Annotated in this window: 108 protein-coding genes and 7 tRNA genes (1 of these 115 running past the window's edge); 59 read left to right on the top strand and 56 right to left on the bottom strand. The window is 51.5% G+C overall.

Translation table 11 applies throughout. The features are described 5' to 3' along the window. From hypD to hypA, 4 genes are all read right to left on the bottom strand, one after another. On the bottom strand, nucleotides 1-919 hold the 5' portion of the coding sequence (hypD, locus tag FDX11_RS07505) for a hydrogenase formation protein HypD (RefSeq protein WP_137397699.1). It extends 203 nt beyond the left edge of the window; 919 of the gene's 1122 nt are visible here — the first part of the coding sequence; its start codon is at nucleotides 917-919; its stop codon lies beyond the left edge, outside the window. Next, the gene (gene hypC / locus FDX11_RS07500) at nucleotides 920-1192 is read right to left on the bottom strand and encodes a hydrogenase 3 maturation protein HypC (RefSeq protein ID WP_137397767.1); all 273 of its coding nucleotides are present in this window, start codon (nucleotides 1190-1192) and stop codon (nucleotides 920-922) included. It lies immediately after the preceding gene. Further along, nucleotides 1183-2055 carry a hydrogenase nickel incorporation protein HypB gene (hypB, locus tag FDX11_RS07495; RefSeq protein WP_038633101.1) on the bottom strand — a complete coding sequence of 291 codons (873 nt, stop codon included), beginning with the start codon at nucleotides 2053-2055 and terminating at the stop codon, nucleotides 1183-1185. The genes hypC and hypB overlap by 10 nt, the downstream gene beginning before the upstream one ends. A gap of 87 nt (nucleotides 2056-2142) precedes the next feature. Next, nucleotides 2143-2499 carry a hydrogenase maturation nickel metallochaperone HypA gene (hypA, locus tag FDX11_RS07490; protein ID WP_101741655.1) on the bottom strand — a complete coding sequence of 119 codons (357 nt, stop codon included), beginning with the start codon at nucleotides 2497-2499 and terminating at the stop codon, nucleotides 2143-2145. A gap of 198 nt (nucleotides 2500-2697) precedes the next feature. Between hypA and hycA the strand changes: the two genes are divergently transcribed. The 9 genes from hycA (at nucleotide 2698) to hycI (ending at nucleotide 10577) form a co-directional block, all read left to right on the top strand. Further along, nucleotides 2698-3156, top strand: coding sequence for a formate hydrogenlyase regulator HycA (gene hycA / locus FDX11_RS07485; RefSeq protein WP_042310585.1), 459 nt, complete (start codon nucleotides 2698-2700; stop codon nucleotides 3154-3156). Nucleotides 3157-3300: 144 nt separating this feature from the next. Then, on the top strand, nucleotides 3301-3912 hold the full coding sequence (hycB, locus tag FDX11_RS07480) for a formate hydrogenlyase subunit HycB (protein ID WP_032940517.1): 612 nt from the start codon (nucleotides 3301-3303) through the stop codon (nucleotides 3910-3912). Further along, nucleotides 3909-5735 (top strand): formate hydrogenlyase subunit 3, encoded by a 1827-nt coding sequence (hycC, locus tag FDX11_RS07475; RefSeq protein ID WP_079226085.1) that lies wholly within the window; start codon nucleotides 3909-3911, stop codon nucleotides 5733-5735. The genes hycB and hycC overlap by 4 nt, the downstream gene beginning before the upstream one ends. 2 nt (nucleotides 5736-5737) lie before the next feature. Continuing rightward, entirely contained in the window at nucleotides 5738-6661 is a 924-nt protein-coding gene (locus FDX11_RS07470; RefSeq protein WP_137397698.1) for a respiratory chain complex I subunit 1 family protein, read from the top strand. Nucleotides 6662-6678: 17 nt separating this feature from the next. Next, a complete protein-coding gene (gene hycE / locus FDX11_RS07465; RefSeq protein WP_006687169.1) occupies nucleotides 6679-8388 on the top strand; it encodes a formate hydrogenlyase subunit HycE in 1710 nt (569 codons plus the stop codon). 9 nt (nucleotides 8389-8397) lie between these two features. Next, nucleotides 8398-8940, top strand: a complete 543-nt coding sequence (gene hycF / locus FDX11_RS07460; protein ID WP_061382331.1) for a formate hydrogenlyase subunit HycF — start codon at nucleotides 8398-8400, stop codon at nucleotides 8938-8940. Beyond that, nucleotides 8940-9707 (top strand): formate hydrogenlyase subunit HycG, encoded by a 768-nt coding sequence (gene hycG, locus FDX11_RS07455; RefSeq protein ID WP_079226087.1) that lies wholly within the window; start codon nucleotides 8940-8942, stop codon nucleotides 9705-9707. The genes hycF and hycG overlap by 1 nt, the downstream gene beginning before the upstream one ends. Then, the gene (locus FDX11_RS07450; RefSeq protein WP_003037385.1) at nucleotides 9704-10114 is read left to right on the top strand and encodes a formate hydrogenlyase maturation HycH family protein; all 411 of its coding nucleotides are present in this window, start codon (nucleotides 9704-9706) and stop codon (nucleotides 10112-10114) included. The genes hycG and FDX11_RS07450 overlap by 4 nt, the downstream gene beginning before the upstream one ends. Next, nucleotides 10107-10577 (top strand): hydrogenase maturation peptidase HycI, encoded by a 471-nt coding sequence (hycI, locus tag FDX11_RS07445; RefSeq protein WP_079226088.1) that lies wholly within the window; start codon nucleotides 10107-10109, stop codon nucleotides 10575-10577. The genes FDX11_RS07450 and hycI overlap by 8 nt, the downstream gene beginning before the upstream one ends. A gap of 45 nt (nucleotides 10578-10622) precedes the next feature. Here the strand turns inward: hycI and FDX11_RS07440 are convergent, their stop codons facing one another. From FDX11_RS07440 to ascF, 3 genes are all read right to left on the bottom strand, one after another. Further along, nucleotides 10623-10874 (bottom strand): SymE family type I addiction module toxin, encoded by a 252-nt coding sequence (locus tag FDX11_RS07440; RefSeq protein WP_137397697.1) that lies wholly within the window; start codon nucleotides 10872-10874, stop codon nucleotides 10623-10625. A 172-nt stretch (nucleotides 10875-11046) separates the two neighbouring features. Continuing rightward, nucleotides 11047-12471, bottom strand: a complete 1425-nt coding sequence (locus FDX11_RS07435) for a 6-phospho-beta-glucosidase (protein ID WP_137397696.1) — start codon at nucleotides 12469-12471, stop codon at nucleotides 11047-11049. Between the two features lie 22 nt (nucleotides 12472-12493). Next, nucleotides 12494-13942: a PTS cellobiose/arbutin/salicin transporter subunit IIBC gene (gene ascF / locus FDX11_RS07430; RefSeq protein WP_137397695.1), complete on the bottom strand. Its 1449-nt coding sequence runs from the start codon at nucleotides 13940-13942 to the stop codon at nucleotides 12494-12496. Between the two features lie 264 nt (nucleotides 13943-14206). Here ascF and FDX11_RS07425 point away from each other — a divergent pair, with 264 nt between their 5' ends. From FDX11_RS07425 to hypF, 3 genes are all read left to right on the top strand, one after another. After that, entirely contained in the window at nucleotides 14207-15220 is a 1014-nt protein-coding gene (locus tag FDX11_RS07425; RefSeq protein WP_079226091.1) for a LacI family DNA-binding transcriptional regulator, read from the top strand. 145 nt (nucleotides 15221-15365) lie between these two features. Further along, entirely contained in the window at nucleotides 15366-15911 is a 546-nt protein-coding gene (gene hydN, locus FDX11_RS07420) for an electron transport protein HydN (RefSeq protein ID WP_003037366.1), read from the top strand. 130 nt (nucleotides 15912-16041) lie between these two features. Continuing rightward, entirely contained in the window at nucleotides 16042-18282 is a 2241-nt protein-coding gene (gene hypF / locus FDX11_RS07415; protein ID WP_137397694.1) for a carbamoyltransferase HypF, read from the top strand. 140 nt (nucleotides 18283-18422) lie between these two features. Here the strand turns inward: hypF and norW are convergent, their stop codons facing one another. Together norW and norV are read right to left on the bottom strand one after the other, a co-directional pair. Continuing rightward, the gene (gene norW / locus FDX11_RS07410; RefSeq protein ID WP_137397693.1) at nucleotides 18423-19556 is read right to left on the bottom strand and encodes an NADH:flavorubredoxin reductase NorW; all 1134 of its coding nucleotides are present in this window, start codon (nucleotides 19554-19556) and stop codon (nucleotides 18423-18425) included. Next, nucleotides 19553-21007 (bottom strand): anaerobic nitric oxide reductase flavorubredoxin, encoded by a 1455-nt coding sequence (norV, locus tag FDX11_RS07405; RefSeq protein WP_061382324.1) that lies wholly within the window; start codon nucleotides 21005-21007, stop codon nucleotides 19553-19555. The genes norW and norV overlap by 4 nt, the downstream gene beginning before the upstream one ends. Nucleotides 21008-21194: 187 nt before the next feature. Between norV and norR the strand changes: the two genes are divergently transcribed. Continuing rightward, nucleotides 21195-22712 (top strand): nitric oxide reductase transcriptional regulator NorR, encoded by a 1518-nt coding sequence (gene norR / locus FDX11_RS07400; RefSeq protein ID WP_085048872.1) that lies wholly within the window; start codon nucleotides 21195-21197, stop codon nucleotides 22710-22712. Here norR and gutQ read toward each other — a convergent pair. The 7 genes from gutQ to srlA all read right to left on the bottom strand — a co-directional run bounded on the left by gutQ (nucleotide 22709) and on the right by srlA (nucleotide 27801). Further along, nucleotides 22709-23674: an arabinose-5-phosphate isomerase GutQ gene (gene gutQ, locus FDX11_RS07395; RefSeq protein WP_038633059.1), complete on the bottom strand. Its 966-nt coding sequence runs from the start codon at nucleotides 23672-23674 to the stop codon at nucleotides 22709-22711. The genes norR and gutQ overlap by 4 nt on opposite strands. Further along, nucleotides 23667-24440, bottom strand: coding sequence for a DNA-binding transcriptional repressor (locus tag FDX11_RS07390; RefSeq protein ID WP_137361200.1), 774 nt, complete (start codon nucleotides 24438-24440; stop codon nucleotides 23667-23669). The genes gutQ and FDX11_RS07390 overlap by 8 nt, the downstream gene beginning before the upstream one ends. 196 nt (nucleotides 24441-24636) lie before the next feature. Beyond that, complete coding sequence (gutM, locus tag FDX11_RS07385) at nucleotides 24637-24996, bottom strand: transcriptional regulator GutM (RefSeq protein WP_137397692.1); 360 nt, start codon at nucleotides 24994-24996, stop codon at nucleotides 24637-24639. A 100-nt stretch (nucleotides 24997-25096) separates the two neighbouring features. Next, entirely contained in the window at nucleotides 25097-25876 is a 780-nt protein-coding gene (gene srlD / locus FDX11_RS07380; protein WP_006687183.1) for a sorbitol-6-phosphate dehydrogenase, read from the bottom strand. Nucleotides 25877-25893: 17 nt separating this feature from the next. Next, on the bottom strand, nucleotides 25894-26256 hold the full coding sequence (gene srlB / locus FDX11_RS07375; RefSeq protein WP_042310558.1) for a PTS glucitol/sorbitol transporter subunit IIA: 363 nt from the start codon (nucleotides 26254-26256) through the stop codon (nucleotides 25894-25896). A gap of 13 nt (nucleotides 26257-26269) precedes the next feature. After that, complete coding sequence (locus FDX11_RS07370; protein ID WP_042310556.1) at nucleotides 26270-27241, bottom strand: PTS glucitol/sorbitol transporter subunit IIB; 972 nt, start codon at nucleotides 27239-27241, stop codon at nucleotides 26270-26272. Further along, nucleotides 27238-27801 carry a PTS glucitol/sorbitol transporter subunit IIC gene (gene srlA / locus FDX11_RS07365; protein ID WP_003825953.1) on the bottom strand — a complete coding sequence of 188 codons (564 nt, stop codon included), beginning with the start codon at nucleotides 27799-27801 and terminating at the stop codon, nucleotides 27238-27240. The genes FDX11_RS07370 and srlA overlap by 4 nt, the downstream gene beginning before the upstream one ends. A 265-nt stretch (nucleotides 27802-28066) precedes the next feature. Here srlA and mltB point away from each other — a divergent pair, with 265 nt between their 5' ends. The 17 genes from mltB (at nucleotide 28067) to luxS (ending at nucleotide 39425) form a co-directional block, all read left to right on the top strand. After that, nucleotides 28067-29146 carry a lytic murein transglycosylase B gene (gene mltB / locus FDX11_RS07360; RefSeq protein WP_038633043.1) on the top strand — a complete coding sequence of 360 codons (1080 nt, stop codon included), beginning with the start codon at nucleotides 28067-28069 and terminating at the stop codon, nucleotides 29144-29146. Between the two features lie 190 nt (nucleotides 29147-29336). Further along, on the top strand, nucleotides 29337-29834 hold the full coding sequence (gene pncC, locus FDX11_RS07355; protein WP_061382322.1) for a nicotinamide-nucleotide amidase: 498 nt from the start codon (nucleotides 29337-29339) through the stop codon (nucleotides 29832-29834). A 92-nt stretch (nucleotides 29835-29926) separates the two neighbouring features. After that, complete coding sequence (gene recA, locus FDX11_RS07350) at nucleotides 29927-30991, top strand: recombinase RecA (RefSeq protein ID WP_042310549.1); 1065 nt, start codon at nucleotides 29927-29929, stop codon at nucleotides 30989-30991. Nucleotides 30992-31064: 73 nt separating this feature from the next. Then, nucleotides 31065-31565, top strand: a complete 501-nt coding sequence (gene recX / locus FDX11_RS07345; RefSeq protein ID WP_061382321.1) for a recombination regulator RecX — start codon at nucleotides 31065-31067, stop codon at nucleotides 31563-31565. A gap of 127 nt (nucleotides 31566-31692) precedes the next feature. After that, nucleotides 31693-34320 carry an alanine--tRNA ligase gene (alaS, locus tag FDX11_RS07340; protein WP_042310544.1) on the top strand — a complete coding sequence of 876 codons (2628 nt, stop codon included), beginning with the start codon at nucleotides 31693-31695 and terminating at the stop codon, nucleotides 34318-34320. 238 nt (nucleotides 34321-34558) lie between these two features. Then, nucleotides 34559-34744, top strand: coding sequence for a carbon storage regulator CsrA (gene csrA / locus FDX11_RS07335; protein ID WP_000906486.1), 186 nt, complete (start codon nucleotides 34559-34561; stop codon nucleotides 34742-34744). 336 nt (nucleotides 34745-35080) lie between these two features. Continuing rightward, nucleotides 35081-35173 (top strand) — tRNA-Ser (locus FDX11_RS07330). A gap of 3 nt (nucleotides 35174-35176) precedes the next feature. Continuing rightward, nucleotides 35177-35253, top strand: a tRNA-Arg gene (locus FDX11_RS07325). A 61-nt stretch (nucleotides 35254-35314) separates the two neighbouring features. Next, nucleotides 35315-35391: transfer RNA gene (locus FDX11_RS07320), tRNA-Arg, on the top strand. 32 nt (nucleotides 35392-35423) lie between these two features. After that, nucleotides 35424-35500, top strand: a tRNA-Arg gene (locus FDX11_RS07315). Between the two features lie 32 nt (nucleotides 35501-35532). Beyond that, nucleotides 35533-35609 (top strand) — tRNA-Arg (locus FDX11_RS07310). 32 nt (nucleotides 35610-35641) lie between these two features. Continuing rightward, nucleotides 35642-35718, top strand: a tRNA-Arg gene (locus FDX11_RS07305). Nucleotides 35719-35750: 32 nt separating this feature from the next. Further along, nucleotides 35751-35827, top strand: a tRNA-Arg gene (locus tag FDX11_RS07300). Between the two features lie 307 nt (nucleotides 35828-36134). Further along, nucleotides 36135-36701 (top strand): fructose-1-phosphate/6-phosphogluconate phosphatase, encoded by a 567-nt coding sequence (gene yqaB, locus FDX11_RS07295; protein WP_042313099.1) that lies wholly within the window; start codon nucleotides 36135-36137, stop codon nucleotides 36699-36701. Next, nucleotides 36698-37126: a YqaA family protein gene (locus tag FDX11_RS07290; RefSeq protein WP_042313100.1), complete on the top strand. Its 429-nt coding sequence runs from the start codon at nucleotides 36698-36700 to the stop codon at nucleotides 37124-37126. The genes yqaB and FDX11_RS07290 overlap by 4 nt, the downstream gene beginning before the upstream one ends. 77 nt (nucleotides 37127-37203) lie before the next feature. Continuing rightward, nucleotides 37204-38760, top strand: a complete 1557-nt coding sequence (gene gshA, locus FDX11_RS07285; protein WP_042313103.1) for a glutamate--cysteine ligase — start codon at nucleotides 37204-37206, stop codon at nucleotides 38758-38760. A 149-nt stretch (nucleotides 38761-38909) separates the two neighbouring features. Next, nucleotides 38910-39425 carry an S-ribosylhomocysteine lyase gene (luxS, locus tag FDX11_RS07280; protein ID WP_006687194.1) on the top strand — a complete coding sequence of 172 codons (516 nt, stop codon included), beginning with the start codon at nucleotides 38910-38912 and terminating at the stop codon, nucleotides 39423-39425. Nucleotides 39426-39515: 90 nt separating this feature from the next. On the opposite strand, the gene emrB is transcribed toward luxS, so the two are convergent. The 14 genes from emrB to FDX11_RS07210 all read right to left on the bottom strand — a co-directional run bounded on the left by emrB (nucleotide 39516) and on the right by FDX11_RS07210 (nucleotide 53664). Next, on the bottom strand, nucleotides 39516-41054 hold the full coding sequence (gene emrB, locus FDX11_RS07275; RefSeq protein ID WP_042313106.1) for a multidrug efflux MFS transporter permease subunit EmrB: 1539 nt from the start codon (nucleotides 41052-41054) through the stop codon (nucleotides 39516-39518). A gap of 16 nt (nucleotides 41055-41070) precedes the next feature. Next, on the bottom strand, nucleotides 41071-42243 hold the full coding sequence (emrA, locus tag FDX11_RS07270) for a multidrug efflux MFS transporter periplasmic adaptor subunit EmrA (RefSeq protein ID WP_042313108.1): 1173 nt from the start codon (nucleotides 42241-42243) through the stop codon (nucleotides 41071-41073). Between the two features lie 127 nt (nucleotides 42244-42370). Beyond that, nucleotides 42371-42901, bottom strand: a complete 531-nt coding sequence (emrR, locus tag FDX11_RS07265; RefSeq protein ID WP_042313109.1) for a multidrug efflux transporter EmrAB transcriptional repressor EmrR — start codon at nucleotides 42899-42901, stop codon at nucleotides 42371-42373. A 90-nt stretch (nucleotides 42902-42991) separates the two neighbouring features. Continuing rightward, on the bottom strand, nucleotides 42992-43327 hold the full coding sequence (gene ygaH, locus FDX11_RS07260) for an L-valine transporter subunit YgaH (protein ID WP_042313111.1): 336 nt from the start codon (nucleotides 43325-43327) through the stop codon (nucleotides 42992-42994). After that, a complete protein-coding gene (locus tag FDX11_RS07255) occupies nucleotides 43317-44054 on the bottom strand; it encodes an AzlC family ABC transporter permease (protein WP_079226097.1) in 738 nt (245 codons plus the stop codon). Before FDX11_RS07255 ends, ygaH begins: the two co-directional genes overlap by 11 nt. Nucleotides 44055-44176: 122 nt before the next feature. Beyond that, on the bottom strand, nucleotides 44177-45361 hold the full coding sequence (locus FDX11_RS07250) for an MFS transporter (RefSeq protein ID WP_061382318.1): 1185 nt from the start codon (nucleotides 45359-45361) through the stop codon (nucleotides 44177-44179). Nucleotides 45362-45509: 148 nt separating this feature from the next. Further along, entirely contained in the window at nucleotides 45510-46505 is a 996-nt protein-coding gene (proX, locus tag FDX11_RS07245; RefSeq protein ID WP_038632997.1) for a glycine betaine/L-proline ABC transporter substrate-binding protein ProX, read from the bottom strand. 93 nt (nucleotides 46506-46598) lie between these two features. Beyond that, nucleotides 46599-47663 carry a glycine betaine/L-proline ABC transporter permease ProW gene (gene proW, locus FDX11_RS07240; protein ID WP_079226099.1) on the bottom strand — a complete coding sequence of 355 codons (1065 nt, stop codon included), beginning with the start codon at nucleotides 47661-47663 and terminating at the stop codon, nucleotides 46599-46601. Further along, on the bottom strand, nucleotides 47656-48858 hold the full coding sequence (proV, locus tag FDX11_RS07235) for a glycine betaine/L-proline ABC transporter ATP-binding protein ProV (RefSeq protein ID WP_042313120.1): 1203 nt from the start codon (nucleotides 48856-48858) through the stop codon (nucleotides 47656-47658). The genes proW and proV overlap by 8 nt, the downstream gene beginning before the upstream one ends. 354 nt (nucleotides 48859-49212) lie before the next feature. Continuing rightward, nucleotides 49213-50172, bottom strand: a complete 960-nt coding sequence (gene nrdF, locus FDX11_RS07230) for a class 1b ribonucleoside-diphosphate reductase subunit beta (RefSeq protein WP_042313123.1) — start codon at nucleotides 50170-50172, stop codon at nucleotides 49213-49215. A 10-nt stretch (nucleotides 50173-50182) separates the two neighbouring features. Then, nucleotides 50183-52327 carry a class 1b ribonucleoside-diphosphate reductase subunit alpha gene (gene nrdE, locus FDX11_RS07225; protein ID WP_137397691.1) on the bottom strand — a complete coding sequence of 715 codons (2145 nt, stop codon included), beginning with the start codon at nucleotides 52325-52327 and terminating at the stop codon, nucleotides 50183-50185. After that, on the bottom strand, nucleotides 52300-52710 hold the full coding sequence (gene nrdI / locus FDX11_RS07220; protein WP_137397690.1) for a class Ib ribonucleoside-diphosphate reductase assembly flavoprotein NrdI: 411 nt from the start codon (nucleotides 52708-52710) through the stop codon (nucleotides 52300-52302). The genes nrdE and nrdI overlap by 28 nt, the downstream gene beginning before the upstream one ends. Next, the gene (gene nrdH / locus FDX11_RS07215) at nucleotides 52707-52952 is read right to left on the bottom strand and encodes a glutaredoxin-like protein NrdH (protein ID WP_042313131.1); all 246 of its coding nucleotides are present in this window, start codon (nucleotides 52950-52952) and stop codon (nucleotides 52707-52709) included. The genes nrdI and nrdH overlap by 4 nt, the downstream gene beginning before the upstream one ends. A 280-nt stretch (nucleotides 52953-53232) precedes the next feature. Beyond that, a complete protein-coding gene (locus FDX11_RS07210; RefSeq protein ID WP_038632976.1) occupies nucleotides 53233-53664 on the bottom strand; it encodes a carboxymuconolactone decarboxylase family protein in 432 nt (143 codons plus the stop codon). 90 nt (nucleotides 53665-53754) lie between these two features. On the opposite strand from FDX11_RS07210, the gene FDX11_RS07205 reads away from it, so the two are divergent. Further along, on the top strand, nucleotides 53755-55089 hold the full coding sequence (locus FDX11_RS07205) for a PLP-dependent aminotransferase family protein (protein WP_137397689.1): 1335 nt from the start codon (nucleotides 53755-53757) through the stop codon (nucleotides 55087-55089). A gap of 123 nt (nucleotides 55090-55212) precedes the next feature. Then, the gene (locus FDX11_RS07200; RefSeq protein ID WP_137397688.1) at nucleotides 55213-55587 is read left to right on the top strand and encodes a DUF2002 family protein; all 375 of its coding nucleotides are present in this window, start codon (nucleotides 55213-55215) and stop codon (nucleotides 55585-55587) included. Here FDX11_RS07200 and alaE read toward each other — a convergent pair. Further along, nucleotides 55569-56018 (bottom strand): L-alanine exporter AlaE, encoded by a 450-nt coding sequence (gene alaE / locus FDX11_RS07195; RefSeq protein ID WP_003037259.1) that lies wholly within the window; start codon nucleotides 56016-56018, stop codon nucleotides 55569-55571. The genes FDX11_RS07200 and alaE overlap by 19 nt on opposite strands. 549 nt (nucleotides 56019-56567) lie before the next feature. On the opposite strand from alaE, the gene stpA reads away from it, so the two are divergent. Beyond that, complete coding sequence (stpA, locus tag FDX11_RS07190) at nucleotides 56568-56969, top strand: DNA-binding protein StpA (protein WP_079226104.1); 402 nt, start codon at nucleotides 56568-56570, stop codon at nucleotides 56967-56969. Nucleotides 56970-57005: 36 nt separating this feature from the next. Here the strand turns inward: stpA and FDX11_RS07185 are convergent, their stop codons facing one another. The 3 genes from FDX11_RS07185 to FDX11_RS07175 all read right to left on the bottom strand — a co-directional run bounded on the left by FDX11_RS07185 (nucleotide 57006) and on the right by FDX11_RS07175 (nucleotide 58102). After that, complete coding sequence (locus FDX11_RS07185) at nucleotides 57006-57185, bottom strand: hypothetical protein (protein ID WP_038632960.1); 180 nt, start codon at nucleotides 57183-57185, stop codon at nucleotides 57006-57008. Nucleotides 57186-57265: 80 nt separating this feature from the next. Continuing rightward, a complete protein-coding gene (locus FDX11_RS07180) occupies nucleotides 57266-57793 on the bottom strand; it encodes a rhodanese family protein (RefSeq protein WP_061382315.1) in 528 nt (175 codons plus the stop codon). 9 nt (nucleotides 57794-57802) lie between these two features. Next, nucleotides 57803-58102 (bottom strand): helix-turn-helix transcriptional regulator, encoded by a 300-nt coding sequence (locus FDX11_RS07175; protein ID WP_006687216.1) that lies wholly within the window; start codon nucleotides 58100-58102, stop codon nucleotides 57803-57805. 185 nt (nucleotides 58103-58287) lie between these two features. On the opposite strand from FDX11_RS07175, the gene FDX11_RS07170 reads away from it, so the two are divergent. Further along, nucleotides 58288-58446, top strand: coding sequence for a YqaE/Pmp3 family membrane protein (locus tag FDX11_RS07170; protein WP_038632951.1), 159 nt, complete (start codon nucleotides 58288-58290; stop codon nucleotides 58444-58446). A gap of 98 nt (nucleotides 58447-58544) precedes the next feature. Next, the gene (gene lysM / locus FDX11_RS07165) at nucleotides 58545-58994 is read left to right on the top strand and encodes a peptidoglycan-binding protein LysM (protein WP_038632949.1); all 450 of its coding nucleotides are present in this window, start codon (nucleotides 58545-58547) and stop codon (nucleotides 58992-58994) included. A gap of 12 nt (nucleotides 58995-59006) precedes the next feature. On the opposite strand, the gene csiR is transcribed toward lysM, so the two are convergent. From csiR to FDX11_RS07130, 7 genes are all read right to left on the bottom strand, one after another. After that, nucleotides 59007-59693: a DNA-binding transcriptional regulator CsiR gene (gene csiR / locus FDX11_RS07160; RefSeq protein WP_061382314.1), complete on the bottom strand. Its 687-nt coding sequence runs from the start codon at nucleotides 59691-59693 to the stop codon at nucleotides 59007-59009. Nucleotides 59694-59738: 45 nt separating this feature from the next. Then, the gene (gene gabP / locus FDX11_RS07155) at nucleotides 59739-61139 is read right to left on the bottom strand and encodes a GABA permease (RefSeq protein ID WP_061382313.1); all 1401 of its coding nucleotides are present in this window, start codon (nucleotides 61137-61139) and stop codon (nucleotides 59739-59741) included. A 140-nt stretch (nucleotides 61140-61279) separates the two neighbouring features. Next, the gene (gene gabT / locus FDX11_RS07150) at nucleotides 61280-62563 is read right to left on the bottom strand and encodes a 4-aminobutyrate--2-oxoglutarate transaminase (RefSeq protein ID WP_137397687.1); all 1284 of its coding nucleotides are present in this window, start codon (nucleotides 62561-62563) and stop codon (nucleotides 61280-61282) included. Between the two features lie 25 nt (nucleotides 62564-62588). Next, nucleotides 62589-64037: an NADP-dependent succinate-semialdehyde dehydrogenase gene (gene gabD, locus FDX11_RS07145; protein ID WP_079226107.1), complete on the bottom strand. Its 1449-nt coding sequence runs from the start codon at nucleotides 64035-64037 to the stop codon at nucleotides 62589-62591. A gap of 23 nt (nucleotides 64038-64060) precedes the next feature. After that, nucleotides 64061-65329: an L-2-hydroxyglutarate oxidase gene (gene lhgO / locus FDX11_RS07140; protein ID WP_137349510.1), complete on the bottom strand. Its 1269-nt coding sequence runs from the start codon at nucleotides 65327-65329 to the stop codon at nucleotides 64061-64063. A 19-nt stretch (nucleotides 65330-65348) separates the two neighbouring features. Then, nucleotides 65349-66326 (bottom strand): glutarate dioxygenase GlaH, encoded by a 978-nt coding sequence (gene glaH / locus FDX11_RS07135; RefSeq protein ID WP_137397686.1) that lies wholly within the window; start codon nucleotides 66324-66326, stop codon nucleotides 65349-65351. Between the two features lie 259 nt (nucleotides 66327-66585). Further along, nucleotides 66586-67188 (bottom strand): short chain dehydrogenase, encoded by a 603-nt coding sequence (locus FDX11_RS07130; RefSeq protein WP_137397685.1) that lies wholly within the window; start codon nucleotides 67186-67188, stop codon nucleotides 66586-66588. Between the two features lie 98 nt (nucleotides 67189-67286). Between FDX11_RS07130 and FDX11_RS07125 the strand changes: the two genes are divergently transcribed. Then, nucleotides 67287-68177, top strand: coding sequence for a LysR family transcriptional regulator (locus tag FDX11_RS07125; RefSeq protein ID WP_079226110.1), 891 nt, complete (start codon nucleotides 67287-67289; stop codon nucleotides 68175-68177). A gap of 34 nt (nucleotides 68178-68211) precedes the next feature. Here FDX11_RS07125 and FDX11_RS07120 read toward each other — a convergent pair whose 3' ends face one another. From FDX11_RS07120 to FDX11_RS07110, 3 genes are read right to left on the bottom strand one after another with little or no spacing between them, the layout of a single operon-like run. Further along, a complete protein-coding gene (locus tag FDX11_RS07120) occupies nucleotides 68212-69726 on the bottom strand; it encodes a tripartite tricarboxylate transporter permease (RefSeq protein ID WP_042313169.1) in 1515 nt (504 codons plus the stop codon). A 10-nt stretch (nucleotides 69727-69736) separates the two neighbouring features. Further along, complete coding sequence (locus FDX11_RS07115; protein WP_094301039.1) at nucleotides 69737-70171, bottom strand: tripartite tricarboxylate transporter TctB family protein; 435 nt, start codon at nucleotides 70169-70171, stop codon at nucleotides 69737-69739. 14 nt (nucleotides 70172-70185) lie between these two features. Further along, on the bottom strand, nucleotides 70186-71163 hold the full coding sequence (locus FDX11_RS07110) for a tripartite tricarboxylate transporter substrate binding protein (RefSeq protein ID WP_137397684.1): 978 nt from the start codon (nucleotides 71161-71163) through the stop codon (nucleotides 70186-70188). Nucleotides 71164-71316: 153 nt separating this feature from the next. On the opposite strand from FDX11_RS07110, the gene tctD reads away from it, so the two are divergent. The 13 genes from tctD to FDX11_RS07045 all read left to right on the top strand — a co-directional run bounded on the left by tctD (nucleotide 71317) and on the right by FDX11_RS07045 (nucleotide 86869). Next, nucleotides 71317-71991 carry a transcriptional regulator TctD gene (gene tctD, locus FDX11_RS07105; protein WP_061382312.1) on the top strand — a complete coding sequence of 225 codons (675 nt, stop codon included), beginning with the start codon at nucleotides 71317-71319 and terminating at the stop codon, nucleotides 71989-71991. Continuing rightward, nucleotides 71978-73390 (top strand): sensor histidine kinase, encoded by a 1413-nt coding sequence (locus FDX11_RS07100; protein WP_042313175.1) that lies wholly within the window; start codon nucleotides 71978-71980, stop codon nucleotides 73388-73390. The genes tctD and FDX11_RS07100 overlap by 14 nt, the downstream gene beginning before the upstream one ends. A gap of 358 nt (nucleotides 73391-73748) precedes the next feature. Further along, on the top strand, nucleotides 73749-75164 hold the full coding sequence (locus FDX11_RS07095) for an undecaprenyl-phosphate glucose phosphotransferase (protein ID WP_137397683.1): 1416 nt from the start codon (nucleotides 73749-73751) through the stop codon (nucleotides 75162-75164). Next, nucleotides 75154-76440 (top strand): outer membrane beta-barrel protein, encoded by a 1287-nt coding sequence (locus FDX11_RS07090; RefSeq protein WP_079226112.1) that lies wholly within the window; start codon nucleotides 75154-75156, stop codon nucleotides 76438-76440. The genes FDX11_RS07095 and FDX11_RS07090 overlap by 11 nt, the downstream gene beginning before the upstream one ends. 1 nt (nucleotide 76441) lies before the next feature. Next, entirely contained in the window at nucleotides 76442-76999 is a 558-nt protein-coding gene (locus FDX11_RS07085; RefSeq protein ID WP_137365366.1) for a polysaccharide biosynthesis/export family protein, read from the top strand. 2 nt (nucleotides 77000-77001) lie between these two features. Beyond that, nucleotides 77002-79131, top strand: coding sequence for a tyrosine-protein kinase domain-containing protein (locus FDX11_RS07080; RefSeq protein WP_137397682.1), 2130 nt, complete (start codon nucleotides 77002-77004; stop codon nucleotides 79129-79131). After that, nucleotides 79128-80339: a lipopolysaccharide biosynthesis protein gene (locus tag FDX11_RS07075; RefSeq protein ID WP_042313188.1), complete on the top strand. Its 1212-nt coding sequence runs from the start codon at nucleotides 79128-79130 to the stop codon at nucleotides 80337-80339. Before FDX11_RS07080 ends, FDX11_RS07075 begins: the two co-directional genes overlap by 4 nt. Beyond that, complete coding sequence (locus FDX11_RS07070; protein WP_061382307.1) at nucleotides 80336-81706, top strand: hypothetical protein; 1371 nt, start codon at nucleotides 80336-80338, stop codon at nucleotides 81704-81706. Before FDX11_RS07075 ends, FDX11_RS07070 begins: the two co-directional genes overlap by 4 nt. A gap of 4 nt (nucleotides 81707-81710) precedes the next feature. Further along, complete coding sequence (locus tag FDX11_RS07065) at nucleotides 81711-82700, top strand: glycosyltransferase family 2 protein (protein WP_042313193.1); 990 nt, start codon at nucleotides 81711-81713, stop codon at nucleotides 82698-82700. A gap of 14 nt (nucleotides 82701-82714) precedes the next feature. Beyond that, nucleotides 82715-83926: a glycosyltransferase family 4 protein gene (locus FDX11_RS07060; protein ID WP_042313195.1), complete on the top strand. Its 1212-nt coding sequence runs from the start codon at nucleotides 82715-82717 to the stop codon at nucleotides 83924-83926. A gap of 1 nt (nucleotide 83927) precedes the next feature. Continuing rightward, nucleotides 83928-85037, top strand: coding sequence for a glycosyltransferase family 4 protein (locus FDX11_RS07055; RefSeq protein WP_079226115.1), 1110 nt, complete (start codon nucleotides 83928-83930; stop codon nucleotides 85035-85037). Between the two features lie 2 nt (nucleotides 85038-85039). Beyond that, complete coding sequence (locus FDX11_RS07050; protein WP_042313200.1) at nucleotides 85040-85447, top strand: membrane protein; 408 nt, start codon at nucleotides 85040-85042, stop codon at nucleotides 85445-85447. 30 nt (nucleotides 85448-85477) lie between these two features. Further along, nucleotides 85478-86869, top strand: coding sequence for a DUF4832 domain-containing protein (locus tag FDX11_RS07045; RefSeq protein ID WP_137397681.1), 1392 nt, complete (start codon nucleotides 85478-85480; stop codon nucleotides 86867-86869). Nucleotides 86870-86915: 46 nt separating this feature from the next. Here FDX11_RS07045 and galE read toward each other — a convergent pair whose 3' ends face one another. The 6 genes from galE to melR form a co-directional block, all read right to left on the bottom strand. Continuing rightward, nucleotides 86916-87932 (bottom strand): UDP-glucose 4-epimerase GalE, encoded by a 1017-nt coding sequence (galE, locus tag FDX11_RS07040; RefSeq protein ID WP_137397680.1) that lies wholly within the window; start codon nucleotides 87930-87932, stop codon nucleotides 86916-86918. A 67-nt stretch (nucleotides 87933-87999) separates the two neighbouring features. After that, nucleotides 88000-88938: a hypothetical protein gene (locus FDX11_RS07035; RefSeq protein ID WP_137397679.1), complete on the bottom strand. Its 939-nt coding sequence runs from the start codon at nucleotides 88936-88938 to the stop codon at nucleotides 88000-88002. A 219-nt stretch (nucleotides 88939-89157) separates the two neighbouring features. Next, nucleotides 89158-89793, bottom strand: coding sequence for a carbonic anhydrase (locus FDX11_RS07030; RefSeq protein ID WP_038632863.1), 636 nt, complete (start codon nucleotides 89791-89793; stop codon nucleotides 89158-89160). 154 nt (nucleotides 89794-89947) lie between these two features. Beyond that, on the bottom strand, nucleotides 89948-91120 hold the full coding sequence (locus FDX11_RS07025; RefSeq protein ID WP_061382302.1) for a MalY/PatB family protein: 1173 nt from the start codon (nucleotides 91118-91120) through the stop codon (nucleotides 89948-89950). Nucleotides 91121-91227: 107 nt separating this feature from the next. Next, the gene (nhaC, locus tag FDX11_RS07020) at nucleotides 91228-92688 is read right to left on the bottom strand and encodes a Na+/H+ antiporter NhaC (protein WP_137397678.1); all 1461 of its coding nucleotides are present in this window, start codon (nucleotides 92686-92688) and stop codon (nucleotides 91228-91230) included. Between the two features lie 190 nt (nucleotides 92689-92878). Next, entirely contained in the window at nucleotides 92879-93817 is a 939-nt protein-coding gene (gene melR / locus FDX11_RS07015) for a transcriptional regulator MelR (RefSeq protein WP_042313217.1), read from the bottom strand. A 311-nt stretch (nucleotides 93818-94128) separates the two neighbouring features. On the opposite strand from melR, the gene FDX11_RS07010 reads away from it, so the two are divergent. Further along, on the top strand, nucleotides 94129-94647 hold the full coding sequence (locus FDX11_RS07010; RefSeq protein WP_137397677.1) for an anti-virulence regulator CigR family protein: 519 nt from the start codon (nucleotides 94129-94131) through the stop codon (nucleotides 94645-94647). Nucleotides 94648-94727: 80 nt separating this feature from the next. Here the strand turns inward: FDX11_RS07010 and FDX11_RS07005 are convergent, their stop codons facing one another. Further along, the gene (locus tag FDX11_RS07005; protein WP_137397676.1) at nucleotides 94728-96476 is read right to left on the bottom strand and encodes a sigma-54-dependent Fis family transcriptional regulator; all 1749 of its coding nucleotides are present in this window, start codon (nucleotides 96474-96476) and stop codon (nucleotides 94728-94730) included. 380 nt (nucleotides 96477-96856) lie between these two features. Here FDX11_RS07005 and dpaL point away from each other — a divergent pair, with 380 nt between their 5' ends. From dpaL to FDX11_RS06975, 6 genes are all read left to right on the top strand, one after another. Continuing rightward, nucleotides 96857-98071, top strand: a complete 1215-nt coding sequence (gene dpaL / locus FDX11_RS07000; RefSeq protein WP_137361310.1) for a diaminopropionate ammonia-lyase — start codon at nucleotides 96857-96859, stop codon at nucleotides 98069-98071. Between the two features lie 32 nt (nucleotides 98072-98103). After that, nucleotides 98104-99288, top strand: a complete 1185-nt coding sequence (locus FDX11_RS06995) for a YgeY family selenium metabolism-linked hydrolase (protein WP_137397675.1) — start codon at nucleotides 98104-98106, stop codon at nucleotides 99286-99288. 68 nt (nucleotides 99289-99356) lie between these two features. Further along, nucleotides 99357-100949, top strand: a complete 1593-nt coding sequence (locus FDX11_RS06990; protein ID WP_079226121.1) for an amidohydrolase family protein — start codon at nucleotides 99357-99359, stop codon at nucleotides 100947-100949. Between the two features lie 78 nt (nucleotides 100950-101027). Then, nucleotides 101028-102314, top strand: coding sequence for an MFS transporter (locus FDX11_RS06985; RefSeq protein ID WP_042313230.1), 1287 nt, complete (start codon nucleotides 101028-101030; stop codon nucleotides 102312-102314). A 420-nt stretch (nucleotides 102315-102734) separates the two neighbouring features. Beyond that, nucleotides 102735-103349: an acid-sensing system DNA-binding response regulator EvgA gene (gene evgA / locus FDX11_RS06980; protein ID WP_042313232.1), complete on the top strand. Its 615-nt coding sequence runs from the start codon at nucleotides 102735-102737 to the stop codon at nucleotides 103347-103349. Between the two features lie 4 nt (nucleotides 103350-103353). Further along, nucleotides 103354-106596, top strand: a complete 3243-nt coding sequence (locus FDX11_RS06975) for a response regulator (protein WP_137397674.1) — start codon at nucleotides 103354-103356, stop codon at nucleotides 106594-106596. A gap of 76 nt (nucleotides 106597-106672) precedes the next feature. Here FDX11_RS06975 and FDX11_RS06970 read toward each other — a convergent pair whose 3' ends face one another. After that, on the bottom strand, nucleotides 106673-107302 hold the full coding sequence (locus FDX11_RS06970) for a YfdX family protein (protein WP_042313237.1): 630 nt from the start codon (nucleotides 107300-107302) through the stop codon (nucleotides 106673-106675). Nucleotides 107303-107583: 281 nt separating this feature from the next. Between FDX11_RS06970 and FDX11_RS06965 the strand changes: the two genes are divergently transcribed. Together FDX11_RS06965 and FDX11_RS06960 are read left to right on the top strand one after the other, a co-directional pair. Further along, nucleotides 107584-108180, top strand: a complete 597-nt coding sequence (locus FDX11_RS06965) for a DUF308 domain-containing protein (protein WP_042313240.1) — start codon at nucleotides 107584-107586, stop codon at nucleotides 108178-108180. Beyond that, nucleotides 108180-108518, top strand: coding sequence for an HdeA/HdeB family chaperone (locus FDX11_RS06960; RefSeq protein WP_079226122.1), 339 nt, complete (start codon nucleotides 108180-108182; stop codon nucleotides 108516-108518). Before FDX11_RS06965 ends, FDX11_RS06960 begins: the two co-directional genes overlap by 1 nt. A 209-nt stretch (nucleotides 108519-108727) precedes the next feature. On the opposite strand, the gene FDX11_RS06955 is transcribed toward FDX11_RS06960, so the two are convergent. The 4 genes from FDX11_RS06955 to FDX11_RS06940 form a co-directional block, all read right to left on the bottom strand. Further along, on the bottom strand, nucleotides 108728-111844 hold the full coding sequence (locus FDX11_RS06955) for an efflux RND transporter permease subunit (protein WP_137365375.1): 3117 nt from the start codon (nucleotides 111842-111844) through the stop codon (nucleotides 108728-108730). A gap of 28 nt (nucleotides 111845-111872) precedes the next feature. Continuing rightward, the gene (locus FDX11_RS06950; protein ID WP_079226124.1) at nucleotides 111873-113027 is read right to left on the bottom strand and encodes an efflux RND transporter periplasmic adaptor subunit; all 1155 of its coding nucleotides are present in this window, start codon (nucleotides 113025-113027) and stop codon (nucleotides 111873-111875) included. Nucleotides 113028-113303: 276 nt separating this feature from the next. Beyond that, complete coding sequence (locus FDX11_RS06945; RefSeq protein ID WP_137397673.1) at nucleotides 113304-113870, bottom strand: Slp family lipoprotein; 567 nt, start codon at nucleotides 113868-113870, stop codon at nucleotides 113304-113306. 355 nt (nucleotides 113871-114225) lie between these two features. Beyond that, entirely contained in the window at nucleotides 114226-114582 is a 357-nt protein-coding gene (locus tag FDX11_RS06940; protein WP_137397672.1) for a hypothetical protein, read from the bottom strand. 440 nt (nucleotides 114583-115022) lie between these two features. Between FDX11_RS06940 and FDX11_RS06935 the strand changes: the two genes are divergently transcribed. Then, nucleotides 115023-115250, top strand: a complete 228-nt coding sequence (locus tag FDX11_RS06935) for a DUF1272 domain-containing protein (protein ID WP_072014810.1) — start codon at nucleotides 115023-115025, stop codon at nucleotides 115248-115250. Nucleotides 115251-115343 lie beyond the last annotated feature (93 nt).

The following is a 115343-nucleotide window of genomic DNA, read 5'->3' as shown; positions in this document are numbered from 1 at the left end:
GCGCTTCGGCATCAAAACGTTGATAGTCCGGCGTCAGGTGAACGCCAGACGATTCGATCACGCCCAGACCGCGCCATTCGCTGTCGCCGTTGACGCAAAATACCTCAGCGATGGCCTGTTGCGCTAAGGCGTTACCGGCATCTGGTACTACGCGGCGGTACTGGTTTTCGACCTGGCTTTGGGCCGCGATTTTCTGTTCAATCAGCATCACCACGCCTTGCAGCAGGTCGAGCGGCTCAAAGCCGGCGACCACTAACGGACGATGGAAATCTGAGGCAATGAAATTATAGGCGTCGGTGCCAATCACCATGCTGACATGCCCCGGTGCTAAAAAGGCATCGATGCCGTTGTCCGGCTGTTCCAGCAGGCTGCGCAGCGTGGGGATAAGCGTAATGTGCTGACAGAAAAAGTAAAAGTTCTGCACATCGCGTTGTTTGGCCTGCTGCAGGGTAATGGCGGTGGTCGGCATGGTGGTTTCAAAACCCAGACCAAAGAACACAACCTTACGCGTCGGGTTTTCCTGCGCCAGCTTCAGCGCATCCATCGGCGAATAGACGATGCGGATATCCGCGCCGCGCGCTTTGGCCTGTAGTAGTGAGCCTTGTTTTCCCGGCACGCGCATGGCGTCGCCAAAGGTGCAGAAAATCACTTCCGGATGGCTGGCGATTTCAACACAGCTGTCGATCCTGCCCATCGGCAGAACGCAAACCGGGCAGCCAGGGCCGTGAATGAACTCCACGTTTTCGGGCAGCAACTGGTCGAGCCCGAATTTGAAAATAGCGTGGGTATGACCACCACAAACTTCCATGATGCGCAGCGGTCGTTCGGCGGTGTAGGGGAGGAGAGCGGCACGTTCACGCAGGTGCTCTATCAACTGCATCACCTGTTCTGGTGCGCGGTATTCGTCAACAAAACGCATTTATTTTTCCTCGCCGTACAGCAACGCGCCGACATCCGGCTCAACGTCAAACATGTTTTGCAGTGCGTCGAGCGTGTCGCGCGCTTCTGCTTCATTAATGATGCTCATCGCAAAGCCGACGTGGACCAGTACCCACTGACCCAGACGCGGCTGACCATTTTCATCACAGCTACCGACCAGCGTCAGGTCGACGTCGCGCTGAATACCGCAAATGTCGACTTTGGCCTGGTTGCCATCAATGGTGCGGATTTGACCCGGAACACCTATGCACATCGCTGTGTCTCCAGCCAGGAGAGCCATTGGTCCATCCCTTCGCCGCTGGTGGCGGAAATCAGGATGATCTCAATGTCCGGGTTCACTTCCCGGGCGCTGGCGATGCACTTTTCAACATCAAAATTGAGGTACGGCAGCAGATCCACTTTATTGAGCAGCATCAGCGATGCGGCGGCAAACATATGCGGATATTTTAGCGGCTTATCTTCGCCTTCGGTGACGGACAGCACCGCCACTTTATGACGTTCGCCGAGGTCGAAGCTGGCTGGGCAGACCAGGTTACCGACGTTTTCAATAAACAGAATGCCGTTGTCATCAAGCGGCAAACGCGGCGCGGCGTCAGCAATCATTTGCGCGTCAAGGTGGCAACCTTTACCAGTGTTGACCTGGATGGCTGGGGTGCCGGTGGCGCGAATACGGGCGGCATCGTTGACCGTCTGTTGGTCGCCTTCAATCACGGCGCACGGTACGCTGTCTTTCAGCTTGATCAGCGTTTCGGTCAGCAGCGTCGTTTTACCAGAGCCCGGGCTTGATACGAGGTTTAATACCAGATGCTGACGAGCGGCAAAACGGGCGCGGTTACGTTCGGCCAGACGGTTATTTTTGTCCAGCACGTCAATTTCGACTTCCAGCATACGGCGCTGGCTCATGCCTGGCGCATGGGTACCCGCCTCGCCATGACCGTAGTGAAGGTCGCCTTCTGCGGTCTGGCTCGGTGCGAAATTAGAGGTTTTCACACCGGTAATATTCAGCGCCGGGCGAGCCGCCGGGGCAAATGGCGCGCTGCGAAACGCCGAGTGGGGATTATGCTCATCACCCTCTATATAAAGGTTGCCTTCAGCGCAACCACATGTCGTACACATCGCTCACTCCTGATCTCTTTCTTGTTACAGGCTTTTTGCCGGATGGCGACGCAAGCGTCTTCTCCGGCCTGGCAGGTGCCACCGGAATTAGTCTTCGGCGTCGCCTATTTCAATTCGTCGAATCTGTAAGCCGTCATCGGCCACAATTCTCAGCATATCGCTGTTGCATTGCGGACATCTGCGCACGCGTTGCGTCAGTAACGTGACATATTGCTGACAAGATTCGCACCAACATTCTGCTTCTTGTTCTTCGAGGTGGAGTTTACAACCTTCTGCAAGGGTCCCACGGCATACCAGATCAAAACAAAAGGCGAGAGCGCTGGTTTCTACGCAGGAAAATGCGCCAATTTTGAGCCAGACCCCAGTTACTCGCTTTGCTCCGTGTTGCGTGGCCTGTTGTTCAATCAATTCCAGTGCCCGTTGGCAGAGGGTTATTTCGTGCATACCGCCTCCTATGAAGTTGTCGTATTAAAAGCAATAAACATGCCAGGTTGAATTTTTTCATTCGTGACAATGACGACGATGACGAAATGACACATCGTCACCCGCCTTTTATTTTTTATGTTTATGAAACTAAATGAAATTAATTTTGGCATGAAATGTGCTTAAGGCTGTTCATCTCTGCTAAACGGGTAACCTGACATGACTATTTGGGAAATAAGCGAAAAAGCCGATTACATCGCTGAACGGCATCGTCGCCTACAGGACCAGTGGCGTATTTACTGCAACTCGCTGGTTCAGGGGATCACCCTGTCGAAAGCGCGTTTGCATCATGCGATGAGCTGCGCGCCGGACAAAGATCTGTGCTTTGTCCTTTTTGAACACTTCGTTATCTACGTCACGCTGGCGGATGGCTTTAACAGTCACACCATCGAGTATTACGTCGAAACGAAAGAGGGTGATGATAAACAACTGATTGCACAGGCACAGTTGACCATCGACGGTAAAGTTGATGAGCGTATCAGCAACCGCGATCGCGATCAGGTGCTGGAGCACTATCTCGAAAAAATCGCCAGCGTCTATGACAGCCTGTATACGGCGGTTGAAAACAATATGCCGGTGAATTTAAGCCAGCTGGTTGAGGGACATAGCCCGGCTTAAGCCTCGGGTGCTGCCCACGTTTGTCATGATGCGGCTTTAATACTGCGTCACGACAGTTTAGGGAATGGGCATGTCGAAAAATGTCGAAATGACATTTGTCTGACATGTTTTCGTCAAAAATGACTATCACCTGAGGAATGCCTGGTGAATCGTTTTGTAATTGCTGACTCCACTCTTTGTATCGGCTGCCACACCTGTGAAGCCGCCTGCTCAGAGACACATCGCCAGCATGGCCTGCAGTCAATGCCGCGCCTGAAAGTGATGTTAAATGAAAAAGAATCCGCGCCGCAGCTTTGCCACCAGTGTGAAGATGCGCCATGCGCTACCGTTTGTCCGGTTAATGCGATTAATCGCGTTGATGGCGCCGTACAGCTGAATGAAAGCCTGTGCGTAAGCTGCAAACTGTGCGGGATCGCCTGTCCGTTCGGTGCTATTGAGTTTTCCGGTAGCCGTCCGCTGCATATCCCGGCAAACGCCAATACATCAAAAGCGCCTCCGGCTCCGCCAGCTCCAGCTCGCGTAAGCACGCTGCTGGACTGGGTTCCGGGCGTTCGTGCCATCGCGGTGAAATGCGATCTGTGTAGTTTTGACGAGCAAGGTCCGGCCTGCGTACGCATGTGTCCGACCAAAGCCCTGCATCTGGTGAGCAACATGGATATCGCCCGCGCCAGCAAACGTAAACGTGAGCTGACTTTCAATACCGACTTCGGCGATCTCACCTTGTTTCAGCAGGCTCAAAGTGGAGATGCAAAATGAGCGCAATTTCACTGATTAACAGCGGCGTGGCCTGGTTTACAGCGGCTGCGGTTCTGGCATTTCTGTTTTCATTTCATAAACCGCTGAGCGGCTGGATTGCAGGGGTTGGCGGCGCGGTTGGCAGTTTGTGTACGGCGGCTGCGGGGTTTCTTGTACTGACCCGCGCCGTTGCGATTAGCGGCGTGATGCCGTTTATCGGCCATAGTCTGCAAGTCACGCCGCTGAACGCTATCTGGCTGATTACCCTGGGCCTGTGTGGTCTGTTTGTCAGCCTGTACAACATTGACTGGCATCGCCATCCACAGGTGAAAGCCAACGGCCTGCTGGTGAATCTGCTGATGGCCGCAGCTGTATGTGCGGTGGTTGCCAGCAACCTCGGTACGCTGGTGGTGATGGCGGAAATCATGGCGCTGTGCGCGGTGTTCCTGACCGGTTGCAGTAAAGAGGGCAAACTGTGGTTTGCGCTGGGGCGTATCGGCACGTTGCTGCTGGCGATTGCTTGCTACCTGGTGTGGCAACGTTACGGCACGCTGGAGCTGCGCCTGCTTGACCTGCGCACCCAGGAGCTGCCGCTTGGGTCTGACATCTGGCTGCTGGGCGTGGCGGGTTTTGGCCTGCTGGCCGGGATTATCCCCCTGCACGGTTGGGTGCCGCAGGCACACGCCAACGCCAGCGCGCCGGCTGCGGCACTGTTTTCTACCGTGGTCATGAAGGTCGGTCTGCTGGGTATTCTTTCCTTGTCTCTGCTGGGCGGTAACGCGCCGCTGTGGTGGGGCATTACGCTGTTGGTGCTGGGCATGATCACCGCATTTGTCGGCGGTCTGTATGCGTTAATGGAACATAACATCCAGCGTCTGCTGGCGTACCACACGCTGGAAAATATCGGCATTATTCTGCTGGGTCTGGGCGCAGGCGTAACCGGGATTGCGCTGAATCAACCGGCGCTGATTGCGTTGGGTTTGACCGGTGGTCTGTATCACCTGGTCAACCACAGCCTGTTCAAAAGCGTTCTGTTCCTCGGTGCTGGCAGCATCTGGTTCCGTACCGGTCATCGTGATATCGAGAAGTTGGGTGGTATCGGTAAACGTATGCCGGTTATCTCTCTGGCGATGCTGGTTGGCCTGATGGCGATGGCCGCACTGCCGCCGCTGAACGGTTTTGCCGGTGAGTGGGTCATCTATCAGTCCTTCTTTAAACTGGGTAACAGCGGCGCGTTTGTCGGTCGTCTGTTAGGGCCGTTGCTGGCGGTAGGACTGGCGATTACTGGCGCGCTGGCGGTGATGTGTATGGCGAAAGTGTATGGCGTTACGTTCCTTGGCGCGCCGCGCACGAAGGAAGCTGAAAATGCCTGCTGCGCGCCAATCCTGATGGGCGTGAGCGTGGTTGCGCTGGCTATCTGCTGCGTGATTGGCGGCGTTGCTGCGCCGTGGCTGCTGCCGATGATTTCCTCTGCTGTTCCACTGCCGCTGGAAACGGCGAACACCACCGTTTCTCAGCCAATGATCACGCTGCTGCTGATCGCGTGTCCGCTGCTGCCGTTCATCATCATGGCAATTTTCAAAGGCAACCGTCTGCCGTCGCGTTCACGCGGTGCGGCATGGGTGTGTGGTTACGATCACGAGCAGTCAATGGTTGTTACCGCACACGGTTTTGCCATGCCGGTGAAAGAAGCCTTTGCCCCGGTACTCAAACTGCGTAAATGGCTAAACCCGGTATCACTGGTTCCGGGCTGGCAGAATGCCGCTGCCCCGGTGCTGTTTCGTCGCCTGGCGTTGATTGAGCTGGCGGTGCTGGTGGTGATTGTGGTTTCACGAGGAGCCTGAAAATGAGTGTTTTATATCCGTTAATTCAGGCGCTGGTGCTGTTTGCCGTTGCGCCGCTGCTGTCCGGTGTGACCCGCGTGGCGCGTGCGCGTTTGCACAATCGCCGCGGTCCGGGCGTTTTGCAGGAATACCGCGACATTATCAAACTGCTGGGCCGTCAGAGCATTGCGCCTGCGGATTCCAGCTGGGTTTTCCGCCTGACGCCGTTTGTGATGGTGGGCGTGATGCTGACTATTGCCACCGCGTTACCGGTCGTGAGTGTTGGTTCACCGCTGCCGCAATTGGGCGATCTGATCACCTTAATTTACCTGTTCGCCATCGCCCGTTTCTTTTTCTCTATCGCGGGTCTGGATACCGGTAGTCCGTTTACCGCTATTGGCGCCAGCCGTGAAGCGATGCTCGGCGTGCTGGTTGAACCTATCCTGCTGCTGGGGCTGTGGGTAGCGGCGCAGGTTGCGGGTTCAACGCATATCAGCAATATCGCCGATACCGTTTATCACTGGCCTGCTGCGCGCAGCATCCCGCTGATTCTGGCGCTGTGCGCCTGTGCTTTCGCCACCTTTATCGAAATGGGCAAACTGCCGTTCGATCTGGCGGAAGCAGAGCAGGAGTTGCAGGAAGGTCCATTGACCGAATACAGCGGCAGCGGTTTTGCGGTGCTGAAGTGGGGCATTAGCCTCAAGCAATTGGTCGTTCTGCAAATGTTCGTCGGCGTGTTCCTGCCGTGGGGACAGATGGAAACCTTCACCGCGGGTGGGTTGCTGCTGGCGCTGGTGATTGCCGTCGTCAAGCTGGTTCTCGGCGTGCTGGTCATCGCCTTGTTCGAAAACAGCATGGCGCGTCTGCGTTTTTGCGCCACTTCACGCGTGACCTGGGCCGGTTTTGGGTTTGCGTTTTTAGCGTTCGTCTCCTTGCTGGTGGCGTGATTTAAGAGAGTTTGAGCATGTCTGAAGAAAAATTAGGTCAACACTATCTCGCCGCTCTGCACCAGGCCTTTCCGGGCGTGGTGCTGGATGAAGCCTGGCAGACTAAAGATCAGCTGACTATCACCGTCAAGGTGAACTACCTGCCGGAAGTGGTTGAGTTCCTGTACTACAAACAGGGCGGCTGGTTGTCCGTGCTGTTTGGTAACGACGAACGTCAGCTGTGCGGCCATTACGCCGTTTATTACGTGATGTCGATGGAGCAGGGCACCAAGTGCTGGATCACCGTCCGCGTTGAAGTGGATGCCAATAAGCTGGAATTCCCATCCGTCACGCCACGCGTTCCGGCTGCCGTCTGGGGCGAGCGTGAAGTGCGCGACATGTACGGTTTGATCCCGGTCGGTTTGCCGGATGAACGTCGTCTGGTGCTGCCGGATGATTGGCCGGACGAGCTGTATCCGCTGCGTAAAGACAGTATGGATTATCGTCAGCGCCCGGCGCCGACTACCGATGCTGAAACCTACGAGTTCATCAACGAACTGGGCGACAAGAAAAATAACGTGGTGCCGATTGGCCCGCTGCACGTGACCTCCGATGAGCCCGGTCACTTCCGTCTGTTTGTTGACGGCGAGAACATCATCGACGCCGACTACCGTCTGTTCTATGTCCACCGCGGCATGGAGAAACTGGCGGAAACCCGTATGGGTTACAACGAAGTGACGTTCCTGTCGGACCGCGTGTGCGGCATCTGCGGTTTTGCCCACAGCACCGCCTATACCACCTCCGTAGAGAATGCGATGGGTATTGTAGTGCCGGAACGCGCACAGATGATCCGCGCCATTCTGCTGGAAGTGGAACGCTTGCACTCGCATCTGCTGAATCTCGGCCTGGCCTGTCACTTCACCGGTTTTGACTCCGGCTTTATGCAGTTCTTCCGCGTGCGTGAAACGTCGATGAAGATGGCGGAGATCCTCACCGGGGCGCGTAAAACTTACGGTATGAACCTGATCGGCGGTATCCGTCGTGACCTGCTGAAAGACGATATGATCCAGACCCGTCAACTGGCGCAGCAGATGCGTCGTGAGGTGCAGGAACTGGTCGATATGCTGCTCAGCACGCCGAACATGGAACAGCGTACCGTGGGTATTGGTCGTTTGGATCCAGAAATCGCTCGCGACTTTAGTAACGTCGGTCCGATGGTTCGCGCCAGCGGTCACGCGCGTGATACCCGTGCCGATCACCCGTTTGTGGGCTATGGCCTGCTGCCGATGGAAGTGCACAGTGAGCAGGGTTGCGATGTTATTTCTCGTCTTAAAGTCCGTATCAATGAAGTCTATACCGCACTGAACATGATCGACTTTGGTCTGGACAACCTGCCGGGCGGCCCGCTGGCGGTGGAAGGCTTTACCTATATTCCTCACCGCTTCGCGCTGGGCTTTGCCGAAGCGCCGCGCGGGGATGACATCCACTGGAGCATGACCGGCGATAACCAGAAACTGTATCGCTGGCGCTGCCGTGCGGCAACCTACGCCAACTGGCCAACGCTACGTTACATGCTGCGTGGCAACACTGTTTCCGATGCTCCGCTGATTATCGGTAGCCTCGATCCTTGCTACTCCTGTACCGACCGTATGACCGTGGTCGATGTGCGTAAGAAGAAGAGCAAAGTCGTGCCGTACAAAGAACTTGAGCGCTACAGCATCGAGCGTAAAAACTCGCCGCTGAAATAAGGAATCGCCATGTTTACCTTTATCAAAAAAGTCATCAAAACCGGGGCGCCGACGTCGTCGTATCCGCTGGAGCCGATTGCGGTCGATAAAAACTTCCGCGGCAAACCAGAGCACAATCCGCAGCAGTGCATTGGCTGCGCGGCCTGCGTTAATGCGTGTCCGTCTAACGCGCTAACGGTCGAAACCGATCTGGCTACCAATGAGCTGGCGTGGCAGTTCAACCTCGGTCGCTGCATCTTCTGCGCCCGCTGCGAAGAAGTTTGCCCGACGGCGGCGATCAAGCTGTCGCAGGAATATGAGCTGGCGGTATGGAAGAAAGAAGATTTCCTGCAGCAGTCTCGCTTTTCGCTGTGTAACTGCCGCGTCTGTAACCGCCCGTTCGCGGTACAAAAAGAGATTGATTACGCCATTGCGCTGCTCAAGCACAACGGTGACAGCCGCGCGGAAAACCACCGTGAAAGCTTTGAGACCTGCCCGGATTGTAAGCGCCAGAAATGTCTGGTGCCGTCTGACCGTATTGAACTGACTCGCCATATGAAAGAGGCCAGCTGATGAGCAATTTATTAGGCCCACGTGACGCCAACGGTATTCCGGTACCGATGACGGTGGATGAATCCATTGCCAGCATGAAAGCATCGCTGCTGAAAAGCATCAAGCGTTCAGCATATGTTTATCGTGTGGACTGCGGCGGCTGCAACGGCTGCGAAATCGAAATTTTCGCCACGCTCTCTCCGCTGTTTGATGCCGAACGCTTTGGTATCAAAGTGGTACCGTCGCCGCGCCATGCGGATATCCTGCTGTTTACCGGCGCGGTAACTCGCGCGATGCGTTCTCCGGCGCTGCGCGCCTGGCAGTCTGCGCCGGATCCGAAAATTTGTATCTCTTACGGCGCCTGTGGCAACAGCGGCGGTATCTTCCACGACTTATACTGCGTATGGGGCGGCACGGATAAAATCGTACCGGTGGACGTGTATATTCCTGGCTGTCCGCCGACGCCTGCGGCAACGCTGTACGGTTTTGCGATGGCGCTGGGTCTGCTGGAACAGAAAATTCATGCGCGTGCGCCAGGTGAACTGGACGAACAGCCCGCTGAAATTCTGCATCCGGACATGGTTCAACCACTGCGTGTGAAGGTGGACCGCGAAGCTCGCCGTCTGGCGGGATACCGCTACGGCCGTCAGATTGCTGATGACTATATGACGCAGTTAGGGCAGGGTGAACATCAGGTGGCGCGCTGGCTGGAAGCGGAAAACGATCCGCGTCTGACCGAAATCGTCACGTATCTTAACCATGTAGTCGAAGAGGCGCGTATCCGATGAGTGAAACGGTGGTGTTCAGTCAACTGAGCCGTAAGTTTATTGATGAGAACGATGCGACGCCCGCAGAGGCGCAGCAGGTTGTCTATTACAGCCTGGCGATTGGTCACCACCTTGGGATCATCGATTGCCTGGAAGCGGCGTTAACCTGTCCGTGGGATGAATATCTGGCATGGATTGCCACGCTTGCCGAAGGAAGCGAAGCCCGCCGGAAAATGGAAGGCGTGCCGAAGTATGGCGAGATCGTCATCGATTTCAACCATGTGCAAATGCTGGCTCGCGCGTTTGATGATGCGCGCGCCGTGCAGACTCCTCAGCAGCAGGAGTGGAGCAAGCTGATGCTCAGCATGCTGCATGATATTCACCAGGAAAGCGCCATCTATCTGATGGTGAGGAGACACCGTGACTGACGTTTTACTTTGTGTCGGCAACAGCATGATGGGCGATGACGGCGCGGGTCCGCTACTGGCGGAAATGTGCGCTGCCAGTCCTCAGGGCAACTGGGTTGTCATCGACGGCGGCAGCGCGCCGGAAAACGATATCGTCGCTATCCGTGAACTGCGCCCGCAGCGTCTGTTGATTGTGGATGCCACCGACATGGGGTTAAACCCTGGTGAAATCCGCATTATCGACCCTGATGATATTGCCGAAATGTTCATGATGACCACCCACAACATGCCGCTGAACTATCTGGTCGATCAGCTAAAAGAGGATGTTGGCGAGGTGATCTTCCTCGGCATTCAGCCGGATATTGTCGGTTTTTATTACCCGATGACGCAGCCAATCAAAGATGCGGTCGAGACAGTCTATCAACGATTAGCCGGGTGGGAAGGCCACGGTGGATTTTCCGGGTTAGAAGCGCCAGAAGACTAACCTTACCAGCGCCGGATGCCCGTGGCATCCGGCCTGTTTTGAGCCTCACACTCTCTGTTCTTCCGTTGCCTGCTCAATAATTAATTTCCCCTGTATCACCGATACATTCACTGCCGTCCCGGTAGGAAATCCCGCTTGTTCCAGCCAGTCGCCGTTCAGCGTTAGCGAGGCATGCCGACTGATACGGAGCGTGAAACCCGTGTTACGATCTTCATGGCGTTTTCTGACATAACCCACTTTCAAACGACGTACGGGTTTGGTGATAGCCACTGCTGTTGTGCCATTTTCATCAGACATGAACGCTTCCTTGTGGTGAACGGATAAGAGCAAAAACTACTGAATAAAATGCCAGTAAAAATGCGCAAGGGCAAACCGGAAACTGGAAGGAAGATTCCACATTTGGAATGCAATTCATGAAATGAAAATAAGCGATTCAGCCGGAGGATTACAGACTCCTCCGGCTGAGCGGTTACGCCAGATCGGCCCCGTTACTGGCTATCACTTTTTTGTACCACCAGAATGATTTTTTGCGGGTGCGAGTCAGCGTGCCGTTACCCGCGTCATCGCGGTCCACATACACAAAACCGTAGCGTTTGCTCATCTCGCCGGTAGAGGCGGAAACCAGATCAATACAGCCCCAGGTGGTGTAACCCATTAGCGGCACACCATCCTCAATGGCATCAGCCATGGCGCGGATGTGTTCGCGTAGATAGCGAATGCGATAGTCGTCATTGATCTCGCCGTTGGCATCGATTTCATCTTTCGCCCCCAGTCCGTTTTCCACCAGAAACAGCGGCTTCTGATAACGGTCATACATCATATTCATGGTGATGCGCAGGCCAAGCGGATCGATACCCCAGCCCCATTCGCTGGCGGCAATGTACGGATTACGCAGTGATTTCACTACGTTGGCAGCGCTGGTATTGCCAGTATTCATGTCAGCGGAGGCGCAGCGTGATGCGTAATAGCTAAACGAGACAAAATCGACGGTGTTCTTCAGGATGTCGTCATCTTCCGCGGCTTTTTCTATCGCCACGCCTTTTTCGCGAAATACCCGGGCGGAGTAGGCGGGATAAGCCCCACGCGCCTGCACATCAATAAAGAACAGGTTTTCGCGGTCTTTTTCCAGCGCGGTCCACACATCTTCTGGTTTACAGGAATAAGGATAAAAATTACCCCCCGCCAGCATGCAGCCGACCCGATTTTGCGGATTTACTTCATGGGCGATTTTCGTCGCCAGGGCACTGGCAACCAGTTCGTGGTGGGCGGACTGATATTTCACCTGATCCTGATTTTCACCTTCTTCAAACACCAGCCCGGCGCCTGAAAAGGGGCTGTGCAGCATGATGTTGATTTCGTTGAAGGTCAGCCAGTACTTCACCAGGCCGTCAAAGGCCTCGAAGCAGGTGCGGGCGTAACGGGTAAAGAACTCCACCATTTTGCGATTCCGCCAGGAGCCGTACTCGGTAACCAGGTGCATGGGCACATCGAAGTGACATAGCGTGACTAACGGCTCAATACCGTATTTTTTACACTCGGCAAAAACGGCCCGGTAAAAGGCGATACCTTCTTCATTCGGCGCCAGTTCGTCGCCGTTAGGGTAGAGACGACTCCAGGCTATTGAGGTGCGAAAAACCGTAAACCCCATTTCCGCCATCAGCGCAATATCTTCTTTATAGCGATGATAAAAGTCGATCGCCTGATGGCTGGGATAAAATTCGTCATCCTGAAGCGTAAAGCGCTTCTCCTGACCCAGCTTAACGGGCATCCGATGTTCGCCGTGGGGGATCATATCGACGGTGGTCAGCCCTTTGCCGCCTTCCCGGTATGCCCCTTCAGACTGGTTGGCGGCCAGCGCGCCGCCCCATAAAAATCCTTGCGGAAAAACAGACATAGTTAACCTCAGTTCATGCCAGTCAAATGCTGGCGATATTGCCCGGTTGTGCGGCCTGATTTTTTCTGGCCTGCGCGGCAGCATCTTCGACAGGAATATCTTCAAAGCCGAGAATCAGTGTTAATACAAAGGAAAGCACGACCGCCAGCGCCATCACGCCAAACACCCAGACAATGGTCATCGGATTAGCCGGATCGAAAAACTGGACGCTGGTGAACAGGCCGGGGGCCGCCATGGAATGACTCGCCAGTCCAGCCATGCCGGCAACGGCGCCGCAGATAAACCCGCTGATTAGGCTCGCAATCAGTGGGCGTTTCAGACGGATCGCCACGCCGTACAGCGCGGGTTCGGAAATGCCAGCCATGATGGCTGACGCGGCGGCCGCTAACGCCGTCTGACGCAGTTCCGGGTTTTTGGTTTTCCATGCCACCGCCAGCGATGAACCACCCAGCGACAGATTGGCGCCGATTTCAGACGGCATCACCATGCCTTCTTTACCGGTTTCGGCAATGGTCTGGATAATGGTGGGCGTAAACACGCGGTGCATACCCGTCATCACCAGCAGCGGCCACAATGCGCCCATAATGGCGACCGACAGCCAGCCGAGATAGCCGTGAATGGTATAGACCAGCGCTGAAATTGCGCTACCGATCCAGATACCAATCGGACCGATTAAAACGATCGCGAGCGGGGCGGCGATCAGCACGATCAGCATCGGTTTGAGGAAGTTTTTGGTCACTGTCGGAGTGATACGATCCACCCAACGTTCGATGTATGACAGACACCAGGTCATGACCAGTGCCGGGATCACTGTGTAGCTATATTTCACCGCCGTCACCGGGATCAGCGCGAACTCAACGTGCTCACCCTGCGCGGCTTTTGCCATCAGATCGATAAAGCTGGGATGGACCAGCACACCCGCAATGGCGATGGCCAGTGACATGTTGGTTTTGAATTTAATGGCTGCCGAAGCGGCGACCATCAGCGGCAGGAAGAAGAATGCGCCGTCGCCGATGACGGTCAAAATGGTGAGGGTGGATGATCCTTTCACCAGTACGCCGGTCATTTCCAGAACCATTGCCAGCAGCTTGAGCATTGATCCACCGATAATTGCCGGGATCAGCGGTGACATCGTGCCGATCAGCGCATCGAGGATCCCCGCGCCAATCCGTTTCAGCGTCAGCCGGGGTTTGGTTTGCGGCTCAGCAGGCTGCATGTTGGCAGGTAGCAGGCTGACAACTTCGCGATACGCCTGCGAAACGGTGTTGCCGATGATCACCTGACACTGATTATCGTTACGTACTACGCCCAGCACGCCAGAAAGTGTTTTCAGTGTCGCGCTATCGACCTGCGCATCATCTTTGATAACGAAACGCAAACGGGTCATACAGTGAGTCACTGCTGTGATGTTGTCGACGCCTCCCAGAGCCGTCACAACGGAGCGCGCCAGCGCTGCATAATTCTTGGACATCGGATTTAATCCTGTTTTATCAGTAGGGTACGTTGTGTTTTTATCCGTTTGCGCAGGTCGCGTTTCTGAGTTGATGAAACTCAAATAGGAAACCGGTTCCACAAAAGAATGTTTAATTTATAATTTTTAAACAAGATTTAATTTTTATTATTTTTATAATTGTGATGATGATCACCAGATGTCAGGCGCCGCGTTTTAGCAGCAAGGACAGCAGCGAAACGGTGCAGTACACTGCGTCACATTAAGAGAAAAGGGATGACTACTATGACTACGATGCTGGAGGTGGCAAAGCGGGCCGGGGTGTCGAAAGCGACGGTTTCCCGGGTGCTTTCCGGGAACGGTTACGTCAGCCAGGAAACCAAAGACCGTGTGTTTCAGGCCATTGAAGAGAGTGGTTACCGCCCTAATTTACTGGCGCGCAGCCTGGCAGCGAAGACCTCGCAAACGCTGGGTCTGGTGGTGACCAACACTCTTTATCATGGCGTCTATTTCAGCGAGCTGCTGTTTCACACCGCGCGGATGGCGGAGGATAAGGGGCGCCAGTTGTTGCTGGCTGATGGTAAGCATAGCGCAGAGGAAGAGCGTCAGGCGATCCAGTACTTACTCGACCTGCGCTGTGACGCGATTATGATTTATCCGCGTTTTCTCAGCGTGGATGAAATAGACGAGATCATTGACGCGCACACCCAGCCGATTATGGTGCTTAACCGACAGCTGCGTAAAAACAGTAGCCACAGCGTCTGGTGCGATCAAAAACAAACCAGCTTTAACGCCGTTGCGCAGTTGATTGCCGCCGGGCACCAGGAGATTGGTTTTATTACCGGCTCGATGGATTCACCTACCGGCGTGGAACGACTCTCAGGCTATAAAGACGCGCTGGCTGCGCATGGCATTCCGCTAAATAATGATTTGATTGTCAAAGGAAAATGGACGCCAGCCTGCGGTGCGGCGGGCGTTGATACCTTGCTTGCACGCAAGGTCAATTTTACCGCGCTGGTGGCCAGTAATGATGATATGGCGATAGGCGCGATGAAGCAGCTGCATGAGCAGGGTATCCGCGTGCCTGCCCAGGTGTCGGTGATTGGTTTCGATGATATCGCCATCGCGCCATACACTATTCCGGCGCTTTCCAGCGTCAAAATTCCGGTGACGGAAATGATCCAGGAAACGATCGGCCGCCTGATATTTATGCTGGGCGATGGAGTATTTACACCGCCAAAAATCTTCATCGGGGAACTCATTCAGCGCGACTCTGTTGCGCCGTATGTTTCGCGCTGACGGCTGTCATTTGTCATCGTCACTAGTGACGATGACACACCATTCTCACATCCATCAAAATAAAAATCCTTTAATAACAGTATATTAAAATTTGGCACGATTCGTGAATGCTTCGGCAGATAATCTGTCATTGCTGGAGAAATTGATGAACCGTTTCATCATTGCAGACGCCAATAAATGCATTGGTTGCCGTACCTGTGAAGTGGCCTGCGTGGTATCCCATCAGGATAACCAGGACTGCGCATCGCTGACCCCTGAAACCTTTTTACCCCGCATTCACGTCATCAAAGGCGTTAACGTCTCCACGGCAACGCTGTGTCGCCAGTGTGAAGACGCGCCGTGCGCTAACGTCTGTCCGAACGGAGCAATCAGCCGTGATAAAGGCTTTGTCCACGTGATGCAGGAACGCTGCATTGGCTGTAAAACCTGCGTGGTGGCGTGTCCTTATGGGGCAATGGAAGTTGTCGTGCGTCCGGTTGTGCGTAACAGCGGCGCGGGCCTGAACGTTCGTGCAGAAAAAGCCGAAGCCAACAAGTGCGACCTGTGCCACCACCGTGAAGCGGGTCCTGCCTGTATGGAAGTCTGCCCGACTCACGCGCTGATTTATGTGGATCGCAATAAGCTTGAGCAACTGAGCGCTGAAAAACGCCGTCGCGCGGCGCTGGATTCCACCGCATCTTTGCTGTTCTGATCGCTAAAAATCCGCGTAAAATACGTGCCTGATGGCGCGCAGCTTTAAGGCCTACACGGGAGTCATGTAGGCCGGATAAGGCGCAGCCGCCATCCGGCAAACCGGGATAGATGACTGCGGGAAGGACATAATGACAATCAACAACCACTCCGGCGTACAGTTGCGTATTCGCGGCAAGGTACAGGGTGTCGGCTTTCGCCCCTTCGTCTGGCAACTGGCGCAGCGCCTGCAACTGCATGGCGACGTGTGCAACGACGGTGACGGTGTGGTGGTGCGCTTACAGGAAGATCCGGCGGAGTTTATTGCGCAATTGCATCAACATTGTCCGCCGCTGGCGCGCATTGATAGCATTGAGAGCGAACCATTCGCCTGGACGCAGCAGCCTGCCGATTTCTCGATTCGCCAAAGTGCAGGCGGTACGATGAATACGCAAATTGTCCCGGACGCCGCGACTTGTCCCGAATGCCTTGTTGAAATGAACACCCCCGGCGAACGTCGTTATCGCTACCCCTTCATCAACTGTACTCATTGTGGTCCACGTTTTACGATTATCCGCGCCATGCCGTACGACCGTCCGTTTACCGTGATGGCGTCCTTCCCTCTCTGTGCGCAATGCGATACAGAGTATCGCGATCCCTACGACCGTCGCTTTCACGCCCAACCTGTTGCCTGCCCGCAATGTGGCCCACATCTTGAGTGGTTAAGCGCGGGTGAGCGAGCGGAAAAAGAAGACGCGCTGCAGGCGGCGGTGGCGTTGCTAAAAGCGGGCGGCATTGTCGCGGTGAAAGGTATTGGCGGTTTTCATCTGGTCTGCGATGCGCGAAATGATGGCGCCGTGGCGCTGCTTCGCTTGCGTAAGCATCGCCCGGCTAAACCGTTGGCGGTGATGTTGCCTGCTGACGACGGATTGCCTGAAGCCGCACGTCGTCTGTTAACCACTCCTGCCGCGCCGATCGTGCTGGTGCAGAAACGCTGTGTAGCGGCACTGAGCGAGGGAATTGCGCCAGGGTTAACGGAAGTTGGCGTCATGTTGCCAGCGAATCCGTTGCAGCATCTCCTGTTACAAGAGATGAATTGCCCGCTGGTAATGACCTCCGGCAACCTCAGCGGCAGGCCGCCAGCCATTACCAACGCGCAGGCGCTGGCAGATTTACGCGAGATTGCCGACGGTTTCCTGCTGCATAACCGCGAAATTGTGCAGCGTATGGATGACTCCGTGGTGCGTGAAAGCGGGGAAATGCTGCGCCGTTCGCGGGGTTACGTGCCGGATGCGATAGCACTGCCGCCGGGATTTCGCGACGTGCCGCCGATGCTGTGTTTAGGCGCGGATCTAAAAAATACCTTCTGTCTGGTGCGCGGCGAACAGGCGGTTATCAGTCAGCATTTGGGCGATCTCAGTGATGACGGCATCCAGCAGCAGTGGCGTGATGCGCTGCACCTGATCCAGAACATTTATGACTTTACGCCACAGCGTATTGTTCATGATGCTCACCCCGGCTATGTTTCCAGCCAGTGGGCCAGTGAGATGAATCTGCCGACCGAAACGGTGCTGCATCACCATGCGCATGCCGCTGCGAGCCTTGCCGAGCACGGTTGGCCGCTGGACGGTGGCGACGTTATCGCTCTGACGGTAGACGGTATCGGCATGGGGGCAAACGGCGCGCTGTGGGGCGGAGAGTGTTTGCGGGTCAACTATCGTGAATGCGAACACCTGGGTGGCTTACCCGCGGTCGCGCTGGCGGGCGGCGATCTGGCGGCAAAGCAGCCGTGGCGTAACCTGCTCGCGCAGTGTCTGCGTTTTGTCCCTGACTGGCAGCGTTACCCGGAAACATCGGCGCTGCAACAGCAAAACTGGAACGTGCTGGCACGCGCCATTGAGCGGGGGATCAATGCCCCGCTGGCGTCATCGTGCGGACGGCTGTTTGATGCCGTTGCCGCCGCGCTCCAGTGCGCTCCGACTTCATTGAGTTATGAAGGCGAGGCCGCCTGCGCGCTGGAGGCGTTGGCCTCGCAATGTGATGGTGTTGAGCATCCGGTAACCATCCCGTTGCAAGGTAATGAACTTGACCTGGCTGTGTTTTGGCAGCAATGGCTGAACTGGCAAGGGGCGCCTGCAGCAAGGTCGTGGGCGTTTCATGATGCGCTGGCGTGTGGGTTTGCCACGCTGATGCGTGAGCAGGCCGAAGCGCGTGGCGTGAAGACGTTAGTATTCAGCGGTGGCGTGATGCATAACCGTTTGTTGTCATCGCGGCTGGCATTTTATCTGGCTGATTTCACCTTACTGTTTCCGCAGCGTTTACCGGCGGGGGATGGGGGATTATCGCTGGGGCAGGGCGTGATTACCGCGGCGCGCTGGTTGGCGCAAAAATAAAAAAAGCCCCGGGACTGGCGGGGCAAGAAAAACATGTCGGGGCATACCGACAAGTGGCAACGCACGTCCATGTGCGTGAGGTTAATAAATCAGTAGCGGCATTGCCGGATAAGGCGCGGCAGCCATCCGGCATCACAAACTTACACGGGCAACGTTTTCAGCAGCGTAAAGGCCTCTTTCATTCGGTCTTCACTGACCACAAACGCACATAGCTGGCCTTCTTCGTTCATTCCTCTGGCCACCATACCTTGCGCTTCAGCGGCAATATGCCAGTTCAGATCACGACGCTGGGTTTCCCCTGCCAGATGTAATGGCAGTTCCGGCGTTTTAACTTTTACCAGCATGGCAGGCAGCTTCAATGGCGCATTGCCGCCGAGCAGGTTTTTCGCCAGATACATGGCGCTCAGTTGAATCGGCTGCAGGAACGGCAGCACCTGACCGTTAATTTCCGCACAGTCGCCGAGCGCATAAATATCCGGGTGGCTGGTTTGCAGATAGCTGTCGACGCAGACGCCACGATTGATGTTCAATCCGGCGCGACGGGCCAGCGCCGTTTCCGGGCGCAGACCGGTGGCGGCGATCACTGCATCGACTTCTACGCTGCGGCTACGATCGAGCGTGGCGCGAATACCCGATTCATTTTTTTCCAGACCCTGAAGCTGGGATTTCAGCAGCAGATGCACACCCATATCGGTCAGACAATGCTGTAAGCGACTGCTGACTTCCGGTGGCATCAGCGAGGCGAGAATGCTGGCGGCGTTGTCGATAAGCGTTACCGCTTTACCGGCACGACAAAAATCCATTGCCAGTTCACTGCCAATTAAGCCACCGCCGACAATGAGTACCCGCTGGGCATCACGCAGTTGCGTTTCACAGGCGCGGTATTCTTGCTGGCTGTTCAGTGTGAGCATTAACTCACGTCCGGTAACTGGAGGCACAAAGGCTGAAGCCCCCGTAGCCAGAACCAGCTTGTCATACTGCCACTGTTGGTCCTGACTTTTCACGATGTGGGCATCGGCGTCGATGTCGGTCACCCAGGTGTATGGGAACAGGCGCAAGTTAAACTGTTCGGCAAACTCCCCCGCCGACTGGCGGGTGAGGTCGTCTGCACGCTGTGCCTGACTGATAACGTGGCTGAGATCGGGCTTGTTGTACTCATCCATGCTGTCAGCGGCAATCAGGGTCAACGGAACAGTTGCATCCTGTTTACGGATATTTTTGACTAACTGGCGGGCGGCGAAGCCCGAACCAATAATGACAATTTCGCGGCTCATTTTGCCTCCGTTGCCAGTACGTCGAAGACGTCTTTACCTAATGAACATTCCGGGCACAGGAAGTTATCCGGTACGTCGCTCCATGGGGTACCTGGCGCGACATCCTGCAACGGTTCACCTTTTGCTGGATCGTAAATCCACTGGCATACGCTGCACTGCATGCTTGGGCCGAGGTCAGCGGCAGCCGTAGACGCAGCGGCACAGGCGCACTCTTCTTCTTTGGTTGCCGCTTTGACGGTCGTTTCCGGCAGCGGAGCAAGCGCCCACTGACGTGCAATTTCACGACCGTGCTGACGACACAGTTCCAGCGCATCCAGATCCGGACGCCATTTCGCCTTCAGGCTAAGCGACATCTCAAAACCTGCATCTTGTAAACGGGTGGACAGGCGGTCAACTGCGCCGCCGCTCCAGCCGTGAGAACCAAAGGCGCTGGCGCGTTTGTTACGAAAACGCAGGCCGGTCATCTCTTCCACCAGTCCGGCGATTTTCGGCATCATCACGTTGTTCATGGTGGAGGTACCGACGAGCACGCCTTTAGAGCGGAAGACGTTGGTCAGGACTTCGTTTTTGTCGCTACGGGCGACGTTAAAGATTTTCACCGCCACGTTCGGGTCAACTTCGTTGATGCCCTGGGCAATGGCGTCCGCCATCATGCGGGTGTTGTTGGACATGGTGTCGTAGAAGATGGTGATGCGGTCTTCCTGATAATCCGCCGCCCATTTCAGGTACAGCTCAACGATCTGCGTTGGGTTTTCGCGCCATACCACACCGTGAGAAGTCGCAATCATATCCACCGGCAGGTTGAAGCCGAGGATTTCAGTGATTTTCGGCGTCACCAGACGGCTGAACGGGGTCAGGATGTTGGCGTAGTAGCGTTGGCATTGTTCGAACAGTTCGGTCTGGTCAACTTCGTCGTTGAACAGGCGTTCGTCGCAGTAATGCTGGCCGAAGGCGTCGTTACTGAACAGTACCGCATCGCCGGTCATGTAGGTCATCATGCTGTCAGGCCAGTGCAGCATTGGCGTTTCAACAAAGATCAGCTGTTTGCCGTTGCCGATGTCCAGAGAATCACCGGTTTTCACCACGTTGAAGTTCCACTCCGGATGATGGTGGTGGCCGGTGATGGAATCAATCGCGTTAGCGGTGCAGTAAATTGGCGTGTCCGGGATGCAGGACATCAGTTCGGTCAGCGCACCGGCGTGATCTTCTTCCGCGTGGTTAATAATGATGTAGTCGATATCCGCGAGGTCAATTTCACTGCGCAGGTTCTGTACGAATTCACGGCTAAACTTGTGGTCTACTGTATCGATCAGCACGTTTTTTTCTTCACGGATGAGATAGCTGTTGTAGCTGCTACCGCGCAGCGTTTTGTATTCAGTGCCGTGGAAATCTCGCACTTCCCAGTCACGTTGGCCAACCCAATGAATGTTATTTTTAACCAGAATAGACATAGCAACCTCAATTAATTCAGCATTTTTCTAAAAAGATATTTTGTTAATTGCAGGTTGCGTGCCAACTTTTTAATTGTTTGATTTTTAATGATTTATTATTTATTGTCTATAAAGTGATAGTCAAAATGACTGTTTATTTCATTGTCGATATGACAAAATAAATTGTCAAAATGACTATGAGGTTGCCATGAGCTTTTCAGTAGATGTGCTGGCGGGTATCGCCATTGAATTACAAAGTGGTATCGGACATCAGGACCGTTTTCAGCGCCTGATCACGACCTTGCGCCAGGTGCTGGAGTGCGACGCATCGGCACTGCTGCGCTACGAGTCGCGACAGTTTATCCCGCTGGCTATCGATGGCCTGGCGCAGGATGTCCTCGGCCGCCGCTTCACGCTGGAGGGACATCCGCGGCTGGAGGCGATTGCCCGCGCCGGGGACGTGGTACGTTTTCCTGCCGACAGCGATCTGCCCGATCCTTATGACGGGTTAATCCCGGGTCAGGAGAGCCTGAAAGTCCATGCCTGCATTGGGTTGCCGCTGTTTGCCGGACAAAATCTGATTGGCGCGTTAACGCTGGATGGCATGGAGCCCGATCAGTTCGATGTCTTCAGCGATGAAGAGCTTAGGCTAATTGCCGCTCTGGCGGCGGGGGCGCTGAGTAATGCGTTGCTGATTGAACAACTGGAAAGCCAGAATATGCTGCCGGGTTCGTCGACGGCTTTCGAGCAGGTGACGGAAACCCAGATGATTGGTCTGTCGCCCAATATGATGCAGTTGAAAAAAGAGATTGAGATTGTGGCAGGGTCCGATCTCAACGTACTGATAAGCGGCGAAACCGGGACCGGGAAGGAGCTGGTAGCCAAAGCTATCCATGAAGGTTCGCCGCGTGCGGTGAATCCGCTGGTGTATCTCAACTGCGCGGCGTTGCCCGAAAGCGTGGCGGAAAGTGAACTTTTTGGTCACGTAAAAGGGGCTTTTACCGGGGCTATCAGTAATCGTAGCGGTAAGTTTGAAATGGCGGATAACGGCACGCTGTTTCTCGACGAGATTGGCGAACTCTCGCTGGCGTTGCAGGCCAAGCTGCTGCGCGTATTACAGTATGGCGATATTCAGCGTGTGGGGGACGATCGCAGCCTGCGCGTTGACGTGCGCGTACTGGCGGCGACCAATCGTGATTTACGCGAAGAGGTGCTGGCGGGGAATTTTCGCGCAGATCTGTTTCATCGCCTGAGCGTTTTTCCCCTTTCCGTGCCGCCACTGCGTGAGCGCGGCGAAGATGTAGTGCTGCTGGCGGGCTATTTTTGCGAGCAATGTCGGCTGCGGCTGGGACTTTCCCGCGTGGTGTTAAGCCCCGGCGCGCGTAATCATCTGCTGAGTTACGGCTGGCCCGGAAACGTGCGCGAGCTGGAACATGCCATTCATCGGGCGGTTGTGCTGGCAAGGGCTACCCGGGCAGGGGATGAGGTGGTGCTGGAGGCACAGCATTTTGCCTTGCAGGATGAAAGCCCTGTACCGCAGCCGGACGTCGTGGCAGAGATCCCGCAGCATCACAATTTGCGTGAGGCAACGGAGTCATTTCAGCGCGAGATGATCCGCCGGGCCTTGGCGCAAAATAATCACAATTGGGCGGCAAGCGCGCGGGCGCTGGAAACAGACGTCGCCAACCTGCACCGGCTGGCGAAACGCCTGGGGCTGAAGGATTAGATAATACCGGCCTGATAGAAATCCTGCAGGTTGATAGCACCGGTGAGTTTTCCGTTTTCATCTACCACCGGTGCGGCAGTGATTTTGCGTTTCATCAGGATCTCTTTGGCGTCAATCGCGCGGCTCTGCGCTTGCAGCGTAATGCCATTATGGGTCATTGCTTCGCTAACCTGCGTGGTGAGCGCGCCGCCGCCAACCAGCCAGCGGCGCAGGTCGCCGTCGGTAAAGACGCCTTTCACCAGCGACGCATCGTCACAAACAGCCACCAGACCAAGGCCTGTGCGGCTCAGCTCCAGCATCGCGTCCATGACGCTGGTAGTCAGCGTCACCTGCGGAATGGCATCGTCACGGCGCATCAGATGATGCACTTTATTTAACAGACGAGCGCCCAGCGCGCCAGCCGGATGCGAGCGGGCAAAATCTTCTTCGTTAAAGCCGCGCGCCTGCATCACGGCGATTGCGAGCGCGTCGCCCATCATCAGCGTATTCACGGTGCTGGAGGTCGGCGCCAGGCGCATCGGGCAGGCTTCACGTTCAACAGAAATATCCAGCACGGCTTTGGCCGCCAGGCCCAGCGGCGAAGTCGGTTTTCCGGTCATTGCCAGCAGGGCGACGGATTTGTCTTCCAGGCGCGGGATGATGAGATCCAGCTCTTTCGCACCGCCGGAGTAGGAGATAAACAGCATGACATCACGGCTTTCGATCATCCCTAAGTCGCCGTGCAGGGCTTCAGCGGGATGCACAAAAAAGGCTGGGGTGCCGGTACTGGCGAGGGTCGCAGCAATTTTTTTGCCAATATGGCCTGATTTGCCAATCCCGGAGACAATGACTTTGCCTTCACAGTGGATGATCGTATTGGCGGCGCGGACAAAATCATCGCCCAGCCGCTCTGGCAGTCGGCTGGCTTCCTGTAGTTCCAGCATTAACGTCTGACGGCCCGCGTTCAGTAGTGCATCACTCATTGGTTTCTCCGGTTATGATTACTTCAATCCCTTTTGCTTCCAGCGCCTGACGAAATGCAGGGTCGATACCCGCATCGGTAATCAGCTTGTCGACGCTTTCCAGACTGCACACAACATTAGGGCTTTTACGCCCAAATTTTGAGGAGTCGGCCATCAGAATCACTTCGCGAGCGGCATTGCACATCGCTTTACTGACGCTAAACACCTCATTAAAGGTGGTCACGCCGGCATTGAGATCAATGCCGTCGGTACCCATGAAGAGTTTATCAAAGCTGAATTGCTCAAAGGCGTTTTCTGCCAGCTGACCGTGAAATGACGCAGATTTTTTGCGAAAGGTCCCGCCGGGCATCAGGATGGTTTGCTCGTTGTCCAACTCCGAAAGGGCGTTAACAATGTGCAGACTGTTGGTCATGACGGTGATGTTGCTAAAGCGGGTAAGCATCGGCACCATCTGCAATACGGTGCTGCCCGCATCCAGAATGATGGAATCGCCATCATGGATATAATGGACGGCGGCTTCGGCAATCTGCTCTTTTTTGTGCGTGTTGATTAGCGTTTTGTGATCGATAGGCGGATCGGATTCGTCTTTATTTAACACCACGCCGCCATAGGTACGAATGACGGTTCCGGCATTTTCCAGAATGACCAGGTCTTTGCGAATGGTTGTGCCGGTGGTGTCAAAGTAGTGGGCCAGTTCTTCAACCGAGCATTTTCCCTGCTTTTGCAGGTGCTCCAGTATGGCAGCCTGACGCTGACGAGGTTTCATAGGCGTGATTACCCTGACTTATATTTACCCGTCATACTTCAAGCTGCATGTGCGTTGGCTTTACTCGCTCACCCCAGTCACGTACTTATGTACGCTCCTGGGGATTCGCTTCGTCGCCGCCTTCCTGCAACTCGAATTATTTAGGGTATAGGTTGCAAAATGATAATTTCGCAAGCTATTAGCATTCACAACGAAATTACCCATATTTCATTTTAAGCGCCAATGATAGTGCATTCTGCGCTAACGGATCATGGGGAAAGATCACATCAGGCTGTAAATCATCAAGATGTTTGCCCATTATCGTGGCAATTTTTCCGGGTCTGGCGAATACCGTCAGACCTTTCATAAATAACGTATCGGTAACCCGCTGCTGCTCATCAAGCGCGATGGCGACGACCACGCGCGGTTTAAACCGTCCGCCGGAGCGACCCACGCCAACCCGACCCCGCTGACAAAGTTTATCGAACGCGCGATTAAAGCGGGATATTTGCCAGCCACCGAGCGCCAGTTGCAGGCACCAGACGATGGCGGCGACGGTAATCAGTGCGGAAACCATAATGCGCTCCTTTGATTTTGCCGGATGACGGCTGCGCCTAATCCGGCTGCATAATATTCGTAGGCCCGGTAAGCACAGCGCCACCGGGCAGTCATACCTCTTAGAACATCACCTGACCGCCGGTGACGTTAATCGATTGTCCGGTGCAGTAAGAGGCTTTCGAACTGGCATAAAACAGCAGCATGTTCAGCACGTCCTGATAATCGCAGCCGCGTTTGAGCGGAACCTTATCAATGTAATACTGCTCTACTTCATCCGGCTTAAGGCCCAATTTGGTTGCATATTGCGGCAATAATGACTGAAACATAGGTGATTTCAACAGGTTGCCGAGCATCAGCGAATGGACGGTAATACCGTATTCCGCCAGATCCAGCGCCAGCGATTGGGTTAAACCCACGCCGCCGAATTTTGCCGCGCTGTAGCCCGAATTGTGTTTACTGCCTACTTTCCCTGATTTGGAGTTGATCTGGATAATGCGTCCCTGAACGCCATCGCGGATCATCAGGCGTGAGAATTCACGGGCGCAGAGGAAGTAACCGACCAGATTGACCTGCAGAGAGCGGTCGAAATCCCCAAGCTGAAAATCGCTGATAAACGCGGCTTTAGCGATACCTGCGCTGTAAACCAGCAGGTCGACGCGACCGAATATTTCATCCACTCCGCGTGACAGTGCCAGCACGCTCTGTTCGCTGGTGGCATCAGCGCCAAAACCGTACGCTGTGCCTGCGCCAAACTCGGCGTTAATCTCCTGCGCGACGTTGGCGGCTTTATCACTTTGAATATCCACCACCGCAACGCGGTATCCTTCTGTCGCAAGCCCACGGCAAAGGAATGCCCCCAGGGTCTGGCCTCCACCAATGACAACGGCAACCTGATTCATCTTTTTCTCCTTCAATCTTAAGCAACAAACTTCAAAATACAGCCCGGCGCGATATCGTCCGGTACAGGGCCCGCCACATGTACGGTGCCTGGGAATTCCGCTTCGCTGAGTCCGTCAAAACGTAGAGTGATATGCCCCAGTTCACGTAAGTTCTGTTCCGCTACGCTGCCAACGGCGGTGACCGGGTAGTGATGCTGGCCTAGTTCAAACTGGAGTCCAGCTTGCAAAGCGCCATTCAGCTCCCCGTGGCAATGGATGAAGCAAAACTCTTCGATATCCGCTGGAGCACCTTCACGAAAGGTAATCAACATCTGGTCGCAAAGTGCGTCCGGGGCACTCTGTCCGATACGGGTGATGGTGGTTTGATAAATCACGGTCATTTTTGAGTGCCTCTTATTGGTAAATAAAGCCGGATACAAACCAGGCGATGAGAACGGTAGGCGCGCCGGTCAGGAAGCGGCTTACCAGGACGGATGGCACACCGACGCGGACCGTGTCCTGACGCGCTTCGGCCAGCGATAACCCCACGGGAATAAAGTCGCATGCCGCTTGCGCATTAATGGCAAACAAGGCCGGTAACGCCAGATGGGGAGGGATGTTCCCCAGGCCAATCTGTACGCCGATCAGCACCCCGATAACCTGGGCGATGACCGCACCAGGGCCGAGGAAAGGCGACAACAGCGGGAAAGAGCAAATCAGCGCCAGCGTCACCAGTCCCAGCGGGTGGCTGGCGAGCGGTGCGAGTCCATGGGCTATCCAGTCTCCCAGACCAGAAGCCATGATGATGCCGATCAGCGCTGAGACGAACGCCATAAACGGCAGAATGGTTTTCAGAACGGTATCAATAGTGTCGCGACCGGCCTGGAACAGGACAGCAACGGCCGATCCCATGCCCATCCCAACTTTTGCCAACAGACCATCGCTTTGTTCAGTAATCTTTTTACTGGTGTCGTAATCGCGACCGATAGTGCTGCTTGCAGGCTGCGGCGCAGCGGATGCTTCCCCGACAACGGTAATGTTTTCTTCTTTCACGCCAGAGACATAGATATCTTCAACAATGTACTGGGCCAGCGGACCGGATTTCCCCGTGGCGTGAATATTTATCGTGGGTATGCGACGTTTGGGATAGATCCCACAGCGTAGCGTGCCGCCGCAATCGATGATCGCCACAGCAATTTCATTCTCCGGCGGTTCGCCCTCTTTGAAACCATCAACGGCCTGCCAACCGGTCAGGTTCGCCAGCTTGTCGACAATCGCAGGGCGAGTCCCGGCAGTGATATAGACAATCTTTTTGCCTGGTACGGCATCCAGTTCAAGCGGGCCGCCCCAGCCGCCGGTGCCTTTTTCAATACGAATACGCGTCATGATGTTGCTCCCGCCAGATGAACTTTCTGCTCAAGTTGAATGCCCATTTTTTTCTCAAAAATGGCGGTGGTGAAATCGGTCACCCAGCCGCGGAAGAAGTTGGTCACCAGTCCGACCAGCAAATAGCTCACCGCCAGCGGGCCAAGCGGAAGGCCCAGCGTCGTCAGGCCGCTGGCGATACCCAGATAGACAAACAGCTCGCCGGGGTTGATGTGCGGGAATAAGCCATTCATGGAATGGCAGCTATAAGAGGCCGCTGCGTAATAGCTGGGCTTGTACTTTTCTGGCATAAAGCGGCCCAGGCTCAACGTCATCGGATTACAAAACACAAATGTGCCGATGCACGGCAGCAGCAGATAGCGGGACAGTGGATTTCCGGCGCAGCGCTGGGCAAAACGTTCAATACGCTGCTGGCCGATAAAGTTAATCAGCGCATTCATGATGACCAGCAGGCTAATCAGTAGGGGAAGAATACCGGTCACCATGCCGGTAAACACCTCTCCGCCTTTCTGGAACAGCCCGATAAACCACTCAGCACCGAGTGTGATGGTGTCGATCATTATTCTCTCCTGTAGGGGTTTTTAGTTATCTTGCCAAACGGAAATTAATTTTAATCAGATCGAAAGATTTAAAAGTGTTATTTTGATCTCAAAATGAAAGATAAATATTTTAATGTGAAAGTTATTGCGTAAGCGCTCGCAAATATGACGGTCGGAAGTGCAAGAGGGGGGAAATTCTGTGAAGCAGAGCGACTACTGCTTCCTTGTATGGCGGAGGATGCTTTACCATACTTCTCCCAGGCTGAATTTGTTTAATGGATGTCTCATGTTCAAGCGTCGTTATGTAGCGTTACTTCCCCTTTTCGTATTGCTTGCTGCCTGTAGCAGCAAACCTAAACCTTCAGAGACTCAAACGACTACGGGTACGCCATCCGGCGGTTTCCTGCTTGAGCCACAGCATAATGTCATGCTAACGGGCGGCGATTTTGCCAATAACCCGAACGCGCAACAGTTCATCGAGAAGATGGTGAACAAGCATGGCTTTGACCGTCAGCAGTTGCAGGAGATCCTGTCGCAGGCCAAGCGCCTGGATTCGGTATTACGTTTAATGGACCGTCAGGCGCCGACGACGCAACCGCCAGCCGGACCTAACGGCGCATGGTTGCGTTATCGCAAACAATTCATCACCCCGGACAACGTACAAAACGGCGTAGCCTTCTGGAATCAATATGAAGATGCCCTGAACCGCGCGTGGCAGGTCTACGGCGTTCCTCCGGAAATTATCGTCGGCATTATTGGCGTGGAGACGCGCTGGGGCCGCGTGATGGGCAAAACGCGAATTCTGGATGCGCTGGCGACGCTGTCCTTTAATTATCCTCGTCGTGCGGAATACTTCTCTGGCGAACTGGAAACTTTCCTGTTGATGGCGCGAGATGAAAGTGATGATCCGCTCGATTTGAAAGGTTCCTTCGCCGGTGCGATGGGCTACGGCCAGTTTATGCCGTCTTCCTATAAAGAATATGCGGTCGATTTCAATGGCGATGGACACATTAACTTGTGGGATCCGGTAGATGCCATCGGTAGCGTGGCGAACTATTTTAAAGGCCATGGCTGGGTAAAAGGCGATACGGTCGCGGTGCCGGCGAATGGTCAGGCGCCTGGGCTGGCGAACGGCTTTAAAACCCAGTACAGCATTTCACAGCTTGCCGCCGCGGGACTGACGCCGCAGCAGTCGTTGGGGAATCATCAGCAGGCCAGCCTGCTGCGCCTGGACATTGGCACCGGTTATCAGTACTGGTACGGACTGCCGAACTTCTACACTATCACCCGCTATAACCACAGTACCCACTACGCGATGGCCGTGTGGCAACTGGGTCAGGCGGTAGCGCTGGCGCGCGTACAGTAATCGCTCCCCGGCCTACAGTAAGATATTGCTTGTAGGCCGGATAAGATGCTCTGACATCGCCATCCGGCAGGTCTTATTTTGCAACGGATCAATTTTTGGAATCCCCCTCGTAAAACGTTCTCCTCATCCCCACATTGGTTGTGAAAGTGCTATCTTGTCCGGCATATTTTTTTAACTGACAGAGGCTGAAATGACCGACAGTGAACTGATGCAGTTAAGTGAGCAGGTTGGCCTGGCGCTGAAAGTGCGCGGGGCGACCGTTACGACAGCGGAATCCTGCACCGGCGGCTGGGTGGCCAAAGCCATTACGGATATTGCTGGCAGCTCCGCCTGGTTTGAACGCGGGTTCGTGACTTACAGCAACGAGGCCAAAGCGCAGATGATTGGCGTGCGCGAAGAGACGCTGGCCCAGCATGGCGCGGTGAGTGAGCCGGTGGTCGTGGAAATGGCGATTGGCGCGCTAAAGGCGGCACGCGCGGACTTTGCTGTATCGATCAGCGGTATTGCGGGGCCGGATGGCGGAAGTGAAGACAAGCCCGTGGGTACGGTGTGGTTTGCCTTCGCCAGCGCAAGCGGCGAGGGGATTACCCGTCGGGAATGCTTCAGCGGTGACCGCGACGCGGTGCGTCGGCAGGCAACTGCCTATGCGTTGCAAACCCTGTGGCAACAATTTCTACAAAATACTTGATACTGTATGAGCATACAGTATAATTGCCTCAACAGAACATTATCTTTCACGTTTTGCGGTTTAAACCGAAAGCGGCATGACAGGAGTAATTAATGGCTATCGACGAAAACAAACAGAAAGCGTTGGCGGCAGCGCTGGGTCAGATCGAAAAGCAATTCGGTAAAGGCTCCATCATGCGCCTCGGTGAAGACCGTTCCATGGATGTAGAAACCATCTCCACTGGTTCGCTTTCTCTGGATATCGCACTGGGCGCGGGCGGTTTGCCAATGGGCCGTATCGTCGAAATCTACGGGCCTGAATCTTCCGGTAAAACGACGCTGACTCTGCAGGTTATTGCCGCCGCTCAGCGCGAAGGTAAAACCTGTGCGTTCATTGATGCGGAACACGCGTTGGATCCCGTCTATGCCCGTAAGCTTGGCGTTGATATCGACAACCTGCTGTGTTCCCAGCCGGATACCGGTGAACAAGCCCTGGAAATCTGTGATGCGCTGGCGCGTTCCGGCGCGGTTGACGTTATCGTTGTCGACTCCGTGGCGGCGCTGACGCCGAAAGCGGAAATCGAAGGCGAGATTGGCGACTCTCACATGGGTCTTGCGGCGCGTATGATGAGCCAGGCGATGCGTAAGCTGGCCGGTAACCTGAAGCAGTCCAACACGCTGCTGATTTTCATCAACCAGATCCGTATGAAAATTGGCGTGATGTTCGGTAACCCGGAAACCACTACCGGTGGTAACGCGCTGAAATTCTATGCCTCCGTTCGTCTGGACATTCGCCGTATTGGCGCAGTGAAAGAGGGCGACAACGTGGTCGGTAGCGAAACCCGCGTTAAGGTCGTGAAAAACAAAATCGCCGCGCCGTTTAAACAGGCTGAATTCCAGATTCTGTACGGTGAAGGTATCAACTTCTATGGCGAACTGGTTGACCTGGGCGTAAAAGAGAAGTTGATTGAAAAAGCCGGTGCATGGTACAGCTATAACGGTGAGAAAATCGGTCAGGGTAAAGCGAATGCGACCAATTGGCTGAAAGAAAACCCGGCAACCGCAAAAGAAATTGAGAAGAAATTGCGCGAGTTACTGCTCAATAACCAGGATTCAACGCCAGATTTCTCCGTTGATGACGGTGGTGCAGACGTAGCAGAAACGAACGAAGATTTCTGATAATCTGTTTTACATCGCATAATAGTAAAGGGCTGCATATCATGCAGCCCTTTTGCATTTCTGAAGGTTTACTATGACAGATGCAACTTCCCGCCGATCCGCTTATTCCCGACTGCTTGACCGCGCTGTGCGTATTCTGGCAATGCGCGATCACAGCGAGCAGGAACTGCGGCGTAAGCTGGCCGCGCCGGTGATGGGTAAACATGGACCGGAAGACATTGATGCTTCTGCGGAAGATTACGACAAGGTCATTGCCTGGTGCATTGAAAGTCGTTATCTGGATGATGACCGCTTCGTTCAGCAGTTTATCGCCAGCCGTAGCCGTAAAGGCTACGGGCCTGCGCGAGTGCGGCAGGAACTCAGTCAGAAAGGGATCTCGCGTGAGGCTATCGAGCGCGCCATGCGCGAGTGTGAAATTGACTGGGCAGTACTTGCGCGCGAGCAGGCAATCCGGAAATACGGTGAACCTTTACCAGTGGATTTTTCAGATAAGGTAAAGGTCCAGCGTTTTTTGCTCTATCGTGGCTATCTGATGGAAGATATTCAGGCAATATGGCGAAATTTTGACGATTGAACGCATACGGGATTTTACTTCCCAGTAAAGAAAACTTATCTTATTCCCACTTTTCGATTGCCAGAGGCGCAGTTTGCTGCCGATGCTGGTAATGACATTTCGTTAGCTTGATTTCTTCAGGATAATTATGAGCAAGAGCACCGCTGAGATCCGTCAGGCGTTTCTCGATTTTTTCCATAGTAAAGGACATCAGGTAGTTGCCAGCAGCTCCCTGGTACCGAACAATGACCCTACTTTGTTGTTTACCAACGCCGGGATGAACCAGTTCAAGGATGTTTTCCTTGGCCTCGACAAGCGTAATTATTCCCGCGCAACCACCTCGCAGCGTTGCGTGCGTGCGGGTGGTAAGCACAACGACCTGGAAAACGTCGGTTACACTGCACGTCACCACACCTTCTTCGAAATGCTGGGCAACTTCAGCTTCGGCGATTATTTCAAACACGACGCCATTCAATTCGCATGGGAACTGCTGACCGGTGAAAACTGGTTTGCCCTGCCAAAAGAGCGTCTGTGGGTCACCGTCTATGAAACTGACGATGAAGCCTATGAAATCTGGGAAAAAGAAGTTGGTATTCCGCGCGAGCGTATCATCCGCATTGGTGATAACAAAGGCGCGGCCTATGCATCCGATAACTTCTGGCAGATGGGGGACACCGGTCCTTGCGGTCCGTGTACCGAAATTTTCTACGATCACGGCGACCACATTTGGGGCGGCCCTCCGGGAAGCGCAGAAGAAGATGGCGATCGCTACATTGAGATCTGGAACATCGTCTTTATGCAGTTCAACCGTCAGGCTGACGGCACCATGGAACCGCTGCCGAAGCCGTCCGTGGATACCGGTATGGGTCTGGAGCGTATTGCGGCCGTGCTGCAACACGTTAACTCCAACTATGAAATTGACCTGTTCCGCTCACTGATCGAATCCGTGGCAAAAGTTACTGGCGCGACCGATTTGAGCAACAAGTCGCTGCGCGTTATCGCCGACCATATCCGTTCCTGCGCATTCCTGATTGCCGATGGCGTTGTTCCGTCGAATGAAAACCGTGGCTATGTGCTGCGCCGTATCATTCGTCGCGCGGTACGTCATGGCAATATGCTGGGCGCGAAGGATACCTTCTTCTACAAGCTGGTTGGTCCGCTGGTGGAAGTCATGGGGTCAGCAGGTGAAGAACTGCAGCGTCAACAGGCTATGGTTGAGCAGGTTCTGAAAACCGAAGAAGAACAGTTCGCGCGTACGCTGGAGCGTGGTCTGGCACTGTTGGACGAAGAACTGGCAAAACTGACCGGTGATACGCTGGATGGCGAAACCGCCTTCCGTCTGTATGACACCTACGGCTTCCCGGTTGACCTGACGGCAGACGTTTGCCGCGAGCGCAACATCAAGGTTGACGAAGCGGGCTTTGAAGCCGCAATGGAAGAACAGCGCCGTCGTGCGCGTGAAGCCAGCGGCTTTGGCGCAGACTACAATGCGATGATTCGTGTTGATGGCGCTTCAGAATTTAAAGGGTATGAGCATCTTGAGCTGAACGGCAAAGTGACTGCGCTGTTTGTCGATGGTAAAGCGGTAGACGCCATTAACGCCGGTCAGGACGCTGTTGTTGTACTGGATCAGACGCCGTTCTATGCGGAATCTGGTGGTCAGGTTGGCGACAAGGGCGAACTGAAAGGTGCGGGCTTTGCGTTTGCCGTGAGCGACACGCAAAAATATGGCCAGGCGATTGGTCATATCGGCAAACTGTCTGCGGGTTCTCTGAAAATTGGCGATGCAGTGCAGGCTGATGTGGATGAAGCTCGTCGTGCGCGTATCCGTTTGAATCACTCCGCAACGCACCTGATGCACGCGGCGCTGCGCCAGGTATTGGGCACCCATGTGGCACAGAAAGGCTCGCTGGTTAACGATAAAGTGCTGCGTTTCGACTTCTCTCATACCGAAGCCATGAAGCCTGCGGAAATCCGTGCCGTTGAAGATCTGGTGAATGCGCAAATTCGTCGCAACCTGCCGATTGAAACGAACATCATGGATCTGGAAGCGGCGAAAGCCAAAGGCGCAATGGCGCTGTTTGGCGAGAAATATGATGATCACGTGCGCGTTCTGAGTATGGGCGATTTCTCCACCGAACTGTGTGGCGGTACTCACGCCAGCCGTACGGGGGATATCGGTCTGTTCCGCATTGTGTCTGAGTCAGGCACGGCGGCGGGCGTTCGTCGTATCGAAGCCGTAACCGGTGAAGGCGCTATCCAAACCGTGCATGCTGAGAGCGACCGCTTAAGCGATATCGCGCAGCTGCTGAAAGGCGATAGCCAGAATATCGGTGATAAAGTGCGTTCTGTACTGGAACGTACGCGTCAACTCGAAAAAGAATTGCAGCAATTGAAGGAACAGGCTGCGGCGCAGGAGAGTGCAAATCTCTCCAGCAAAGCGGTTGATATCAACGGCGTGAAGCTGCTGGTCAGTGAACTCGCGGACGTTGAGCCGAAAATGTTGCGTACCATGGTTGATGATCTGAAAAATCAACTGGGGTCTACCGTTATCGTTCTGGCAACGGTAGTTGAAGGTAAGGTTTCTCTGATTGCTGGTGTGTCTAAGGATGTGACAGACCGTGTGAAAGCAGGGGAGCTGGTTGGTATGGTCGCTCAGCAGGTAGGCGGTAAGGGTGGCGGTCGTCCGGACATGGCGCAAGCCGGTGGTACGGATGCAGCGGCTCTGCCTGCAGCGTTAGCCAGTGTGAAAGGCTGGGTCAGCGCAAAACTGTAATAACTATAAGCGTAAGTCGACGCTGCGGGCTTCAATCCGCAGCGTTTGCATCAACGCTATCGACAACGATAAAGTCAGGTTGAAGTTGTGTATATCGGCTAAACTTAGGTTTAACAGAATGTGATGCCGTGACTGCTTACACTTAGGTGTTTGTCATCGCTTACTTTTTGGCGTTATATGATGGATAATGCCGGGATACAGAGAGACCCGACTCTTTTAATCTTTCAAGGAGCAAAGAATGCTGATTCTGACTCGTCGAGTTGGTGAGACCCTCATGATAGGCGATGAGGTCACCGTGACAGTTTTAGGGGTGAAGGGCAACCAAGTACGCATTGGCGTAAACGCCCCGAAAGAAGTTTCTGTCCATCGTGAAGAGATCTACCAGCGTATCCAGGCTGAAAAATCCCAGCAGTCCAGTTACTAAGGTTTTCGCGTCTCACCTTTCTGGTGAGGCGCAACCTGATTGAGTTGTCTTCTTTCTTCGCTTTTCTGCTTCATTCCCTCGTTTTCTCGTTTCCCATACACATATTGTCGTTCCCGGCGAATTTTCTGTTTCTTAATTGCCAGCAGGAAACTGCCAATTTATCTGTTGATAAAACACTCTTTTTGCCGTTTTTGCAGACTAATTGCGCGTGAAATGTGCAAACGATAAAAGCTCTGGAAAAATTGTTTGACTTATAAGTCCCAGAAAGTAATATGTGCGCCACGCAGCGACGATGAGCAGAAAGAAGTTCTTCGAAGCACTCGCAAGAGGCGTGTTGGTGAGGTGGCCGAGAGGCTGAAGGCGCTCCCCTGCTAAGGGAGTATGCGGTCAAAAGCTGCATCCGGGGTTCGAATCCCCGCCTCACCGCCATTTGCATCCGTAGCTCAGCTGGATAGAGTACTCGGCTACGAACCGAGCGGTCGGAGGTTCGAATCCTCCCGGATGCACCATATTACTTGATAGCGCTTTAGTAGCGGTATCAATGTCGGCAGTAAAGCAAGTTTCACCGATGCATCCGTAGCTCAGCTGGATAGAGTACTCGGCTACGAACCGAGCGGTCGGAGGTTCGAATCCTCCCGGATGCACCATCTCTTGTTTTCTCCAATCTAGTTTCACCGATGCATCCGTAGCTCAGCTGGATAGAGTACTCGGCTACGAACCGAGCGGTCGGAGGTTCGAATCCTCCCGGATGCACCATCTCTTGTTTTCTCCAATCTAGTTTCACCGATGCATCCGTAGCTCAGCTGGATAGAGTACTCGGCTACGAACCGAGCGGTCGGAGGTTCGAATCCTCCCGGATGCACCATCTCTTGTTTTCTCCAATCTAGTTTCACCGATGCATCCGTAGCTCAGCTGGATAGAGTACTCGGCTACGAACCGAGCGGTCGGAGGTTCGAATCCTCCCGGATGCACCATCTCTTGTTTTCTCCAATCTAGTTTCACCGATGCATCCGTAGCTCAGCTGGATAGAGTACTCGGCTACGAACCGAGCGGTCGGAGGTTCGAATCCTCCCGGATGCACCATTTTCTCCTAAATAATAGCGAAACTGTTATTTCACGGTCTGCGAGATAATCGCCAGCACCAGGGAGGATAACGTTGCTTCAGCAACGGCCCGTAGGGCGAACACTAGTGAGTAATCCTCCCGGATGCACCATCTTCTCCTGAATAACAGCGAAACTGTTGTTTCATGGTCTGCGAGATAATCGCCAGCACCATCTCCCACTTGAATTATTTCCACATACTCTCTGAACATCCCTCAATTCGCTGTCAGCGACAAAATCAATCAATTACGATAAAATAACGTCTGGTCATTCGGCTTGTGAGAAGACGATGTACGAACGTTATGCGGGTTTGATTTTTGATATGGATGGCACCATCCTGGATACCGAACCTACGCACCGTAAGGCGTGGCATGAGGTATTGGGCCATTATGGGCTAAGGTTTGATGAACAAGCCATGGTCGCCCTCAATGGTTCCCCAACGTGGCGTATTGCCCAGTCGGTTATTGAATTGAATCATGCCGATCTTGACCCTCATGTTTTGGCACGAGAAAAAACGGACAAGGTAAAAAGCATGCTGCTGGATAGCGTCCAGCCTTTACCGTTGGTTGAAGTGGTGAAAGACTGGTATGGTCGCCGTCCTATGTCGGTAGGGACGGGGAGTGAAAGCGCAATTGCAGAGGCTCTGCTCGCTCACCTTGGTCTGCGTCGCTATTTTGATGCTGTGGTTGCTGCCGATCACGTACAACGCCATAAGCCTGCTCCTGATACGTTCTTGCTCTGTGCTGAGCGAATGGGGGTTGTTCCGGCGCGCTGCGTCGTGTTTGAAGATGCCGATTTTGGACTGCAGGCGGCGAACGCAGCGGGGATGGACGCCGTGGATGTTCGGTTATTGTGAGTGATGGACTATCGCTCCTGTCACTGTTTGCCAGCAGTTTTCTCAGCGCCACGCTATTACCCGGCAATTCTGAAGTTGTTCTGGTTGCCTTGCTGGTTTCTGGGGCCAGTCATCCCTGGGTCTTAGTCTTAACAGCAACAATGGGTAATAGCCTTGGAGGGTTAACTAACGTTATCCTTGGGCGTTTCTTTCCATTGCGTAAAACATCGCGCTGGCAAGAGAAAGCCACTGGTTGGCTGCGGCGCTATGGCGCTGTCACACTATTATTAAGCTGGATGCCGGTTGTGGGTGATTTACTGTGCCTGTTAGCTGGATGGATGCGCATCTCGTGGGGCCCAGTTCTCTTTTTCTTATGCCTTGGCAAGGCGTTGCGCTATGTTGTTGTCGCAGCGGTTACGACGCAAGGCATTATGTGGTGGCACTAATTGTGTTGTGAGATAGCCTTCAGGGTAACCAATACCATTATGCTAATTAAAACGATTTTGACAGGCGGGAGGTCAATTTGATCCCGAACGTATCACAGGCGCTGGCCTGGCTGGAAAACCATCCTCAGGCGTTAAAGGGGATTCAACGTGGGCTGGAGCGTGAAACGCTGCGCGTTAATGCTGATGGGTCATTGGCAACGACAGGCCATCCTGAGGTGTTAGGCTCAGCGCTAACACATAAGTGGATAACCACGGACTTTGCCGAAGCGCTGCTGGAGTTTATTACTCCACCTGGCGACGATATTCATAAAATGCTGACGTTCATGCGCGACCTGCATCGTTATACCGCCAGAAACCTGGGTGACGAGCGTATGTGGCCGTTGAGCATGCCTTGCTATATTGCCGAAGGTCAGGATATTGAGTTGGCTCAGTACGGTACGTCGAATACCGGTCGTTTGAAAACGCTTTATCGTGAAGGCCTCAAAAACCGTTACGGCGCGTTGATGCAGACCATCTCCGGCGTACATTACAACTTCTCGCTACCGATGGCTTTCTGGCAGGCGAAATGCGGCGTAACGGACGGTGAAGATGCTAAAGAGAAGATCTCCGCAGGTTACTTCCGTCTGATCCGTAACTATTACCGTTTTGGCTGGGTCATCCCGTATCTGTTTGGCGCTTCTCCGGCCATTTGTTCCTCCTTCCTGCAAGGAAAACCGACCACCCTGCCGTTTGAAAAAACCGACTGTGGGATGTATTACCTGCCGTACGCTACGTCGCTGCGTTTGAGCGATTTGGGCTATACCAATAAGTCGCAAAGTAATCTCGGAATTACGTTTAACGATTTGCATGAGTATGTGGCAGGATTAAAGCGCGCGATCAAAACCCCTTCCGAGGAGTACGCGGCGATCGGTCTGGAGAAGGACGGTAAGCGTCTGCAAATTAACAGCAACGTTTTGCAGATTGAAAATGAACTGTATGCGCCTATTCGTCCAAAACGCGTTACTCGTCGTGGTGAAACACCTTCTGACGCGCTTCTGCGTGGCGGTATTGAGTACATCGAAGTACGTTCACTGGATATTAACCCGTTCTCACCAATCGGCGTAGACGAGCAACAGGTGCGCTTCCTCGATCTGTTTATGGTCTGGTGCGCATTGGCCGATGCGCCGGAAATGAGTAGCGATGAGCTGTTATGTACGCGTACTAACTGGAATCGCGTTATTCTGGAAGGGCGTAAGCCTGGCCTGACCTTAGGCATTGGCTGTGAGGCAGCGCAGTTCCCGCTGCCGAAGGTAGGTAAAGATCTGTTCCGCGATCTGAAACGCGTGGCACAAACGCTGGACAGCATCGATGGGGGAGAGGAGTATCAGAAGGTCTGTGATGAACTGGTTGCCTGTTTTGACAATCCTGAACTGACTTTCTCTGCCCGGATCCTACGGTCTATGATTGATGAAGGCATTGGCGGTACGGGGAAAGCGTTGGGTGAGGCTTACCGCAATCTGCTGCGCGAAGAGCCGTTGCAGATCGTGCAGGAAGAAGAGTTTATTGCTGAAACCGAAGCTTCAAAGCGTCGTCAGCAGGAGATCGAAGCGGCTGATACCGAGCCGTTTAGCGTGTGGCTGGAAAAGCACGCTTGATACAAAAGAAAAAGGCCACTCGGGAGTGGCCAAAATTTCATCTCTGAAAACAGGGATGATGATAACAAATGCGCGTCTTTCATATACTCAGACTCGCCCCGGAACAAAGAGTTCAGATTATTTTTAAAAAATTTATCGGAGGTGGCTAAATGCCGTTGTTAGATAGTTTTACTGTCGATCACACCCGGATGGAAGCTCCCGCGGTCCGGGTTGCAAAAACGATGAACACCCCGCATGGCGACGCAATCACCGTGTTTGATCTGCGTTTCTGCATTCCGAACAAAGAAGTGATGCCTGAGAAAGGTATCCACACGCTGGAACACCTGTTTGCAGGTTTTATGCGTAACCACCTCAACGGTAACGGCGTTGAGATTATTGATATCTCTCCGATGGGATGCCGCACTGGCTTCTACATGAGTCTGATTGGTACCCCGGACGAGCAGCGTGTTGCCGACGCGTGGAAAGCGGCGATGGCTGACGTACTGAAAGTGCAGGATCAAAACCAGATCCCTGAGCTGAACATTTACCAGTGCGGCACGTATCAGATGCACTCGCTCAGTGAAGCGCAGGACATTGCCCGTCATATCCTTGAGCACGATGTGCGCGTGAACAGCAATGAAGAGCTGGCGCTGCCGAAAGAGAAGTTGCAGGAGCTGCATATTTAGTTGTCATGCAGGAACGCATCTAATCCGGCTGACAAATAATAGGCGCCAGCTGGTATAAAAAAGCCAGTTCATTTGAACTGGCTTTTTTGATCAATGCGCGCCGCCGCCACCGCCGCCTGCACCAAACGGTGGTTTAGCGAACCAGACAAGACCAAGCAGCACCAGGAAGATCCCCGCCGACATCCAGAAGATTTCGTTGGCGGAAATGATCAGCCCTTGATTGGTTATCTGTTGGGCCAGCCAGCCAGAGGCTTGCTCCTTGCTCATCCCTAATCCCTGCAGCTGGTTATACATAGCCTGTGCATTTGGGTTGTAGGGGTTAACAGACTCCGTTAACTGCGCATGGTGTAGCGACTCACGGTTAGTCCACATTGTCGTGGTAATGGAAGTCCCGATAGAACCTGCCAGCGTTCGCGTAAAGTTAGACAAGCTGGAAGCCGCAGCCAGACGTTCAGGTGGTAAACCGGACAGCGTAATGGTTGTCAGCGGCATAAAGAAGCAGGCTACTGCGAAACCCTGAATAAACTGCGGCCAGGCCGATGCGCCAAAGTCCATACCCGGTTCGAACGTCCACGCACGCCAGTAGAAACAGACGGCGTACATAATAAAACTGAAAGTGACCAGCCGACGCATATCCAGCTTATGCGCGAAGCGACCGATTATCGGCGACAGGATCACCGGGATCACCCCAACCGGCGCGGAGGCCAGACCGGCCCAGGTTGCCGTATATCCGTAAACCTCCTGCAATAGCTGCGGCAGCAGGACGATTGCGCCGAAGTAGAGCATATAGGCCAGACTGATACACAAGCAGCCGATGGTAAAGTTTCGCGACTTAAACAGCGAGAGGTCGACAATCGGATGCTCGTCGGTAAGCTCCCAGACGATCAGGAAGCTGATAGCGACAACGGCAACCACCGTCAGGATGATAATCTCCTGTGAGGCAAACCAGTCCAGCTCTTTGCCGCGGTCGAGCATAATCTGCAAGCTACCGATACCAATGACCAGCAATGCCAGACCAATGGCGTCAATGCGTCGCTGCTCGGTTTTGGTTTCTCGCCCGCGTAGAGTTTGCAGGGTCATCAATACCACCGCCGCGCCGATTGGCACGTTGATGAAGAATATCCAACCCCAGTGATAGTTGTCGCTAATATAGCCCCCAAGAATCGGGCCGCATATTGGGGCGACAATCACCGTCATCGACCATAGCGCGAGGGCGATGGAACGCTTGGCGGGAGGATAATTATTCAGCAACAGGCTTTGCGAAAGCGGAATTAATGGACCGGCGACAATCCCTTGTACCACGCGGAAGAAAATCAGCATGTTCAGGCTGTTGGACATACCGCACGCCCACGACGCAATGGCGAAAGCGATAGTCGACCACATAAATAGCTTCACTTCGCCAACGCGCTTTGCCAGCCAGCCGGTGATCGGAATAGAGATAGCGTTCGCCACCCCAAAAGAGGTGATCACCCAGGTCCCCTGGCTCAGCGAAGAGCCCAGGTTCCCGGCGATAGTGGGGATCGCCACGTTAGCAATGGTGGAGTCCAGCACCTGCATGAATGTCGCCATAGACAGCGCGATCGTCATAATGACGAGCTGCGCGCCTTCCAGCGGTTTTTGCTGTTGCATCACACGCACCTTTGAATTAGCCCGCGTTGGCCCGCACGATCTCTTCGATCATCTTATTGACCGGATCAAGGTTGATTTCACGTGCATTACTTTCTGATACCGGTGTGGTACGGACCTGGCTTGCCAGAATTTGTCCGTCGCGATTTGAGGTATCCACCGTAACCAGCGTGGACAAACCGATCCGCAGAGGATGCTGCGCCAGTTGCTGCGCATCCAGTTCGATACGTACCGGCAGACGCTGGACGACTTTGATCCAGTTACCGGTTGCGTTTTGCGCAGGCAGGAGAGAAAAGGCGCTGCCCGTACCCATATCCAGGCCAACAATTTTACCGGTGTATTTCACGTCATCGCCGTAAATATCACTGATAACCGTCGCAGGCTGGCCGATACGCATGTGCGCAAGCTGCGTTTCTTTAAAGTTGGCATCGACCCACAGGTTGGTGGCCGGAACAACCGCCATCAGCGGCGTGGTTGGGCTGATTTGCGCGCCAGGCTGGACGGAACGACGGGAAACATAGCCGGTCATTGGACTGACGATTCTGGTACGTTCCAGCGCCAGCCAGGCGTTGCGCACTTCGGTGGCGGCCTGTTGCACGGCAGGCTGATCTTCCAGCTTGCTGCCGAGAATCATCGCCTGGTTAGCATTATATTGCTGGATTGCGACATCAAGCTGCGCTTGAGCGCTGGCAACGGCATCACGCGCATGTTGCAGTTCTTCGCGGCCAATCAGGTTCGCATTGCCCAGCGGTACGCGACGATTAAAATCGCTTTGCGCCTGTGCCAGAGCGGTTTTCTGCACTTCAATGCTTGCCTGTAACTGCTTGCTGTTGATCATCAGCTGGTGCGTCTGGCGCACGCTGGAAGCCAATGCCGTTTTGGCTTTTTCAAATGCCTGCTTAGCATCCGTCTGATCGAGGGTAACCAGCACATCGCCTTGTTTAACAAAGTCAGTGTTATCAGCCCAGACTTTCGTCACGCTGCCTGATACCTGCGCCATGATTTGAACCTGGTTCCCTGCCACGTACGCATCGTCCGTCTCTTCGACATGACGCAGTACTAAAAACCAATAAATCCCATATGCCACGGCAATGATAATAAAGAGCAAGGTCAGAAGGAGCAGCGCATTTTTACGTTTGCCATTCTTCTTAACCGGTTGCTGCGGGGTTTGAGTCTCCGCATTTGCGCTCATGTTGTTCTCCACGATCTTATTTTTTTCACATCGGCTGAGCCGACCTGTTCATCAGAAAGGCCAGCAGTATGCGTGCTGGCCTGTCGGTTTTCATTTATAAATCTGGATTTCTGAGCGAGTCGGCGCGTTAGCGCAGCGCTTCTAATACCGTGCCATCCTGCTCCATCTGATCAAGACGGGTCAGAAGTTTACGGGTGATTTGCTCAAGCTGATCTTTTTCGGTGGTGCTGAGAGATGACCAGAGTTGATGCAGGCAGTTGTGCTGAGGTGGTAAAACCTCTTGCAAAAAAGCATGGCCTTTTTCGGTCAATTGCAGATGCAGACAGCGGCGATCGTTATCGCTTTCGCGACGTTCAATCCAGCCACGTTTTTCTAACTCATCCGCAATGCGGGTAGCGTTAGTCCGTGACGAGCCAAGCGCGCAACTCAGTTCAGAAGGCTGAATACTGTGGTTTTCCTGAGACTCCAGCGTAATCAACGCCATAAACAATGTCTCGTTAATCCCTTGAGCTTTCAGCATCTTATTGCGATTTTCCAGCAGCTTGCCTTGCATGTGCATGCAAAGACGAGTCAGAAGCACTTCCTGATAAGGGAACTCTTCGTAGCGGCTGGCGCGAAATTTTAGCATTTGTTCAATGGGCGTAAACGAACTATCCATTTGGGTATAACCTCATTAATTTCAGCCGATATAGTAACGACAGTGACAAATAAAGTAAATGTATTATTTATTTAAAATGATTGTTTTTATCTATAAGCCAACCAGCATTTTCCAGGCTAATCCGTAGCCCAGAGCACTCAGTAAGGTCGGAATGATGATGCTGCGGGTCTTATAGAAGCTTGCGCCCAGTATGACAAACCCCACCAGCGTAGGCACGAACCGGCGAGCATCGTGCATCACTTCTGGCGCGGTAGACACCACCAACAGGGCGCAAATTGATGCAATGCCAATGGTGTCGAGTAATATGCCCGTCGCGCCGCGTCTTGTCGGGCGAACATTCCCCACCCCAAGACGGAGCGGTAAATAGCGAAAGCAGTAATTCACGCAGCCGACCAGCAGGCCGAGCAGTAAAACTTCATAGCTCATCCGGTCCTCCCTGCCAAAATGACTGGAGCAACGCGGTCAGGCATCCGCAGACGATGCCCAAAAGGATGGCGGCAGGGATAGAAAAGAGTATTACCCCCGCCAGCGCGCCAGCCAGTGCGGCAGTCACGCAGAGCGCCTGTTGACGCTGGAAAGAGGCGAGCAGGAAACTCATAAATAGCGCCGGAAGCATGAAGCCCAGTGCCGCTTCAACCGCGGGATAATCTTTGAGTAAACCACTACCGGAAAACGCGCCGACCACCGTGCCGAATACCCAGGAAGCCCAGGAACATAGCGCAATGCCAATCATCCAGTTTTCACTCCAGCGCCGATTATCCCGTACCAGTTTAGCCGTTGCAGCGGCAAAGACTTCATCGGTGAGACCAAAGGCCCACAGCGCGCTTTTGGGTTTGTTCAGGCGCTGTGTGATGCGACTGCGCAGGGAGGGACCGTATAAAACATGGCGGACATCCATAGCCATAACGGTCAGTGCGGCGACCCACAGAGAACTGCCTGCGGCAAGCATAGTGGTAATGACGAACTGGCTGGCTCCCGCATAGATAATGCAGGAGAAAAAGAGGCTTTCGACCGGCGTAAAGCCAAGGCGAGTAGCATTGAGACCAAATGCAAAAGCGACCGGAATATAGCTGATAACTATCGGTAGACTGTCTTTGCATCCTTCCGTTAACGTCGCCGAACGGGATCCGGACTGGGGTATAGGGCTTTCCATAGGGTTATAGGTTTCATTACCGAAATTAATATAACTTGGTTCAATGAGTTATAACCTTAGCAGACTGATGGGCTCCTTAACACCCTGTGGAGCCCAATCAGCGGTAAACAAGCGCTATACGCTTAATTTACGGCTTCCTGACGGTGAAAACCTCGCCACCAGACCAACAGGTTGAGTACGGCAACGGTCGTACCCGCCAGACAAACGCCAGCCCAACCGGCATGCTGCCAGGCGGAAGCGGAAATCAACGAACCAGCGGCCCCGCCAATAAAATAGCTGGTCATGTAGCCGGCGGTCAGACGGTTACGTGCATCCGGATGAATGCGATAAATAACCGTCTGGTTAGTGATATGCACTCCCTGAACGGTGAGATCCAGAATCAGAATGCCGATAATCAGCATCGGCACCGAAGTGTGCCCGAGCCAGATAGCCAGCCACGAGAGCAACAGTAACAACAGGCCAACGGTTGTGGTGAGATGTGATTTTCCTTTATCGGCAAAGCCACCCGCCGGGCGCGCGCCTAACGCACCAGCCGCCCCCGCCAGACCGAACAGACCGATCATCCCCTCTGAATAGTTAAACGGCGGCGCGGCGAGCAAAAATGCCATTGAGGTCCACAGAATGCTGAAGTTGGCAAAAGTCAGGCAACCCAGCATTGCGCGGGTACGCAGCAATTTATCATGGATAAACAGGCTGAATACGGAACCTAACAGTTGCGGATAGTTAAGCTGGGTATCTGATTTCATCTTCGGCAGACCGCGCCACAGCGCAATTGCCATCAACGCCATCAGTATCGATGCCACCCAAAATACGGTGCGCCAACCGCCAAGGTTCGCCAGTAACCCCGCTACGGTGCGCGCCAGCAGAATCCCCAGCAACAGACCGCTCATAATCGTCCCGACGACTTTCCCGCGCTTGTCCGGGGTGGCAAGCGTTGCCGCCAGTGGAACCAGGATCTGCGCCACTACCGAGAACAGTCCGGTCAGGGCGGTGCCGAGGATCAGCATGCCCAACGACTGGCTACTGGCGGTAATCAGCATGCCGCCAGCCGCCAGCAGCGTCATGGAAACAATCAACATCCGGCGTTCAAACATGTCGCCAAGCGGTACCAGGAATAGCAGACCTGCGGCATAGCCGAGCTGGGCCGCGGTGACGATAAATCCCGCTGTACTGGCTGACAGTGAGAAGTTGCGGGCGATGGTGTCGAGCAGTGGTTGCGCGTAATAGTTACTGGCGACGGCAAGGCCGGTGGCGATAGACATTAACAGGATCAGCGAAGGGCTAAGTCCCTGAGTGGTTTTCGTCATGGTTTTCAACTGAATAATGGGTTGCAGAAAACAATCATAACGGAAGTGATTAACTGTTGCTGATTTGTTGGGTGATGGATTGTGCGGTTTAGGGGGATAGAGGGAAACAGGCCGGATAAGCGTTAGCGTATCCGGCATTCAGTCGATGTTATTTCTGCGCAGCCAGCGCTTCGTTTACCCAGCCGTCGAACTGCTGCTGGTGGGCTTTGATCCAGCCGTCTACGTGACCCTGAACATCGGCTTCAGACGCTTTACCGTCATGCATCATCGCGTTCTGTGCGTTGATATCCGCCAACGGTAATTTCATGATAGCGAACAGTTTCGCTGCCGCTGGGTTTTTCTCCGCCCAGGCTTTGTTGGCGACGATGTGCATGGTGTTCACCGGGAAACCGTAGTTTGCACCGTTTGGCAGTTTGGTATCGATATCTTTCTGCTCACCCGGCAGGGAAGAGAATGGTACCTGCAACCAGACCACATCTTTGCCCGGCTTCATCACGTCGCTGACCCAGTACGGAGTCCAGGTGTAGTAGAGGATCGGTTTGCCTTCTTTAAAGCGGGTGATGGTGTCTGCCATCATCGCCGCATAGTTACCGTGGCTGACCTCGACCGTTTTTTCCAGATCGAAGGCTTTGTTCTGGTGGTTGATCACCGCTTCACAACCCCAGCCAGGAGAACAGCCCATCATATCGGCTTTTCCGTCACCGTTGGTGTCAAAAATTTTGGCAATCTTGGGATCTTTTAACTGGGCGATGTTGGTGATTTTGTACTGCTCAGCGGTTTTTTTGTCGATCAGATAACCCTGTGCAGCACCCGTAACGAATACCCCCTCGCGATAAAACTTTTTGTCTCCGCCTGCCGCGGCGTACATATCATCATGCAGCGGCTGCCAGTTCACGGCGGTAAAAGTTGCATCGCCAGAGGCAATGGAGGTATAGCCGACGTTGTAGTCAACTTCGCTGGTTTTGTTAACGGTGTAACCCAGTTTCTCCAGCGCGCGGGCGACCAGTTGCGTCTGGAAGGATTCTTCAGAGATAGTGCTCTGGATTGGCTGTACGGTGATGCCTTTGCCTGGCAGGTCGGCAGCGAAAGCGCTGGTGGAGACAAGGGTAGCAAACGCTGTGGCAAAAAGTACGGTATGTCGCATCGTTGTTCCTTATTACACTTCATCCTGAATGATTTTGTGCAAGTTAATGAATTGTAGGCCCGGTAAGCAATGCGCTACCGGGCAACGGGTGTATTACTTCGTGAAAGGGCGAGTGATAAGCCCAACGGGACCGGTGGTGTACCAGCGACGGTTGCCACGACTACGCGAGTCGCGACCAACGGCCTGCGTCAGGCGGTCCAGGATGATGGCGAGGATCACAATCCCAACGCCACCAACCGTGGCTAATCCCATATCCAGACGACCAATTCCTCGCAGAACCATCTGACCCAATCCGCCAACGGCAATCATCGAGGCGATGACCACCATCGAGAGCGCCAGCATCAGCGTTTGGTTAACCCCGGCCATAATGGTGGGCATCGCCAGCGGGAGCTGCACTTTAAACAGCATTTGACGTGGGCTGGCGCCAAACGAGCGCGAGGCTTCAATCAGGTCGGCCGGCACCTGGTTAATCCCCAGAATGGTCAGACGGACGATTGGCGGCAGGGCGAAGATAATCGTCACCACTACGCCCGGGACGTTACCAATACCGAACAGCATGACAATCGGCACCAAATACACGAAGGCGGGGGTGGTTTGCATCGCATCCAGCAGCGGACGAACAATCTTTGCCGCCCGAGGGCTGCGCGCCAACCAGATGCCCATCGGCAGACCGATCACCACACAGAACAGTAATGCGGTCAGCACCAGCGCCAGCGTGATCATCGCTTGCGACCACGCGCCAATGGCGCCGATAGCAATCAACGAAATCAGCGTCGCGACACCCATTCCAACGCCGGAAATCTGCCAGGCGATCAGGGCGAACAGGATAATCGCCACGGGGGCAGGCATACCCAACAGCATTTGCTGGAAGCCGTTGAGAATGTAATCCACCGGTACACGGATGCCCTGGAAGACCGGACGAAAATGGGTAACCACCCAGTCGATCCCCTCGGTGACCCAACTGTCCAATGGGATCAGCGTCTTATGGAACGGATCCATAATGTTGAAATGCTCTGGTGTCGGCGCGGGCGCGCTGGTCAGCCAGTCTGCGCTACCGCCGTCAGTCGGTGCGCCAGACGGCGTGCTCCAGGCATCGGCGGTTTGGGCGGCGCTATCGGCCGCTGGTGTGGTATCCCACGGATTAGTTTGATCAGCCATTGTTTGCCCCCTCACGATCTAAAGCCTGTAACAGCATGCGTTTTGAAATGACGCCCACATACTGCTGTTCCTCGTCAACAACCGGTACCGCACACGGTGCCTGGCCGACATGAGAAAGCAACTCGCTGAGAGGAGTTTGTGCATCGACAGCCAGCGGTTCATTGATCAACGCCGCTTCAATACCTTGCGCCTGACTAAGCGCGGTTTTTAGTGAGTCGATCGAGACGACGCCGACGAATTTATTGCCACGTTCGATCACGTAGCCATATTCGCGATCTTTGTCCTGCAATAATTGCAGCGCCGAACGAGGGCCTACGCCTGGTGTTTTACGAATTAAACCTTCGGGGCTACGGCGGGAAATATCTTTTGCGCTGAACACCTGGCTAATATCAACGCCGCGGAAGAAGGTGCGTACATAATCATTCGCCGGATTATTCAGGATTTCATCCGGTGTACCGACCTGTACCACTTCACCGTTTTGCATAATGGCAATTCTGTCGCCAATACGCATAGCTTCGTCGAGATCATGGGAAATAAAGACCACCGTACGTTGATGCTTCGCCTGGAGTTTTACCAGTTCATCTTGCATCTCGGTGCGAATTAATGGATCGAGGGCTGAGAAGGCCTCATCCATTAATAAGATGTCAGGGTTAATGGCTAATGCGCGGGCGAGACCTACACGCTGACGCATCCCCCCGGAAAGTTCATCCGGGTAAGCGTGAGCGTAATTCTCCAGACCAACCTGACGTAGAGCATCCAGCGCCTTTTCGCGACGTTCATCCGCGGCGACGCCGGCTAATTCCATGCCGAATGCCGTATTGTCCAGCACAGTCATATGCGGCATCAGGGCAAAGGACTGAAAGACCATCGCAATCTTTTTTCTGCGCACCTCGCGGAGTTCGGCATCGGAGATCCGGGCGATATCTACGCCGTCGATCAGTACCTGTCCGCGGGTGGGTTCAATCAGGCGATTGAGAAGGCGTACCATTGTGGATTTACCCGAGCCGGATAATCCCATGATGACAAATATCTCGCCTTCTTCAATGGCCAGACTGGCGTCTTTAACGCCAAGCGATAGCCCTGTTTTATCCAGAATTTGCTCTTTGGTAAGTCCTTTTTCAATATATTTGAACGCTCTCTGAGGATGCTCGCCAAATATCTTATAGAGGTTCTTCACTTCTAATTTAATTGCCATGCAATAGAATGATTCCTGTTATTTGTTTATATCGATATATTACCTGATGGAAATAGTGACCTTTTTCTACCCTAACATACTGAGAATCTGAGACAACCCTGAATTTAGTTGTGGCATGAATATTGCCGAAGCTGAGATGGCGGGACTTCCCGTGATATAAGGGCTGAGCGCGAATATGAGTAGACTGATATTTTTTGTAAACGCCAATGAAAAGGCGCCTGAATTGATGGAATGCAGGCGAATAATGCGGCTGATATTGAGTGTAGATCACACAATTATATTTGCACGATAAAAGTGTGATCCTGTTAAAATATTTCCGCGAAAAATGTACGGTATTTCCCGTGAAAATGAGAGTTAAAAATTCCAGTCGTCGTCTTCAGTTTCGACCGCTTTGCCCATTACATAAGATGAGCCGGAACCTGAGAAGAAATCGTGGTTTTCGTCTGCGTTGGGCGACAGCGCGGCAAGGATTGCCGGGTTAACCTCCGCCATCTCTGGCGGGAATAACGCCTCATAACCCAAATTCATTAATGCCTTATTGGCGTTGTAACAGAGGAAGGCTTTGACGTCATCCACCCAACCGGTTTCTGCATACAATTCTTCCGTATAACGCGCTTCGTTATCATACAGTTCCATGAGCAGGTCGAGGGCAAAATTCTTTAACTCCTCGCGTGCGGATTCAGAAATATACTCCAGGCCTTTTTGAAATTTATAACCAATGTAATACCCGTGGACCGCTTCATCACGAATGATCAGACGAATGAGATCGGCGGTATTCGTCAGTTTGCCGCGGCTGGAGAAATACATCGGCAACCAGAAGCCGGAATAGAACAGGAAGGATTCCAGAAACACGCTGGCAATTTTCTTCCGCAACGGATTATCGCTGGCGTAATGGGCCAGAATAATCTGCGCCTTACGTTGGAGCGGATTATTTTCCTCACTCCAGGCGTAAGCTGCATCCACATCTTTGGTCTGGCAAAGCGTGGAGAAAATAGAGCTGTATGAGCGGGCGTGAACGGCTTCCATAAAGCTGATATTCGACAGCACCGCTTCTTCGTGTGGTGTTAATGAATCCGCCATTAGCGCTGGCGCACCGGCAACATTCTGAATGGTGTCGAGTAGCGTTAGCCCGGTAAAAACGCGGATAGTTAACTGCTGCTCGGCAGCGTTCAACGTTTGCCAGGACGGGACGTCGTTAGAGAGCGGGACTTTTTCCGGTAGCCAGAAGTTACTGGTCAGGCGATTCCATACCTCAAGGTCTTTATCATCTTCAATCTTGTTCCAGTTGATGGCGCTCACGCGGGATAATGTCATGATCTTCTCCTTACAGCGCGCATGACACGCAACCTTCGATTTCGGTCCCTTCCAGCGCCAGCTGACGCAGTCGGATGTAGTACAGCGATTTGATGCCCTTACGCCAGGCGTAGATCTGCGCTTTGTTGATATCGCGGGTAGTGGCGGTATCGGGGAAAAAGAGCGTCAGCGACAGTCCCTGATCGACATGGCGCGTCGCTTCTGCATAGGTATCAATGATCTTTTGTGGGCCAATCTCGTAGGCATCCTGATACAAGGCCAGATTGTCATTGGTCATAAAAGGAGCAGGGTAGTAAACGCGCCCGGTTTTGCCCTCTTTGCGAATTTCCACTTTTGACACGATTGGGTGAATACTGGACGTCGCATGGTTGATGTAGGAAATAGAGCCGGTTGGCGGAACTGCCTGTAAATTCTGGTTATAAATGCCGTAGCGCATCACATCTTCACGCAGTTGCGACCACATCTCACGCGTCGGCAGCGTAATGCCGTTGGCGGCAAACAGCGCGCGAACTTTGTCGGTTTTTGGCTGCCAGTCACCCTGCAGATACTGGCTAAAATACTCGCCGCTGGCATAGCGAGACTGCCTGAATCCGGCAAAGGCTTTACCACGCTCGCGGGCGAGCTTCATTGACGTATTCAGCGCATGCCAGGTGATGGTGTAAAAGTAGATATTGGTGAAATCCAGCCCTTCCGGCGAGCCGTAGGCGATGCCTTCCCGCGCCAGATATCCGTGCAGGTTCATCTGACCAAGACCAATCGCGTGCGATGCGCTGTTTCCGGCTGCAATCGAGGGTACGCTGCGAATATGACTCATGTCCGAAACGGCGGTTAAGCCGCGAACCGCCGTTTCCACGGTACGACCAAAATCCGGGGAATCCATGGTATGGGCGATATTCAGCGAGCCGAGGTTGCAGGAGATATCGTGTCCGGTCTGCGCGTAGTTGAGATTTTCATCGTAGGTGGAGGCGCTGTTAACCTGCAAAATTTCGGAGCACAGATTGCTCATGTTAATACGACCGGCAATCGGATTGGCGCGATTCACCGTATCTTCAAACATGATGTAAGGGTAGCCGGACTCAAACTGGATCTCAGCCAGCCGCTGGAAGAAATCGCGGGCGTTAATGTATTTTTTACGCACACGTTCATCGGCAAGCAGTTCGTCATAGCGTTCACTGACGGCGATATCGCCGAACGCTTTGCCGTAAATGCGTTCCACGTCATAGGGTGAGAACAGCGCCATGTCGGCATTCTCTTTGGCCAGTTTAAAGGTGATATCCGGGATCACCACGCCAAGCGACAGGGTTTTGATACGGATTTTCTCGTCGGCGTTTTCACGTTTGGTATCCAGAAAACGTAAAATATCCGGATGGTGTGCGTGCAGGTACACTGCGCCCGCCCCCTGACGCGCGCCGAGTTGATTGGCATAAGAAAACGCATCTTCCAGCATTTTCATTACCGGGATTACGCCGGAGGACTGATTCTCAATGCGTTTAATCGGCGCACCTGCTTCGCGCAGGTTAGAGAGCAAAAACGCCACGCCGCCACCGCGCTTGGAAAGTTGCAGCGCAGAGTTAACCGCCCGGCCAATGGACTCCATGTTGTCTTCAATGCGTAACAGGAAGCAGGAAACCAGCTCACCGCGCTGCTGTTTGCCGCAGTTTAAGAAGGTTGGCGTGGCGGGCTGAAAGCGCCCGGAGAGCATTTCATCGGTAAGCTGCATGGCGAGCGTTTCATCTCCCTGCGCCAGCGTGAGCGCCACCATCGTTACCCGATCCTCAAAATCTTCGAGATAACGCTTACCATCAAATGTTTTCAGCGTATAGCTGGTATAGAACTTCCACGCACCGAGGAACGTCTGGAACCGGAATCCGCTGGCGTGAGCGTGGGCAAAGAGCTTTATCACAAACGCGCGATCGTAAGGAGCTAACACGCTGGCATCGTAATAGCCTTCATCTATCAATGTTTCCAAGCGCTTCTGCGGGCTGGCAAACGCTACCGAGTTGGGGCGGACATGCGTGGCCAAAAAAACCTCTACCGCCTGGTGGTCTTTGTCGAACTGAATACGCCCGGCCTGATCGTACAGATTCAGCATGGCGTTCAGGGCGTGATAATCCAGCGTGGGCTGGGTTATGCGTTCTGCGGTTGTCGTTGCCAAAATTCACTCACTCCTTGTCGAACGTTGTCGATATCGCTTTGGGTGCCCATCAGCTCGAAGCGGTAGAGCCACGGCACGCCGCATTTTTGTGAGATGATCTCACCCGCGCGACCATAGGCGTCACCGAAATTGCGATTGCCGGAGGCAATCACCCCACGGATTAACGCGCGGTTGTGCGGATCGTTTAAAAAGCGGATCACCTGTCTCGGAACCGCACCCGCCGTTCCGCCGCCACCGTAGGACGGCACGATTAAAATGTAAGGTTCGTCTACCCGCATCCGCTCGCGTTCGTTAAGCGGAATGCGGATGGCTGGCAGCCCCAGACGCTGGATAAAGCGGTGTGTATTTTCGGAGCTGCTGGAGAAGTAGACGAGCTGGCTCATGCGCTGACCATATGGGGTTGTGGACGCAGACGGTTGATCATGTCCGGGCGAAACCCGGACCAACTGGTTTCCCCGGCGACGACGACCGGTAACTGACGAAAGCCTTGATCGCGCAGGCTGTCAGCCATATCGGGCTGCAAATCAATATTTACCATCTCAAAGTCAAACCCACGGCTTTCCATTGCCCGCTTAGTGGCGTGGCACTGAACACAGTTATTACGAGTGTAAATAACAATACGCATGATTCGTATTTCCATTTATGGGTAAAAGATCGACGCGATTGATAGCGTCGGATTGTAGGTGTCTTGATAGAAATGATACTAGATGTAGTTTTAAAAAGATTCAACCATACAAGATATGGGAATTTTAGATTGATGAAGGGGAAAGTGATGAGCGTGACGGGGGAAGGGATATGTAGCATGACGGGGTGTCGGAGGACGACGCGTCGCGTCTTATCCGGCCTACAGGGGAACACATCGTAGGTCGGATAAGGCATTTATACTGCCATCCGGCAGGGCAGAATTACATGCGCATCCCAACCGCCAGGCGGTTGAAGCAATTCATTAGGCTGATGGCAAACGTCAGATCGCTGATTTCTTTGGCGCTAAAATGGTCAAGCAACGGCAGATAAACATCATCTTCCGCGTGGGTGCTGGCGATATGAGTGACTGATTCGGCCCACGCCAGCGCCGCACGTTCCTGCTCACTGAAATGGTGGCTCACTCGCCAACCTGCCAGCGCGTCAAGTTTGGCCTGCGCAACGCCTGCTTTGCGCAGCGCCTTACTGTGCATTTCCAGGCAAAATGCGCAGCCGTTGATTTGCGAGACCCGCAGGTACACCAGTTCCGTCAGCGTAGGTTCCAGCGCGCAATTTTCCAGCGCTTTGCTGGCCTGAACCAGAGCGTTATAAATTTCAGGACTGAGTTCATAATAGGGCTGGCGTAACATTGTCATGGTATCTCTCCTCGTTTGGATAACCCGCAATGTAGCACTATAATGGACTGCTACAGAGAGCCATATTGTTGCAAAAAAAGCAGACCATAAATGCCGCGCTATCAACAAATCGCCCGCCAGTTAAAAAATGCCATTGAGACCGGTGAACTCAAACCAGGCACAAGATTGCCCTCCAGCCGGACGTGGTCCCAGGAACTGGGGGTTTCGCGTTCGACGGTGGAACATGCCTATTCCGAGCTGGTGGCGCAGGGCTGGCTGGCTCGACGTGGGCAGGCGGGAACTTTTGTCAGCGAGCAATTGCGACCAGAGACCGCGCCTACGGCTCCCACTATCTTCGCAGGAGAAAATCCCAGACCACAACCTTTTCAGATGGGGTTACCCGCACTCGATCTCTTCCCGCGTGAAGTCTGGGCGCGGGTGATGGGCCGACGTTTGCGCACCCAAACGCGTTTTGATCTGGCGGTGGGAGATGTTTGCGGCGAAAGGGGGCTGCGTCAGGCGATTGTTGATTACCTGCGCGTTTCGCGCAGCATTGAGTGCCAGCCGGAGCAGGTTTTTATCACTTCTGGCTATGCGGCATCGATGACGCTAATCCTGCGCGCGCTGTCTCAACCCGGTGAAGGGATGTGGGTCGAAGATCCCGGCTTTCCGTTGATCAGACCGGTGGTGGCTCAGGAGCGAATTGCGCTGATGCCGGTTCCTGTTGATGCCAATGGTTTGGATGTTTGCGCTGGGATCCGCGATTACCCGCAGGCGCGCTTTGTTTTGCTTACACCCGCGCATCAAAGCCCGCTGGGAGTGGCCCTTTCATTGGAGCGTCGTCATCAGTTGCTGGAGTGGGCGGCCCGCACGCAGGCATGGATTATCGAAGATGACTATGACAGTGAATTTCGCTACCACGGTAAACCGTTGCCGCCGTTAAAAAGTCTGGATGCGCCGCAGCGGGTGATTTATGCCGGAACGTTCAGTAAATCAATGTTTCCTGCTCTGCGCACGGCATGGCTGGTGGTACCCATGACTCAGGTCGAACATTTTCGCCAGCAGGTGGCGCTAGCGGCCTGTAGCGTTCCGGTTTTATGGCAACAAACGCTGGCGGATTTTATGCGCGAGGGGCACTTCTGGCGGCACTTAAAACGCATGCGTCAACATTATGCCCAGCGACGTCAGTGGATGGAAAATGCCCTGACCGAACACGGTTTTAGCGTGCTCCCGCAAGAGGGTGGGATTCAACTGGTGATGAGTGTAGACGCAGACGATGTTGCGTTAGTCCGTAAAGCGAATCGGGCAGGTCTGGCTGTACAAGCCTTGAGCCAGTGGCGTATAACGCCGAACGGACAAGGGGGAATATTATTGTCATTTACCAATATTAGCTCAGCGGAAATGGCGCTGCAGGCGGCATATCAATTGCGGCAGGCGCTGACGTAAATCTGCACGGTTCTTAAGATATTCGTCCCACCGTCTTCACTCGTTTATGGACTTTTCTGAAAGCGTTGCTAATGCTGAATCAGGTAAGGTAAGCCCGCAGTAAAAGATAACGAGGAAAATAATATGTATTTACGACCTGATGAGGTGGCGCGCGTACTTGAAAAAGTGGGCTTTACCGTTGATGTAGTGACGCCGAAAACGTACGGCTATCGACGTGGTGAAAATTATGTGTACGTTAACCGGGAAGCACGTATGGGACGTACCGCCTTAGTCATCCATCCCACGCTTAAAGAGCGCAGCTCTTCACTGGCGGAACCTGCGACAGACATTAAAACCTGCGATCACTACCAGCAATTCCCGTTGTATTTAGCCGGAGAGAACCATGAGCATTATGGTATTCCTCACGGCTTTAGTTCGCGTATTGCACTTGAGCGTTATCTGAGTGGGTTATTTGGCGACGTTAACTCGCGAGAGGCGTGTCAGGCTTTAGCCTGGTGATAGCTGCTGACCTTAAACAGGCGGCGGCAATAATCAAGGAAGTAGCCGTATACTGCGCCCATCAGCATCGATACCACGATGTTCGAACTTACCGCAGCCGTAATCTGGTGCCAGTCCGCGCCAACCGTCAACAGAATAATCACGTAAACCGGCGACTGGAAGGTGACATAAGCCAGCACGTCCGCCAGGTTTTTTGCCCATCCAGCCTGCGTGGCTTTACGTGCCGCGCGCATAAACAAATCACGGTACATGCCGTATGGCCAGGCGATCAGAATATTGACAGGGATGGCCACCAGTCTGGAGTACAGTGACTGTTCAAAGCTCATTCCAGAAAGGAATATCTCGATCAACATGTTCACGACAGAACAATAAACAACCATCGCGAACGTGTCTGCTACAGCATGACGCAAGCGTGACTGCGGAGAGAACATGTTAATGCTCCTTGTAAAAAGGGGAAAAAAGGTTTTGAATACCTTTGGTGCTAGTGATTTGTCTTGCTGCTTTCGCGTTTCAATAGGATATATGCCTGGATAATAACTGGCAACTAGCTTAAAATTTTTATTTATTGTCTTTTTGTCGATAAAATGCTCTGTATTGGTTTGATTTTTGTTCGTTTTGGTGTTTTCGTTGTTTAGCTAATTAAAAGTATTTTATATCAATAAGTTATGGAGACTTGTTTTTCTGAATTTTTTGCGCTCCTTTTCTGAAAGTTGACTGATGTTCAGAATGTGCGCGTGCCGGCCCTGGACAATAAAGTGATGTGTTTATCAGACGATGTGCTGAGACGTTATGCGAGTATATTTACAGTGACTAGCCAGGGAATATAAAATATTTGATGTCAGGTTTCAGGATAGCCATTTAAATAACGGTAATGGCTATTTGTTTAATAATCTGTGAAAAAATTAGACTGGAAAAATAATAATCAGTTGCATACAATATTTGGCGTAATACCATTTTTACGTTAAAGAGGTTTTGTTAATATGAGTTCAATGTTAAAAAACTTAAATAATATCCGCTCGCTGCGTGTAATGGCGCGTGAATTTTCCGTTGATGTGCTCGAAGATATGCTCGAAAAATTCAGAGTAGTAACCAAAGAACGCCGCGATGAAGAAGAACAGATTCAGCGCCAACGTGCAGAACAGCAGGAAAAAATTAATAATTTGCTGGCCCTGATGCAGGCAGATGGGATCAATCCGGAAGAGTTGCTGAGTATGACGCCAGCGACGTCGCGGGCAGCCAAAAAACGTCAACCACGCCCTGCGAAATATCGTTTTATCGATTTCAACGGTGAAGCAAAAACATGGACCGGACAAGGCCGTACACCAAAGCCAATTGCCCAGGCGCTGGCTGCCGGTAAATCTCTTGATGATTTTTTAATCTAATTATAAATGCGGTGAGGGTATCCTCACCGCCTGTTTTCAGCAAACGCCGAAATCACCGTCTTCGGTATATCGCGTCACGTCAGCTGCTTTCAGTGTGAATTTCTCACCGCTTTCATTACTGGCTTGTACCGCCACAATTTGATCTTCGTTGACTTCGACAACTTTAAGTTTAGGTCCGCCCATGCGTGGTTGAACCAGATCGCCAGGTTTAAACATATTGCGCTCCTTTATTTATTGCACAACTCACCATAGATCACGTCAATCGACGGGTACAGCGCTGTTTCAGGTATTACCGCTTAATGAGTACGCCGATTCCAGGGCATTTTGTCCAGCAATCGCGCCATGCCGCAAAAGCCGGTGAGGCCAGCGAGTATCAGCCCGGCACCCACAAAACCGCTCAGCAGGAAGAAGGCGCTGCTGACGGCGTAACCCAGAATGACGCCGAGTAAGGCAAGACTACCTGCGGCTATTTGCACCTGACGCATCAGCGGCAACGGTTGGGAACTGTCTTTTGCCACCGGTAAACCTGCGGCTTTCCAGCCATCAATTCCACCTTCCAGCAACCAGACTTGTGCTGGCGCGGCAATCGCGCTGAGCCTGTTCACTGCATTTTGTGTGCGTTTGCCTGACTGGCAGTGAAAAATCACCTGCTCGGCGCGTAAATTCGTAGGCAACGATCCCTGCTCAAGTGTGGGTAACGGTGCCAGATGCGCCTCAGGAATATGCTCGTGCAGGTACTCGTCGGCATCGCGGATATCAATCAGTTTCGCGCCTTGCGCGACCAGCGTCTGCGCCTCGCGCGGGGAAATCGTCCCAATGGTCATGATGGCTCCTTATGGGCAATACAGTGTTTTTAATGTGGCGATCAGCGAATTCACGGCCGCATTTTTAATGGAATAAAGGATGCGCTGGGCATCGCGCTGGCTGTCTATCAGACCTTCTTCGCGCATACGCGCCAGATGCTGTGAAGTAGCGGAAGGACTCAGGCCGGTAGCGCGTGCTAACTCGCCTGCGCTGGTACCGGGCGAACCGCAGAGCATGCACAAAATCAGCAACCGCTTCGGGTTACTCATCGCTTTGAGCAGAGCGGCCGCCTGTTCAGCGCTGGCCTGGAGTTGTTCAAGTTCTGTCATATATATTTAAGTATATTCTAAATTAAGTAAATTCTAAAATAAAAAACCAACGTACGCCAGCGTAAAGAGCGTAAAAGAGGGTAAAACAACAGGGGAAGGCTGGCAGATTTGAGTAGAATGACTACTCTTAGAGATAAAATCTCTTTTTAAACAATGATTAACTTTTTTGCTTGTAGGGAGTTTGTATGGGTTTCTGGAGAATCGTTTTCACTATTATTCTGCCCCCGCTTGGCGTACTGCTGGGAAAAGGATTCGGCTGGGCGTTTATCCTTAATATCGTTCTGACGCTGCTGGGCTACATTCCTGGTTTGATCCACGCCTTCTGGGTACAAACGCGTAATTAAGACTTCTTTTCATAAACGGCGCATTTGCGCCGTTTTCTTTGCCGTCCTCTCTCCTCTGCTACACTTCCTGGTGTTGCTTGTTAATAACCGAGGTGGATATGGGACTCTTCAATTTTGTGAAAGATGCAGGTGAAAAACTTTGGGATGCGGTCACCGGAAATCATGACACGGCCGATCTGGCGAAGAAGGTGCAGGAACACCTAAATAAAACCGGCATCCCCGATGCAGATAAGGTGAACGTTCAAATTAACGAAGGCAAGGCCACCGTTTCTGGTGATGGATTAAGCCAGGAAGCGAAAGAGAAAATCCTGATTGCGATTGGTAATATCTCCGGTATCGCCAGCGTAGACGATCAGGTCAAAACCTCTGCACCCGCGAGCGAAAGTCAGTTTTATACCGTGAAAGCGGGCGATACCCTGAGCGCTATTGCCAAACAGGTTTACGGTAACGCTAACCTGTACAATAAAATCTTCGAAGCGAATAAACCGATGCTGAAAAGCCCGGATAAAATTTATCCCGGGCAGGTGTTACGTATTCCGGAAGAATGATGAAGTGCAGGCTTATTCCGTCAGTAGCTTGCCGGCCATCGCCTGTTGAATAATTGGAATCGGCGTCAGCAGGTGCTGGCGCATTAATTCGCTAGCGCGCACGGCATCGCGTGCCAGAATCGCTTCGGTCAGCGTTTGATGCTGATCGTGTTTATCTTCCAGCATCTCAACTGACAGCACCGTTTTACGTAGCCAGATAAACCGGTAACGCGCCGCTAAATCAAACAATCGTTCGCGCATTTGCAGCAGATATTGGGAACCGCAGCCGGCGACAATCGCCGAGTGAAACGCCTGATGGCGCTGATCCCATTCATCAAGCATCTGTTCGCTGGCGTCCACGGCTTCAAGCTTACTGAGCATATGCGCCCTGGCTAAAATCTCCGCTTCCCAGGCATCGTCGCCGCGTTCGATGGCCAGCGCGACCAGCATGGCTTCCATATTGGCGCGGGCATCGAAAATATCGAGCAATTCCTGCTCGGACATCGGGGCGACACGATACCCTTTCTGATTGACCACCGTGACCAGTCGCTCCGCCACCAGCTGTGAAAGCGCTTCGCGCAGCGGTCCCACGCCAAGCTCGTAGCGCGAGGTCAGTAGGCTCATACGCAGTTTCTCATCAGGCTGATAAATACCGCGGATGATGTCGTTCTTTAGCCAGCGGTATCCATCAATGGCCGTCGGTTGGGGAATGGCGGTCATGGTCTTACTCCTGAATAAATGTCCCGGCGTGCGCCGGGAACAGATTTAATGCGTATTTTGCAAGGGTGCTTTTTGCCACGATAGCAGTTTTTTCCAGCGTGCCATAATGGGCACCGTGCAAATAATTCCTATGGCTAATAACCCGGTAGAGATGACTTCCAGTTGTTGCGCCGGGCGAAAGAGCATGACCACCAGCACAAAGATAATAAAGGCGATGACCAGCCAGGTAAGCCACGGATAAAGCCACATTTTCAGTTTAATTTCACCACCTCGCGCCAGCAGAATTTTGCGCATCCGCAGTTGGGAAATAGCGATTACCAGATAAACCAACAGAGCGATAGCGCCAGAGCTGTCGATCAGGAATTTAAACACTTTGGCCGGGGCGTAATAGTTGACCACCACGGTGAGGAACGCCGCCCCCGTAGACAGCAACACCGCCACGTAAGGCGTTTTACTGCGGTTTGTTTTCCCCATAAAAGCGGGAGCATCGCCACGACGGCTCAGAGAGTAGAGCATACGGGATGAGGTATACAGCGCGGAGTTCAGGCAACTGGTCACCGACAACAAAATGACGCAGTCCATGATCAACTTCGCGTGCGGGATATGCAATAACTCCAGGACCGAGCGGTAAGAACCCACTTCTTTTAGCCCCGGCATGTTCCATGGGATCAGCGCCACCACCACGAAAATGGAGCACAGATAGAAGATGGATATACGCCAGATAACCGAGTTGGTAGCGCGGACGATGTGTTTATCCGGGGTGTCGGACTCGGCGGCGGCGATGGTGACAATCTCTGCGCCCATGAAGGAGAACATGGTGATCAGCATCGCGCTGAGTACGGCGCCAAAACCGTTCGGCATAAAGCCGCCCTGATCCCACAGGCGTGAAACGCCGCTAACCTCGGCATAAGGATAGAAACCGCTAATCGCCACCGCGCCGAGGACAATAAACGCCAGAATGGCAATCACTTTGCACAGCGCCAGCCAGAATTCGAATTCACCGTAATTTTTGACGCTCAGCAAATTACTGCCAGTTAATGCCAGCGTGATAACCAGAGAAAATAACCAGACAGGTATGCCAGGGATCCAGGAATGCAGAATGATGGCGGCAATATTGGCCTCCAATGGGATAACCAACACCCAGAACCACCAGTACAACCAGCCGATGGTATAACCTGCCCATGGGCCGATGGCTTTATCGGCGTAGGTGGAAAAGGAGCCGGTATCCGGGGTGGCGACGGCCATTTCGGCCAGCATGCGCATAATCATCACCACCAAAAGTCCGGCAAACAGATAAGCTAATAATACGGCGGGACCGGCTTCTGCAATCGCCACGCTTGAACCTACGAATAAACTCGCGCCGATAACCCCGGCAATAGACAGCATGGTGACGTGGCGTGATTTCAGCCCGCCCCCTAAATCATGTGATTGTGACACTTGCCCCATCTTTTAAACCTCTCGAAAGTATTTCACTTGGGAGAGCACCCCGGCATTCCCGCGCCGGGGCACGCGTATTATTGTTATTGACCCTATGTGCCGGATGGCGGCTCCGCTTTATCCGGCCTATGGATTGCTTTTTTGTATAGTTAGCCCTGCTTCGCCTCAGCAAAACACTGGGCGATGATATCCAGCCCCTGGCGAATTTGCGCATCTTCAATGGTCAGCGGGACAAGGATGCGCAGTACGTTGTAGTAAGGTCCGCAGGAGAGCAGGATCAGACCTTTATCACGCGCACGGGCCACCACTTCCGCGGTAAGTTTGGCGTCTGGCTTCGTATGGTCGCCGTCTTCGAACAGTTCGATGGCGATCATCGCCCCCAGCCCACGCACGTCGCCAATTTCGCGATGCGTTTCGGCGATAGCAAGCAGGCCTTCGCGCAAGGTTTGCCCCAGTTCGTTGGCCTTTTGCAGCAGATTTTCCTGTTCGAAAATGTTCAGCACCGCCAGCGCGGCGGCACAGGCAATCGGGTTACCGGCATAGGTACCGCCCAGGCCACCCGGCGGGATAGCGTCCATGACCACGGCGCGACCGGTTACTCCTGCCAGCGGGAAGCCGCCAGCGATAGATTTAGCGAAGGTGGTAAGATCGGGCGCTACGCCCATCTGCTCCATGGCGAACAGCGTACCGGTGCGGCCTGCGCCGCTCTGCACTTCATCGGCAATCAGCATGATCCCGTGTTCGTCACAAATGGCGCGCAGACGCTGCATAAATGCCGGGGTGGCCGCGTAAAAACCGCCTTCGCCCTGGACGGGTTCAATTACGATGGCGGCAACGTCTTCCGGCGCGGCATCATTTTTGAAAATACGGTGAATGCTGGCGATAGCATCGTCTTCGCTGATGCCATGCAGCGGGCAAGGATACAGCGCGCGATAGACGTGACCCGGCATCAGTCCCATTCCGGCAGAGTACGGATTTACTTTTCCGGTCAGAGACAGGGTGTAGTGGGTACGACCATGATAAGCGCCGCTGAAGGCGATCGTACCTGTACGTTTGGTGGCGGCGCGGGCAATTTTCACCGCGTTTTCCACGGCTTCAGAACCGGTGGTCACCAGCAGAGTTTTCTTGGCGAAATCGCCCGGCACTTTCTTGTTCATGATTTCGCACAGCTCCAGGTATGGCTCATAGGCCAGCACCTGGAAGCAGGTATGCGACAGTTTTTTCAACTGCGCTTCTACCGCAGAAACAATCTGCGGGTGCAGGTGACCGGTATTCAGCACCGCAATACCGCCAGCAAAATCGAGGAATTCGCGGCCTTCAACGTCCCAGACCCGGCAATTTTCTGCCCGCTCGGCAAAAATAGGGTGGATCTGTCCTACGCCACGGGGAACGGCGTTGCTGCGACGTTGCATAAGTTCTTTGTTGGTGCTCATCAGGTGTTCTCCAGTATTTGTTTTATTAAAGGCCGATGCACATATATTTGATTTCTAAGTAGTCTTCGATGCCGTATTTCGATCCTTCACGGCCAAGACCGGAGGCTTTTATCCCCCCAAATGGGGCGACTTCGTTGGAGATGATGCCGGTGTTAATCCCGACGATGCCGTACTCCAGCGCTTCGCCAACGCGGAAGACGCGGCTTAAATCACGGGCGTAGAAATAGGCTGCCAGGCCAAACTCGGTGTCATTGGCCTGCGCGATGACGTCAGCTTCGTCTTTAAAGCGAAACAGCGGCGCCAGCGGGCCGAATGTCTCTTCTTTGGCGACCTTCGCGTTGTCCGGCACATCGACCAGGATGGTGGGCTGGAAGAAGTTACCGCCCAGCGCGTGAGGCTTGCCGCCCGCGATAATGCGCGCGCCTTTATCCAGGGCATCGGCGATGTGCTCCTGCACTTTGGCGACCGCTTTTTCGTCGATCAGCGGCCCGGTGGTGACATCTGGTTGCAGACCATCACCGAGGCGCAGCTTGCTCACCGCCTGCTCGAGTTTTTCGGCAAACTGGTCATACACGCCGTCCTGCACGTACAGACGGTTGGCGCAGACGCAGGTTTGCCCGGCGTTACGGAACTTCGACGCCAGCGCGCCTTCCACGGCTTTGTCGAGATCGGCATCGTCAAAGACGATAAACGGCGCATTGCCACCCAGCTCCAGTGACACCTTCTTGATGTCTTTGGCACACTGTTCCATCAGCTGACGGCCAATTTCGGTGGAGCCGGTAAATGACAGTTTGCGCACTAGCGGGTTGCCGGTCAGTTCGTTGCCGACCGCGCTTGCTGAACCGGTCACCACGCTGAATACGCCAGCCGGGATCCCCGCGCGATTAGCCAGCTCTGCCAGCGCCAGTGCGGAGTAGGGGGTTTGGCTGGCCGGTTTAAGCACCATGGTGCAACCCGCCGCCAGTGCCGGACCGGCTTTGCGGGTGATCATCGCCGCCGGGAAGTTCCACGGCGTAATCGCGGCGGTCACGCCGATTGGTTGCTTGATGACGATCAGACGCTTATCTGCCTGATGGCCGGGGATCGTATCGCCATAAATGCGTTTGCCCTCTTCGGCAAACCACTCAATAAATGAGGCGGCATAGGTGATTTCGCCTTTGGCTTCCGCCAGCGGCTTACCCTGTTCCAGGGTCATCAGACGAGCAAGATCGTCCTGATGTTCAATCATCAGGTTGAACCAGCGACGCAGAATATTGGCCCGCTCTTTGGCGGTGAGTGCACGCCAGGCGGGTAGAGCGCGGTTCGCGGCGTTAATGGCTTCACGGGTTTCATCCGCCCCCATTTTCGGTACGCTACCCAATTGCTGACCGTTGGCGGGATTCGTTACTGCGATGGTCTCGCCGTTGTTGGCGTCACGCCAGTTGCCGTCAATCAACGCCTGTTGGCGAAATAAGGTTGGATCGTTCAGTTGCATAATTGCTTCCTGTCTTAATCATGTTAACGGGTGAATGCGGCGTGTAATGTCTCCACGCTACGTGCCGCACGCAGCGTGCGTCCGGGATTACTCTGGCTCTCCAGCAGTGCATGAACTTTGCCGACAATATGCGCGCCGATAGGGATCGCTGACGTCGCCGCCGGAGAAGGGGCGTTGCAGGTATGAATGGAGCGTGGCGTAGTGACAAACAAGAAATCGTCGATCAGCTTGCCGTCCGGAGACACAGCCTGCGCCCGCACGCCTGCAGGCCACGGTTGCAGATCTTTCTGCGTCAGACTCGGACAATACTTTTGCACCAGCCGCAGGTAGCCGCTTTTGCACAGTGAATTCTTCATTTCGCCAAGCCCGGAGCGCAGGTTGTTTTGCAGTACGCGGCGGATGCCGGAAGAGCCGAAGATCTCCAGCGTATCGCTGAGTGAGAAATCGCGTTTGCGGTAGCCTTCGCGTTTAAATGCCAGTACCGCGTTGGGTCCCACCGTGACGCTGCCATCAATCATGCGGGTGAGATGTACACCGAGAAACGGCATCGCCGGGTCGGGGATCGGGTAGATCAGATGATTGACTATCTGATTATGTTCTGACGCCAGACGGAAGTATTCGCCACGGAACGGACAGATGATAAAGCCGGGTTCAACGCCGAGCATTTTCACCAGTCGGTCCGCCATCAGGCCAGAACAGCTAATCAGCGTTGACCCTTCATACTCCTGACCCTGACGCGTATGGACGATCACGCCCGCGGCATGCTCTTTCAGCGCGCTGACCTCGGCGTTATAAACAATCTCACCGCCCTTGGCCTGGAAAATCTTTGCCATCGCGGCGGTTACTTCGCGGTAGCTGACGATCCCGCTCGACGGGACGAAAATGCCGCCCAGCCCGGTGATATTGGGTTCACGCTCGCGTAGCTCCTGCGCATTCAGCCATTCGCGTTCCAGGCCGTTAGCGGCGGTGCGATCCCATAGCGCGCGCATGCGTTCCATTTCCAGAGCGGAAGTGGCAACCAGCATTTTCCCGCAGACGTCGTAGCGGATGCCGTTTTGATCACAAAAGGCTTTGGTGGCGCGATTTCCGGCCAGGCAAAACTGCGCCTTCAGGCTGCCAGGCGTGTAATAAACCCCGGCATGAATCACGCCGCTGTTATGGCCCGTCTGGTGACAGGCCGGGCCGGACTCTTTTTCCAGCAGCGCGATTCTGGCGTCCGGATAGACATCAATCAGTTGCATGGCGGTCGACATGCCGATAATACCGCCGCCAATAATCACAAAATCATACATCCGCTTTTTTCCTTCGCGCTTACTGATGGGTCTGGTAGTGGTTGGTCGCGTAAGCGAAATAACCACGCTGGCGCATCAGTTCGCGGCGCAGGTCAGGGTGCGAGGTGAAGCGGTCGCGACCGTGCAGCCAGAACAGGTTGTTAATCAGCAGGAATTTACCCACGGGAACCGGAACGGAAATAATGTTCTTGCTGGTTTCCAGCGCATCGGACAAGTCGCTCAGCCAGACGCCTTCTTCATAGTCTTTTGGCTGGACGAACTGGTCGATGTAGCGCATTACCGGGCGGCCCAACTGGTCAACGTCAAACACCGGATGGAACACATCCTTGCTGACGTTTTTGCTTGGCGGGGCGGCAAAGCGCATCGCACGACGCGCCAACGGATGGGTAAAGTACTGATCCAGATGCTCCCAGTCGTCGAGATGCAGCAGCAGCGAGTTACCGCCGGTCATGTTCTGCTCGTCGATCTTCATCATCAGCACGTAATCGGTGATTTCTTCGAGGTAGGTTCCGTCGTTATGCAGCTCCATAACACGGTGCGGCTGGCGCAGATAGCTGTCTGAGTTATCGACGTTTTTCACCACAAAACGGGCATAGTATTGACCGCTCATCGCATCAAAATTGGAGCGTCCGATCAGATGCGCGACCGCCGTTGCCAGCTTGACCATCTCTTCAGCCTGCGCCACGTCATCCACGCCGACGGCGTTGATCAGCAGCGCCCCTTCGGCACGATCGAGCAGCGTTTTCAGCAGCAGGGGCTGTAACTGGTTGCCGCACAAATCATCGAGGATCTTGCCCACTTTGAAACGCAAGAAAGATTTGTATTCCAGGGCCTGCACCGGCCACTGCGCGACGGCCTGTAGAAATTGCTCAGTGGTCTCGGCAGAAAAAGTCAGCTCCAGCAGACGTGGAGACTGGACTGATGGTTTCAGTGTGAAACCGCTGTAGTGCTGGGCTGGATCTTCAGCGTTCGGTTTTACGGCAGTCAGTGCGTTCATCAAATCGATCCTCTCAGTAGATTGTCAGGGAGATATGGCGCCGCTCGTTTCGTAGCCATAAATTAAAAATATCTACATTTTTGAAAAACGCGCACAGAATGAACTTGTTTGTTTCTTATTTGTGATCAAAAGCAACAATTATTTAACATTATAAAAGGTGAGGATATCTGCGAGCAGAGGGAAGGTGGGCAAGAAAATGTATTTTAAAACATAGGGTTAATTATTCTGTCGCTGGCGATAAACCAGCGACAGCGGCAAGTCAGTAACCGACTTGATAAATGCGACCCGTTTGGATGCCTTCCACACTGCGGCGATAGGCGTTGGCAACGGTGGCGGCCGGGACGCTTTCGAAGCCCGGGAAGAAATCGTCATAGGCTGCGGCGGATTCACTGAGCACGGTTGGGCTAATCAGGTTGATGCGCAGCCCACGACCCAATTCACAGGCTGCTGCGCGAACAAACCCTTCCAGACCGGCATTGATTGTTGCCGCATTTGTGCCTTGCGCGATGGGTTCATGAGCGATAATACCGCTAATGAGCGTAATCGAGCCGCCATCATTGAGGTAATGCTGCCCGGTTAAGGCCAGTCGTATTTGCCCTAATAGCTTATCCTGTAAACCCTGATTAAAATCCCGATCGGTCATGGTGGATAACGGCCCAAAGAACAAATTGCCGGTGGCGGAAACGATCGCGTCTACCCGACCGACTTTTTCAAACAATGCCTCGACACTCTTCTGGGAGGTGATATCGACCTGGTAATCACCCTGGCTGCGACCCACACGGATCACTTCATGTTTACGGCTTAATGTTTCTGTAACCGTACGACCCACCGTACCGCTGGCACCAACAATAACAATTTTCATAACCACCTCCGCAATAGTGTGAGCCGCTATTCTTTAATGAAAATGAAATCGGATAAACTGGCTAAAAGTTAGATGATTACTAACCAGAGGTTTGCAATATGGATAAGCTGCGCGGCATGGAAACGTTTATCGCGGTGGTGGAGAGCGGGAGCTTTACCACCGCGGCAACGCGACTGGGGATGTCTGCGGTGATGGTGGGGAAATATATCACCCACCTTGAAGCGCAACTCGGTACGCGCCTGCTGGAGCGCAACACTCGCCGCCAGAGCCTGACCGATGCCGGACGAGTCTATTTTGAAGAGGCCCGGCGTGTGCTGGAACAGGTGACGATAGCCGAACGTTCAGTGGAGCGTCTGCGGCTGGCGCCTGCGGGGACGCTGCGCATCAGCGCGCCAACCTCCTTTGGTGCCTGTGTGATCTCGCCGTTGGCCGCCTCGTTTTTACAGGCCTGGCCGGAAGTGCGAATTGAGCTGGATCTGACCAATCGAATGGTCGATCTGGTGAATGAAGGGGTTGACCTGGCGATCCGCATTGGCGATATCCATCAGACTGATGTGGTGGCGAAATATCTGTGTCCGTACCGTATGGCGATTTGCGCTTCGCCGGATTATCTCGCTCGTCATGGCACCCCCTTCACGCCCGCGGATCTGGTGGATCATTTGTGCCTGTCCCACACCGTCTGGACGGCCCGCAACGAATGGATGCTACCGGGCGCAGGGGGCGAAGTCAGATGGAAACGCGATGCGATCCTGCGCTGTAACGATGGTCATGGCCTGCGTATGGCGGCAGTGGCGGGGGCGGGGCTGCTGTTACAACCGGAGGTGCTGCTGGCGGAAGAGTTAGCTACTGGCAGACTGGTGCGGGTGCTGGAGGCGTTTACGCCGCAGCCGCGACCCATTCATTTGCTGTGGCGGCAAGATTTGCGTGCGTTGCCGAAACTGACGCGGTTTGTCGAGCACGTTCTTAGTGCAGTTCAGGAATTAAGATGAAAATGCCGGATGGCGATGCCCATCCGGCATATTACTAGCCGATATCCACCTGCGGTTTGCTGTTACGCTTACGGATCAGGCGCAGTACCGGCGGGATCACGATAACCAGTACCGCCATCACCAGCAGCACTTTTGCTACGCCGCTGGCCCACAGAATATCCATGCTGCCGTTACTGATAGACAGCGCCCGACGCAGGTTTTGCTCCAGCATTTCGCCCAGCACGAAGCCTAAAATCAATGGCGACATCGGGAAGTGCATCTTACGCAGAATGTAGCCCAGTACGCCAAGGGCGACCATCAACACCAGATCAAAGGTAGTGCTGTGAACGGCGTACACGCCTACCGCTGAGACTGCTGCGATAGCGGGCACCAAAAACCACAGTGGGATGGTCAGCATACGGGTAAACAGACCGATCAGCGGGATGTTCATCACCAGCAGCATCACGTTGGCAATCAGCAGCGCCGCAATCAGTCCCCAAACGATATCTGGTTGTTCGGTGAACATCGCCGGGCCAGGAGTGATGTTGTACAGGGTCAGCGCGCCCATCATCACTGCCGTGGTGCCGGAGCCTGGAACGCCGAGCGTCAGCATCGGAATAAAAGAGCCACAGGCCGAGGCATTGTTCGCGGCCTCAGGTGCCGCCACACCGCGAATATCCCCCTTGCCGAAGCTGTCGCTGTTGCCGCTGAGCTTTTTCTCGGTCATGTAAGTGATAGCGCTGGCAATGGTTGCCCCTGCGCCAGGCAGGACGCCGACGAAAAAGCCGATCACCGATGAACGCAGGGTGGCGCCCACGCACTGCGCGCCTTCTTTGGCATTGAACAACATGCGGCCCGTTTTACGCACCAGCGTCTGGCCACTGCTGGTATGTTCCAGCATTAACAGTATTTCTGAGACAGAGAACAACCCAATCACTACCACGATAAACTGCACGCCGTCGGAGAGATGAACACTGTCAAAGGTAAAGCGATAAACCCCGGTGTTGGCGTCCACGCCGACGGTCGCAAGGCCGAGACCGATAAGCGCTGCCAGAAATGATTTCAGTGGATTTTGCGCCATCATGCTGCCGAGACAGGCAATGGCGAAAACCATTAAGGCAAAGTATTCCGCCGGACCGAAGGCCAGCGACCATTGGGCTAACGCTGGGGCAAACAGAATGATGCCGCCGATAGCGATAAGCGAACCAAAGAATGAGCTGACCGCCGAGATAGAGAGCGCGACGCCGCCGCGCCCTTGCTGCGCCATCGGGTAGCCATCCAGCGCAGTCATAATCGCTGCCGCATCGCCGGGCACGTTCAGCAGGATGGAGGAGATACGCCCGCCGTATTCACAACCAATGTAGACCGTCGCCAGCAGGATCAGCGCAGATTCAGCCGGCAGGTGCAAAGCGAAAGCCAGCGGCAGCAGGATCGCCACGCCGTTGATAGGCCCGAGGCCGGGCAGCAGCCCGACGATGGTGCCGACAAAGCAGCCAATCAAGGCGATAACCAGGTTTTCCGGCGTCATCGCCACCGCGAAACCCTGAGAAAGATAAATCCAGGTATCCATCGTTTCTCCGTTAACCCAGCCAGGCGCCGAGTGGTAAGGTGACGTCAAGCAGCCGGTCGAAGGCATACCACAACAGAATACCGAGGACCGCGCCGGAAATACCCGCAGCCGGAATGGTTGCGCCGAACAGCATGCCAATCACCACGGTAAGAATGGCGGTGGCGATGGGAAAACCGAGCCATTCAAAACCCCAGGCGTACATCAACAGAACAATCACCATCGTCAGCAGCTTTTGCAGCACATGACGGCGAGGCCAACTGATGGTGTCCGGGTGGCGCAACAGCAGCGCCACGGCGCATAACAGCATCAGGCTGATAATGCCCAGCGGAAAGGGACGCGGGCCAACCGGCTCATAGCTGTATTCGCTGCTGATTTGCCAGGCCACGAACAGCCCGGCTATACAGAGCAACAGCCAGATACCTGCAAAAATACGATCGCTCATCATCTTTGCCTCTGCGTTTATTTCGCCAGACCGAAGGCTTTCGCCTGCTCACGATAATCCGTGACCTGCTTCTTCACGTACTCGTCGAGCTGCTTACCGCTCATGTTGAACTCGAACAGGCCGCGGAGATCGCGCTGCTTTTTAAATTCCTCGGTTTGCTGGAGTTTGTTAAAGGCATCGACCCACCACTGGTATTCGGCATCACTGACTTTTGGTCCAACGTAGAAGCCACGAATGATCGGCCACACCAGGTCGTAACCCTGCTCTTTGGCGGTTGGCACATTGGCTAACTGACCCGGCAAGCGTTCTTCCGAGAACACCGCGAGCACGCGGATTTTGTCGCCGCTGAGATAAGGCACCATCTCGCTGAGATCGCCGGAAACTACCTGCACGTGATTGCCCATCAACGCGGTAACCGGTTCGCCGCCGCCTTCAAAGGCTACATAGCGCATCTTGTGCGGATCGACGTTGGCTTTTTGCGCCAGCAGCGCCGACTTCATCCAGTCCTGACTACCGATTGAGGCACCCGCGCCAATAACTACGCTGTTAGGATCTTTTTCCATTGCCGTCAGCAGATCTTTCAGCGTCTTCCATGGTGAGTCCTGGCGTACGGCGATCATGCCGTAATCCGTGCCCACGCTTGCCAACCAGCGCACGTCATCCACGCCATAGCGACCAAATTTACCTTGTGACAGGTTCAACAGGGAGCCGCCGGAGAAAGCCACCACGGTACCTGCTTCAGCCGGGCGTTGAGCGACGATTGCGTTATAGGCCACAGCGCCAACGCCGCCGGGCATGTAGGTTACGCGCATCGGTTTTTCGATAGCGCCGGTTTCCATCATGCTCACCTGAATCAGCTTGCAGGTGAGATCGAAGCCACCGCCGGGTTTCGCCGGGGCGATACATTCGGTGCGCGATGGCGCTTGTTCTGCCAGAACAGAGGTACTCATCAGTAAAAAGCTTGCAGTAAGGGTACGAAGTGATTGTTTTTTCATTGTTTATCCTCACACCGGAAAACCGGATTTTCAGGTACGAAAGAAGATTTTTGTGATTATGTGAGCCGATGTGTAGCAGTTCGGTTGCGTGATTGTTAAAACATTAACCTTTCAATTTCCTTTCAATGCGGCAGAAACTTTACAGGATGTGATATGCGTCTCTTATTAGCGGAAGATAACCGTGAGTTAGCTCACTGGCTGGAGAAAGCGCTGGTGCAAAACGGTTTTGCCGTTGACTGCGTTTTTGATGGTCAGGCGGCCGATCATCTTTTACATAGTGAAACGTACGCGCTGGCGGTGCTGGACATCAATATGCCGGGGCTGGACGGTCTTGAAGTCGTCCAGCGGCTGCGCAAGCGCGGCCAGACGCTCCCCGTTCTGCTGTTGACGGCGCGCGGCGCGGTGGCCGACAGGGTGAAAGGGTTAAACGTCGGGGCCGATGATTATCTGGCAAAGCCGTTTGAAATTGAGGAACTGGATGCCCGGCTGCGGGCTTTGCTTCGTCGCAGCGCGGGGCAGGTACAAGGCATACAGCAACTGGGCGAACTGGCGTTTCATGATGAAGGCTACTTTCTGTTGCAGGGGCAACCGTTGGCGCTTACGCCGCGTGAGCAGGCCCTGCTTACGGTGCTTATGTACCGTCGGTTGCGCCCGGTTTCGCGCCAGCAGTTGTTTGAGCAGGTCTTTAGTTTGAGCGATGAGGTCAGCCCAGAAAGTATCGAACTGTACATCCATCGTCTGCGTAAAAAACTTCAGGGAAGCGATGTACGTATCGCCACGCTACGTGGTCTGGGCTATGTACTGGAGCGTAGCGATGAGGTGGGTTAAGCCTCAGTCATTGTATCTGCAACTGCTGATGTTTCTCGGATTACCGCTGCTGTTGCTGTGGGGGCTGTCGGCGTTTAACAGCTATGTCAGCGCGTTACAGGCGGCGACGCAGGCGTATGATCGGACGCTGCTCTCGTCCGCCAGAACCGTCTCTGAGCGGTTAGTGGTGCGTAATAAACGGCTGGAAGTGAATGTGCCGTGGGTGGTGTTGGACAGCTTTGAACTGAATATGAACGACAGGCTGTATTACAAAGTGGTCGACCCGGCGGGGAAGGTGATATCAGGTTATGACGATTTACCTGCGATGCCGCCTGCCACCTCGCGCACACGACTTTATCCGGCGCTGGCGTGGTTTTATCACACTGAATATCGCGGCGAAGCAATCCGCGTGGCGCGTTTGCTACAGCCCGTCAACGAGGGCGGTATTATCGGCATGGCAGAGATTTATGTCGCTGAAACGCTGCAATCACGGCGTTATCTGGCGCGACAGTTGCTGTTCTCCTCGTGGGTTTCGCAAGGACTGCTGGTAATGCTCACGCTGGTGCTGGTTGGCTGGCTGCTGCGCCGGGTGCTACGTCCGATGCGCCAGTTGTCATCGCTTATGGTACGTCGCGAGCCTGGGCTGCTGACGCCGTTGCCGGAGCTGTTGCCGTGGTCGGAAACCCGTCTGCTGATTGTGGCGTTTAACCGCTATCTGGACCGACTTCGCGGCCTTATCTCTCGTCAGGAACGCTTCAGCGCGGACGCATCCCATCAGCTCAAAACGCCGCTGGCGGTACTGAAAACTCAGGCGGCGGTAGCCCTCGCCAGCCCGCAGCCTCAGCAGTGGTACGAGAGTTTACAGGCCATGAGCGTGACTCTGGATAACACGATTCAACTGACGGAAAGGCTGCTTCAGCTGTCGGCTGTGAAGCGCAAAGAGCAGGGAGAAAAGCACTTCTCACCGGTTAATTTGTATGAGGTGGTGCAAAGCAGCTGTTTTACCCGGCTGGCGCAGGCACGCAGTAAAGCTATCGATCTGGGTTATGAGGGGGAACAGGGCGCGGTGTGGATTGAGGGCGATGAAGTCCTGCTCGGCGAACTGTGTGGGAATCTACTTGATAACGCCCTGAAATATACGCCGCCGCATGGTGTGGTGACAGCCCGACTGCAGCGTGAAGGCGAAGCCGTGGTGCTGATGATCGAGGATAGCGGGCCAGGTATAGATGATCAGATGGTTCATCAGGCGATGCTACCGTTTCATCGACTCGATAACGTTGGCAATGTCCCAGGCGCAGGAATTGGTCTGGCGCTGGTTAACGACATTGCGCGTTTACACCGTACACATCCGCAGCTGACACGTAGCGAAATCTTAGGTGGGTTAAGCGTGCGGGTGCGCTTTTTAAGCGTTGCTGGCTGAGATATTTTTATTGTGGTGTTTAGCCGCAATGGAAGGGTGATTCAAAATAAATCAAATAACACCATTGTGAAATTTGTCATACCTAAAATGTTTTCGCGTAGACCATAAATTGTTAACTGTCAATGATGGTTTTGTTGTGAAAAATCGTCTTTTTTGATTTTATGGTAAATGGTTTGGTTGTATTAATTTCATTTAAAATCATAGTTATAAAATCACTCGGCGGCGAATTTTCACACATGCAAACATTATTTTTTACATTTACTGACAATGGAGCATTGCGTTTTTTAGACTTGTGATATAATTAGCATCATGAAATGAGAAAAAAATAATTAAATATCAATAGATAATGGGCTGAGATATGCTTAAAAAATCGCTAAAGATTAGCAGTCAAGGATATCCAGTCTTTTTAAAACTGGTTGATTTTATCGTTATTAATGTGACGTTAATTTTTAGTGCTCATCTGCTGGGGTTGATGCCATTTAACACCATTGCTATTCTGAGTATTCTGTTCTCCGTCTTTTTTTTATTGTTTGCTGAATATATCAAAATTTATCAGCAAAAGATTAAAACGATTGGTTTGCGTAATCAAAAGCGGTTACTTTTTTGTACGCTGTTGGCTATATTTTTTAACGAGCTGGTGAGTATGACGGTGGCAGAGCCGGAGTCCCTCGGTTACTTAGACAGGCTACCTTCGCCTTTTTATTCTGCCATTATTTACTGGTACTTTATTCCATTACCTTTTCTTTATTACATTCGCTTTTTTATTTTTAAATATTCAACGAAAAAGAGTATGCGCGTGGCGATTATTGGTTTGACCGACAATGGTCTGGCCGCGGAAAGCGCGTTACTGAATGAGTACGCCGATATCAAATTGGATTTGGCTTTTTATGATGAGCGTGCGTTATCGCGCTGTGGCGACATCGTGGATAAGGTCAAAAGCCCATTTCGTGGCCCGGTGATTAATCTGGTTGAGGAAGCCCGACTGGGAAATATAGACGAAATCTATATCGCTTTACCGATGGTGGCGCTGCATCGCATCCGCCATTTTTTGACCATGATGTCAGACACCACCGTAGATACCTATATTGTTCCTGACTTTTATACCTACAGCAACAATATGTCCAAGTTACGTTCTATCCATAACCTGCAAACCATCGGCATCTTTAGCTCGCCGTTTGAAGGGGCGGGTTCGTTTATTAAGCGGGCAGAGGATTTGGTGCTTGGCAGTATCATTATGCTGATGATTTCGTCGCTGATGTTGGTTATTGCTATTGGTATCAAACTCACTTCTCGTGGGCCGGTGTTTTTCAAACAAGACAGGTATGGCCTGAGTGGGCAAAAAATTAAGGTCTGGAAATTTCGCACTATGCGCGTTATGGAGAATTCCGATACGGTAATTCAGGCCACGAAAAACGATCCGCGGGTGACGAAATTCGGTAGCTTCTTACGCCGTACGTCGCTGGATGAACTTCCGCAATTTATTAACGTATTGCAGGGAAGTATGTCGATTGTGGGTCCCAGACCCCATGCGGTTACGCATAATGAGCAGCACCGCAAACAGGTCGAAAATTACATGATCCGCCATAAGGTAAAGCCTGGCATCACCGGACTTGCGCAGATTAATGGTTTTCGTGGGGAAATCGATGCGCTTTATAAGATGGAAAAACGGGTTCAGTACGATATTGAGTACATTCAAAACTGGTCACTATGGCTGGATATAAAAATTATCATTAAAACTATTTTCAAAGGATTTGTCGGTAAGAATGCATACTAAATTAATCGTTATTACCGGAATCGTGATATCGCAGCCCGCATGGGCTGATTTAACACCGAAATCACACATCGGCTTGGCGGGGATCGACTTCCAGGGCAAGGTCGCTGTGGATTATGGTTATAATGATAACGTGACTTATCAGCCACATAACAGCGATGCTGTCGGTTCCTCGTTTCAGAGCGCAGCGCCAGTGCTGAGTATGATCGGCGAGCGCGGTCAGGATAAGTATTTACTGATGTACTCTGGGGATTACCGTAACTACTCAAGCGATTCTGCTGATAACTACACCGATCATTTTTTCCGTTTTAATGGGGCCTGGCGTTATGGACTCATGCATGGCTTAACCCTCAATCTGGAGGATTCACTTGGACATGAATCCCGTGGCCGCGGAATTACCGAGGGTTTTTTACCCAGCCAGTTTCAGCAATATGGGATTACCTCACCGCTGACGACAAATTTCATCAACAGTGAACTGCGCTACAGCTATGGCGCGCCTGATGGGCGTGGCAAAGCGGAACTGGCGTTGTTATACAAAAAACTGACTTTCGGTAATACTTCTGATGTACAGGATACCAGTGAGGATTTTTACCATTACATTCAGGAACAGGAATGGCATGAAAATAGCCTGGTCGCGGAAATTTTTGACCAATACACATCCAGAACACGCTTTCGCTATAGCTTTATTACTAACCAGCGTCGCTATGACAACAACTCAGAAAAAGATACTAATGAATACTATTTGCTGTACGGCATGAAATCGCAGTTGACTGGAAAAACCAACGTCGACATGAATATTTCATGGTTGTACAAAACATTTGAAAACAGCGCAAACTCGCATGATTTTAATGGTCTGAACTGGGACATAAAAGCAGAGTGGAAGCCGCTACAACAGTCGGTTTTCACGGCCCACTCGGCGCAAAGCATTAAAGACCCGTCGGAAGTTGGGGGATATATTTTAGTGACCCAGTATGGCATTTCTTACCAGCATTTCTGGTTAGGTAATCGTTTTTCGACTTTGCTGGATTATTCATACACTGCGGAAGACTATAAAAAACAGAACAAGGACCGGCATGATAAAGATGGGGTCTTTAGCGTCACAATGAGCTACGACTATACACCATCGGTTAATTTTGAAATTAAATATCAATTAGATACATTGAATTCGAACAAGGATACTGACTCGTTTTATATCGGTCCCAACGACAACCAGGAAGTTATTAGAACGTTGGGTTATGATAATTCTATGATTATGCTTAAAGCTAAGGTTCAGATCTAAAATGAAAATAATAGAACTGTGCGCGTTTTTGCTATTCAGTATCCTGGTGGTCGGGTGCTCAACGTCCGGCCCAAGATTAATGGACGATCCTGCTGCTGTTCAGCAGGATTACCGGCTTGGGGCGGGGGATACTGTCAATATCGCTGTTCACGGTCAACCCGATATGACGATGCGGTTTATTTTGGATAAGAGCGGGGAGATTAATTTTCCGTTTGTGGGCGCTCTTAAATTAAAAGATAAAACTGTCGATCAAGTGACCAACGAATTAACTCAACGGTTGACGGGAGATTACTTTACCACGCCGATGGTGACGGTGAGCATTGCCGAGTTCCGTAAATACTATGTTTCAGGTGAGGTGAAAAGTCCAAACGGATTTGCCTGGGAGCCAGGGCTTACCGTCGAGAAATCTATTGCGCAGGCGGGGGGATTTACAGATCGTGCTGACCGACAAGATATCAACATTCGCCTGTCTGGCAGCAATCAGCTGCTTGAGAATGTCGATTTAACGCACTCTGTTCATCCTGGGGATGTCGTGATTATTGGCATGGGGTTCTTCTGACGATGAAACTATCTATAGTGGAAAACGGCAAAAAACGAGAAAACACTGTCGAATTCTCCCGCTTTGCCAAAGAGCTGAAAAAGAACGCCTGGAAAATCGTGCTGGCCGGTATCGTTGCCGGGGTAGTGGCATATCCAATAATCAGCATGATGTCCTCAAAGTATGTCTCAACGGCGACGGTACTGATTAAAGCCCAGGCCGATAACGTTTCTCCGTTCCCACAGGTTGATGGTTTCGATTCAACGCGCAGTGGTTACTACGAAACGCAATATGCGTTGATGCATTCACGTATTGTGCTTGAGCAAGCCGTTCGCGATATGAAGCTGGATGAAAACCCGGAATTTATTGGGGAAAAAACCGGTGGACAGGGGGCGGAAAGCAGTGAAAACCGACAGTTGAGGATGGAGCAAGCGCTGAAAACGTTGTCGAAAAACCTGAATGTTATCGGTATTCGTACAACGAACCTGGCATCTATCACCTATGAATCCCCCTCACCGCTGGTGGCTGCTGACGTTGCGAATGGCGTCGCGCAGGCTTTCATCAACTATACGGTGGAGCAAAAGCGCCTGAAAGTAGAGAAAGCCCGCGAACTGAATTTTGAAAAAATGGAAGAGATTCAGAAGTCGATAGCGAAACAAAAAGAGGAGATGGACAGCTATCTGAAAAACGCCGGGCTGCTGACCTTTCGCGGTATCGATGGTTTTGAAACCGAGCAGTTAAGTATCGTCACCAATCGCCTGGCTGATGCGACCCAGCGTCGCGTTGCCGCTGAATCTGTCTATAACGAGGTGAACAGCGGAGGGCGGTCGGCGGAGAGCGTTATCTCTCAACCTTCGATCTCTAACCACGCCCAGATTCAGGATTTACGTATCGCGTTAATTCAGGCGCAGCGCACGTTGTCTGAACTGCGCAAAGTATACGGGCCGAAAAATCCCGCAATTTTAAAAGCAGAAGCTGATGTCAAGTCGATCCAAAGTCAAACCGGACGGGTACTGGGTGAGCTGAAAGAGGGGTTACGTCAGCAATATCTGGCGGCACTGGCGGATGAAAAGAACTATCAACAGCAGCTGGCGCAGCAGAAAGAGATCTTCCAGAAAATGGCCTCAAAACGCGATGCCTGGAACAGCCAAAAGCTGTCGTTAGATAAAATGGAAGATCTGTATAAATCGCTGTATCAACGTACTCAGGAACTGTCGCTGTCCGGCGTGAATGCTGACGCGGTGTTATATGATCCTGCCGTACCCGCGCTAAAACCCGCGAAACCGAATAAATCCCTCTTGTTGGTGATGGTGGTTCTGCTGGTGGTGGTGTTCAGTATCATGTATTTCATTGTCAAAGCGGCGATGGACAACTCAATCCGTACGTTGAGTCGTATGAAAAAACGCCTGAACGTTACTCCGCTGGGCGAAATCCGTCGTTTTAGCGGAACCTCAGGGCGCGCACAGGTTCGCGACATGATCCTCAAGAATCCACTGAATGCCGATATTGTGCACGGTATCCGTACCCGGATTATATTGGATAATCGACCATTGCAGACGCTCGCCGTGGCGTCGACGGAGCACCGTGAAGGGCGCTCATTGCTGGCGAGTCTGTTAGCAAACTCCTTTAGTTTCGACCAGAAAACGCTGCTTATCGATGCGGATTTCTTTAATACTGACGGACTCTCATCCGAGCTGGCATCGGCAACGTCCGCAGGCGTAGCGGAACTGCTGCGTGGGGAGACCCAGCTTGAACAGGCGCGGATCAAGCTCAGTGATAATCTCGATTTTATCCCGCACGGGAAGACCACCCTCTCTTCTCTGCTGATGTTGTCGTCCGGGCACCTTGAGCCTTTAATGCACGAACTGAAATCCCACTATCAACGCATCATTATTGATGTGGCTGCCGTGAATCAGAGTCAGGATGTGCAATTGATTAAACGTGCCGTTGATGGCGTTATTTTCATCGTGAAAGCCGGCTCGGGTTCGGCGGGGCATATAGCCAACGCGCTGGACAAGATCGAGGAAAATAACGGCGTTGTGATTGGCGCCGTGTTGAATGCGGTTGAAGAAAAAGACCTTGAAACGCAAGAGGGTCTGCGCTCACTGAACTTCAGTACCGATCAACTGATGACGACGCCAGGCCGCGTATGAGTCTACTGAAGAGCGCCTCCACGATAGCCGGTTCATCAGTCATCTCACAGTTGATTGGTGCGCTATCTATCTGGTTGATCTCACATAAGTACGATATGGCTGAAGTGGGGCTTTATGCGCTCAACTACAGTATTGCCGTGGTGGGCGCTCAGGTCTGTACCTTTGCATCACAGCTTTTAATTCCTAAACAGCAGGATGATGAACTGGTACAGAATGTCGTGTTTTGTCTGATACAAAGCACGATTATTGCCTTACCCTACGCAGTATTGACCGCGTGGTTGTTCCACCAGAGCATACTGTTCCTCTATTTACTGACGCTTGCTACGGCGTGGGTTCTCATCTCGGAAAACCTGTCGCTGCGCACAGCTAACTTTCGTTTTCTGATCTTCCAGCGCATTTCTGTTTCTGTGGTGGTATTACTTTCGATACTGGTTACGCATCATGTGCAGCTGTTTTATTGGTCGTGGGCCTGTGCGACGATGGTACTGACGGTAAGCTGTATATTGCATTCGTTTGATATTCGTTCGGTGGCGGTCCAGCATTTACGACCCGCCAGCAACTGGCATTTTTTTAAACAGAATATTCATCACATTACTAAAGTCGGTAGCGCAGAGGTGTTGGCGATGGCCAGCAGCAATTTGCCGATTATGCTGATTAACTTCTGGTTTTCGGCGCTGACAGCCGGTTATTTTTCCGTGGTCAGCCGCTTCTGCCTGGCGCCGGTGGTGATCATCGGGAACGCGGTACGTAATACTATTTTTTCCAAGTGGTCTATCGATTTTAGAAATAACACCTTTAATTATCAGGAGTATACCCGGGTACGGATGCTGCTGCTGGTGTTGGGAGTTATCTGTACTCTTGGCGTGTTTATTTTCTATCCGATTGTGATGCGCCTCGGTTTTAGCGAAGACTGGATTAACTCCATTGAAACGTCTCGCTACATGCTACCCTACCTGTTCCCGGCGCTGGCGATAAGCCCCCTGACGGTCATAGAGCTAATTTTTGGCTCCCATCGCTATTTTCTGCGCATCCAGTTGGAGCAACTGGCGATTGTGCTATTCGCTTTTGTCGTGACGCCCTATTTTTATAAAGACTATGCAACGTCGGTGATTTTGTTTTCTTCACTGACATTTATTCGCTACGCCTTTATTTATTTGAAAATGAACAAGCGGGCTAATCTGCTGAAAGACAGGCCGGTGATACTATGACGCTGAATACCGGATATTATTTACAAGGTTATACCTTCGTTACGCTGATCCTGTGTGGCCTGGTGCAATACTTTACCGGCATACAGTCGGTGCTATGGATCCCCTTTTTTCTGACCCTGTTGATGGTGGGATTATTGGTGATGCAGACGCGGGATGGCTCGCTGCGTCTGGATGCGCAGGAGACGATAGTGCTGGCGCTGTATTTCTCGTTCCTGATACTGGCCGGGGCCTCAACTCTGATTCAGGGCGGGATCACCGTCGCGATTGTGGCCTTTAAAAATGAAATTGCGCTGTCGCTGGTGATGATCTGCTTGCTGCTGGGATTTTGCCGGGAGTCGCAGATTTATCGCGTGACTCGCTATTTATACTGGGTGTTTTACGCGCAGATCCCGGTCATGATTTATCAGGTTTTACTGGTTGTTCCCCAGCGTGTCGCGGTGCGTGGTGAAGATGAAAAATGGGATTCCGTGGTGGGTACCTTTGGCGGCGACCCGATGGGGGGAGGTAACACTGCCGCGATGGGCCTGTTTTGCCTGCTGATTATGCTGTTAAAGGTCTCTGAGTATAAGCACGGACTGACCACGTTTAAATCCATGGCGTTGCACATTGTGCTCGGGATCGGGCTGTGCATTATTGGTGAAGTAAAGTTCGTTATCCTGCTATCGCCTCTATTCCTGGCGTGGGTGTGGATTTCACCGAGCTACGTTAAAGATGTTAGTAAGGTTAATCTGAAGACGTTGTTGGTTATTGTGGCGGGGATGTTGCTGCTGATTAGCCTGTCGATAGTTATCCTTGCATATTATTATTCTACTGCGTTTGGCGGCGATCCGTCGAAAAGCGCGTTGAGTATTTTTATCGACTCTTTGAGCTATATTTTTGACCCGAACTACATTATGTCTACCGGGGAGTTAGGGCGCTTTACGACTTTCCTGTTCTGGCTAAAAAATAATGATCTGTGGGGACTGTCAGGAACGTTATTTGGCTATGGACTCAACGCCACTAACAGCGGGAGTACGGTATCGCCGGGCTTTCTGAATATTATTTATAACTTAATCCTCGACTCGACTTCTCTGAGTATGCTGCTGTGGGAAGTGGGTGTGATTGGCACGTTAATCTTCATTAGCTTATTTATTTATATCCTGAAAATATGTCAGCCCAAGCCTTTACTGATGCTTGAACAACTGGACCCGCAGGATCTTCAGTTGTTGAGCTTTGCTCCGGCATTTAATGCTTTTGCGATTGCTTGCTTAATTAGCTTACCTTACAGCCAGATACTGATGATTACACCGATGTTACAATTCCTGTTCTATTTATCACTAGGATCAAGTTTAGTGATTCGTCGAACCGTCCTTCGCTGCGTAGGGTAATTGTATGGACAATAAACCGTTTATTTCAGTGAGTATCAAAACGCTCAATGAATCTGAATGTATTGAGAAAACAATTGATAGTATCCGTAAACAGCTTGTTGATTATCCACATAAAATTATTGTGGCAGATAGTCTGTCAACGGATAACACCCAGCAGTTGGCGATCGATAAAGGGGTGACTGTGGTGTCATTAACCGATCCAGGCGATCGTTGCTGTGGTGTCGGACATCAGTTGGGTTACCTTTATAGTGAAGGGGAATATCTGTTGCTGATGGACGGCGACATGGAGCTGGAAGAAGGATTTGTGGATCAGGCTGTCGCGTTTTTGCAGGCGGAACCGGAATACGCTGGCGTAGCGGGAACCGTCGAAATGGACGATGCCGTTAACTATGAATTTAAATCGCGTAAGCAACGCATTAATAAAATCTATCCCGTAGGGGATAGCGACCATTTAGGCGGCGGGGGGCTATATCGCCGCTCCGCCATTGAGAAAATTGGTTATCTCACCAACCGTAATCTGCATGCTTATGAAGAAGCTGAACTTGGCCTGCGGTTACTTGACGCGGGTTATAAATTACGTCGTCTGAATATTCCGTATTTTATTCATACTTCGCATACCATGCCGACCTTTCAGATGCTGAAGCATCGCTGGAAAAGCGGATACTATCAGGCTCCGGGCGAATTTTTACGTTGCGCCTGGGGAAAGCCTTATTTCATTAAAGCGTTAAAAATGGTTAAAAACGAGGCGATTTTTGCTGTTTACCTGGTTGCCTTGTTCATTGCGGCGGTGACCTTTAATCTCGAAATTTTCGATATCGCATTTCTGCCATTGCTTGCCTTTGTGATACTGAAAACCGTGCAGAATCGGTCGTTATTGAATGGCCTGCAAAGCGTGATGAACTTAGCTGTGCTTTCCGCGGGGCTTGTTAAAGGGTTAACACATCCGCTACGCGATCCGTTGACTCCGCCTGACAGTAAAATCATTCATGAATAACTAAGGCAGACGCCATGAAAGTTTTATTAGTAAATAAGTTTTTTTTCATCAAAGGCGGCGCGGAAACGGTTTATTTTCAAGAGCGCGATATGCTGAAACAGGCCGGAGTGCAGGTGATTGATTTCTCGATGCAGCATGAGAAAAATTTCCCTTCGGACTATGCGGATTATTTTGTCAGCAATGTGGACTACCACCAGGAAAGTAATTTGTTGGGTGGGCTCAAAACGGCGGTTAACTTTATTCATAATTCGCAGGCCTGCAAAAAGATGCTGGCGTTATTGCAAAAAGAGCGCCCGGATATCGTTCATTTTCATAATATCTATCACCAATTAACGCCGGCGCTGATAAAAGTTGCGCGCAATTTTGGCTGCAAAACGGTACTGACTGCGCATGACTATAAGATTGTCTGCCCTACGTATTCCATGTTGCGCGACGGCAAAGTGTGTGACTCCTGTATCACCGGCACGGTTTTTAATGCTTTCAGGTATCGTTGCCAGGAAGGTTCCGCCTCAAAAAGCTTATTGCTCTCTCTGGAGGCAACCTGGCAATACATTGCGCAAAATTACCAGGCGCTGGATGTGATCGTTTCGCCGAGCGTTTTTTTACGCGGTGTGCTGCTGCGTACGCTGCCGAAGTCGCGCATTGATGTGATCGTCAATGGCGTAGATGACAGTCGTCCTCTGGATGAGGCAAGCGATGAAGGCTATATGCTGTTCTTTGGTCGCTTGAGCCGTGAAAAAGGGGTGGCAACGCTGTTGGCGGCACATGAGAAAATGCAGAACAAAGCGCCGTTGAAAATTGTGGGCCACGGCCCGCTACATGACGAGTTAGTCGCCAAATACCCGGATGTTGAATTTTTAGGTTATGTGCAGCAAGGGGAAGCCCTTGATAAGCTTATTAAGCATGCACGGGCGGTAATCCTTCCTTCTGAATGTTATGAAAACTGTTCCATGGCGATATTAGAGGCGATGTCCCTGGGCAAGCCGGTGATTGGATCGCGCATTGGCGGGATCCCGGAACAAATTCGTGACGGTAGCGAAGGGATTTTATTCGAGCCGGGCAACGTGCAAGCGTTGGCGAATGCGATGGATACGCTGGCCGACTCGCCAGAGAAAGCGCGGGTTATGGGGTTACATGGTCGGGCGCGGTTAAGTGAAAAATATGCGCTAAGCAAACATATGGACACCTTGCTGGCGCTGTATAAAGAACTGCTGAGCAGGCCATAGTATGAAAAAAATAACGGTTTTTGGCACACGAGGTATTCCGGATGTGTTGGGCGGCGTGGAGACTCACTGCCAGAATCTTTATCCTGCTATTAAGCAGCAGCTCGATGTTGATATTTGTGTTATCGCTCGCTCACCGTATGTGAATTACAAACGGTCAACGTATAAGAAAGTCGAAACCTATGCGCTGTGGGCGCCCAAAAAACGCTCGCTGGAAGCGATTGTGCATTCCGTTTTAGCGGCATTGAGGACAGTTTTCGACCATTCGGATATTGTGCATGTGCATGCTATCGGACCGGGCCTTGTGATTCCATTATTACGCGTCCTGGGCAAAAAGGTCGTTTTTACCCACCATGGGCCTGACTACGATCGTCAGAAATGGGGATTCATTGCCAAAAAAATACTGTTGCTGGGTGAGCGCTGGGCGGTGAGATACGCCCACGAGGTGATTGTGATTTCTGAGGTGATTAATCAACTGATCCAGAAAAAACATGGTCGCTATGACGCGCATTTAATTCACAACGGCGTGAACGAGCCGCGGTTGTTATCTGAGCTGACTATCGAAAATACGCTCTCCCGCTTTGGGCTACAGCCGAAAAATTATCTTGTGGTGGTTGGACGATTTGTAGAAGAAAAAGGGATGCATGACGCCATCGCCGCTTATCAACATAGCGGTTTGACCCTGCCGCTGGTGTTAATTGGCGATGCAGATCATCCGACCGAATACAGCATTCGCCTCAAAAAGCTGGCCGCCGACACGCCTGGTGTGGTGATGACCGGATTTTTACGCGGTGATGAACTGCAGGCGGTATTTTCACAGGCGAAACTGTTTGTGATGCCTTCATATCACGAAGGTCTACCTATTGCGCTGCTGGAAGCGATGTCCTTTTCTCTTCCCGCTGTGGTCAGTGATATTCCGGCTAACCTTGAAGTTCAGTTACCTGTCGCAGCCTATTTTAAGGTCGGGGACGTGAACAGTCTGGCCGGGAAATTAACCCAGTGGGTGACAGCCAATCGTGTGGACTATCGTGTATATTTGCAAAACTATAATTGGCATGAAATCGCCAAAAAGACAGTCAACGTCTACCACTCAATTGATAAAGATATAGGTTAATTTTGACCAGTCCTCAAAATCGTCCCCCCGTCATCGAACGGTTCTATGCTCACCTTGATGAGCAAATAGCGGAGGAGTTGACCCCGGAACAAAAAGCAGGGGTGGAAAACGCGATCCTGGCCTCGACATTGGCTGCACGGCATCAGATTGATATTCGCCGGAGTTTTCCTTTTTTCAGTAAACGTTTTTATCTGGTTTTTTTGTTTGGCAGAGATTTACGCCGCCAGCATCGCCAGGAATCGACCTTGTCGCGGATCTTGCTCACTTTTTTGCTGTTGATCGCCGTGCTGTTCGTCACCTGCTGCATATTGCTGACGCTGTATATGATCAAATCAGCGCTAGGTATTGATGTATTCCAAAATTTTCACGTCGGTATTTGGGACTGGTGGTTAAACCTGAAAAAACACTAGTGTTATTGAACCTACGGGGGCGTTACTGCGATGAAGTGTCAATGGGTTTCTGCGCTGTTGGGTATGTTCCTCCCGCTGTCGGTGATGGCCGCATTAACGACCGTAACCCCGAAAGCATTGACGGGGCCGTTGACCAACCCGGGGATTGGCGTTGCCAGTTTTCATCAGGGATACGGTGAAACGCTGAGCCTGGAGGATTATCCCAATACCGGGTTCGAGTATGAGCGATTTTATTGGCGAGATCTGGAACCTGTTGAAGGGCAGTACAATTTTGCGCTGGTGGATGATGCCTTTAGATACGCTGCGGCGCACCGTCCCGCGATGAATGTCGGGCTACGATTTATGGCGCTTGCCGACCCGGCGGATGGCACTAAAATTCCCGACTGGCTGATTAAAAAAGGCGTAAAAGGAACCTGGACGTCTGATAATAAGACGTTTGTACCGGATTTAGATGACCCACTGTTTATCGAATACAGCCAGCGTCTGCTCAACACATTGGGTCAGCGCTACGATGGTAATGAGAATCTCGCTTTTGTTGATATCGGCATGGTGGGTTCGTGGGGCGAGTGGCATAACAGCAACTTCCCCGATCTGAAGCCACTCCTGGAGCGATACACCACCGGACAGTTGGATCGCTACGTTGCGATGCACTTTTCTGCCTTTCCCAAAACGCCCAAAATTATGCTGATAAGCGGTGGGCAAAGCCTGGCAAATGCGGTGGCGCGTGGGGCCGGGTGGCGAGCGGACTGTTGGGGTGACCTGCGCGTGTTTTCAGACGCCTGGAATCATATGCAAGATGATTACCCGCAGCGATTACTGGCAGCGCAGCAAAGTTATGCAGGGTTTAACGATGCCTGGAAACGCGCGCCAGTGAGTCTGGAAATCTGTTCGTATATGCAGGAGTGGAAGAATTCTTTTCATTATACGCGCGCCGAAGTGCAGGGGATTTTTGACTGGGCGTTCAAACAGCATGCCAGTACTATCAACCTGAAATCGAGAGCGATACCCAGCGATTATCGACCGATTGTCGATGATGCGCTGACCAAACTGGGCTATCGATTTCGCTTAGCATCCCTGAGCCATGAGGCCGTGTGGAGCGGTGGACAAACGCTGACGTTGAACAGTACCTGGTATAACGATGGTGTGGCACCGATCTACCTGCCCTATACGCTGGCATTTCGTGCGGTAGACAGTGCCAATAAGGTGGTGGCGCAGGGTAATGCGGCGGATGATATACGACGTTGGCTCCCGGGAATTCATCAGGTCAGTTATGCGCTGCCTATGCCAGGTCGACTGGAGAAAGGGCAATATGCGATTGAGGTTGCGATGCTGGATAAATCCGGTGCGGCGAGAATTAACTTTGCCAATGAAGGGAAGCAGAGCAGCGGCTGGTATCGTGTATCAACCATAACGTCACGCTAGCCCGGTAAAGCAACGAGCCTGGTGACCAGGCTCGTTGCTGAGAACATCACAGGTTATAACCATTCGGGTTATTTTTTTGCCAGTTCCACGTGTCGCGCATCATGTCATCAAGGCTATAAATAGCCTGCCAGCCTAACTCTTTTCGCGCCAGAGAAGGGTCTGACCAACACTCGGCAATGTCCCCAGGTCTTCTGGCGACAAACTGATAATTAATTTTTGTTTGCGCTGCTTTTTCAAACGCCTCAATAAGGTTAAGCACGGAATACCCGACTCCGGTACCGAGATTAATCACTTTGTAGGCAGCGCCTTTGTTCTGGCAATCCAACGCGGCTAAGTGGCCGGTCGCCAGGTCCATAACGTGTATGTAATCACGAACGCCGGTACCGTCGGAGGTTGGATAGTCATTGCCGTATACCGACACGGTTTCAAGTTTACCAATTGCGACCTGGGAGATATACGGGACCAGATTATTAGGAACACCGTTAGGATCTTCGCCAATTCGACCCGATGGATGGGCACCGGCCGGGTTAAAATAGCGCAGGCAGGTGATGCGAAAATCGGGCTGTGCGCGTGAAAAATCTGCCAGAATCTGTTCGACCATTAATTTAGACGTGCCGTACGGATTGGTCGTACCGCCCGTGCGTGATTGCTCGCTTAGCGGCACGCTTTCCGGATTACCGTATACTGTGGCCGATGAGCTAAAAATAAAACGATTAACGCCTGCCGCCAGCATCTCATCCAGTAATACCAGCGTACCAGTGACGTTGTTTTCATAGTAGGCGAGGGGTTCTTTTATCGACTCTGAAACCGATTTGAGTCCCGCAAAATGAATGACATCAGTGATGTTATGGCGGGTGAAAATGTTCTTTAAGGCCTGCCGATCCAGAATATCGGCGATATAGACAGTCGGTTCCCTGCCGGTGAGTTCCGCGACTCTGTCCAGCGAGGCTTGACATGAGTTCGACAGATTATCAATGACAACGACTTCATCGCCTCTTTCCAGTAGTGTTAAAACAGTATGTGAACCAATATAACCTGCGCCACCAGTGACAAGAATTGCCATACAGACTCCAGATAAATGCTAGAAACCCGAACGATTTTCTACCAACGCCACCCGAAAATCCAGTGAATCAGTTATATCGATGGGAAAGACATACATTCCTGTATTTTATCATGCATTTATATGATAATTTTTTTAAAATCGCCAACAAACTGAACTTGTTTATTTTAGTGTCATAAACAATATAATTATTTGAGAAGTTTAGTGTATGGACACCATCACTGTGGTTGATCGAGGAATTGATTTTCTCGATCAGGCTTTCATCAAATACAGTATTGCTTAATGTGACTAATTCTTTGATGTATATGGATTTTCCGTAGGTTTCAGGCGTGCATTCTTGGGTGAGGAAGTACATTTTGTTATCGACAAGGTAGGGCGCACCCGCTCCCCGATGGTGATGGTTGCTCACCTTCAATGAGGGGGCAATCCGCTGCCACTGCCCATAGATATTCTCAGCAGAGTGAATAATAATTTCATTATCCATTGTGGTGGATAAAAGATAACAGGTTTCATTAATTGTGAGAAACACATTATCTGTTACTTCAGTATCCGATATTAAGACTTTGATTTTCTTCCAGCGTACCGGAAACTCTACCGACTGAAACAGTATGACTTCTTTTCTTTCTGAAGACTCGGGGATCATGAATAGCTGATCGTTGATATGAATCAGGAAAGGGAATGACAAATGACACTTTAAGTCGTCAAAGCCCTCAAGTTTAACATCATCGATTTCAGTCAGTTCACGATCCAGAATACGGCATCTTAGCGTACCTTTCGAGTTTCGAAAGCTAAAAGCTTCATAAAAAACATACAGTTTATCGGCCTTTTCAATAATAAAAGGGTCGGCCTGAAACGTATATTTCTTTTTTAACTGCTGGGCAGCAGTTTTACTCAGTATTTCCAGAGTATTATCGGGGAATAAGTGTGAGCCATGATCTTTCAGAATCATGATGTCCCATGACTCATGATAGAATAACATTTTTATCATTCGTTTTATTTTCGCTAGCATTTGCGCATACTCCTTGTTATCGCCTGCAACTTGAAAAAATGCCTATAGGGACAGCCGTTTTGCAGGTCACTACACGTCATTTGCCGCAATGTTGAATGAATGCGCGATGACTGATGTAGAAATATCTACGCCTATCTTAAAAACTAGTTGCAGATGTTTTTTTGTCGGTAGCACAAAAGTAGGAAAAATGTCCAGAGCATCCTTGCTCCAGTGGAGGGGTTACTCGAAATGCACCTGCGGGTTGTCAGCAAGGGAAACGTAGGTTTTGCTGTTTTTATCCAGGGTACGAATTTCACCACTTTCGATGTCATACACCCAGCCATGCAGACGCAGCGCATTATTTCGCAGTCCAACAGCTACTGAAGGATGCGTTTTAATATTGTTCAACTGCGCAATAACGTTCTCTTCCACCATAGCGTTAACTTTATCGATGGGGTTATCCCAGGTTTTTTTCTCAACCACGGCTTTGGCGGCATCGGCATAGTGCAGCCAGTGAGCCACTGCGGGCATCGGATCCAGAGGCTGGCTATCAGCAATGGCTTTCATCGCGCCACAGTTGGAATGACCACAGATGACGATATCCGTCACGCCAAGTGCAACTACCGCATATTCGATAGTGGCGGAGACACCACCAGGTTCGGGACCGAAAGACGGTACGATATTGCCGGCGTTGCGAATAACGAAAAGCTGCCCCGGCTCTTGCTGGGTCACCAGTTCCGGCACCAGACGGCTATCGGAACAGGAAATGAAAAGCGCTTTTGGATTCTGGCTGGATGCCAGGCTGCGAAAGAGTTCCTTACGTTGAGGGAAAATCTCTTTTTGGAAGTTGAGGAAGCCCTCAATGATATGTTGCATAGCAGTGTCTCTTTTTTCTGTTTGAACAGGTTATGATGAAGATCACACTTTCCAGTTTAACACCAGCCGACAGAAGGGAAAGACTTTATAGCAGTTTTGCAACATTTCTGGCTAATTTTGCCCCACCATGGCAGGGCAAGTATCGTGATGTACGCTACGCGTTTTGCCGTTTCTGGTAGGCCGCTTTTAGGCGGCTCATGGCTTCTACCAGGACAGAACGCGGACAGCCCACGTTGAGTCTCATGTGACCCTCTCCGCCAGGACCATATTGTGCGCCTGGCGACAGACCAAGCTTCGCTTCATGCACAAAAAAATCGCTTAGTTGTGCATCGTTGAGACCCATTTTTTCCGCATTCAGAAACAGAAGATAAGATGCGCCGCCATATACGACAGATATCAAGGGACAGTGCTTTTCAATGTCGCGTTTAACAAACGCGACATTGTCAGCCAGATAGGCCAGTAGTTTCTGGTGCCAGTCGCCACAATGAGTAAACGCGCTGTAAATGGCCGCTTGCTGTAATGAATGCGTCTCGGCAAGGTAGCAGTTATCAAGAAAGTGATAGAACTGATGGCGTAACTCATCGTTTTTAATAATGGCTATTCCGCCCTGGAGTGCTGCCGTATTGAAGGTTTTACTGATTGAGGTCAGTACAATTGATTTGCTGCCTGACGTTTCATTGAGCGTAAAAAATGGCAAATGGCGCTTACCTGGCAGGGTTAAATCGCTATGCACTTCATCAGACAGAATGATGACGCCAGCCTGCTGGCAATAATGGCTAACTTGTTCCAGCGTTTCCCGCGACCACACCATTCCCCCCGGATTATGCGGTGACGGGAAAAGAAACATTTTGCACTGCTTGAGCTTCTCACTGAAATCATGCCAGTCAAATTCATAATACCCGTCTTTTTCAATAAGGCGCGTTTGGATTAAATTCCTGCCGCTGGTTTTCACCAGGTTAGGGTAGGGATCATATATTGGCGTACAGGTCAATATATTATCGCCCGGTCGGGTAAGCGCCATTAAAGAAAGTACGATGGTTTTTATAACCCCAGGAATAAAATGCAACCAGTGCGGCCTGACGTCGGCATCATACTGTTGTGCATACCAATGGATCACGGATTCTTTCCATTGCGGATAATCCAGGTTGTATCCTTGTACAGGCTGCGCGACTACTGAACGCAGCGTGTTCATTACAGGTTCCGGCGTCACAAAATCCATATCTGCAATCCATAATGGCAATACATCGGTGGTGCCGTACATTTGTTGTAATTGACCGTATTTGCGGCAATTAGCATCCCTTATGACAATTTCATCAAACAAAGACATTGCTGACTCCTGGAAAGCCTCTGAAAAATAGGTTTAGCAACGCAAACAGCGAAGAATATCTATTTTATTGATATATTAAATTTACCCTGGTGATAGCTGTTATTAGCCTATGATTTTTGCTCAACCATATTTTCAGCAGCTTCATTTGGCTCATATTTCGCAATGCCAATACCCGTTGCCGCCCACAGCAAGGCAAAGATGACGCCGCTATAACACAGAATTGCCCATGGTAAATAATCAAGCGTTGCCACGCCCAGCATCGTGGCGCAATAAACGCCTGAAGCAGACCAGGGAATAATCGGCTCAACCACGGTTCCGGCATCTTCGGTGGTTCGTGAAAGATTTTTTGCTGCCAACCCCCGTTTTTTATACTCATCTTTAAAGGCGTCGCCACACAGTAGCAGTGGCAGAGTCCCGTTTGCCGTACAGGCACAGATGGTGAAGGTCGTAACAATCGTGGTGGCCACCAGGCGGAATGTGGATTGAACCCCTTTGGTCAGCGCGTTAATTACGGTGTGTAAAGAGCCTGTCGCGCTCATTGCACCGGCAAAACTGAAGGCGCTGAAGACGGTGACAAAACTGCTGAACATAGATATTGCGCCACCTCTTTCCAGCAAGCGGGAGACATCGGAGGACAGTGCGGGCAGGTTATCCCCGGTAAGCATCGCGAGTTTAAAACCGCTGACTACGGATTCGCCAACGGACGAAGCGGTGAATTGCTGAAAGACTAATGCCAGAATCATCGACACTATCGTAGACAAAAAGAGCATCGGAATTGGTGGTCTTTTTGACAGTGAGCCATATAAAACGATGATCGGCGGTAACAACAACAGAATGTTAAAATGATAAATCTGGCCGATAGCGTTCATTAAGCTGGTGATATTTTCAGGAGCACTGGATGAGGCATCAATACCCATACCCATATAGCTATAAATAATGCAGCAAATTATAAACCCCGGGCCGGTGGTCCACAGCAGATGACCGATATGCGAGTACAGATTTACACCGGCAGCCAGCGCCGCCATGTTGGTTGAATCAGAAACCGGTGAGAGCTTATCACCAAACCAGCAGCCTGAGACAATGGCGCCTGCGGCAATAGGCAGCGAAACATTAAGACCAATTGCCACGCCAATCATGGCTATCCCCACGGTCCCGATAGAGCCCCAGGAAGTACCGGTACAAACTGAGATCAGCGCACCCAGCATAAATGCTGAAATATAGAAATACTGCGGGTCAATCCATTTTAAACCATAATAAATCATCATCGGGATAGTGCCTGACACCATCCATGCGCCAATTAAGAAACCGATACTGGCGACAATTAATATGACTGGCAGCGCTTCAGATATTTTATTGCAAATAGCTTGTAGAATATCATCCCACGTGTAGCCATGAGCGACGGCGATAAATGAGGCGGTTGCTGTGCCCATCAGGATCATGGGTTCGGCACGAATATTGAATATAAAATATCCGATGCTAATCCCGCCCAGCATGACTATCATAGGTAAAACTGACCAACAGAAAGACAATTTCTTTCTGTTGTTGGAGGTGCAGCTATTTAATTGCATAATTCCATCCCAATCATTAATGGTTGAACACGTCAAATAACTACCCGCTACAGGTTACTCAGCATTGAGCAACATAGTTGCCAGAGCTCTGCTGAACTCTATTTTATTAACTGTGTCAGGTTATCTATTTTGACCTGCAGTTCTGGTATTTCTTTTTTGTAGTAGGATAAGAGAATATTTGGCGAATGAATTACCCCTCGGCATAAGGTGAGTGATTTCGTCGTTGTTGGCTCAGTTTGCGATACTGTTGCGGTGGCATGCCGACATATTTATGGAACGAGCTATAAAAGCGGCTACTGGAGCGAAAACCAGCAATCGTGGCGATATCCAAAATTGTTTTATCCGTATCGCTGAGTAACGCTCGCACATGGTTGATACGCATCGCCGTAATGTACTGTTTCATCGTCAGTTGCATCACCCGGTGAAAAATACCCATCGCATAATTGGGATTGAGCTTAACGTGCTCGGCAATGGCATCGACCGTGAGCTGTTTGTCGCAGTTAGCGGCGATAAACTCCAACATTTGGCTGACGTAAAACTGTGAATGCCGTGAAATACTGTTTTTCTGCGTCCGTGGTGTTTTATTACCCAGCACTGGCCGCCAACCTGAGAGACTAAAACGCTTGAGCATCAAGGCGATTTCATCGATAGCTAACTGGCGAATCTGCTCGTTGTCGCTGCTAAGTTCACTTTGCCAGCGCTGTACTTCAAAAGCGCTCAGTTGCTGCGAGGCAAGCGAAGTAACCACCATCCCGTGCGTCACGTGGTTGATCAAATCCCTGTCCAGCGGCCAGGATAAAAACAAATGCATCGGCAAATTGAAGATAGCCATTTGTTTACAATGCCCGGCATCGATGAGCTGATGGGGAGTACAGGCCCAGAACAAGGTGATAAAACCCTGTTTGCTTTTCACCACTTCGTCGTTAAAAAGGTACTCCACATCACCATCGAACGGTACATTCACCTCAACCTGACCATGCCAGTGGCTGTAGGTCATGGCCAGCGGCGCCCGCAGTTCGACGTCCATACGCTGATACTCTGAATAGAGCGCCAACGGACTTCTCGTCTTTTTTTCATAGCTGCGGCACATATGTGGGTCGAGTGGCAGCTGCGGGGTACTTTTTGCCATTATGGAGGGTTCCTGGATAGTGAATCTGACCATGGTGTAGCGTCAAAGCATGAACATAGCTTAACCGAAAAAAAGCGCCGTTTTCTCTCCATTTTCGCCAAATTATTCCCAAAAACTCAGATCCTGTGCCTCTCGCTTGCCAATCTGAGTTATCGGGAGTGGTGAGCTTTAATCACAAAAATACGTATTCGGAGGTGTTCGCTTTGCAAAATGTCATCGCTTTTTTTGCCAATAAATCGGAGTTATAGCGATAGCCAGTCATCATGGAATACCTTACATTTTTATATGTATCCACACCTCAAGGAATCATCATGTCCAGACTCCGTACTTTAGCAACGGCTTTAGTCGCCGTTGCCGCGATGACGATGTGCGCCACCCCTGTATTCGCTAACCCCGGTAACGGTAACGGCAATGGTAATAGTGGCAACCATGGTAATAGTGGCAACCATGGTAATAGCGGAAACAAGGGTAATAGTGGTAACAGCCAGAAAGGAAACGCTGGCCAAAAAAATAATTCACATACAGAACAGCGTAAAAATTATGGCAAGCCGGATCATGTGGATAGAGACATCAGCTATAACGTGGCCAGGCAGTATGCTGTCAGATACGGTTTGACGGGGTATAAATCACTGCCGCCAGGCATTGCCAAAAATCTGGCGCGAGGAAAACCGCTTCCTCCGGGGATCGCTAAAAAAAGTGTCCCACCCTCTATGTTGAATCAACTGCCGTATTACCCTGGCTATGAATGGCAGGTCGTTGGCGACAATTTGGTGTTGATTGCACTGAGCACGGCGATTGTCACTGCTGTTATTAATGGTGTGTTTGATTAAGTCGCCACGGAATTAATTGGCTTTGTTGTTCCTGCCGAAAGCCCGCGTTACGCGGGCTTTTACGTTAAGTAAGATGGGGTTCATAACCCGTATAGCTTTATTTTTCGATAAAGCGTGGCAATGCTGATCCCCAGTTCAGTCGCTGCCTGTTTTTTTCCCTCCACGCTTGCGCCAAATCGCTGGATGACATTTTCAATGGCCTCCCTTTCCGCTTGCTTTCCCTTATTAGCAAGCTGCTGAGGCTGGGCTGTCATCGACGTTTTTCTGCCGTCAGCTGCGGTGAGCAGGTAAGGAGGCAGATGGCTGGCGTTGATCCCAGCGGCTTCCCCGCGCATCACGAAAATATATTCGATGACGTTACGTAATTCACGAATGTTGCCAGGCCAGTGCCAGGCATAGAGGCGGTTGATGACGTCATCGGGGAGTTTTTGCGACGGTCGCTGATAACTGACCGAAAACTCATCGGCAAAATATTGCGCGAGAACGGCAATATCTGCTCGTCGTTCGCGTAGAGAGGGAAGAACCAACGGGACCACGTTCAGGCGATAGAAAAGATCTTCGCGAAACTGATTATTCTCCACCATGGCGTTAATATTTTTGTTGGTTGCGGCAATAATTCGTACATCAATATTGATGGTGTTGTTAGACCCGACGCGAGTGATCGCCTTTTCCTGCAGAACCCTGAGCAGCTTAGCCTGCAGATGAAGCGGCATATCGCCGATCTCATCCAGAAACAGACTGCCGCCGTTGGCCAGCTCAAATTTTCCCACTCGACCTTTGGGATCGGCCCCGCTGAATGCGCCGCGCACATAGCCAAACAGTTCGCTTTCCAACAATTGTTCGGGAATAGCAGCACAGTTGATTGTCACGAAGGGGGCGGCTTTACGGGGGCTGCTCTGGTGAATGGCAAATGCCACGACCTCTTTTCCTGAGCCACTTTCGCCGGTAATAAGCACACTGGCATAGCTGTTGGCGATTTTACCGATGGTGCTTCTGAGCTGTTCCATCAAGGGGGAGTGACCAATCAACCGCACCTGGGTGTCGGCCTCATAAGGCGATGGAAGTAGGGTACTCAGGTAGTCGTGCGCGTCACGAAAGATAATCATGGTTAAGCGATCGTTATCCAAAGACGAGAGCGAAATTTGCTTGCACAGCACATGGTATTTCTGACCTTCGAGCGTCAGCCAGGCCTCCTCATCGCCATACAAACTGTCCCCGGTTGTTTCAATGGTCAACGGTAATCCCTGAACCTCGCGATTGAGAATGCGATCGGCTGAATGGTTGGCATGCCAGACAAGACCATCACCATCGATTGCCACGACGCCGCGGTCCATGGCATCGATCAGACGGCGAAATGCGCCCAGCCTTTCTTGCGCGCGTAAACGTTCCAGACATTCAAAAACCTTACTGGAGATCATCACGGCTATTTGCTCAATGAAAGTAACAAATTTCTCAATCTGGCTCAGGAGGGTGTCTCGCTGCGCCTGGGTGGAGCAAATAATCCCGATCACCCCAATGACACGATTGTTGAGAAAAATTGGTGCGTTCAAATCCAGCATTTCAGAACAATAGTGGTGTTTTTCACATAACTGACACAGCGGATGTTCGCCAGGATTTTTGATCAGTACCGTTTCCCGCACCTGCAAAACGTGGCGGTAGATATAGCCATTTTTTGCCACGTTTTCATTGAGCATATGCCGGTATTTACCGGTGCCAGCGATGCGCATTAAAGATTCATCAATGATCTCAACATCCGTTCCGGTGATGCCAGAAATAGCATCGGCATAATTGCATATATCATCCTGAATATTGCTGAGTACTGAAATCATGCTACTTCTCCGGCGTGTGTCGCATTTATCATGAAAAGTGATAAATAGGCGAACTAATCCCAAAATGATTTGCGAAAAATCAATCTACTGCTCTGTTTTAGTATGTTTTTTTTATTTTATCTTCCGCGATCACACTATTTATTAATTATGAGAATTTATCAAAATGAAACGATAAACTAACACGATGATATTTTTGGCTGCAAATCTTGTTTTCTGTCTATTTAATTGAAATTTAAGCATTTATTAAATTATTTATAAGATTTTACTCAATTAATAAAAAGCTGGTAAGCATTTTGCTCTATTGGCATTACCGATAGCGGAAATATCTCTGTATGACATCAATTGCAGGGAATGGATTACCAGCACAATGAGGTTTTATGATGCAGGAAAACTTATCATTTTTTATCAACCAGACACCGTTTACCGAACATCCGAACGCGCCGTTGGCGCCGTTTAGCCGCCAGGAGTTGGTCAAAGCGTTGAATTTTCATCGGTCTATTCCGGGATATTCCCCAACGCCGTTGTATACGCTGCCGGCACTTTCACAAAAACTGGGCGTAAAAAATATCTACCTCAAAGATGAGTCTCAACGTTTTGGCCTGAAAGCCTTTAAAGCGCTGGGCGGTTCCTATGCGATGGCGTGCCATATCGCTGAATTAATCGGTAAAGATATCAGCGAATTACCGTTTGATGTGATGACTAGCGAAGAGGTGCGCCGCGATCTGCAAACCGTCACGTTTGCTACCACCACCGATGGCAATCATGGTCGCGGCGTTGCCTGGATGGCGCGACAGCTGAAGCAAAATGCCGTGGTTTACATGCCAAAAGGTTCTTCGCAGCAACGTCTGGCGTCTATCCGTAACGAAGGCGCTACCGCTGAAATCGTCGATATGAACTATGACGATGCGGTTCGCATGACCGCAGAACAGGCGGAAAAGCATGGCTGGATTGTGGTGCAGGATACCGCCTGGGAAGGGTATGAAAAAATCCCGCAGTGGATTATGCAGGGCTACGGCACGCTGATGCTGGAGGCGATCGACCAGCTGCATCAGGTTGCGCCGACGCATATTTTTGTTCAGGCAGGTGTTGGCTCGTTTGCCGGCATGGTTCAGGGAATGGTGACAGCGGCATGGGGAGAAAATCGCCCGAAAGTGATCGTCGCCGAGGCATTAATTGCCGATTGTCTCTACCGCTCAGCCCGATCGAAAGAGGGTGATGCCATAGCGGTGGGTGGAGATTTGCAAACCGTGATGGCTGGTCTCGCCTGCGGTGAGGCAAATAGCATCGGCTGGAAACTGTTGCGTGATTATGCCACTGCATTTGCCTCCTGCCCGGATGAGGTTGCGGCGCTTGGCATGCGCATGTTGGGTAATCCGCTGGCAGGCGATCCGCAGATCGTTTCCGGTGAGTCCGGGGCGGTGACGACCGGCCTGCTGTCACTGCTGATGACCTCGCCTGAACTGGCGCAAACGCGTGCGCAACTGGGACTGGATGAGCATTCCCGCGTGTTGTTGATAAGTACTGAGGGTGACACTGACCCACAACAGTATCTGGATATTGTCTGGGGCGGTCAGTACCCGGGCATCAACAAATAATTTCCTGATTGAGAATAAGAACGGAGAAACCCATGTTATCTGCAAACCGTATTGAAGAAGTGATTAAAAACTGTCAGGCGTTAATCCAACAAAAAAGTTATTCCGGTCAGGAAGGGGAAGTGGTTAATGCCATAAAAACAATGATGCAGCATTACCAGTTCGATGACATCCACGTTGATAAGTACGGCAACATTGTTGGCGGTATCGTGGGTAATCAGCCTGGGAAAACGCTGGTTCTTGATGGGCATATTGATACTGTGCCGGTGAACGAAGAGAAGTGGACCCGCAACCCGTACGGCGGTGATATCGAAGATGGCAAGATTTATGGTCGCGGTACGACCGACATGAAAGGCGCCGTGGCGGCAATGATCTCCGCCGTGGGTTTTTTCGGTCAGGACAATCAGCGCAATTTTGCCGGGAAAATCTACGTTGCCTGCATCGTGCATGAAGAGTGCTTTGAAGGTATTGCCGCTCGCCTGGTCAGCGAGCGCTATAAGCCAGACTACGTAATTATCGGTGAAGCTTCCGAGCTAAACCTGAAAATTGGCCAGCGTGGCCGTGCTGAAATTGTGGTTGAAACGTTTGGTAAACCTGCGCACTCCGCCAACCCGCAGGCAGGGATTAACGCGGTGTATAAAATGGCGCAATTGATCGACAAAATTCGCACCATTACCCCGCCAACGCACCCGGTACTCGGGCCTGGCATTCTCGAACTGACCGACATTAAATCTTCGCCGTACCCGGGTGCCTCGGTCGTGCCGGATTACTGCCGCGCAACCTACGATCGCCGTTTGCTGGTGGGCGAAACCAAAGAAAGCGTGATTGCCCCACTGGAAAATGCCCTTGCAGAATTCATCGCGCAGGATCCGCAATTTAAGGCCCGTGTCTCCTACGCGGTGGGTCAGGAGTCTTGTTATACAGGTGCCACTATTGAGGGAGAACGCTTCTTCCCGGGCTGGGTGTATGACGAGTCGGACGAATTTGTGCAGGCCGCTCTGGCTGGCGTTCGTGAGGCCGGGTTTAATCCGAGCATCACGCAATACTCATTTTGCACCAACGGTAGCCACTATGCGGGCGAAGCGGGAATTAAAACTATCGGCTTCGGACCTTCGCGTGAAAATCTGGCGCACACCATTGATGAGTATATCGAGATCGATCAGTTAACTGGTTCGGCCAGCGGCTATTACAGCATCATCCAGACACTCTATCGCCAATAAAAAGAACGATAAAAATCCTCTTACCTTACAGGCGGTGCCGCGCAGCGCCGCCGCAATGGAGAATAACGATGAAAACCATTTTCAAAAACGGAAATGTGATCGATGGGACGGGCAGTGAAGGCAGAATTGCCGATGTGGTCGTTGATGAAGGACGTATTGTCGCAATCGGTCAAATAGACGTTGGCGTCAATGAACAGGTCATTGATGCGACGGGAAAAATTATTTGTCCTGGTTTTATTGATACCCATACACACTCTGACTTGTCGGCGATTATTAACCCCGCGCTGTCGGCAAAAATTCGTCAGGGAATTACCACTGAATTGCTGGGGCAGGATGGCGTCGCGTTAGCGCCGTTGCCGGAAGAATATATTCCAGCGTGGCGTAAAAATATCGCCGGCCTTGACGGCGATACCGACAAAATAGACTGGAAATATAAAAATACGGACGGTTATCTCAATCTGCTGGCATCGCGTCATCCGGCGACAAACCTTGCCTATTTAGTTCCGCATGGCAACGTGCGCATGGAGGCTATGGGGCTGGATGGACGGCCTTCCACCCGTGAAGATGTGGCGAAGATGTGCGAAGTCCTTGAGCGGGAATTAAAAGCGGGAGCGTTTGGTCTTTCCACCGGGCTTATCTATATGCCTTGCGCCTTTGGCGATACTGCCGAAATGATTGAACTGTGCAAGGTCACGGCGAAATATAACGGGATCTTTGTGGTACATCAGCGCAGTGAAGCTGACGATATTATCAACTCAACGCAGGAACTGATTGATATCGCCAAAGCCACTGGCGTCTGGCTACATATTTCACATATGAAGGTTTGCGGAAAGAAAAACTGGGGGCTGATCGACCAGATGCTGGGGATGCTGGAGCAGGCGCAGGAAGAGGGGATCCGCATCTCTTTCGACCAGTATCCGTATGTGGCGGGTAGCACGATGCTTGGGGTGATCCTGCCACCATGGGTCCACTCCGGTGGAACAGACAAATTGCTGGAACGCCTGGCCTCGCCTGAACTGCGCGCCAAAATGATCGAGGATATTCAGCAGGGTATTCCCGGCTGGGATAACTTTATCGATTTTGCCGGTCTGGACCAGATTTTTGTTACCAGCGTGAAAACGGCCAAAAATCAGGATGCCGTTGGTCTGAACCTCGTCCAGTTGGGGGAATTGCGCGGGAAAGACCCCTACAACGCCACCTTCGACCTGCTTTTTGAAGAAGAAAACGCCGTTGGAATGGTCGACTTCTACGGCACTGAAGAGCATGTGATTAAGTTTCTCTGTCGGCCAGAGCAAAACGTTTGTACCGACGGTTTAATGGGGGCCGGAAAACCGCACCCTCGCGTGTTCGGCGCATTCCCACGTGTGCTCGGTAAATACGTACGTGAAGAGGGATGTCTGAGCTGGGAAGCGGCAATTCGCAAAATGACGGGTAAACCTGCTGAGGTGCTGGGCCTGCAGGATCGTGGGCTGCTGAAGGTGGGTTACGCGGCGGATATCGTGATGTTCGATCCGAACACTATCGCTGATAGGGGCACGTTTGTTGAACCTAATCAGTATCCGCAAGGGATTGAAATTGTCATGGTTAATGGGCGCATTGCCTTAATTAATGGCACGGAAAGTTATGCCTGTAGCGGTACGGTTATAAGAAAAGAATATTAATAAATAACGCTAAAGACGCATTGATCTATCGCGACTATTTATAGCCGCGGTAGATCACTACACCCTAAGGACATCACAATGAACCTACAAACATCTTTACCTTCAGGTAAACCGAAAACCTGGAAAGCAAGATATACCGTCCTGACATTGATCTGGCTGGCGTGGCTCCTCTCTTTTCTCGACAGAATGGTCATGAGCGTTTCGCTCCCTTATATCGGCAAAGATTTAAATCTGGATACGACCCAACAAGGTTTAATTATTAGCGCCTTTTTTATTGGTTATGCAGCATTTCAAATTCCCGGTGGTTTACTGGCGGATAAGTTTGGCTCACGTAAAATTATGGCCATTGGGATTGCCTGGTGGTCTGTTTTCACCAGCTTAACCGGGGCTGTGCTGACGCTACCGCTGATGCTGGCCGTACGCTTCTTCTTTGGTATCGGCGAAGGGTGCTTCCCGTCGGCCTCATGGAAAATGATTTCGACCTATTTCCCGTCGAAAGAACGCGGACGTGCGACGGCGATTCAATCAACGGTGAACACCTTAGGCCCGGCGCTGGCGGTCGTGGTTGCAGCAAGCATTATCGGGGCTTTTGGTTGGCATATGGTTTTTATCGTGCTGGGTATTCCTGGCCTGTTTATCGCCGCAGGTATCTACTTATTTACGCGTGACAACCCGAAAGATCACCCCGCCATTACGCAGCAGGATCTGGCGGAACTGGCCGTTGACGATCAGGGTGGTCTGCAAAACACCAGCGCTATCGCGTTTAAAGACGTACTCAAAATGCCGGTGCTGTGGCAAATGGCAAGTATCTGGTTTTTGTTTGATATCACCTTCTGGGGTTTTTCAACCTGGTTACCCAGTTACCTGATCACTGTACGTGAGTTTTCTCTGGCCAAGACCGGCGTAATGGCGGCAATTCCGTTCCTGTTTGGTGCAGGAGGGACTTTGTTAGGCGGATACTGTTCAGATAAATTCAAACCGATGCGTAAAACGTTGTACGTCGTAACCTCTGTCATTGCCGCAGGCTTCCTGTACCTGACCTTCAGCGTGAGCAGCGCAGATATGGCGGTGGTTTATCAGTGTATTTCAGCCCTGTTCATGTTCTTCGCTATGGCGACGTTCTGGGGAATTTTGATGGATACCATCCCCAGCAACATTATGGGACGGGCGTCGGGGATCGTTAACTTTGGCGGTCAGATGGCGGGCGTTGTTTCCGCACCTATCATCGGCTGGCTGATCCAAAGCAGCGCAGGAAGCTATAACAGCGCCTTTATCTTTATGATTGCCGCACTGTTATGTTCTGCCGTCGTTACGCTGACCGTGAAAAACTCGCGCGCGGTTGGAGCATTACCCAGTCAGGCTTGATTAATGTCTGTCTCCTGTGGCTCTGCTGTTTGAGGGCCACAGGGATTGACGGGTATTAGCGTTTAAGTACTCGCAATAACTGAATTTCCCGCCAGATGTACAGTTACCACGGCAATTCTATTTCTCTCCTTTTATTAAGAATTAAGCATAATAAATGAAAGACCAGTCCTACATGTGTAGGAATATTCTCTCTATTATGTGTTAATGATTTGATCTACAGAAAGGCTCAAGGTTTAATTCTTGTAAATCTAAATGTTATTTTTATGGTTTATTCATCTTGGTTATGAAAAAATCATAAAATATACACGTGACTATGTTAGAATTTGCGTCCTGGGTCTGGCGCTTATAAATTAATAATATCGAAGACTCACCTGCACTATAGCCATCGCCTCTCTTTATTTATCGGGATTCTTATACGCAATGAACGCGATAATCGTTGATGATCACCCTTTGGCCCGCATTGCCATTCGCAACTTACTCGATACTAATGGTATCACTGTGACCACTGAGCTCGACAGTGGCGAGCAAGTCGTGCAGGTGGTTGAAAAAAACAAACCTGAGCTGCTAATTATCGATGTGGACATTCCTGGCATCAGTGGCATCGAGGTGCTGGAACAATTACGCAAGCGGCACTATGCTGGCGTGATCATTATCATTTCAGCAAAAAATGAATATTTTTATGGTAAACGCAGTGCTGAATACGGTGCCAACGGATTTGTGAGTAAAAAAGAAGGCATGAATAATATTCTTGCCGCTATCGAAGCCGCCAAAAATGGTTATAGTTATTTCCCCTTCTCCCTTGAGCACTTTACTGGCTCATCGGTCAGCGAGCAGGATAAACTTGATACATTATCGACACAGGAAATGAGAGTGTTGCGTTATATCCTTAATGGCATGGATTACAGCACTATTGCCAGTAAAATGAATATCAGTAATAAAACGGTGAGTACCTATAAAAGTCGTTTAATGGAAAAGTTAGATTGTTCTTCATTAATGGAAATTTATGATTACGCGCAAAGAAATAAAATAGGGTAGAGTAATGCTGGAACGCTTATTTATTTTTTTGATGGTCATATTTACCATCGGATTGTCTACGGGTGTGAGTTCAGCTCGCCAGGTTGAGCTAAAAAGTAACTATAATACTGCGGTACAAAATATCAGCTTCAACAGGGAAGAAACCAACTGGTTGGCGCATAAAAAAACATTAGTGGTTGGCACCTGGTTACCGGAAGTCTCCCCAATTGTCTATCAAAACAGCGGGGAAAATTATCGGGGCGTTAACGCGGACTACCTTGCGCTAATGCAAAAAAGTCTCAATGTAAAAATTGTTATAAAGCAATATGATAACGAGCAGCAGGCGCTTGCCGCACTCGCTAATAATGATGTTGATACGTTGATAACCCAGCTTTCCCGGCGGCAGGATGTCGGCGGGGATTTACTGCGCACTTCAGCATTACTCACAACGTGGCCGACGCTTGTGACGTCATTAAAAAACACCATGCTACCGCTGACGACGCACCATAAGGTCAGCGTCGCATGTGTGCGGGATTGCCCTTTTCTTAACGTTATCCAGGACGCTTTTCCTGATGCTAAAGTCTCATTTTATGACGACGAGTATCAGGCAATGGCGTCGGTAGTGAACGATGATAACCAATATTATATTGGTAACAATATTACCACTAGTCATTGCATCTCGCGGTATTTCTCGCAATCCCTGGTTATTACGCATTATTTTGATAAGCAAGAACAATATAATTATTTTGTGGTTAATGAAAATCAACCGCTATTAAGAAATATCCTTGATGGTTTTATTACGTCAATAAGTAATGAAATCCATATGCAGGTGATGCAGAACTGGTTAAATCGCGGTAATCTTGCTTATCTGAATGCGCCTATTCCTTTCAGTCGTCAGGAAAAAGAATGGCTGAAGAATAAGCATACCATCCGCATTTTGATCAACCCGGATTATCCGCCCTATACGCTGGTAGATAGCAGCGGCGAGTTACGCGGTATTCTTGGCGATTTGCTGAATATTATTCATCTGCAAACGGGTCTTGATTTTGAACCTGTTTTAGCCACGTCCAGAAGTGAACAGACCAAACTCATCAGTGGTGGGCAGTGGGATATGTATCCGACGATCGCCCCGACTAACCAAAACCAGGACGATTCGGCATTTAGCGATCCGCTGATGAATGTTGCATTCGTGGTTATCACATCGCGCCAGGAAACAGCCGACTCGCTGCTGGAAAAACCGATACGCGTTGCTCTGCCTGCCGGACATATTCTGGAGCGTGGCCTCAAACAACGTTATCCGCAGGTGACATGGGTGAATGCGGATACCGGTAGCGCTGCCATGGCTATGGTCAAGGAGGGCGACGTTGATGCGGCAATTGCGACTGAATTGTCGGCAAAGTTCATTACCGATCATTACTACCAGAATAATATGCACTTCTTCCGGCTTCCTGATATGCCAGGTGCATCGGTGAGTTTTGCTATTTCTTCTCATGAGCCCATGCTGAAGTCTGTCATTGATAAGGCCCTGCAAGCCATACCTCCGCGTGAAATTTTACAGATGACGGAGAAGTGGTCGAAGATTTCCAATACCCAGGTTGATATCTGGAGCCGATATAGCAAACAGTTCTATCAACTGGTGGTGTTTGCGCTGGTACTTATTGCTATTAGTCTGATCTGGGGGATATCACTCTCCCGTGAAGTCCGTAAAAGAAAGCAATCGCAGCGGTTACTGGAAGAACAGTTGCATCTCAAAGAGGTCTTATCTCAAGAGCTGGAGAGCGAAAAGAATAAAGCGATTGCCGCTACAAAAGCCAAAAGCCGTTTTCTTGCGAGCATGAGTCATGAGTTACGTACCCCGGTAAGCTCGATTGTTGGTTTTGTGGAATTACTCTCAAGCTCAGAGCTCAGTCCGGCACAACGCAAAGAGGCCATTGCTTTGACCGGGGCGACGGCCCAATCATTGCTGGGTCTGATTGGTAAGATTCTGGACGTTGATAAGATTGAATCCGGAAAATATGAGGTTGTTCCCCAGTGGACCGATCTCTCGCAGCTTATTGAATTGCAGTGCCACTCTTTCGATGCTCTGGCCAGGCAGAAAGGTATATCGCTTGCCTGCGTCAGCCAGTTGCCAGTAAACGAGCGGGTATTTGTCGATCAGCAGGCTTTGCGGCAAATTCTCACCAATCTGGTGGGCAATGCGCTGAAATTTACGGTGCAGGGTAGTATTCATGTTACGGCCCGTCTGGCTCCGGACACAGATAATCACGGCACCCTGACAATCGTCATCAGTGATACCGGTTGCGGCATTAGCGAAGAAGAGCAGGCTGGACTGTTCCATCGTTATGCTCAGGGGCGTTGCGGGCGTCAACAAACGGGGTCTGGTCTGGGGTTATTTATCTGCAAAGAACTGGTAACGCTAATGGGCGGTACGCTGGAGCTGAGGAGTATTCTGTCGCAGGGAACCACGTTCACAATTACGCTTCCGGTTGAAACTGCCCGACAATCGATAGTACCGGATGGGGATACCCCTGGCGCTGTGTTGCCGTTACCGTGTCTGTCGATTCTGATCGCAGACGATAATCCTACTAACCGGCTGCTGCTTAAACGCCAGTTGAATACCATTGGCTATAGCGTGGATGAGGCCTGTGATGGCGAGGAAGCCGAAGCTAAACTGGCCAAAAAATCATACGACCTGTTGATAACCGATGTGAATATGCCGAAGAAAGACGGGTTTGATCTCGCGGCTTCGCTACGTCGTCAACAACCTCACTTGCAAATATGGGGGCTGACGGCCAGTGCGCTCCCGCAGTCACGCGATCGATGTCTGCAAAACGGTATGAATTTGTGTCTGTTTAAGCCGGTCTCAATCCAGACGCTGACGCATGAATTGAGCAAAATCGACACGGGCTATGCGTCTCCTTGTGCAATCCGGCATTTAAAATTCAATGTACTGACTGAAAATACCGGTGGCGATCGCGCATTAATGAACGAGATACTCGAAACATTCCGTGAGGCAACGCTGAATGATTTACAAGCGGCTGAGAAAGCCGTTGCGCAAGATGAGCCGCAGCTGTTTTTACGGGCGCTTCATCGGTTGCATGGTTCGGCGCAAATTCTGGGTATCACCGCGCTTCAGACGCTGTGCGAACCTTTTGAGTCTATGCGACATGACGATCTTCCGCTGGCTGTACGGCAACAGGCATTACAGAAAATTGTTGCTGTCATGCGGGAAATTGAAATTGAGATCGACAGTCTGATGAGCCATTAATCCCCCCTGATCGGGTAGCCGTAGCAGCCCGATCAGGAGAGAAATGTCTTGATTCATCACTCGTTAGTGCAGAGTATTACTGGCCTGCACCCACCATTTCGCTATCAATAACAATGCCTTCTTCAGCACCTTTTAACACAAGGTTAGCCTCATAAAATTTACCCGTGGACAGCAGTTTTTGGGCGCTGGCAACGGCTTTACGCGTCTGATTCAAAGGCATCAGGTATTGGGTCTGAAGCACGCTGATCCCTGCCAGTTGCAAGGTATCCACTGCACCTTTCCAGTCACCTTTGGCCATTTTGCCGTTCGCGGTTTTGATAGCAGATTCTTTTTCCGGCGTAGCAATATAGTCTTCTGATAATGCGATTGTAGCGTTAATAATTACGTACTGATCGTCAATCATCTTCGCCTTAGGCGCTGCTTTGACAAATTTTGCCCAGTCGCTGCTGTCGCCTGCCAGCAGGGAAGCGGCGTCATTGGTTAATTTTTTTGCGCTGTCAGGTTGTCCGTGAAACAGAGCCAGGCGAGCAAGTTGAATATCACGCATCGCATTGGCGCCTTTTACTGCGACCTGCATAATATCGGCTGCTTCTTTTTGTACATTTGCTGTGGCTGTTTGTGCCGCAGTGGTGGTAGTGGCAGAAGCCATTACTGGGGCTGAACCCATCATAGTTGCAAGCAGACCTGCAAGAATAATCTTTTTCATTACGTTCTCCTGAATAAAGTTGGTATTGTTCACCAAACGCAATAATCATATTAAATAAGTTTAAAGAGCGGAATCAGAGCCAGGATATAATAATGAGCGTTTAATCCTACAGGTGTCAGACGTCTGACATGTGTAGGATTAAACGCATAGCGACATTCCTTTATTCTTATATACGTATCCTTATCTGAAGCTTTATTATTTCATTGTAAGTGATATGTATTTTGTGAGTATTAACTCTTTTATTAGTAGGTTACATTACGTTTACATGTAACGGAGGATGTATGTTCATTTTTAATCAGCAAGCTCTGAGAACGTTTAATGAAAAAACACTTTCTCATTATAAAAGACACGCAACAATTATGGCGGTGCTGTTGTTGATATGTGGTATTTGCTGCTTAATCTATCCTATCGCTGCTGGCGTTTATTTAAGCTATGCGACAGGTTTTATGTTCCTGGTATGCGGTTTTTATTCTATCTATAGCCTGTTTAGCGCTGGGAAGAAGCAGTTGAAAGCCAAATTTACCTATGCATTTTTTGCTATCGCATGGTTACTGCTGGGGTACTGTTTCCTTGTTAACCCTGTGATCGGCATGAATTCGTTAGCTATGGTTTTTTGCTGCTTGTTTATTCTTGGTGGTATTTTTCGTGTGGCTTCCGGAGTTCAAATGTTCCGCAGTCCGGGCTATGTCTGGAACATTTTTATCGGCATTTTAGATCTGCTTATTGCTGGCGTATGGCTGAATATGGATCCCGATAAGTCTTACGTGTTTACTTCGATTTTTATTGGAGTCGAGATGATCTTCAGTTCTTTGGCTTTTATCAGCCTGCGTAGAAATACGAAGTTGGCATCAACAGATAAACTAGCCAATAACAACTAATCCTGTCTCTGGAGTGTATCGTGAATATTAAAATGATGGTTTCAGCTGTTGTGATTATGACCTCTGTTTTGGCACCGATGAGCTGTGCGTTTGCTACTCAGGCAACCGAAGCTGCGCCACAAGATATGACCTGTAAAGAATTTGCTGATATGAGTCGGCAATACATGACGGCAATTGCCTTTGTGATTGTTAATAAAAATTCTGACTTTAAAGGCGATGATTATGTTCCGCTGCATGAGGTGGAAACTGTCGCTGTTCCGAAAATGATTAACATGTGTCATCAGCACCCGAATACGAAATTGGGCGAATTGGCCGTAAATCTGCACACGATTGATTAACCGTTTTGATAGCCTGGCTTTAGTTAGAATTGACAACCTCTGTCCCTACACCCGCATTTCCCCTCACAATAAAATAACTCACCCTGCTATCCACGAGGAAACTCGCTGGATAGCTGTGTCCGCTAACAACCGTAGGTCTGATAAGTGAAGCGCCATTCCTGGGATCTTATTACCCGATCCCAGGGATAAGCATCTACAAGGGCAGGGAATTAATGCCGGGTTTTAAATCGCGCCAGCATGTTTTCGACAAGAACAAAGAAGACCGGAACAAAGTAGATCGCCAGCACGGTCGCGGCCAGCATCCCACCGATAACGCCCGTACCGACGGCGTTTTGCGCGCCAGAGCCTGCGCCGTCACTTATTGCCAGTGGGATAACCCCCAGAATGAAGGCCAATGAGGTCATCAAAATAGGACGTAAACGCATTTGCGCAGCTTCCACCGCAGCTTCAAGCGGCGTTTTTCCTTCTTTTTGCATAATCTCGACGGCAAACTCGACGATCAGAATAGCGTTTTTAGCTGAGAGTCCCATGGTGGTGAGCAGGCCAACCTGGAAGTAAACATCATTGCTCAGGCCACGCAGATCGGTCGCCAGCAAAGCCCCGACCACCCCGATTGGTACAACCAGCATCACGGAAAACGGTATTGACCAGCTTTCATACAGTGCTGCCAGCGCCAGAAATACGACGATCAGAGAAATGCCGTACAGCATTGGCGCCTGGTGGGTAGACAGCGCCTCCTGATACGACAGCCCCGTCCAGGCATAACCGACGCCCGCGGGCAGTTTATTAATCAGTGATGCCATAAATTTCATCGCATCGCCGCTGCTTTTCCCTGCGACCGGTTGGCCGAGAATTTCCATTGCAGGCTGTCCGTTGTAGCGTTCAAGACGGGGAGAGCCGTAGGTCCATTCGGTTGATGAGCAGGCCGAAAGCGGCGTCATCGCGCCGGAGGCGTTACGTACGTACCAGTGATTGATATTGTCCGGCAGCATACGGAACGGCGTATCGGCCTGCACATACACTTTTTTAACGCGTCCCTGGTTAAGGAAATCATTGACGTAGCGGCTACCAAACGCCGTAGAGATGGTCTGATTGATATCCGACAATGCCACACCCATCGCCTCTGCTTTTGTCGCGTTGACGTGGATACGAAACATCGGCGTATCTTCCAGCCCATTTGGGCGCACTCCGTTGACTTCATCGGGTGACTGGCTGGCCAAAGCCAGGAGCTGGTTGCGGGCCTGCATCATTTTTTCATGCCCAAGGTTGCCGTTATCCAGCAACTCCATATCAAAACCTGAAGCGGTGCCCAATTCCGCGACTGCGGGTAAATTGAACGGATAAACGACGGCATTATTAATGGTGCTTAAAGCCATCATTGCCCGGCGAATGATGGCGGTAACCGAGTTTTCTTCGCCAACACGTTCTGACCACGGTTTCAGGCTGATAAACGCCAGACCGTTATTTTGCCCCTGTCCGCTGAAGCCAAATCCGCCAACGGTAAAAACAGACGCGACATTTTTCTGTTCTTTTGTCAGATAGTAATCCGTTATTTCCCCAAGCACTTTGCTGGTATTTACCATCGTTGAACCGGAAGGTAATTGCGCCGTGGTCATGAATACGCCCTGATCTTCTTCAGGCAAAAAGGAGGTAGGAGTACGGAGAAACAGTACCATCATGCCAGCACCAATCACTAAATAGACCACCATATAACGGCCGGTGCAACGTAACAGCCTACGGGTGCTGTCCGTGTAGTGATGGGTGCATTTCTCCATGAAGTGATTGAAACGGGTAAACAGAAAATGGGTGTTTTCTTTTTCTCCCTCGTGGGATTTTAACAGCATGGCGCAGAGTGCGGGCGTCAGGCTCATCGCCACGAACACCGACAGCAGCATGGAGGAAATTAAGGTGATGGAAAACTGACGGAAAATCTCACCCGTTGCCCCGCTCATAAATGCCATTGGCATAAACACGGCGGATAAGACGACGGCAATACCGACCAGTGCTCTCTGGAGCTGACCCATCGCTTTATGCGTCGCCGCTTTTGGTGACAAGTGCTCTTCGGCAATAATACGTTCTACGTTCTCAACCACCACGATGGCATCATCAACTAACAATCCTATTGCCAGCACCATGCCAAACATCGTGAGCGTATTGATCGAAAAACCGGCGACGTCGAGTATTGCAAAGGTTCCGAGAATAACAACCGGAACCGCGATAGTGGGGATAAGCGTCGCGCGGAAACTTTGCAAAAACAGGTACATGACGAGGAATACCAGGATGATTGCCTCGATCAATGTATGAAAAACACCTTGAATTGAAATCTCGATAAATGGGGTGGTGTCATAGGGATAAACGGTTTTCATGCTGGCCGGAAACCAGGCTGATAATCTGTTCAACTCTTGTTTAACGGCCTGGGAGGTTTCCAGGGCATTGGCGCCTGCGGCAAGTTTAATCGCAATCCCGGCGGCGGGTTTTCCGTTGTAACGTGCAACCGTTGCATAATTTTCCGCACCCAGCTCAATGCGTGCGACATCGCGCAGCAGAACCTGGGAGCCGTCCTGCTGAACTTTAAGGAAGATCTTGCCGAATTCATCGGTAGTTTGCAGGCGTGTCTGAACAATGATCGACGCATTTAACTGCTGGTCGGCTGATTGCGGCATTCCTCCCAGCTGTCCGCCCGATATCTGGTTATTCTGTACTTTGAGTTGGGTAATAACGTCCTGCGGCGTCAGGTTATATTTGTCGAGCTTTTGCGGATCCAGCCAGATACGCATGGCGTATTGCGAACCGAATAACTGTACGCTCCCGACCCCGGGGGTGCGGCTTAGTGGATCTTTAATATTTGAAGCCACATAGTCAGCAATATCATATTGGCTCAGACTGTTATTATCAGAGATAAAACCGGCGACCATTAAGATATTGCTGCTGGATTTATCAACGCTGATCCCTTGCTGCTGGACTTCCTGTGGTAAGGAAGGCATCGCCAGCTGTAGCTTATTCTGTACCTGAACCTGCGCTATATCAGGTGAAGTCCCCGTTTTAAAGGTCAGGATAATCGACGCATTACCGGCCGCATCGCTGGTGGATGACATATACATCAGGCCATCAAGCCCGTTCATATTCTGTTCAATCACCTGAGTCACCGAGTCTTCAACGGTCTTAGCGTCTGCACCGGGGTAGGCTGCGCTGATGGTAATAGTGGGGGGAGCAATTTGCGGATATTGCGCGATAGGCAAGTTCATTATCGCGATACCGCCGGTAAACATCATGATAATAGCGAGCACCCAGGCGAAAACCGGGCGCTCAATAAAAAAGTTAGCCATGAAGAAGGTGTCCTTAATACCTGAAATATTACTGTTCAGTTACCGTGTCAGGTGTGTTTGGTTTTGCTGCGAGGATTTTGGCTTTAATTCCCGGACGGATTCTTTGTAATCCGGATACAATGACCCGATCGCCAGGATGTAATCCCGTAGTCACCAACCATTGATTGCCTACAGCCTTCACCGCATTTATTTCGCGTAGTTGCACCACGTTTTCTTGATCGAGGATTAACGCTGTGGCCTTTCCCTGCGCGTTATGCGTAATCCCTTGCTGTGGAACCATTAAAACATTCTGTTGGCTGCCCTCATCCAGCAATGCTGTGACGTACATACCGGGTAAAATTTCACCCTCAGGATTGGGGAACACGGCGCGCAAGGTCACGGAGCCGGTAGTCTCATCGACGGCAGGATCGGAAAACTCAAGCGTGCCGGTATAGCGATAGGGCTTGCCATTTTCCAGCATCAGCTCAACCGGAATTTTGCCCTTTTGCTGGGCAATTTTCCCACTGGCTTTTTCTTCTTTCAGGCGTAAGAAGTCTTGTACTGACTGCGTTAAATCAACATAAATTGGATCCAGTCTTTGCACGGTAACCAGCGCGTTTCCCTGATTCGCGGTGACCAGAGCACCCACGGTTACGGAGGATTTACCGCTGATGCCCTCAATCGGCGAGGTGACATTGGCGTAACGCAGGTTGATGGTGGCCTGCTCAAGATCCGCTTTGGCGACGGCGACATTTGCTTCTGCTTCATTAAGCTGCGAGCGCGTCGTGTCGTAGTCCTGGCGGCTGACGTAATTGGACTTTATTAATGCTGACTGCCGATTTAATGTCAGTCGCACATTATTGGCCGTCGCCTGTGCCTTTGCCAGTGCGCCTCTGGCTGCATCCAGCCTGGCCTGCAACGGGGCGGGATCAATTTGATACAGTGACTCTCCTTTGCTGACTTTGTCACCTTCAATAAAATTACGTTTGATGATGATCCCCCCAACCTGAGGGCGGATTTCGGCGATCTCAAATGAAACCGCGCGGCCAGGAAGCTCGCTTTTAATATTCACTGAGGAAGGCGCTAAGGTAACAACGCCGACCTCGGGCTCCATGGCGGTTTTTACTGCAGGTTTATTATCGCAGGCGGTAATAATGACGCTGCTAAAAAATAATGGTATCAACAGTAAGCATTTTCTGTTCATAGTAATCCCTGAAGAATTCGTAAGCACAAATGTTTTTTATGGCATGCAGGGTGGGGGAGTTATCGGTAAATAACAGAAGATGGTCAGGCATGAGAAAAGTAACGCCCATTTTTGCGCTAAAAGTTAGCGGTTAAATTATATGCAGCAGAAATAATGAATATTTAGCGAAGGATCACACGGAGCACGATGACGCAATAAGCGAAACGCGGAGTGATTAAAATGCGTGTTGGCAAACACTCGGCTCCGGAGTCTATTCGCATCATCGTATTACAGGGATTATTTCACTAGCTCTGGCGTAACCTCGGTTACGGTACTTGCGGAGTAGGGCATTCCCCACATCGGTCCGGGCCAGAACGCGCCATAACCGTAATCCCACATATTATAGGTCGTGTTTACGGACTCAGTTAAATGCCAAACCTGAATGCCTTGTAAATCAACTTTAACAAAGTTGTACGGGATTTTGTTGATGAATCCTTGTTCATCTCCTTGAATTGTCCCTAAAATAGTCACGAAGTGGTTTCTGTAATTTACCGGATCGAGAAAACCATTCTGTTGGGCAAGAATACGTCCCTGATAGCTGGCGTCTATTTGTGGTTTAGCGTCGTTGTTCAGCGGCAGAACGGCGATTTCCAGTAACGTATCCGTTTTGGTGTTAATTACATTGATGACTTTACCCCCAAATCGGGCCTGCTGGCCTGTATATAACCCCGGTTGGTTATGCACGGAGATAAAGTTCTTTTGTATATCTGGTTGATTATTACCTTTGATATTTTCAGGAATTGAAGCACATGATGCCAGAGTGAAAGCCAGGGCAATAATCAGCAACCCTTTTTGTTTTTTCATTTTACTTTCCTGCTAAAAAAGACAGGCCTATAGTAAACCTTTACTCATTAATGTCAGCAGGCGCGAGGCTGATTATCTAAAATTAATATAATTGTAGCTTATGGTAATAACAGACAGTATTTTAGCGGGTCGCAGGGAGAGTGGATGGCGGTCAACAACTGTGAGGTGCTGATGATACCACAAGGTTATTACACGGTGGCGACCATGGCAGGATAATCACGTTAGGGGCGTTTGAACTCTGTCATCATCACATTCTGCGGATTTAAGTCAGGAACGTGTCAACGCTGTGCAGGACGGATCATGCTAATAATAAAAAGCCGCTTTCGCGGCTTTTTATTATTGAATGGCTGGAGGATTATTCGCTGATTTTTTTCTCAACGGAGGTTGCACCTTCTTTGGTCTTATTCCAGCCTTTCTCTGCACCTTCTTTTGTTGCATTCCAGCCTTTTTCAGCGCCTTCCTTGGTTGTATTCCAGGCTTTTTGTGAGCCCTCACTCACCTTGCTGCTCAGGTCATCTTGCTTACCTTCAGCAGCATGTTTTGCTTTTAATTTTTGCTCTTCACCCTGATTCTGCACCTGATGCAGTTTCTCTTTTGCAGTATTCGCGTTTTCGTGCGCGGCAGCGACATCATTATCGGTTGCGTGTGTTGTTGCGGCAATAACAGGAGAAGCCAGCAGAATTGCAGATAATGCGATAATTGTCTTTTTCATAATATCCTCGCTTAGCGTTATAAGTTATTAGCGTGATGAAGCATGACATACAAACGAAGCGCTGACTTTAGGAAAAAACTGTAAGTGCTGCTAACGTTATTTATCCATTTTGTGCAGCTTTGAGCAATTAATACGGTTATTTTTATGGCGGGTATTGTTTTTTTGCGCGAAAGGGAAGGTGTAAAAATTGTAGTGATAATGTTGATATGAAAAGTTTTATCTGTTTGATTTTTATGTGATTGATTGGGGCGTTATAGGCTGGTCGTTCGTTTCCGAAGGTGAGCGTTTCTATCAAATAATTCACTCTCTTGATTTTTCCGGCCTGTAGACCATGCTTATTTCATACGGGCATAAACAATAACGTCGTTTATCGCAAAAGTGATACCGATAGAGGGCTTTTGGTATGTCCAATGATGTGCCTTTAACAATAAGAGAGCACCATGCTTGAACTCCGTCCTAATTGCGAATGCTGTGATAAAGATCTGCCACCTGAATCAAAAGGGGCCTACATCTGTTCATTCGAATGCACATTTTGTGTAGATTGCGTGACCCAACGACTTAATGGCCAGTGCCCGAACTGCGGAGGGGAGCTGGTGCGACGTCCAATACGCCCCGAAGCATCCCTCCTGCGGCACCCTGCATCCACTCAGCGTCACTATCAACAATAGAGATGCAAACTATGTTCGCTCGTTGCTTGTAACGGTCTCCGTGATCCTGCTAGCCGTCCGCTTAGTGCCCAGGCTGTGTGAAAACTACTGATC

The sequence above is a fragment of the Citrobacter sp. wls714 genome (assembly GCF_005281025.1).
GTDB lineage: Bacteria > Pseudomonadota > Gammaproteobacteria > Enterobacterales > Enterobacteriaceae > Citrobacter > Citrobacter werkmanii.
This window is presented reverse-complemented; position numbering and strand designations above follow the sequence as displayed.

Excerpts from the sequence above, each read along its gene's own strand:
- hypC (WP_137397767.1), bottom strand. The coding sequence starts at position 1,192 with ATGTGCATAGGTGTTCCGGGTCAAATCCGCACCATTGATGGCAACCAG.
- hypB (WP_038633101.1), bottom strand. The coding sequence starts at position 2,055 with ATGTGTACGACATGTGGTTGCGCTGAAGGCAACCTTTATATAGAGGGT.
- hypA (WP_101741655.1), bottom strand. The coding sequence starts at position 2,499 with ATGCACGAAATAACCCTCTGCCAACGGGCACTGGAATTGATTGAACAA.
- hycA (WP_042310585.1), top strand. The coding sequence starts at position 2,698 with ATGACTATTTGGGAAATAAGCGAAAAAGCCGATTACATCGCTGAACGG.
- hycC (WP_079226085.1), top strand. The coding sequence starts at position 3,909 with ATGAGCGCAATTTCACTGATTAACAGCGGCGTGGCCTGGTTTACAGCG.
- FDX11_RS07470 (WP_137397698.1), top strand. The coding sequence starts at position 5,738 with ATGAGTGTTTTATATCCGTTAATTCAGGCGCTGGTGCTGTTTGCCGTT.
- hycE (WP_006687169.1), top strand. The coding sequence starts at position 6,679 with ATGTCTGAAGAAAAATTAGGTCAACACTATCTCGCCGCTCTGCACCAG.
- hycF (WP_061382331.1), top strand. The coding sequence starts at position 8,398 with ATGTTTACCTTTATCAAAAAAGTCATCAAAACCGGGGCGCCGACGTCG.
- hycG (WP_079226087.1), top strand. The coding sequence starts at position 8,940 with ATGAGCAATTTATTAGGCCCACGTGACGCCAACGGTATTCCGGTACCG.
- FDX11_RS07450 (WP_003037385.1), top strand. The coding sequence starts at position 9,704 with ATGAGTGAAACGGTGGTGTTCAGTCAACTGAGCCGTAAGTTTATTGAT.
- FDX11_RS07440 (WP_137397697.1), bottom strand. The coding sequence starts at position 10,874 with ATGTCTGATGAAAATGGCACAACAGCAGTGGCTATCACCAAACCCGTA.
- FDX11_RS07435 (WP_137397696.1), bottom strand. The coding sequence starts at position 12,471 with ATGTCTGTTTTTCCGCAAGGATTTTTATGGGGCGGCGCGCTGGCCGCC.
- ascF (WP_137397695.1), bottom strand. The coding sequence starts at position 13,942 with ATGTCCAAGAATTATGCAGCGCTGGCGCGCTCCGTTGTGACGGCTCTG.
- FDX11_RS07425 (WP_079226091.1), top strand. The coding sequence starts at position 14,207 with ATGACTACGATGCTGGAGGTGGCAAAGCGGGCCGGGGTGTCGAAAGCG.
- hydN (WP_003037366.1), top strand. The coding sequence starts at position 15,366 with ATGAACCGTTTCATCATTGCAGACGCCAATAAATGCATTGGTTGCCGT.
- hypF (WP_137397694.1), top strand. The coding sequence starts at position 16,042 with ATGACAATCAACAACCACTCCGGCGTACAGTTGCGTATTCGCGGCAAG.
- norW (WP_137397693.1), bottom strand. The coding sequence starts at position 19,556 with ATGAGCCGCGAAATTGTCATTATTGGTTCGGGCTTCGCCGCCCGCCAG.
- norV (WP_061382324.1), bottom strand. The coding sequence starts at position 21,007 with ATGTCTATTCTGGTTAAAAATAACATTCATTGGGTTGGCCAACGTGAC.
- norR (WP_085048872.1), top strand. The coding sequence starts at position 21,195 with ATGAGCTTTTCAGTAGATGTGCTGGCGGGTATCGCCATTGAATTACAA.
- gutQ (WP_038633059.1), bottom strand. The coding sequence starts at position 23,674 with ATGAGTGATGCACTACTGAACGCGGGCCGTCAGACGTTAATGCTGGAA.
- FDX11_RS07390 (WP_137361200.1), bottom strand. The coding sequence starts at position 24,440 with ATGAAACCTCGTCAGCGTCAGGCTGCCATACTGGAGCACCTGCAAAAG.
- gutM (WP_137397692.1), bottom strand. The coding sequence starts at position 24,996 with ATGGTTTCCGCACTGATTACCGTCGCCGCCATCGTCTGGTGCCTGCAA.
- srlD (WP_006687183.1), bottom strand. The coding sequence starts at position 25,876 with ATGAATCAGGTTGCCGTTGTCATTGGTGGAGGCCAGACCCTGGGGGCA.
- srlB (WP_042310558.1), bottom strand. The coding sequence starts at position 26,256 with ATGACCGTGATTTATCAAACCACCATCACCCGTATCGGACAGAGTGCC.
- FDX11_RS07370 (WP_042310556.1), bottom strand. The coding sequence starts at position 27,241 with ATGACGCGTATTCGTATTGAAAAAGGCACCGGCGGCTGGGGCGGCCCG.
- srlA (WP_003825953.1), bottom strand. The coding sequence starts at position 27,801 with ATGATCGACACCATCACACTCGGTGCTGAGTGGTTTATCGGGCTGTTC.
- mltB (WP_038633043.1), top strand. The coding sequence starts at position 28,067 with ATGTTCAAGCGTCGTTATGTAGCGTTACTTCCCCTTTTCGTATTGCTT.
- pncC (WP_061382322.1), top strand. The coding sequence starts at position 29,337 with ATGACCGACAGTGAACTGATGCAGTTAAGTGAGCAGGTTGGCCTGGCG.
- recA (WP_042310549.1), top strand. The coding sequence starts at position 29,927 with ATGGCTATCGACGAAAACAAACAGAAAGCGTTGGCGGCAGCGCTGGGT.
- recX (WP_061382321.1), top strand. The coding sequence starts at position 31,065 with ATGACAGATGCAACTTCCCGCCGATCCGCTTATTCCCGACTGCTTGAC.
- alaS (WP_042310544.1), top strand. The coding sequence starts at position 31,693 with ATGAGCAAGAGCACCGCTGAGATCCGTCAGGCGTTTCTCGATTTTTTC.
- csrA (WP_000906486.1), top strand. The coding sequence starts at position 34,559 with ATGCTGATTCTGACTCGTCGAGTTGGTGAGACCCTCATGATAGGCGAT.
- yqaB (WP_042313099.1), top strand. The coding sequence starts at position 36,135 with ATGTACGAACGTTATGCGGGTTTGATTTTTGATATGGATGGCACCATC.
- luxS (WP_006687194.1), top strand. The coding sequence starts at position 38,910 with ATGCCGTTGTTAGATAGTTTTACTGTCGATCACACCCGGATGGAAGCT.
- emrB (WP_042313106.1), bottom strand. The coding sequence starts at position 41,054 with ATGCAACAGCAAAAACCGCTGGAAGGCGCGCAGCTCGTCATTATGACG.
- emrA (WP_042313108.1), bottom strand. The coding sequence starts at position 42,243 with ATGAGCGCAAATGCGGAGACTCAAACCCCGCAGCAACCGGTTAAGAAG.
- emrR (WP_042313109.1), bottom strand. The coding sequence starts at position 42,901 with ATGGATAGTTCGTTTACGCCCATTGAACAAATGCTAAAATTTCGCGCC.
- ygaH (WP_042313111.1), bottom strand. The coding sequence starts at position 43,327 with ATGAGCTATGAAGTTTTACTGCTCGGCCTGCTGGTCGGCTGCGTGAAT.
- FDX11_RS07255 (WP_079226097.1), bottom strand. The coding sequence starts at position 44,054 with ATGGAAAGCCCTATACCCCAGTCCGGATCCCGTTCGGCGACGTTAACG.
- FDX11_RS07250 (WP_061382318.1), bottom strand. The coding sequence starts at position 45,361 with ATGACGAAAACCACTCAGGGACTTAGCCCTTCGCTGATCCTGTTAATG.
- proX (WP_038632997.1), bottom strand. The coding sequence starts at position 46,505 with ATGCGACATACCGTACTTTTTGCCACAGCGTTTGCTACCCTTGTCTCC.
- proW (WP_079226099.1), bottom strand. The coding sequence starts at position 47,663 with ATGGCTGATCAAACTAATCCGTGGGATACCACACCAGCGGCCGATAGC.
- proV (WP_042313120.1), bottom strand. The coding sequence starts at position 48,858 with ATGGCAATTAAATTAGAAGTGAAGAACCTCTATAAGATATTTGGCGAG.
- nrdF (WP_042313123.1), bottom strand. The coding sequence starts at position 50,172 with ATGACATTATCCCGCGTGAGCGCCATCAACTGGAACAAGATTGAAGAT.
- nrdI (WP_137397690.1), bottom strand. The coding sequence starts at position 52,710 with ATGAGCCAGCTCGTCTACTTCTCCAGCAGCTCCGAAAATACACACCGC.
- nrdH (WP_042313131.1), bottom strand. The coding sequence starts at position 52,952 with ATGCGTATTGTTATTTACACTCGTAATAACTGTGTTCAGTGCCACGCC.
- FDX11_RS07210 (WP_038632976.1), bottom strand. The coding sequence starts at position 53,664 with ATGACAATGTTACGCCAGCCCTATTATGAACTCAGTCCTGAAATTTAT.
- FDX11_RS07205 (WP_137397689.1), top strand. The coding sequence starts at position 53,755 with ATGCCGCGCTATCAACAAATCGCCCGCCAGTTAAAAAATGCCATTGAG.
- FDX11_RS07200 (WP_137397688.1), top strand. The coding sequence starts at position 55,213 with ATGTATTTACGACCTGATGAGGTGGCGCGCGTACTTGAAAAAGTGGGC.
- alaE (WP_003037259.1), bottom strand. The coding sequence starts at position 56,018 with ATGTTCTCTCCGCAGTCACGCTTGCGTCATGCTGTAGCAGACACGTTC.
- stpA (WP_079226104.1), top strand. The coding sequence starts at position 56,568 with ATGAGTTCAATGTTAAAAAACTTAAATAATATCCGCTCGCTGCGTGTA.
- FDX11_RS07185 (WP_038632960.1), bottom strand. The coding sequence starts at position 57,185 with ATGTTTAAACCTGGCGATCTGGTTCAACCACGCATGGGCGGACCTAAA.
- FDX11_RS07180 (WP_061382315.1), bottom strand. The coding sequence starts at position 57,793 with ATGACCATTGGGACGATTTCCCCGCGCGAGGCGCAGACGCTGGTCGCG.
- FDX11_RS07175 (WP_006687216.1), bottom strand. The coding sequence starts at position 58,102 with ATGACAGAACTTGAACAACTCCAGGCCAGCGCTGAACAGGCGGCCGCT.
- FDX11_RS07170 (WP_038632951.1), top strand. The coding sequence starts at position 58,288 with ATGGGTTTCTGGAGAATCGTTTTCACTATTATTCTGCCCCCGCTTGGC.
- lysM (WP_038632949.1), top strand. The coding sequence starts at position 58,545 with ATGGGACTCTTCAATTTTGTGAAAGATGCAGGTGAAAAACTTTGGGAT.
- csiR (WP_061382314.1), bottom strand. The coding sequence starts at position 59,693 with ATGACCGCCATTCCCCAACCGACGGCCATTGATGGATACCGCTGGCTA.
- gabP (WP_061382313.1), bottom strand. The coding sequence starts at position 61,139 with ATGGGGCAAGTGTCACAATCACATGATTTAGGGGGCGGGCTGAAATCA.
- gabT (WP_137397687.1), bottom strand. The coding sequence starts at position 62,563 with ATGAGCACCAACAAAGAACTTATGCAACGTCGCAGCAACGCCGTTCCC.
- gabD (WP_079226107.1), bottom strand. The coding sequence starts at position 64,037 with ATGCAACTGAACGATCCAACCTTATTTCGCCAACAGGCGTTGATTGAC.
- lhgO (WP_137349510.1), bottom strand. The coding sequence starts at position 65,329 with ATGTATGATTTTGTGATTATTGGCGGCGGTATTATCGGCATGTCGACC.
- glaH (WP_137397686.1), bottom strand. The coding sequence starts at position 66,326 with ATGAACGCACTGACTGCCGTAAAACCGAACGCTGAAGATCCAGCCCAG.
- FDX11_RS07130 (WP_137397685.1), bottom strand. The coding sequence starts at position 67,188 with ATGAAAATTGTTATTGTTGGTGCCAGCGGTACGGTGGGTCGTACGGTT.
- FDX11_RS07125 (WP_079226110.1), top strand. The coding sequence starts at position 67,287 with ATGGATAAGCTGCGCGGCATGGAAACGTTTATCGCGGTGGTGGAGAGC.
- FDX11_RS07120 (WP_042313169.1), bottom strand. The coding sequence starts at position 69,726 with ATGGATACCTGGATTTATCTTTCTCAGGGTTTCGCGGTGGCGATGACG.
- FDX11_RS07115 (WP_094301039.1), bottom strand. The coding sequence starts at position 70,171 with ATGATGAGCGATCGTATTTTTGCAGGTATCTGGCTGTTGCTCTGTATA.
- FDX11_RS07110 (WP_137397684.1), bottom strand. The coding sequence starts at position 71,163 with ATGAAAAAACAATCACTTCGTACCCTTACTGCAAGCTTTTTACTGATG.
- tctD (WP_061382312.1), top strand. The coding sequence starts at position 71,317 with ATGCGTCTCTTATTAGCGGAAGATAACCGTGAGTTAGCTCACTGGCTG.
- FDX11_RS07100 (WP_042313175.1), top strand. The coding sequence starts at position 71,978 with ATGAGGTGGGTTAAGCCTCAGTCATTGTATCTGCAACTGCTGATGTTT.
- FDX11_RS07095 (WP_137397683.1), top strand. The coding sequence starts at position 73,749 with ATGCTTAAAAAATCGCTAAAGATTAGCAGTCAAGGATATCCAGTCTTT.
- FDX11_RS07090 (WP_079226112.1), top strand. The coding sequence starts at position 75,154 with ATGCATACTAAATTAATCGTTATTACCGGAATCGTGATATCGCAGCCC.
- FDX11_RS07085 (WP_137365366.1), top strand. The coding sequence starts at position 76,442 with ATGAAAATAATAGAACTGTGCGCGTTTTTGCTATTCAGTATCCTGGTG.
- FDX11_RS07080 (WP_137397682.1), top strand. The coding sequence starts at position 77,002 with ATGAAACTATCTATAGTGGAAAACGGCAAAAAACGAGAAAACACTGTC.
- FDX11_RS07075 (WP_042313188.1), top strand. The coding sequence starts at position 79,128 with ATGAGTCTACTGAAGAGCGCCTCCACGATAGCCGGTTCATCAGTCATC.
- FDX11_RS07070 (WP_061382307.1), top strand. The coding sequence starts at position 80,336 with ATGACGCTGAATACCGGATATTATTTACAAGGTTATACCTTCGTTACG.
- FDX11_RS07065 (WP_042313193.1), top strand. The coding sequence starts at position 81,711 with ATGGACAATAAACCGTTTATTTCAGTGAGTATCAAAACGCTCAATGAA.
- FDX11_RS07060 (WP_042313195.1), top strand. The coding sequence starts at position 82,715 with ATGAAAGTTTTATTAGTAAATAAGTTTTTTTTCATCAAAGGCGGCGCG.
- FDX11_RS07055 (WP_079226115.1), top strand. The coding sequence starts at position 83,928 with ATGAAAAAAATAACGGTTTTTGGCACACGAGGTATTCCGGATGTGTTG.
- FDX11_RS07045 (WP_137397681.1), top strand. The coding sequence starts at position 85,478 with ATGAAGTGTCAATGGGTTTCTGCGCTGTTGGGTATGTTCCTCCCGCTG.
- galE (WP_137397680.1), bottom strand. The coding sequence starts at position 87,932 with ATGGCAATTCTTGTCACTGGTGGCGCAGGTTATATTGGTTCACATACT.
- FDX11_RS07035 (WP_137397679.1), bottom strand. The coding sequence starts at position 88,938 with ATGCTAGCGAAAATAAAACGAATGATAAAAATGTTATTCTATCATGAG.
- FDX11_RS07030 (WP_038632863.1), bottom strand. The coding sequence starts at position 89,793 with ATGCAACATATCATTGAGGGCTTCCTCAACTTCCAAAAAGAGATTTTC.
- FDX11_RS07025 (WP_061382302.1), bottom strand. The coding sequence starts at position 91,120 with ATGTCTTTGTTTGATGAAATTGTCATAAGGGATGCTAATTGCCGCAAA.
- nhaC (WP_137397678.1), bottom strand. The coding sequence starts at position 92,688 with ATGCAATTAAATAGCTGCACCTCCAACAACAGAAAGAAATTGTCTTTC.
- melR (WP_042313217.1), bottom strand. The coding sequence starts at position 93,817 with ATGGCAAAAAGTACCCCGCAGCTGCCACTCGACCCACATATGTGCCGC.
- FDX11_RS07010 (WP_137397677.1), top strand. The coding sequence starts at position 94,129 with ATGTCCAGACTCCGTACTTTAGCAACGGCTTTAGTCGCCGTTGCCGCG.
- FDX11_RS07005 (WP_137397676.1), bottom strand. The coding sequence starts at position 96,476 with ATGATTTCAGTACTCAGCAATATTCAGGATGATATATGCAATTATGCC.
- dpaL (WP_137361310.1), top strand. The coding sequence starts at position 96,857 with ATGCAGGAAAACTTATCATTTTTTATCAACCAGACACCGTTTACCGAA.
- FDX11_RS06995 (WP_137397675.1), top strand. The coding sequence starts at position 98,104 with ATGTTATCTGCAAACCGTATTGAAGAAGTGATTAAAAACTGTCAGGCG.
- FDX11_RS06990 (WP_079226121.1), top strand. The coding sequence starts at position 99,357 with ATGAAAACCATTTTCAAAAACGGAAATGTGATCGATGGGACGGGCAGT.
- FDX11_RS06985 (WP_042313230.1), top strand. The coding sequence starts at position 101,028 with ATGAACCTACAAACATCTTTACCTTCAGGTAAACCGAAAACCTGGAAA.
- evgA (WP_042313232.1), top strand. The coding sequence starts at position 102,735 with ATGAACGCGATAATCGTTGATGATCACCCTTTGGCCCGCATTGCCATT.
- FDX11_RS06975 (WP_137397674.1), top strand. The coding sequence starts at position 103,354 with ATGCTGGAACGCTTATTTATTTTTTTGATGGTCATATTTACCATCGGA.
- FDX11_RS06970 (WP_042313237.1), bottom strand. The coding sequence starts at position 107,302 with ATGAAAAAGATTATTCTTGCAGGTCTGCTTGCAACTATGATGGGTTCA.
- FDX11_RS06965 (WP_042313240.1), top strand. The coding sequence starts at position 107,584 with ATGTTCATTTTTAATCAGCAAGCTCTGAGAACGTTTAATGAAAAAACA.
- FDX11_RS06955 (WP_137365375.1), bottom strand. The coding sequence starts at position 111,844 with ATGGCTAACTTTTTTATTGAGCGCCCGGTTTTCGCCTGGGTGCTCGCT.
- FDX11_RS06950 (WP_079226124.1), bottom strand. The coding sequence starts at position 113,027 with ATGAACAGAAAATGCTTACTGTTGATACCATTATTTTTTAGCAGCGTC.
- FDX11_RS06945 (WP_137397673.1), bottom strand. The coding sequence starts at position 113,870 with ATGAAAAAACAAAAAGGGTTGCTGATTATTGCCCTGGCTTTCACTCTG.
- FDX11_RS06940 (WP_137397672.1), bottom strand. The coding sequence starts at position 114,582 with ATGAAAAAGACAATTATCGCATTATCTGCAATTCTGCTGGCTTCTCCT.
- FDX11_RS06935 (WP_072014810.1), top strand. The coding sequence starts at position 115,023 with ATGCTTGAACTCCGTCCTAATTGCGAATGCTGTGATAAAGATCTGCCA.